This window comes from Nocardia sp. NPDC004415 (assembly GCF_053602435.1).
This window is the reverse complement of the sequence record NZ_JBSGDP010000001.1, coordinates 1-112,332: the sequence shown is the minus strand read 5'-3', so window position 1 is coordinate 112,332 and position 112,332 is coordinate 1. Positions and strand designations below refer to the sequence as shown.

Annotated in this window: 110 protein-coding genes and 3 pseudogenes (1 of these 113 only partly in view); 43 read left to right on the top strand and 70 right to left on the bottom strand. The window is 70.7% G+C overall.

The features are described 5' to 3' along the window. Together ACWEMY_RS00565 and ACWEMY_RS00560 are read right to left on the bottom strand one after the other, a co-directional pair. A protein-coding gene (locus ACWEMY_RS00565; protein WP_452388266.1) for a class I SAM-dependent RNA methyltransferase crosses the window boundary here: on the bottom strand, window positions 1–460 show its 5' end (the start). It extends 902 nt beyond the left edge of the window; 460 of the gene's 1,362 nt are visible here — the first part of the coding sequence; it begins with the start codon at window positions 458–460; its stop codon lies off the left edge, out of view. A gap of 37 nt (window positions 461–497) precedes the next feature. Next, complete coding sequence (locus tag ACWEMY_RS00560) at window positions 498–2,495, bottom strand: APC family permease (protein WP_452388265.1); 1,998 nt, start codon at window positions 2,493–2,495, stop codon at window positions 498–500. A 175-nt stretch (window positions 2,496–2,670) separates the two neighbouring features. Between ACWEMY_RS00560 and ACWEMY_RS00555 the strand changes: the two genes are divergently transcribed. Next, window positions 2,671–3,336 (top strand): potassium channel family protein, encoded by a 666-nt coding sequence (locus ACWEMY_RS00555; RefSeq protein WP_375929008.1) that lies wholly within the window; start codon window positions 2,671–2,673, stop codon window positions 3,334–3,336. Window positions 3,337–3,338: 2 nt separating this feature from the next. Further along, window positions 3,339–4,010: a potassium channel family protein gene (locus ACWEMY_RS00550; protein ID WP_375929009.1), complete on the top strand. Its 672-nt coding sequence runs from the start codon at window positions 3,339–3,341 to the stop codon at window positions 4,008–4,010. Window position 4,011: 1 nt separating this feature from the next. Here ACWEMY_RS00550 and shbA read toward each other — a convergent pair whose 3' ends face one another. The 3 genes from shbA to ACWEMY_RS00535 all read right to left on the bottom strand — a co-directional run bounded on the left by shbA (window position 4,012) and on the right by ACWEMY_RS00535 (window position 5,897). Then, on the bottom strand, window positions 4,012–4,632 hold the full coding sequence (gene shbA, locus ACWEMY_RS00545) for an RNA polymerase sigma factor ShbA (RefSeq protein ID WP_452388264.1): 621 nt from the start codon (window positions 4,630–4,632) through the stop codon (window positions 4,012–4,014). A gap of 122 nt (window positions 4,633–4,754) precedes the next feature. Next, complete coding sequence (locus ACWEMY_RS00540) at window positions 4,755–5,498, bottom strand: DUF3159 domain-containing protein (protein WP_452388263.1); 744 nt, start codon at window positions 5,496–5,498, stop codon at window positions 4,755–4,757. Window positions 5,499–5,501: 3 nt separating this feature from the next. Further along, window positions 5,502–5,897: an OB-fold nucleic acid binding domain-containing protein gene (locus ACWEMY_RS00535; protein WP_375929013.1), complete on the bottom strand. Its 396-nt coding sequence runs from the start codon at window positions 5,895–5,897 to the stop codon at window positions 5,502–5,504. Window positions 5,898–5,971: 74 nt separating this feature from the next. On the opposite strand from ACWEMY_RS00535, the gene ACWEMY_RS00530 reads away from it, so the two are divergent. Further along, entirely contained in the window at window positions 5,972–6,718 is a 747-nt protein-coding gene (locus ACWEMY_RS00530; protein ID WP_452388262.1) for an alpha/beta fold hydrolase, read from the top strand. 114 nt (window positions 6,719–6,832) lie between these two features. On the opposite strand, the gene ACWEMY_RS00525 is transcribed toward ACWEMY_RS00530, so the two are convergent. Both ACWEMY_RS00525 and dut read right to left on the bottom strand, forming a co-directional pair. Beyond that, window positions 6,833–7,744, bottom strand: coding sequence for a DUF3710 domain-containing protein (locus tag ACWEMY_RS00525; RefSeq protein ID WP_452388261.1), 912 nt, complete (start codon window positions 7,742–7,744; stop codon window positions 6,833–6,835). After that, window positions 7,744–8,214 (bottom strand): dUTP diphosphatase, encoded by a 471-nt coding sequence (gene dut, locus ACWEMY_RS00520; RefSeq protein ID WP_452388260.1) that lies wholly within the window; start codon window positions 8,212–8,214, stop codon window positions 7,744–7,746. The genes ACWEMY_RS00525 and dut overlap by 1 nt, the downstream gene beginning before the upstream one ends. 73 nt (window positions 8,215–8,287) lie before the next feature. Here dut and ACWEMY_RS00515 point away from each other — a divergent pair, with 73 nt between their 5' ends. Continuing rightward, on the top strand, window positions 8,288–8,815 hold the full coding sequence (locus ACWEMY_RS00515) for a DUF3093 domain-containing protein (RefSeq protein ID WP_452388259.1): 528 nt from the start codon (window positions 8,288–8,290) through the stop codon (window positions 8,813–8,815). A 14-nt stretch (window positions 8,816–8,829) separates the two neighbouring features. On the opposite strand, the gene ACWEMY_RS00510 is transcribed toward ACWEMY_RS00515, so the two are convergent. Next, window positions 8,830–9,132: a DUF4193 domain-containing protein gene (locus ACWEMY_RS00510; protein ID WP_110035695.1), complete on the bottom strand. Its 303-nt coding sequence runs from the start codon at window positions 9,130–9,132 to the stop codon at window positions 8,830–8,832. Between the two features lie 374 nt (window positions 9,133–9,506). Here ACWEMY_RS00510 and cei point away from each other — a divergent pair, with 374 nt between their 5' ends. Next, entirely contained in the window at window positions 9,507–10,190 is a 684-nt protein-coding gene (gene cei / locus ACWEMY_RS00505; protein ID WP_375929024.1) for an envelope integrity protein Cei, read from the top strand. Between the two features lie 13 nt (window positions 10,191–10,203). On the opposite strand, the gene ACWEMY_RS00500 is transcribed toward cei, so the two are convergent. Then, window positions 10,204–11,100: an inositol monophosphatase family protein gene (locus tag ACWEMY_RS00500; protein WP_452388258.1), complete on the bottom strand. Its 897-nt coding sequence runs from the start codon at window positions 11,098–11,100 to the stop codon at window positions 10,204–10,206. Between the two features lie 97 nt (window positions 11,101–11,197). On the opposite strand from ACWEMY_RS00500, the gene ppgK reads away from it, so the two are divergent. From ppgK to ACWEMY_RS00485, 3 genes are all read left to right on the top strand, one after another. Next, window positions 11,198–11,956, top strand: coding sequence for a polyphosphate--glucose phosphotransferase (ppgK, locus tag ACWEMY_RS00495; protein ID WP_452388257.1), 759 nt, complete (start codon window positions 11,198–11,200; stop codon window positions 11,954–11,956). A 244-nt stretch (window positions 11,957–12,200) separates the two neighbouring features. Next, complete coding sequence (locus ACWEMY_RS00490; RefSeq protein WP_375929030.1) at window positions 12,201–13,574, top strand: RNA polymerase sigma factor; 1,374 nt, start codon at window positions 12,201–12,203, stop codon at window positions 13,572–13,574. A 250-nt stretch (window positions 13,575–13,824) separates the two neighbouring features. Continuing rightward, window positions 13,825–14,814 carry an MHYT domain-containing protein gene (locus ACWEMY_RS00485; protein ID WP_452388256.1) on the top strand — a complete coding sequence of 330 codons (990 nt, stop codon included), beginning with the start codon at window positions 13,825–13,827 and terminating at the stop codon, window positions 14,812–14,814. Here the strand turns inward: ACWEMY_RS00485 and ACWEMY_RS00480 are convergent, their stop codons facing one another. Genes ACWEMY_RS00480 through ACWEMY_RS00470 form a run of 3 tightly spaced genes read right to left on the bottom strand, consistent with a single transcriptional unit; the run spans window position 14,815 to window position 16,890 of the window. Next, complete coding sequence (locus ACWEMY_RS00480; RefSeq protein ID WP_452388255.1) at window positions 14,815–15,993, bottom strand: cation:proton antiporter; 1,179 nt, start codon at window positions 15,991–15,993, stop codon at window positions 14,815–14,817. Between the two features lie 5 nt (window positions 15,994–15,998). Continuing rightward, window positions 15,999–16,481 carry a cation:proton antiporter regulatory subunit gene (locus tag ACWEMY_RS00475; RefSeq protein WP_375929036.1) on the bottom strand — a complete coding sequence of 161 codons (483 nt, stop codon included), beginning with the start codon at window positions 16,479–16,481 and terminating at the stop codon, window positions 15,999–16,001. 37 nt (window positions 16,482–16,518) lie between these two features. Next, on the bottom strand, window positions 16,519–16,890 hold the full coding sequence (locus tag ACWEMY_RS00470; RefSeq protein ID WP_452388254.1) for a DUF952 domain-containing protein: 372 nt from the start codon (window positions 16,888–16,890) through the stop codon (window positions 16,519–16,521). A 404-nt stretch (window positions 16,891–17,294) separates the two neighbouring features. Between ACWEMY_RS00470 and ACWEMY_RS00465 the strand changes: the two genes are divergently transcribed. Then, window positions 17,295–17,489, top strand: coding sequence for a DUF7455 domain-containing protein (locus ACWEMY_RS00465; RefSeq protein WP_029903635.1), 195 nt, complete (start codon window positions 17,295–17,297; stop codon window positions 17,487–17,489). A 235-nt stretch (window positions 17,490–17,724) separates the two neighbouring features. Here the strand turns inward: ACWEMY_RS00465 and ACWEMY_RS00460 are convergent, their stop codons facing one another. Further along, window positions 17,725–18,480, bottom strand: coding sequence for a TetR/AcrR family transcriptional regulator (locus tag ACWEMY_RS00460; protein ID WP_452388253.1), 756 nt, complete (start codon window positions 18,478–18,480; stop codon window positions 17,725–17,727). Between the two features lie 125 nt (window positions 18,481–18,605). Between ACWEMY_RS00460 and ACWEMY_RS00455 the strand changes: the two genes are divergently transcribed. After that, window positions 18,606–20,351, top strand: coding sequence for a DEAD/DEAH box helicase (locus ACWEMY_RS00455; protein ID WP_452388353.1), 1,746 nt, complete (start codon window positions 18,606–18,608; stop codon window positions 20,349–20,351). Beyond that, on the top strand, window positions 20,351–20,899 hold the full coding sequence (locus tag ACWEMY_RS00450) for a hypothetical protein (RefSeq protein ID WP_452388252.1): 549 nt from the start codon (window positions 20,351–20,353) through the stop codon (window positions 20,897–20,899). Before ACWEMY_RS00455 ends, ACWEMY_RS00450 begins: the two co-directional genes overlap by 1 nt. A gap of 57 nt (window positions 20,900–20,956) precedes the next feature. Here the strand turns inward: ACWEMY_RS00450 and ACWEMY_RS00445 are convergent, their stop codons facing one another. Next, window positions 20,957–21,694, bottom strand: coding sequence for an SDR family NAD(P)-dependent oxidoreductase (locus ACWEMY_RS00445; protein ID WP_452388251.1), 738 nt, complete (start codon window positions 21,692–21,694; stop codon window positions 20,957–20,959). 137 nt (window positions 21,695–21,831) lie between these two features. Between ACWEMY_RS00445 and ACWEMY_RS00440 the strand changes: the two genes are divergently transcribed. Then, window positions 21,832–22,449 carry a TetR/AcrR family transcriptional regulator gene (locus tag ACWEMY_RS00440; RefSeq protein ID WP_452388250.1) on the top strand — a complete coding sequence of 206 codons (618 nt, stop codon included), beginning with the start codon at window positions 21,832–21,834 and terminating at the stop codon, window positions 22,447–22,449. Between the two features lie 17 nt (window positions 22,450–22,466). On the opposite strand, the gene ACWEMY_RS00435 is transcribed toward ACWEMY_RS00440, so the two are convergent. Then, entirely contained in the window at window positions 22,467–24,146 is a 1,680-nt protein-coding gene (locus ACWEMY_RS00435; RefSeq protein ID WP_452388352.1) for a DEAD/DEAH box helicase, read from the bottom strand. Between the two features lie 397 nt (window positions 24,147–24,543). On the opposite strand from ACWEMY_RS00435, the gene ACWEMY_RS00430 reads away from it, so the two are divergent. Then, the gene (locus ACWEMY_RS00430) at window positions 24,544–25,524 is read left to right on the top strand and encodes a YihY/virulence factor BrkB family protein (protein ID WP_452388351.1); all 981 of its coding nucleotides are present in this window, start codon (window positions 24,544–24,546) and stop codon (window positions 25,522–25,524) included. Here ACWEMY_RS00430 and ACWEMY_RS00425 read toward each other — a convergent pair. Then, on the bottom strand, window positions 25,494–25,733 hold the full coding sequence (locus ACWEMY_RS00425) for a DUF3039 domain-containing protein (RefSeq protein ID WP_189024012.1): 240 nt from the start codon (window positions 25,731–25,733) through the stop codon (window positions 25,494–25,496). The genes ACWEMY_RS00430 and ACWEMY_RS00425 overlap by 31 nt on opposite strands. Window positions 25,734–25,817: 84 nt before the next feature. Between ACWEMY_RS00425 and ACWEMY_RS00420 the strand changes: the two genes are divergently transcribed. Continuing rightward, window positions 25,818–26,234, top strand: coding sequence for a DUF3099 domain-containing protein (locus ACWEMY_RS00420; protein WP_375929049.1), 417 nt, complete (start codon window positions 25,818–25,820; stop codon window positions 26,232–26,234). Here ACWEMY_RS00420 and ACWEMY_RS00415 read toward each other — a convergent pair. Next, complete coding sequence (locus ACWEMY_RS00415; RefSeq protein WP_452388350.1) at window positions 26,231–27,460, bottom strand: MFS transporter; 1,230 nt, start codon at window positions 27,458–27,460, stop codon at window positions 26,231–26,233. The genes ACWEMY_RS00420 and ACWEMY_RS00415 overlap by 4 nt on opposite strands. Window positions 27,461–27,823: 363 nt before the next feature. Between ACWEMY_RS00415 and ACWEMY_RS00410 the strand changes: the two genes are divergently transcribed. From ACWEMY_RS00410 to ACWEMY_RS00400, 3 genes are all read left to right on the top strand, one after another. After that, entirely contained in the window at window positions 27,824–28,567 is a 744-nt protein-coding gene (locus ACWEMY_RS00410; protein WP_452388249.1) for a VOC family protein, read from the top strand. A gap of 91 nt (window positions 28,568–28,658) precedes the next feature. Beyond that, a complete protein-coding gene (locus ACWEMY_RS00405; protein ID WP_452388248.1) occupies window positions 28,659–30,176 on the top strand; it encodes a DUF7782 domain-containing protein in 1,518 nt (505 codons plus the stop codon). 171 nt (window positions 30,177–30,347) lie between these two features. After that, the gene (locus ACWEMY_RS00400; protein WP_022566390.1) at window positions 30,348–31,316 is read left to right on the top strand and encodes a sigma-70 family RNA polymerase sigma factor; all 969 of its coding nucleotides are present in this window, start codon (window positions 30,348–30,350) and stop codon (window positions 31,314–31,316) included. 115 nt (window positions 31,317–31,431) lie between these two features. Here the strand turns inward: ACWEMY_RS00400 and ACWEMY_RS00395 are convergent, their stop codons facing one another. After that, a complete protein-coding gene (locus tag ACWEMY_RS00395) occupies window positions 31,432–34,188 on the bottom strand; it encodes a bifunctional acetate--CoA ligase family protein/GNAT family N-acetyltransferase (RefSeq protein ID WP_452388247.1) in 2,757 nt (918 codons plus the stop codon). Further along, the gene (locus ACWEMY_RS00390) at window positions 34,181–35,422 is read right to left on the bottom strand and encodes an acetoin utilization protein AcuC (protein ID WP_452388246.1); all 1,242 of its coding nucleotides are present in this window, start codon (window positions 35,420–35,422) and stop codon (window positions 34,181–34,183) included. The genes ACWEMY_RS00395 and ACWEMY_RS00390 overlap by 8 nt, the downstream gene beginning before the upstream one ends. Before the next feature lie 129 nt (window positions 35,423–35,551). Here ACWEMY_RS00390 and ACWEMY_RS00385 point away from each other — a divergent pair, with 129 nt between their 5' ends. Both ACWEMY_RS00385 and galE read left to right on the top strand, forming a co-directional pair. Further along, on the top strand, window positions 35,552–36,238 hold the full coding sequence (locus ACWEMY_RS00385) for a metal-dependent transcriptional regulator (protein WP_375929061.1): 687 nt from the start codon (window positions 35,552–35,554) through the stop codon (window positions 36,236–36,238). Window positions 36,239–36,241: 3 nt separating this feature from the next. Continuing rightward, window positions 36,242–37,222 (top strand): UDP-glucose 4-epimerase GalE, encoded by a 981-nt coding sequence (galE, locus tag ACWEMY_RS00380; RefSeq protein WP_452388245.1) that lies wholly within the window; start codon window positions 36,242–36,244, stop codon window positions 37,220–37,222. A gap of 16 nt (window positions 37,223–37,238) precedes the next feature. Here the strand turns inward: galE and ACWEMY_RS00375 are convergent, their stop codons facing one another. Continuing rightward, window positions 37,239–38,405, bottom strand: a complete 1,167-nt coding sequence (locus ACWEMY_RS00375) for a DUF4192 domain-containing protein (protein ID WP_452388244.1) — start codon at window positions 38,403–38,405, stop codon at window positions 37,239–37,241. Between the two features lie 150 nt (window positions 38,406–38,555). Further along, window positions 38,556–39,278, bottom strand: a complete 723-nt coding sequence (locus ACWEMY_RS00370; protein ID WP_452388243.1) for a sensor domain-containing protein — start codon at window positions 39,276–39,278, stop codon at window positions 38,556–38,558. Window positions 39,279–39,471: 193 nt separating this feature from the next. Here ACWEMY_RS00370 and ACWEMY_RS00365 point away from each other — a divergent pair, with 193 nt between their 5' ends. The 5 genes from ACWEMY_RS00365 (at window position 39,472) to ACWEMY_RS00345 (ending at window position 46,073) form a co-directional block, all read left to right on the top strand. Next, on the top strand, window positions 39,472–40,416 hold the full coding sequence (locus tag ACWEMY_RS00365) for a proteasome assembly chaperone family protein (RefSeq protein WP_336081751.1): 945 nt from the start codon (window positions 39,472–39,474) through the stop codon (window positions 40,414–40,416). Between the two features lie 26 nt (window positions 40,417–40,442). Beyond that, window positions 40,443–42,941 (top strand): DEAD/DEAH box helicase, encoded by a 2,499-nt coding sequence (locus ACWEMY_RS00360; RefSeq protein WP_452388242.1) that lies wholly within the window; start codon window positions 40,443–40,445, stop codon window positions 42,939–42,941. Between the two features lie 104 nt (window positions 42,942–43,045). Then, complete coding sequence (locus tag ACWEMY_RS00355) at window positions 43,046–44,152, top strand: type III PLP-dependent enzyme (RefSeq protein ID WP_375929071.1); 1,107 nt, start codon at window positions 43,046–43,048, stop codon at window positions 44,150–44,152. A gap of 7 nt (window positions 44,153–44,159) precedes the next feature. Next, window positions 44,160–45,362 (top strand): adenosylmethionine decarboxylase, encoded by a 1,203-nt coding sequence (gene speD, locus ACWEMY_RS00350; RefSeq protein WP_452388241.1) that lies wholly within the window; start codon window positions 44,160–44,162, stop codon window positions 45,360–45,362. A 156-nt stretch (window positions 45,363–45,518) separates the two neighbouring features. Further along, the gene (locus ACWEMY_RS00345; protein WP_452388240.1) at window positions 45,519–46,073 is read left to right on the top strand and encodes a hypothetical protein; all 555 of its coding nucleotides are present in this window, start codon (window positions 45,519–45,521) and stop codon (window positions 46,071–46,073) included. A gap of 30 nt (window positions 46,074–46,103) precedes the next feature. Here the strand turns inward: ACWEMY_RS00345 and ACWEMY_RS00340 are convergent, their stop codons facing one another. The 3 genes from ACWEMY_RS00340 to ACWEMY_RS00330 are packed head-to-tail and all read right to left on the bottom strand — an operon-like array spanning window position 46,104 to window position 47,986. Then, on the bottom strand, window positions 46,104–46,706 hold the full coding sequence (locus ACWEMY_RS00340; RefSeq protein WP_452388239.1) for an energy-coupling factor transporter transmembrane component T family protein: 603 nt from the start codon (window positions 46,704–46,706) through the stop codon (window positions 46,104–46,106). Further along, window positions 46,703–47,383, bottom strand: coding sequence for an energy-coupling factor ABC transporter ATP-binding protein (locus tag ACWEMY_RS00335; RefSeq protein WP_452388238.1), 681 nt, complete (start codon window positions 47,381–47,383; stop codon window positions 46,703–46,705). The genes ACWEMY_RS00340 and ACWEMY_RS00335 overlap by 4 nt, the downstream gene beginning before the upstream one ends. A 9-nt stretch (window positions 47,384–47,392) precedes the next feature. After that, window positions 47,393–47,986 (bottom strand): biotin transporter BioY, encoded by a 594-nt coding sequence (locus ACWEMY_RS00330; protein WP_375929081.1) that lies wholly within the window; start codon window positions 47,984–47,986, stop codon window positions 47,393–47,395. Window positions 47,987–48,117: 131 nt separating this feature from the next. On the opposite strand from ACWEMY_RS00330, the gene ACWEMY_RS00325 reads away from it, so the two are divergent. Next, on the top strand, window positions 48,118–49,203 hold the full coding sequence (locus ACWEMY_RS00325) for a helix-turn-helix transcriptional regulator (RefSeq protein WP_375929083.1): 1,086 nt from the start codon (window positions 48,118–48,120) through the stop codon (window positions 49,201–49,203). Window positions 49,204–49,215: 12 nt separating this feature from the next. Here the strand turns inward: ACWEMY_RS00325 and ACWEMY_RS00320 are convergent, their stop codons facing one another. The 3 genes from ACWEMY_RS00320 to ACWEMY_RS00310 form a co-directional block, all read right to left on the bottom strand. Beyond that, window positions 49,216–49,869, bottom strand: a complete 654-nt coding sequence (locus tag ACWEMY_RS00320) for a serine protease (protein WP_452388237.1) — start codon at window positions 49,867–49,869, stop codon at window positions 49,216–49,218. A 67-nt stretch (window positions 49,870–49,936) separates the two neighbouring features. Next, window positions 49,937–50,179 (bottom strand): hypothetical protein, encoded by a 243-nt coding sequence (locus tag ACWEMY_RS00315; RefSeq protein ID WP_278264009.1) that lies wholly within the window; start codon window positions 50,177–50,179, stop codon window positions 49,937–49,939. Window positions 50,180–50,273: 94 nt separating this feature from the next. Further along, complete coding sequence (locus ACWEMY_RS00310) at window positions 50,274–51,182, bottom strand: hydrogen peroxide-inducible genes activator (RefSeq protein ID WP_375929087.1); 909 nt, start codon at window positions 51,180–51,182, stop codon at window positions 50,274–50,276. Window positions 51,183–51,261: 79 nt separating this feature from the next. Here ACWEMY_RS00310 and ACWEMY_RS00305 point away from each other — a divergent pair, with 79 nt between their 5' ends. The 3 genes from ACWEMY_RS00305 (at window position 51,262) to ACWEMY_RS00295 (ending at window position 53,255) form a co-directional block, all read left to right on the top strand. Continuing rightward, window positions 51,262–51,849: a peroxiredoxin gene (locus ACWEMY_RS00305; RefSeq protein ID WP_375929089.1), complete on the top strand. Its 588-nt coding sequence runs from the start codon at window positions 51,262–51,264 to the stop codon at window positions 51,847–51,849. A gap of 44 nt (window positions 51,850–51,893) precedes the next feature. After that, window positions 51,894–52,433, top strand: a complete 540-nt coding sequence (locus ACWEMY_RS00300; RefSeq protein WP_375929090.1) for a carboxymuconolactone decarboxylase family protein — start codon at window positions 51,894–51,896, stop codon at window positions 52,431–52,433. A gap of 120 nt (window positions 52,434–52,553) precedes the next feature. Then, entirely contained in the window at window positions 52,554–53,255 is a 702-nt protein-coding gene (locus ACWEMY_RS00295; RefSeq protein WP_375929091.1) for a PhzF family phenazine biosynthesis protein, read from the top strand. Here the strand turns inward: ACWEMY_RS00295 and ACWEMY_RS00290 are convergent. Then, window positions 53,252–54,319: an RskA family anti-sigma factor gene (locus ACWEMY_RS00290; protein WP_452388236.1), complete on the bottom strand. Its 1,068-nt coding sequence runs from the start codon at window positions 54,317–54,319 to the stop codon at window positions 53,252–53,254. The two genes, ACWEMY_RS00295 and ACWEMY_RS00290, sit on opposite strands and share 4 nt — an antisense overlap. Before the next feature lie 58 nt (window positions 54,320–54,377). After that, the gene (locus ACWEMY_RS00285; protein WP_452388235.1) at window positions 54,378–54,965 is read right to left on the bottom strand and encodes a DUF5134 domain-containing protein; all 588 of its coding nucleotides are present in this window, start codon (window positions 54,963–54,965) and stop codon (window positions 54,378–54,380) included. 119 nt (window positions 54,966–55,084) lie between these two features. Here ACWEMY_RS00285 and ACWEMY_RS00280 point away from each other — a divergent pair, with 119 nt between their 5' ends. Beyond that, entirely contained in the window at window positions 55,085–55,567 is a 483-nt protein-coding gene (locus ACWEMY_RS00280; RefSeq protein WP_452388234.1) for a GNAT family N-acetyltransferase, read from the top strand. Window positions 55,568–55,591: 24 nt separating this feature from the next. Here the strand turns inward: ACWEMY_RS00280 and ACWEMY_RS00275 are convergent, their stop codons facing one another. Continuing rightward, complete coding sequence (locus ACWEMY_RS00275; RefSeq protein ID WP_375929095.1) at window positions 55,592–56,815, bottom strand: aminotransferase family protein; 1,224 nt, start codon at window positions 56,813–56,815, stop codon at window positions 55,592–55,594. Between the two features lie 54 nt (window positions 56,816–56,869). Then, entirely contained in the window at window positions 56,870–57,511 is a 642-nt protein-coding gene (locus tag ACWEMY_RS00270; protein WP_452388233.1) for a Pr6Pr family membrane protein, read from the bottom strand. 169 nt (window positions 57,512–57,680) lie between these two features. Between ACWEMY_RS00270 and hrpA the strand changes: the two genes are divergently transcribed. Further along, window positions 57,681–61,763, top strand: coding sequence for an ATP-dependent RNA helicase HrpA (gene hrpA / locus ACWEMY_RS00265; RefSeq protein ID WP_452388232.1), 4,083 nt, complete (start codon window positions 57,681–57,683; stop codon window positions 61,761–61,763). A 6-nt stretch (window positions 61,764–61,769) separates the two neighbouring features. On the opposite strand, the gene nrdR is transcribed toward hrpA, so the two are convergent. The 3 genes from nrdR to ACWEMY_RS00250 all read right to left on the bottom strand — a co-directional run bounded on the left by nrdR (window position 61,770) and on the right by ACWEMY_RS00250 (window position 64,376). Beyond that, window positions 61,770–62,240 (bottom strand): transcriptional regulator NrdR, encoded by a 471-nt coding sequence (gene nrdR / locus ACWEMY_RS00260; RefSeq protein ID WP_375929098.1) that lies wholly within the window; start codon window positions 62,238–62,240, stop codon window positions 61,770–61,772. Window positions 62,241–62,291: 51 nt separating this feature from the next. Beyond that, window positions 62,292–63,521, bottom strand: coding sequence for a hypothetical protein (locus ACWEMY_RS00255; RefSeq protein ID WP_452388231.1), 1,230 nt, complete (start codon window positions 63,519–63,521; stop codon window positions 62,292–62,294). A gap of 150 nt (window positions 63,522–63,671) precedes the next feature. Continuing rightward, window positions 63,672–64,376: a hypothetical protein gene (locus ACWEMY_RS00250; protein WP_452388230.1), complete on the bottom strand. Its 705-nt coding sequence runs from the start codon at window positions 64,374–64,376 to the stop codon at window positions 63,672–63,674. 230 nt (window positions 64,377–64,606) lie between these two features. On the opposite strand from ACWEMY_RS00250, the gene lexA reads away from it, so the two are divergent. After that, window positions 64,607–65,323, top strand: a complete 717-nt coding sequence (gene lexA, locus ACWEMY_RS00245) for a transcriptional repressor LexA (protein WP_452388229.1) — start codon at window positions 64,607–64,609, stop codon at window positions 65,321–65,323. Here the strand turns inward: lexA and ACWEMY_RS00240 are convergent. The 7 genes from ACWEMY_RS00240 to ACWEMY_RS00210 all read right to left on the bottom strand — a co-directional run bounded on the left by ACWEMY_RS00240 (window position 65,320) and on the right by ACWEMY_RS00210 (window position 72,209). Next, window positions 65,320–66,060, bottom strand: coding sequence for a pirin family protein (locus ACWEMY_RS00240; RefSeq protein WP_452388228.1), 741 nt, complete (start codon window positions 66,058–66,060; stop codon window positions 65,320–65,322). The genes lexA and ACWEMY_RS00240 overlap by 4 nt on opposite strands. Before the next feature lie 96 nt (window positions 66,061–66,156). Continuing rightward, on the bottom strand, window positions 66,157–67,035 hold the full coding sequence (locus ACWEMY_RS00235) for a lysophospholipid acyltransferase family protein (protein ID WP_452388227.1): 879 nt from the start codon (window positions 67,033–67,035) through the stop codon (window positions 66,157–66,159). Between the two features lie 97 nt (window positions 67,036–67,132). Further along, on the bottom strand, window positions 67,133–68,563 hold the full coding sequence (gene hflX, locus ACWEMY_RS00230) for a GTPase HflX (protein ID WP_375935299.1): 1,431 nt from the start codon (window positions 68,561–68,563) through the stop codon (window positions 67,133–67,135). Window positions 68,564–68,723: 160 nt separating this feature from the next. Then, a complete protein-coding gene (dapF, locus tag ACWEMY_RS00225; RefSeq protein ID WP_375935301.1) occupies window positions 68,724–69,614 on the bottom strand; it encodes a diaminopimelate epimerase in 891 nt (296 codons plus the stop codon). Window positions 69,615–69,658: 44 nt separating this feature from the next. Next, window positions 69,659–70,495, bottom strand: coding sequence for a TrmH family RNA methyltransferase (locus ACWEMY_RS00220; protein WP_375929104.1), 837 nt, complete (start codon window positions 70,493–70,495; stop codon window positions 69,659–69,661). Next, window positions 70,492–71,439 carry a tRNA (adenosine(37)-N6)-dimethylallyltransferase MiaA gene (gene miaA / locus ACWEMY_RS00215; protein WP_375929105.1) on the bottom strand — a complete coding sequence of 316 codons (948 nt, stop codon included), beginning with the start codon at window positions 71,437–71,439 and terminating at the stop codon, window positions 70,492–70,494. The genes ACWEMY_RS00220 and miaA overlap by 4 nt, the downstream gene beginning before the upstream one ends. Next, window positions 71,436–72,209, bottom strand: coding sequence for a hypothetical protein (locus ACWEMY_RS00210; protein WP_452388226.1), 774 nt, complete (start codon window positions 72,207–72,209; stop codon window positions 71,436–71,438). The genes miaA and ACWEMY_RS00210 overlap by 4 nt, the downstream gene beginning before the upstream one ends. Before the next feature lie 263 nt (window positions 72,210–72,472). Here ACWEMY_RS00210 and ACWEMY_RS00205 point away from each other — a divergent pair, with 263 nt between their 5' ends. Next, window positions 72,473–73,852: a DUF349 domain-containing protein gene (locus ACWEMY_RS00205; protein ID WP_375929107.1), complete on the top strand. Its 1,380-nt coding sequence runs from the start codon at window positions 72,473–72,475 to the stop codon at window positions 73,850–73,852. Between the two features lie 55 nt (window positions 73,853–73,907). Here the strand turns inward: ACWEMY_RS00205 and ACWEMY_RS00200 are convergent, their stop codons facing one another. Beyond that, a complete protein-coding gene (locus ACWEMY_RS00200) occupies window positions 73,908–74,486 on the bottom strand; it encodes an Rv2732c family membrane protein (protein ID WP_375935304.1) in 579 nt (192 codons plus the stop codon). 125 nt (window positions 74,487–74,611) lie between these two features. Next, window positions 74,612–76,156 (bottom strand): tRNA (N6-isopentenyl adenosine(37)-C2)-methylthiotransferase MiaB, encoded by a 1,545-nt coding sequence (gene miaB, locus ACWEMY_RS00195; protein WP_452388225.1) that lies wholly within the window; start codon window positions 76,154–76,156, stop codon window positions 74,612–74,614. Between the two features lie 223 nt (window positions 76,157–76,379). Between miaB and ACWEMY_RS00190 the strand changes: the two genes are divergently transcribed. The 4 genes from ACWEMY_RS00190 (at window position 76,380) to ACWEMY_RS00175 (ending at window position 79,634) form a co-directional block, all read left to right on the top strand. Further along, the gene (locus tag ACWEMY_RS00190) at window positions 76,380–77,108 is read left to right on the top strand and encodes an amino acid ABC transporter ATP-binding protein (protein WP_375935307.1); all 729 of its coding nucleotides are present in this window, start codon (window positions 76,380–76,382) and stop codon (window positions 77,106–77,108) included. A 37-nt stretch (window positions 77,109–77,145) separates the two neighbouring features. Then, window positions 77,146–77,982, top strand: a complete 837-nt coding sequence (locus tag ACWEMY_RS00185) for a glutamate ABC transporter substrate-binding protein (protein WP_375929109.1) — start codon at window positions 77,146–77,148, stop codon at window positions 77,980–77,982. Window positions 77,983–78,072: 90 nt separating this feature from the next. Beyond that, on the top strand, window positions 78,073–78,744 hold the full coding sequence (locus ACWEMY_RS00180) for an amino acid ABC transporter permease (protein WP_375929110.1): 672 nt from the start codon (window positions 78,073–78,075) through the stop codon (window positions 78,742–78,744). Next, a complete protein-coding gene (locus tag ACWEMY_RS00175) occupies window positions 78,741–79,634 on the top strand; it encodes an amino acid ABC transporter permease (protein ID WP_452388224.1) in 894 nt (297 codons plus the stop codon). The genes ACWEMY_RS00180 and ACWEMY_RS00175 overlap by 4 nt, the downstream gene beginning before the upstream one ends. Window positions 79,635–79,686: 52 nt before the next feature. On the opposite strand, the gene ACWEMY_RS00170 is transcribed toward ACWEMY_RS00175, so the two are convergent. The 10 genes and pseudogenes from ACWEMY_RS00170 to ACWEMY_RS00125 form a co-directional block, all read right to left on the bottom strand. After that, window positions 79,687–81,453: an oleate hydratase gene (locus ACWEMY_RS00170; RefSeq protein ID WP_452388223.1), complete on the bottom strand. Its 1,767-nt coding sequence runs from the start codon at window positions 81,451–81,453 to the stop codon at window positions 79,687–79,689. Between the two features lie 40 nt (window positions 81,454–81,493). Continuing rightward, window positions 81,494–82,351: a 3-hydroxyacyl-CoA dehydrogenase gene (locus ACWEMY_RS00165; RefSeq protein WP_452388222.1), complete on the bottom strand. Its 858-nt coding sequence runs from the start codon at window positions 82,349–82,351 to the stop codon at window positions 81,494–81,496. Between the two features lie 156 nt (window positions 82,352–82,507). Next, complete coding sequence (locus tag ACWEMY_RS00160) at window positions 82,508–83,506, bottom strand: glycine betaine ABC transporter substrate-binding protein (RefSeq protein WP_452388221.1); 999 nt, start codon at window positions 83,504–83,506, stop codon at window positions 82,508–82,510. Further along, entirely contained in the window at window positions 83,503–84,297 is a 795-nt protein-coding gene (locus ACWEMY_RS00155; protein WP_452388220.1) for an ABC transporter permease, read from the bottom strand. The genes ACWEMY_RS00160 and ACWEMY_RS00155 overlap by 4 nt, the downstream gene beginning before the upstream one ends. Then, window positions 84,294–85,454 carry an ABC transporter ATP-binding protein gene (locus ACWEMY_RS00150; RefSeq protein ID WP_452388219.1) on the bottom strand — a complete coding sequence of 387 codons (1,161 nt, stop codon included), beginning with the start codon at window positions 85,452–85,454 and terminating at the stop codon, window positions 84,294–84,296. Before ACWEMY_RS00150 ends, ACWEMY_RS00155 begins: the two co-directional genes overlap by 4 nt. Beyond that, on the bottom strand, window positions 85,447–86,097 hold the full coding sequence (locus ACWEMY_RS00145; RefSeq protein ID WP_375935310.1) for an ABC transporter permease: 651 nt from the start codon (window positions 86,095–86,097) through the stop codon (window positions 85,447–85,449). The genes ACWEMY_RS00150 and ACWEMY_RS00145 overlap by 8 nt, the downstream gene beginning before the upstream one ends. A gap of 224 nt (window positions 86,098–86,321) precedes the next feature. Beyond that, window positions 86,322–86,474: pseudogene (locus tag ACWEMY_RS00140) on the bottom strand (recombination regulator RecX); the annotation flags it as partial. Window positions 86,475–86,636: 162 nt separating this feature from the next. Beyond that, a pseudogene (locus ACWEMY_RS00135) lies at window positions 86,637–87,176 on the bottom strand (regulatory protein RecX); the annotation flags it as partial. Window positions 87,177–87,549: 373 nt separating this feature from the next. Then, entirely contained in the window at window positions 87,550–88,587 is a 1,038-nt protein-coding gene (recA, locus tag ACWEMY_RS00130; RefSeq protein ID WP_019048052.1) for a recombinase RecA, read from the bottom strand. 185 nt (window positions 88,588–88,772) lie between these two features. Continuing rightward, a complete protein-coding gene (locus tag ACWEMY_RS00125; protein ID WP_452388218.1) occupies window positions 88,773–89,237 on the bottom strand; it encodes a nuclear transport factor 2 family protein in 465 nt (154 codons plus the stop codon). A 111-nt stretch (window positions 89,238–89,348) separates the two neighbouring features. Here ACWEMY_RS00125 and ACWEMY_RS00120 point away from each other — a divergent pair, with 111 nt between their 5' ends. Continuing rightward, the gene (locus ACWEMY_RS00120; protein WP_452388217.1) at window positions 89,349–89,894 is read left to right on the top strand and encodes a CGNR zinc finger domain-containing protein; all 546 of its coding nucleotides are present in this window, start codon (window positions 89,349–89,351) and stop codon (window positions 89,892–89,894) included. Here ACWEMY_RS00120 and ACWEMY_RS00115 read toward each other — a convergent pair. The 5 genes from ACWEMY_RS00115 to ACWEMY_RS00095 are packed head-to-tail and all read right to left on the bottom strand — an operon-like array spanning window position 89,867 to window position 93,470. Beyond that, window positions 89,867–91,090: a tetratricopeptide repeat protein gene (locus tag ACWEMY_RS00115; RefSeq protein ID WP_452388216.1), complete on the bottom strand. Its 1,224-nt coding sequence runs from the start codon at window positions 91,088–91,090 to the stop codon at window positions 89,867–89,869. The two genes, ACWEMY_RS00120 and ACWEMY_RS00115, sit on opposite strands and share 28 nt — an antisense overlap. Before the next feature lie 7 nt (window positions 91,091–91,097). Continuing rightward, window positions 91,098–91,289 carry a DUF3046 domain-containing protein gene (locus tag ACWEMY_RS00110; RefSeq protein ID WP_278263979.1) on the bottom strand — a complete coding sequence of 64 codons (192 nt, stop codon included), beginning with the start codon at window positions 91,287–91,289 and terminating at the stop codon, window positions 91,098–91,100. 59 nt (window positions 91,290–91,348) lie between these two features. Further along, window positions 91,349–92,497, bottom strand: coding sequence for a glycosyltransferase (locus ACWEMY_RS00105; protein ID WP_452388215.1), 1,149 nt, complete (start codon window positions 92,495–92,497; stop codon window positions 91,349–91,351). Window positions 92,498–92,551: 54 nt separating this feature from the next. After that, window positions 92,552–93,262, bottom strand: a complete 711-nt coding sequence (locus ACWEMY_RS00100) for a PIG-L deacetylase family protein (protein ID WP_452388214.1) — start codon at window positions 93,260–93,262, stop codon at window positions 92,552–92,554. A gap of 31 nt (window positions 93,263–93,293) precedes the next feature. Continuing rightward, window positions 93,294–93,470, bottom strand: a complete 177-nt coding sequence (locus ACWEMY_RS00095) for a hypothetical protein (RefSeq protein WP_375929122.1) — start codon at window positions 93,468–93,470, stop codon at window positions 93,294–93,296. 209 nt (window positions 93,471–93,679) lie between these two features. Here ACWEMY_RS00095 and ACWEMY_RS00090 point away from each other — a divergent pair, with 209 nt between their 5' ends. Then, entirely contained in the window at window positions 93,680–95,173 is a 1,494-nt protein-coding gene (locus tag ACWEMY_RS00090; RefSeq protein ID WP_452388213.1) for a carboxylesterase/lipase family protein, read from the top strand. Between the two features lie 49 nt (window positions 95,174–95,222). On the opposite strand, the gene pspM is transcribed toward ACWEMY_RS00090, so the two are convergent. Further along, window positions 95,223–96,089, bottom strand: coding sequence for a phage shock envelope stress response protein PspM (pspM, locus tag ACWEMY_RS00085; protein WP_452388212.1), 867 nt, complete (start codon window positions 96,087–96,089; stop codon window positions 95,223–95,225). Between the two features lie 370 nt (window positions 96,090–96,459). On the opposite strand from pspM, the gene ACWEMY_RS00080 reads away from it, so the two are divergent. The 4 genes from ACWEMY_RS00080 (at window position 96,460) to ACWEMY_RS00065 (ending at window position 100,860) form a co-directional block, all read left to right on the top strand. Beyond that, window positions 96,460–98,544 carry an ABC transporter ATP-binding protein gene (locus tag ACWEMY_RS00080; RefSeq protein WP_452388211.1) on the top strand — a complete coding sequence of 695 codons (2,085 nt, stop codon included), beginning with the start codon at window positions 96,460–96,462 and terminating at the stop codon, window positions 98,542–98,544. Further along, window positions 98,541–99,281 carry an energy-coupling factor transporter transmembrane component T family protein gene (locus ACWEMY_RS00075; protein WP_375933936.1) on the top strand — a complete coding sequence of 247 codons (741 nt, stop codon included), beginning with the start codon at window positions 98,541–98,543 and terminating at the stop codon, window positions 99,279–99,281. Before ACWEMY_RS00080 ends, ACWEMY_RS00075 begins: the two co-directional genes overlap by 4 nt. 48 nt (window positions 99,282–99,329) lie before the next feature. Further along, window positions 99,330–100,007, top strand: a complete 678-nt coding sequence (locus ACWEMY_RS00070; RefSeq protein ID WP_452388210.1) for a DUF1345 domain-containing protein — start codon at window positions 99,330–99,332, stop codon at window positions 100,005–100,007. 214 nt (window positions 100,008–100,221) lie between these two features. Further along, a complete protein-coding gene (locus ACWEMY_RS00065) occupies window positions 100,222–100,860 on the top strand; it encodes an ammonium transporter (protein WP_452388209.1) in 639 nt (212 codons plus the stop codon). A 160-nt stretch (window positions 100,861–101,020) separates the two neighbouring features. Here ACWEMY_RS00065 and ACWEMY_RS00060 read toward each other — a convergent pair whose 3' ends face one another. The 5 genes from ACWEMY_RS00060 to ACWEMY_RS00040 form a co-directional block, all read right to left on the bottom strand. Further along, window positions 101,021–101,200: an antitoxin gene (locus ACWEMY_RS00060; RefSeq protein WP_375933927.1), complete on the bottom strand. Its 180-nt coding sequence runs from the start codon at window positions 101,198–101,200 to the stop codon at window positions 101,021–101,023. A gap of 72 nt (window positions 101,201–101,272) precedes the next feature. Continuing rightward, entirely contained in the window at window positions 101,273–103,531 is a 2,259-nt protein-coding gene (locus ACWEMY_RS00055; protein ID WP_452388208.1) for an ATP-dependent DNA ligase, read from the bottom strand. Window positions 103,532–103,579: 48 nt separating this feature from the next. Continuing rightward, window positions 103,580–103,828 carry an antitoxin gene (locus ACWEMY_RS00050; protein ID WP_375933921.1) on the bottom strand — a complete coding sequence of 83 codons (249 nt, stop codon included), beginning with the start codon at window positions 103,826–103,828 and terminating at the stop codon, window positions 103,580–103,582. Between the two features lie 27 nt (window positions 103,829–103,855). Then, window positions 103,856–104,989, bottom strand: coding sequence for an MBL fold metallo-hydrolase (locus ACWEMY_RS00045; protein ID WP_452388207.1), 1,134 nt, complete (start codon window positions 104,987–104,989; stop codon window positions 103,856–103,858). After that, a complete protein-coding gene (locus ACWEMY_RS00040) occupies window positions 104,989–105,717 on the bottom strand; it encodes an enoyl-CoA hydratase (RefSeq protein ID WP_452388206.1) in 729 nt (242 codons plus the stop codon). Before ACWEMY_RS00040 ends, ACWEMY_RS00045 begins: the two co-directional genes overlap by 1 nt. 91 nt (window positions 105,718–105,808) lie before the next feature. On the opposite strand from ACWEMY_RS00040, the gene ACWEMY_RS00035 reads away from it, so the two are divergent. After that, a complete protein-coding gene (locus tag ACWEMY_RS00035; protein ID WP_452388205.1) occupies window positions 105,809–106,927 on the top strand; it encodes an NAD(P)-binding domain-containing protein in 1,119 nt (372 codons plus the stop codon). Here the strand turns inward: ACWEMY_RS00035 and ACWEMY_RS00030 are convergent. From ACWEMY_RS00030 to ACWEMY_RS00005, 6 genes and pseudogenes are all read right to left on the bottom strand, one after another. Further along, entirely contained in the window at window positions 106,908–107,762 is an 855-nt protein-coding gene (locus ACWEMY_RS00030; RefSeq protein ID WP_452388204.1) for an aldo/keto reductase, read from the bottom strand. The two genes, ACWEMY_RS00035 and ACWEMY_RS00030, sit on opposite strands and share 20 nt — an antisense overlap. Window positions 107,763–107,854: 92 nt before the next feature. After that, on the bottom strand, window positions 107,855–109,366 hold the full coding sequence (locus tag ACWEMY_RS00025) for a carboxyl transferase domain-containing protein (protein WP_452388203.1): 1,512 nt from the start codon (window positions 109,364–109,366) through the stop codon (window positions 107,855–107,857). Between the two features lie 118 nt (window positions 109,367–109,484). After that, the gene (locus ACWEMY_RS00020; RefSeq protein ID WP_019044951.1) at window positions 109,485–110,087 is read right to left on the bottom strand and encodes a GTP-binding protein; all 603 of its coding nucleotides are present in this window, start codon (window positions 110,085–110,087) and stop codon (window positions 109,485–109,487) included. After that, window positions 110,068–110,442: a DUF742 domain-containing protein gene (locus ACWEMY_RS00015; protein WP_019044950.1), complete on the bottom strand. Its 375-nt coding sequence runs from the start codon at window positions 110,440–110,442 to the stop codon at window positions 110,068–110,070. The genes ACWEMY_RS00020 and ACWEMY_RS00015 overlap by 20 nt, the downstream gene beginning before the upstream one ends. 7 nt (window positions 110,443–110,449) lie before the next feature. Further along, window positions 110,450–110,863 (bottom strand): roadblock/LC7 domain-containing protein, encoded by a 414-nt coding sequence (locus ACWEMY_RS00010; protein ID WP_011207200.1) that lies wholly within the window; start codon window positions 110,861–110,863, stop codon window positions 110,450–110,452. Next, a pseudogene (locus ACWEMY_RS00005) lies at window positions 110,860–112,332 on the bottom strand (sensor histidine kinase); the annotation flags it as partial. The pseudogene ACWEMY_RS00005 and the gene ACWEMY_RS00010, both read right to left, overlap by 4 nt.

Sequence of the window (112,332 nt, the reverse complement as noted above, 5' to 3'; positions counted from 1 at the left end):
TGCGGTAACGGTGCACGCCGGCGCGGCCCGCGTCGTCGACGACCAGGCGCACCCGGGTGCGCCAGCCGCCGGTCACCGCGGGGTCCGCGCCCGCGATCGGCTCCACGGCGAACTCGGGTTCGATACCGGCCAGCCTGCGCAGTTGCTCGGCCACGACCGCGGTCTTGAGCGCGCGCTGGGCGGCGGGGGTGGCGAAGGAGAAATCGCAGCAGCCCGCGCCGCCGGGGCCCGAGACCGGGCAGGTGGCGGGAACGCGGTCCGGGGACGCCTCGATGATCTCGACGGCGTCGGCGCGGCAGAACGAGCCGCCGCGGTCCTCGGTGACCCGCGCGCGCACCAGCTCGCCGGGCAGGCCGTGGCGCACGAACACCACGCGGCCCTCGTGCCGTCCGACACAGAATCCGCCGTGGCCGGGTGGGCCCAGCCGGATCTCGAATTCCTGTCCGCGCCAGTCACTCACGAGGGGTACCTGCTCACTGTCTCGACCTGCGCGCGGCTCATCCGCGACGACCCGGCTCTTCGAATCCCCGGCGCACCGAACCCGGCGCGTTGCCCTCGGCGGCCTGCTTGGCCCGGGTGGAGGAACTGAGCTGCCAGGGCACGCTCGTCACCATCACACCGGGTTCGAACAGCAGCCTGCCCTTGAGCCGCAGGGCCGACTGGTTGTGCAGCACCTGCTCCCACCAGTGGCCGACCACGTACTCGGGGATGAACACGGTGACCACATCGCGGGGGGCGTCCTTGCGGACCCGTTTGACGTATTCCAGCACCGGCTTGGTGATCTCGCGATACGGCGATTCGATCACCTTCAGCGGCACGTTGATCTCGCTGTTCTCCCACTCGCGCACCAGCCTGCGGGTGTCGGCGTCGTCGACGTTGACCGTGATCGCCTCGAGCGTGTCGGGCCGGGTGGCCCTGGCGTAGGCCAGCGCGCGGCGGGTGGGCAGGTGCAGCTTGGAGACCAGCACGATGGAGTGGGTACGGCTGGGCAGCACGCCGTCCCAGTCGGATTCGTCGAGCTCGCGCGAGACCGAGTCGTAGTGGCGGCGGATCAGTTTCATCACCACGAAGATGGCCACCATGGTCGCGATGGCGATGTAGGCGCCGGCGAAGAACTTGGTGATCAGCACGATCACCAGGACCGCGCCGGTGGCGGTGAGGCCGATGGCGTTGATCACCCGCGAGCGCTTCATCTTCGCGCGCACCGCGGGATCGGTCTCGGTGCGCAGCAGCCGGGTCCAGTGCCGCAGCATGCCGGTCTGGCTCAGCACGAACGAGACGAACACGCCCACGATGTAGAGCTGGATGAGCTTGGTCACCTCGGCGCCGAAGAGCACCACGAACGCGATCGCCGCGCCGGCCAGGAACAGGATGCCGTTGGAGAAGGCCAGCCGGTCGCCGCGGGTGTGCAGCTGCCGGGGCAGGTAGCGGTCCTGGGCCAGGATCGAACCCAGCACCGGGAAACCGTTGAACGCGGTGTTGGCCGCGAGCACCAGGATCAACGCGGTGACGATGGTGATGAAGAAGAACCCGATCGGGAACCCGTGGAACACGGCCTCGGCCAGCTGCGCGATGAGGGTCTTCTGGTGGTAGTCGGCCGGGGCGCCGACCAGGTGCGCGGTGTCGTGGGCGTAGACGATGCCGATCTTCTGGGCCAGGATGATGATGCCCATGAGCAGCACGATCGCGATGGTGCCCAGCATCAGCAGGGTGGTCGCGGCATTGCGCGACTTGGGCTTGCGAAAAGCGGGCACCCCGTTGCTGATGGCCTCCACACCGGTCAGCGCGGCACAGCCGGAGGAGAACGAGCGCGCGATCAGGAAGGCGAAGGCCAGCCCGTAGAGGTGCTCGTTCTCGGCCTCGAGCCCGAAACCGGCGGACACGGCGTGGATGTCGTCGCCGAGGACATAGATCCGGAACAGGCCCCAGCCCAGCATCACGGCCATGCCGATGATGAAGGCGTAGGTGGGAATGGCGAAGGCCTTGCCGGATTCGCGCACGCCGCGCAGGTTGATCGCGGTGAGCACGGCGATGGCGACCACCGCGAACAGCACCTTGTGCGTGGCGACGAACGGGATGGCCGAGCCGATGTTGGAGGCGGCCGAGGAGATCGAGACGGCCACGGTGAGCACGTAGTCGACCAGCAGCGCGCTGCCGACCGTGAGACCCGCGTTGGGGCCCAGGTTCTTCGTCGCGACCTCGTAGTCACCGCCGCCGGACGGATAGGCGTGCACGTTCTGCCGATAGCTGGCGACCACCACGGCCATCACCAGCGCCACCGCCAGACCCACCCACGGCGCGTACACGTAGGCCGAGATGCCCGCCGCCGACAGCACCAGGAAGATCTCCTCCGGCGCGTAGGCCACCGACGACATCGCGTCGGAGGCGAACACCGGAAGAGCGATACGCTTGGGCAACAGCGTGTGGCCGAGCGAATCGCTGCGGAACGGCCTGCCCAGCAGCACACGCTTGGCTGCCGTCGTCAACTTGGACACCGGGGTCAGCATAGAGGAGTTGATCGGTCCCCTCGCGCGCACGCCACCGGGCCGCGACGGCGGCGTGGCGCGGGTTTGCGCCGTGGCGGCGAGGGGAAAATGGGCGAAGGGAGGACCGGCGGGTACGGTCCTTGCCGGACGTGCCACTGCGGTGGCCAAGGAACGAGGGTGCACGGTGTACGTAGTGATCATGGGGTGCGGGCGGGTCGGTTCGTCGCTGGCGCGGGCCCTGGTCCGGGTCGGGCACGACGTGACGGTGATCGATCGCGATCCCAGTGCGTTCCGGCGGCTGGGTGAGGGTTTCCCCGGCCAGGAGGTGATCGGGGTCGGCTTCGACCGGGATGTGCTCACCCGCGCGGGCATCGAACGCGCCGACGCGTTCGCCGCGGTGTCCTCCGGCGACAACTCCAACATCATCTCGGCGCGGGTGGCCCGCGAGATGTTCGGCGTGGAGCGGGTCGTCGCGCGGATCTACGACGCCAAGCGCGCCGAGGTCTACGAGCGCCTGGGCATCCCCACGATCGCGACCGTGCCCTGGACCACCGACCGGTTCCTGCGCACCCTGATCGGCGACAACTCCACCACCACCTGGCGCGAGCCGACCGGCGCGGTGGCCATCACCCAGCTGACCCTGCACGAGGAGTGGTCCGGGCGCACCGTGCGTGACGTCGAACGCGATCTCGGCGTACGGGTGGCGTTCCTGCTGCGCTTCGGGCGGGGCGTGCTGCCCGACTCCAAGACGATCGTGCAGGCCGACGACGTGGTCTATGTCGCGGCCACCTCCGGCAGTGTCGGTGAGATCGTGGCACTGGCCGCCAAGCCCCCCGTGAGCGAGGACTGAACATGAAGGTGGCCATCGCCGGAGCGGGCGCGGTCGGGCGTTCGATCGCCAGGGAACTGTTGCGCGGCGGGCATCGGGTGATGCTGCTGGAACGTCAGCTCGACCACATCGACCCGGCCGCCATCCCCGACGCCATCTGGGTGCACGCCGACGCCTGCGAGCTCGCGCTGCTGGAGAACGCCGGGCTCGAAACCTACGAGGTGGTCATCGCGGCCACCGGCGACGACAAGGCGAATCTGGTGCACAGCCTGCTCGCCAAGACCGAGTTCGGGGTGCGCCGGGTGGTGGCGCGGGTCAACGATCCGCGCAACGAGTGGCTCTTCGACGAGGCGTGGGGTGTCGATGTCGCGGTGTCGACCCCGCGGCTGCTGGCCTCGCTGGTCGAGGAGGCCGTGTCGGTGGGTGATCTGGTGCGGCTGATGACACTGCGCCAGGGCCAGGCCAACCTGGTGGAGATCACCCTGCCCGCCGACACCCAGCTGGCGGGCAAGCCGGTGCGCACCTTGCGCATGCCGCGCGACACCGCGCTGGTGACGATCCTGCGCGGCGGGCGGGTCATCGTGCCCCAGCCCGACGACCCGTTCGAGGGTGAGGACGAGCTGCTGTTCGTCACCTCGGTGGAGGCCGAGGAGGACCTGCGCCTGGCGCTGGCCGGGCACGGCATCCGGCCCTGACTCAGGCGGTCTTCAGCTCCGCGCGCAGCTTGTTGAGCGCGCGGTGCTGCATCACCCGCACCACACCGGGGCTGGTGCCGATGGCCTCGGCGGTCTGCGCGGCGCTCCAGCCGAGCACGATCCGCATGACCAGCACCTCGCGGTGGTTGGGGGCCAGCACCTTCATCAGTTCGTGGGTGGCGGCGCGGCGCTCGAAGGCCATCGCCCACTCCTCCGGACCCGCGGCGCCGCTGGCGGTGTCGGGCAGATCGGCCATCGGATAGGCGACGTGCTTGCCGCGGCGGAACGCGTCGGAGACCTTGTTGGCGGCGATGCCGTAGACGAAGGCCAGGAACGACTTGCCCTGATCGCGGTAGCGCGGGATGGCGGTGACGGTGGCCATCAGCACTTCCTGGGTGACGTCGTCGGCGGTGACGGTGAGATGGCCGGTGGCGCCCATCCGTGCCGAGCAGTAGCGGCGCACCAGCGGGTGGACCAGGCGCACGATCTCGGCGACGGCCTCGCGGTCACCGCGCGCGGCCGCGCCGATGTGGACCTCGAGTTCGGCGGCGACCCGCTTGCTCTCCGACAGCACGGGGGTGGTGCTCTTGGCTGCGCCGGACGGTCGGTGCTCGGAAGCCATCATGGTCGCCGGTCCTCTCACGATCAGTGCGTTGTTGTCCTACGCATTGATCGTGCGCCGGGAGACCGGCCGGAACCAGGCACCCCAGGGTGGGTACTGCCCCACCTCCGGCGGCGATTCGGTTACTTGGGTGTGGGCGCGGAATCGGTTCCGGCGCCGGACTTGTCGACCGGGAGGTGCCCGGCCCGGCGCACCGCCCAGACGGTGACGACCAGCGCCACCGCGGTCAGCGGCCAACCCATCGCGATGCGGGCCACGGCCAGCCAGGTGGTGTGGTCGGTGTCGTAGAGCTGCGACTGCACCAGGTAGCGGGCGCCGAAGACGACCACCCAGACCACGGTGGCCAGGTTGTAGAGCTTGCGCACGCGCGGGTCGTCGCGCCAGGCGCTGCCGTGTCCGTTGAGCGCGCCCCAGATCACCCCGACCAGCGGGCGCCGGATGAGGATCGACAGCGCGAACAGCCCCGCGTAGATCAGGCTGGTGTAGATGCCGAACAGGAAGAAGCCCTTGGCCTCGCCCATCCGGTAGGCGATGAACGCGCAGACACCGACCCCGAGGAACCCGGAGATGGCGGGCTGGACGGGATCGTGGCGCACCAGGCGCCAGATCAGCACGGCCGCCGCGACACCGAGCGCGGCCCAGATGGCGGCGGTGAGCCCGGCGAGGGTGTTCACCGGCACGAAGACCAGGACCGGGAGGGTGGAGTAGATCAGTCCGCTGAAGCCGCCGAGCTGCTCGAGCAGGGTCTGTTCGGCCTGCTCGACCTCGGTGTCGGTGTCCGGGTCGACCGGATCAGCGGTGGCCACGGGCAGCACCACGGTCGATTCGGGGTCCGCGGGCACGCGGTAGTCGTCGCTGGAGGGCATACGTCAGCTGTTCCCGCGCAATTCGTAGTAGGGGTTGAAGATCACTTTGCGGCCGTCGCGGTCGCCCACTCGGCCGCGGACCAGGATGCGCCTGCCCGGTTCGATCCCGGGAATGCGCCTGCGCCCGATCCAGACCAGGGTGATCGCGTCGGTGCCGTCGAAGAACTCGGCCTGCACGGTCGCACCCGCGGCCTTCGGACACGCCTCGACGCTGCGGAGCCTGCCGAGGATGGTGGCTTCCTCGCCGCGACAACAATCCGCGGCGCGCCGGGCACCGGAGGCGTCGGCGGTCTCCGCCAGCTCCTCGGCGTCGAGCTCGCCGATATCGGCGGTGAGACGGCGGCCCAGCCGACGGAAATATCCCGAGTCCGGACCTGATCCCGACCTGGCTGACGACATGACACGCTTCTCCCGCTAGTTGGCCGTACACCGCCACTGTAGATGGGCAAACGGTCGGCCGCTACGCTCGGCCTGTGTTGCGCACCCCACCCCAGGTCACCGTGGTCGCCCTGCCCGGAACCGGCTCCGACGCCGATTTCGCCGCCCGCGCTTTCGGACCGGCCGCAGCCGCGCGCGGATGGGCGTTGCACGCCGTGGAACCGGACCCCCAGGCCGTGATCGCGAGCTACACGGCGGCTTTGGATGCCGCCGCGGCACGCGGTCCCGTCCTGGCCGCGGGGATCTCCCTCGGCGCCGCGGTGGCGCTCGACTGGGCAGCCGAACACCCGGCCGCGGCGGTCGGTGTCATCGCCGGATTACCCGCCTGGACCGGCGCCGAAACCGCCGCCTGCCCCGCCGCGCTCAGCGCCGCGGTTACCGCGGAGCAACTGCGCGCCGACGGCCTCGAGGGTGTGATCGCGCGGATGCGCGCGTCGAGCCCACCCTGGCTGGCCGCCGCCCTCACCCAGTCCTGGCGTGGACAGTGGCCCCACCTCCCCCGGGCCCTCGACGAGGCCGCCGCCTACCGCTGGCCCGAACTCGACCACCTGGCGAGCACGCGCACACCGGTCGCCGTGGTGGGCGCGACCGACGACCCCGTCCACCCCATCGCCATCGCGGAACAGTGGGCAGACACCCTTCCACTGGCCGACCTGGCCAGAGTGACCCTGGACGAACTGGGCGAGAACCCGGCAGTCCTCGGGAACACCGGCTTCGCCGCACTCGAACACCTGACCAGGAACGCCTCTACCGTCCAACAGATTTCGCAAGCACACGGGTAACTCACCGGGTACGCCCAGAACCCACCCCGAGACCACCCGCTGGCCCGCCGGCATACCCCACCCCCTCCCCACGACCGGCAAAAGTCGCGGGGAGGCGGACGAGCCGCGGGGCAGCTAGTTCAGGCCCAGTTGCTGCATCGCCGAACCGTCCGCACCGCGACGCGGCTCGTCCGGGAGCTGCGGCGGCAGCGCCGAGGCGGGCGGTGTCGCAGCCGCGGCGGCCTGGGCGGCCAGGGCCTGCTGCTGGGCCAGCACCTGCTGCTGATGGGCCGCGGCGAGCTGTTCGGCCAGTTCCTGCGGCAGCACCACGGGCAGCGGGTCGCGGACCGGCAGCGGTTCGGTGCCGCGGCGCACGACGGCGTCGGCGAGCACGGCGCGGGCCGCGGTGATCAGCGGGCTGCGATCGTCGACGGCGCCCGAGGGGCCCGCGGCGACCAGGCGGATCATCCAGCGCGGTCCGTCGACACCGATGAAGCGCAGGTCGGCGCCCTCGGTGACGGCCTTGACCTCGCGTCCCCACGGGCCCTTCTCCACCGCGACGCTCGCGCCGTCACCGCGCAGCGATTCGGCCAGGTCCGCGGCCACCGTGCGCCACTGCCCGGCCGACTTCGGCGCGGCATAGGCCGCGACGGTGAGCCTGCCGTGCTCGGTGGCCAGGTGCACCGCCTGGGGCGTGCCGTCGGGACTCATCTCCACCTGGAGCTGGCCGCCCTGGGGCACCGGGATGAGGACCGACCCGAGATCGAGGCGCTGGGCGACGACCTCGTCGGTGACCTCGCTGATGTCGTAGGGGCCTGCCGCGGCGTCGGGCGCGTGATCGAAATTGCCGTAGATGCGCTCGTCGGTCGGGGCGTCGTCGAAGTCCAGGTGCGCGAAGTCGGGGCGCGGGAATTCGTCGGTGTCGTACTCGTCCTCGTCGTAGCCGTCGTCATAGGCGTCGTCGAGGTAGTTCTCGTCGTCGTAGGCCGCGTCGTAGGCGGGCTGCTCCTCGCGCGGAGCGCGCTTCTTCTTCCCGAACAGACCCATTACGCCTCCTCACCGGTCAGGCTCGCGTGCCCGCCGCTGGACCCGTATCCGCCTGCGCCGCGGGCGGTCTCGTCGAGATCGTCGACCTCGGCGAAATCGACCAGCTCGACGCGCTGCACCAGCAGCTGCGCGATGCGGTCCCCGCGGCGCAGCTCGATGGCCGTGCGCGGGTCGTGGTTGATCAGGCACACCTTGATCTCGCCGCGGTAGCCCGCGTCGACGGTGCCCGGGGTGTTGACCACCGACAGGCCGGCCTTGGCGGCGAGGCCCGATCGGGGGTGGATCAGGCCGACCGTGCCGACCGGGAGCGCGATCGCGATCCCGGTGCCGACCAGCACTCGCTCGCCCGGTTCGATGATCACGTCTTCGGTGGTACAGAGATCGACGCCCGCGTCACCCGGATGGGCACGCGTCGGCACGGGGATGCCGGGATCGAGCCGCCGCAGCGGAATCGGTGCAAGTGCGTTCACATCGGTCGAGCCTACGCGTTGCAGCGCCCGACCTTGCGATTAGCGTCCCGGCGCGGTGGCTTACTCTGGACGGGTGCCCGACCAGCCCCACGCAGCGACCACAGACACCGACCGGCCCGCGCCGTCCGCGCAGCGCCCGTCGCCCTATCGGGAGCGGTTGTGGGTGCCGCTGTGGTGGTGGCCGATCGGCTTCGCGATCGCCGGACTGCTGGCCGCCGAGATCCACATGGGCGCCCCGGGCGTGCGTGCCTGGTTGCCGTATGTGCTGCTCGCGCCGGTGCCGGTCTGGATTCTGTTGTGGATGAGCAGGCATCGCCTGGAGGTCACCGTGACGCCGGAGGGCGCCGCGGAGTTGCGCGTCGACCGGGCTCATCTGCCGGTGAGCTTCGTCGCGCGCGCGGCGGCCGTCGCACCGACGGCCAAGAGCGCGGCACTGGGTCGTCAGCTCGACCCCGCCGCCTATGTGCAGCACCGGGCCTGGATCGGTCCGATGGCGCTGCTGGTCCTCGACGACCCGGACGACCCGACGCCGTACTGGTTGGTCAGTACGCGCAGGCCGGACCGGGTTCTGGCCGCGCTCGGACTCCCGAGCGCGGGCTGACCCGTCGTTCTCGTCTAGGCGGCGCAGTCCATGCAGATGAGCTGACCACCCTTTTCGCTGGCCAGTCGGCTGCGATGGTGCACGAGGAAACAGCTGGAGCAGGTGAACTCGTCGGCCTGCTTCGGGATCACCCGAACGCTGAGCACTTCCTCGGACAGGTCCGCGCCGGGAAGCTCGAACGATTCCGCTGTATCGGACTCGTCGATGTCCACGACGGCGGACTGCGCCTCGTTGCGGCGGGCCTTCAGCTCCTCGAGCGAATCCTCCGACACTTCGTCGGATTCGGTGCGCCGCGGTGCGTCATAGTCGGTTGCCATGTCGTCTTCCCCTCAGTCCTTACTCCGTATATCCCGGATCAGTGCGATTGCCGTACCCCGTGAGGGTCCGGCGTTCGTACCGCCCCGCCGGTGGTGCACCTCACACGTACACCGGCCGCCTATCAGCGCCGATCTGCGAGGATCAACTCCGACAGCGTTCGGTTAACGCAGGACATGCCCTTGTTGTTCCCGCGACCGATCACCGTTTCACCGGTGATTATTCGATCTGGGCGGGCAGACAATAGCGGACCTACGGACAAATGTCGCAATCAAAACCCGGCCGAGTCGAAACCGACGACGAATCTTCACCTCGCGGGAAACTCGCCGAGACATCCCGCACTCACGCACCCGCGCCGGACTCGTAGAGTGAGCGCGTGGTTTCACTGATCACCGAAGGCAGCGCGACCGATCGCGACGGCAACCCCTTCCCGCGGCGGCGGCCCGAGCTCTGGCTCGTGCTCGTCCTCGTGCTGGCTCTGCTCAGCTTGTTCGTCTGGATCACGGCGTTTCGCACCCATGACGACAGCAACGAGCCGATGGCCTGCAACGCGCCGAGCACACCGACCGGAACGAGCGCGCCCCAGCCCGCGCCGCTGGGTTCGCGGGTGAGCCCGTCGCGCCTGGACAGCGTCGACCCGGCCGCCCTGTCGGAGTCGAAGGTGCGCGTCTTCAACGCCAACGGCCAGAGCGGACAGGCCGGTCACATCGCCTCGGCTCTGGGCGACCTGGGCTTCGCCGGCGCGCCGGGGACACAGGTCGGTAACGATCCGGTCTACGTCAACGGCGACCTCACCTGCACCGGCCAGATCCGCTTCGGCGTCAACGGCAGGCCCGCCGCGGCCTCGGTGCAGCTGGTGGCCCCGTGCGCCGAGCTGATCGAGGACTCGCGCACCGACGACACCGTGGACCTGGTGCTCGGCGTCGCCTTCGGCGAATCGCTGCGGCCCGGCGCCGACGCCGAAGAGGTGCTGCGCTCGCTGAAGAACCTCGCGCCGGGCTCGAGTTCGTCCTCCATCGATCCCGACCTGCTCGAGGCCGCGCGCACCGTCTCCTGCTGAGGCGGCAGGCGGTTCAGTCCGGCAGCGGGGTGAACGCGCCCGCTCGCTCGAGCACGGTGGTCAGCGCGTCCGCCACCCCCGGCGCGGCCACCACGGTCAGCTCCCCCTCGGCCCCACCGACGGTGACCGCGGGGACCCGCACCACCGCACCGGCCTCGGCCGCGATCAGGGCACCGGCGGCCCAGTCCCAGGCATTGAGGCCGTGCTCGTAGTAGGCGTCGAGCCTGCCCGCGGCGACATGGCACAGATCCATCGCCGCCGCGCCGAGCCTGCGGATGTCACGGATCCGCGGCAGCACCTCGGAGAGCACCCGGGCCTGGCTCGCGCGCCGGGCCCGGCCGTAGGCGAAGCCGGTGCCGACCAGTGCGACGTCGAGGGAGTCCTCGGTGGCACAGGCCAGCGTGGTGACGGTGCCGTCGGCCCGCACCGAGCGCGCGCCGCCGCCGCGCACGGCGCTGTAGGTGGTCGCGGCGGCCACGTCGACGACCGCGCCGGCCACCGGCTCCCCGTCGCGCACCGCGGCCACCGAGACCGCGTAGCCGGGCAGGCCGTAGAGGAAGTTCACGGTGCCGTCGATCGGGTCGACGACCCAGGTGATCGCGCCCGCCGCGGTGGCGCCCACGTCGCCGCCGCCCTCCTCGCCGAGGATCGCGTCGGCGGGCCTGCGTTCGGCGAGCAGGCCGCGGATCAGCTGCTCGGATTCGGTGTCGACGACGGTGACCGGATCGGTCACGTGTCCCTTGGTGGTCACCGCCCCGTCGACCGGGCCGTCCGCGGCGAAGACCTGCGGCCTGCGGGCGCGCACGTGCGCGGCGGCGGCTTCGGCCAGTTCGACGGCCAGCAGCCGCAGCTGCTCGTCGTCGGCGGTGGCGGGAACGGTCGGGGCCGGGGATGCGGTGTAGTCGGGCACGACTCCATCGGATCACATGTCGCGGCGACGGTCGCCGGGAGTGACAACCGCTACTCTTTGTCAGGCACATCGACCGCGTCAGGCAAGGGGTTGCACCATGTCCGCTCGGGGGCACGCATTCGGCATCGATATCGGCGGTAGCGGGGTGAAGGGCGCGGAGGTGGACCTGTCCACCGGCCTGCTCACCCACGACCGCATCAAGATCGCCACGCCACAACCGTCCACACCCGAGGCGGTGGCCGCGGCCGTGGCCGAACTGGTGGCCAAGGCGCAGTGGGACGGCCCGGTCGGGCTGACCATGCCGTGCGTGGTGCTCGACGGCCACGCCAGGACCGCGGCCAACATCGACCAGGGCTGGATCGGCACCGACGCCCGCGCGCTGTTCTCCGCGGCGCTGGGCGGGCGCGCGGTGACGGTGGTCAACGATGCCGACGCGGCCGGGCTCGCCGAGGACCGCTACGGCTCGGCGCGCGATCTGCACGGGCTGACCATCGTGCTCACCTTCGGCACCGGCATCGGCTCGGCGCTGCTCTACAACGGCACCCTGGTGCCCAACTCCGAGCTCGGTCACCTGCTGGTCGGCGCGGCCGAGGCCGAGCATCTGGCCGCCGCCTCGATCAAGGATCGCGAGGAGCTCGACTACCCCGCCTGGGCGCGTCGCGTGAGCACGGTGCTCGGCACCATCGAGGACCTGTTCTGGCCGAAGGTGTTCATCGCCGGCGGCGGCATCAGCCGCGACCACGAGCAGTGGATCCCGTTGCTCACCAACCGAACTCCGGTGATTCCTGCTGTGTTGAAGAACACCGCGGGTATCGTCGGCGCTGCCATGGCCATCGATCAGGGCCTCGCGCCCTGACCCGCCACGACAGGCGGCGCAACGCCTGGGTGGCATCGTGCCGTGAGTACCCTGGTTGGATCGTTACAATGGAACACGTCCGGCGGTGAGCCGGTGAAACCTTCCGGCCGCGGCCGGTCGCGCTCGAGCCGGTGCTTCCGCCGGCCGCACCCGACCGACGCACCGCCGGTGCAACCCGACCGACCGCTCCGCCGGAAAATCACTCTGGCGTGACGCCGCACGAGACCGTCACGAAAGGGCGTACGTGGTAGCCACGAATACCCGTCAGACCGCCGACTCGGCCGACGCCGAGGCCGACGACGCCGCAACCCCGGCCAAGAAGGCTCCGGCCAAGAAGGCCGCCGCCAAGAAGGCTCCGGCGAAGAAGGCCGCTGCCAAGAAGGCTCCGGCGAAGAAGGCTGCCGCCAAGAAGGCTCCGGCGAAGAAAGCCGCCGCCAAGAAGGCGACCTCGGCCGAGGGTGGCGAGGAGCAGCTCGACGACGAGTCGATCGAACTCGACGACCTCGGCGATCTCGAGGTCTCCGAGGACGAGCTCACCGACGGCGACGCGCTGGTCGAGGAGGCCGCCGAGGACACCGCCGAAGCCGAGACCGAGACCGAGGAGCCCTCCGAGAAGGACAAGGCCTCCGGCGATTTCGTCTGGGACGAGGAGGAGTCCGAGGCGCTGCGGCAGGCCCGCAAGGACGCCGAGCTCACCGCCTCGGCCGACTCGGTGCGTGCCTACCTCAAGCAGATCGGCAAGGTCGCGCTGCTCAACGCGGAGGAGGAGGTCGAACTCGCCAAGCGGATCGAGGCGGGCCTGTTCGCCGCGGAGAAGATGCGCGAGTTCGCCGAGGCGGGCGAGAAGCTCTCGGTCACCACGCGCCGCGACTTCAACTGGATCGTGCGCGACGGCAACCGGGCCAAGAACCACCTGCTCGAGGCCAACCTGCGCCTGGTGGTCTCCCTCGCCAAGCGCTACACCGGCCGCGGCATGGCGTTCCTGGACCTGATCCAGGAGGGCAACCTGGGTCTGATCCGCGCGGTCGAGAAGTTCGACTACACCAAGGGTTACAAGTTCTCGACCTACGCGACGTGGTGGATCCGTCAGGCCATCACCCGCGCCATGGCCGACCAGGCCCGCACCATCCGCATCCCGGTGCACATGGTCGAGGTCATCAACAAGCTCGGCCGCATCCAGCGCGAGCTGCTCCAGGACCTGGGCCGCGAGCCCACGCCGGAGGAGCTGGCCAAGGAAATGGACATCACGCCGGAGAAGGTCCTCGAAATCCAGCAGTACGCGCGTGAGCCCATCTCGCTGGACCAGACCATCGGCGACGAGGGCGACAGCCAGCTCGGCGACTTCATCGAGGACTCCGAGGCCGTCGTCGCGGTCGACGCGGTGAGCTTCACCCTGCTGCAGGATCAGCTGCAGTCGGTGCTGGAGACGCTGTCCGAGCGTGAGGCGGGCGTGGTGCGGCTGCGCTTCGGCCTGACCGACGGTCAGCCGCGCACCCTCGACGAGATCGGCCAGGTCTACGGCGTGACGCGTGAGCGCATCCGCCAGATCGAGTCGAAGACGATGAGCAAGCTGCGCCACCCGAGCCGGTCGCAGGTGCTGCGCGACTACCTCGACTGAGTCGTCACTCGCGACGAGGCCCGCGTTCTCCCTCCGGGGAGGACGCGGGCCTCTTTTTATTTCCGGATGGACATTCCGAATGGTCTGTATTATCCAGCCACGCCCGACGGTAATCGTTTCGTGATCAACCCCACAGTGCTGTATTGCGCTGTGAGTGACGCGGATTCACGATCTTCACCGTATCGTCACAGGCGGCTTTTTCGTTCTACTGCTGCCGGTCTGCAGGACCGGCATTGAGGGTTTTCGCGGCGTGCTCGACATCTATCACTTCAGCTACGGCTGGATCACCCCCGTTCTCGCGTACTTCATGTCGGTCACCGGATGCCTGCTCGGGCTGCAGTGCGCCGCGCGCGGCCGCAACGCGACCGAGGGACGCACGGGCTGGCTCATCGGCGCGGCCGTGGCCATCGGCGGAACCGGCATCTGGGTCATGCATTTCATCGCCATGCTGGGCTTCACCATTCGGGGCGCCGACATCCGCTACGACATTCCGCTGACGCTCTTCAGCGCGGTGACCGCGATGGTCGTCGTCGGTATCGGGCTGTTCATGGTCAACAAGCCGCAGCCGACGCTGCGCTCGCTGCTGGGCGGCGGCACGATCGCGGGCCTTGGCGTGGGCACCATGCACTACACCGGCATGTACGCGATGAAATCGACCGCGACGCTGAGTTACGACGCGAGCACCGTGGCACTGTCGATGCTGATCGCGGTCGTCGCCTCGGTGGTGGCGCTGTGGTTCACCTTGCGCGTCAAGGGTTTCCTGGCGACCGTCGGTGCCGCGCTGATCATGGGCGTGGCCGTGTGCGGTATGCACTACACCGGCATGGCCGCGATGCACGCGCACTCCAACCACCATGCCGCCCCGCCCACCGGTGCCGGGGCGATGGATCTGCTCGCGCCGCTGATCGGCGTGAGCAGCATCGTCACCATGCTGGTGCTGATCAGCGTGAGCCTCACCGAGATCGAGAACGAGGAGGCGCTGCCGCGGATGTGGCTGACCTCCCGGCACCAGCCGCGCCCGGCCCGCCGGACCCCCTCGGCACCGCCTGCCGACACGCGGATCACCCCGCCCGCCGCGGCCCGGGCCGCGCAGCCCGCCATGGCCCGGGCTCCACAGCCCACGGCCCCGCGTCCCGCGTCCACCACACCGGTGACACCGGGCGGCGAGCCGATCGAGTACCGCACCGAGGAACTGGTCTACGACGGGGCGGGCGCCTGGCCGCGCCGGGTCGTGGACTGATCACACCGGCGCCGAACCCGCACGGCGACGGGTGAATTCGACCACCGGTTCGACGATCCTGGCGGCGACCGGTCCCAGGATCGCCATCAGCAGCACATAGGCGGAGGCGAGCGCGGCCAGGCGCGCGTCGGCGGTGCCGTAGCCGACCGCCAAGCCGGCGATGACGATGGAGAACTCGCCGCGCGCCACCAGCGCCGCGCCCGCCCTGGCCCGGCCCATCGTGCCGATGCCCTGCCTGCCCGCCGCCCACCAGCCGACGGCCAGCTTGGTGGCCGAGGTGACCACCGCCAGCAGCACCGCCCACCCGAACACCGGTGGGACCGCGCCCGGATCGATGGACAGGCCGAAGGCCACGAAGAACAGCGCGGCGAACAGGTCGCGCAGCGGTTCGAGCACCTTGGTGGCCTCGTGCGCGGTGGACCCCGAGATGGCGATGCCGAGCAGGAACGCCCCGACCGCGGCGGAGACGTTGAGCGCCGAGGCCGCCCCGGCCACCAGCAGCGCCGAGCCGAGCAGTTGCAGCAGGAACACCTCGCGGTCGGCGCTGTCGAGCACCGCCGAGACCACTCGCCCGAACCGCAGCGCCACCACCAGCACCACGGTGATGGTGGCCAGCGCGATCGCCAGCGACACCAGCCCGCTGAGCAGGCTCAGCCCCGCCAGCATCATGGTGAGGACCGGCAGGTAGACCGCCATGGCGAGGTCCTCGAACACCAGGATCGACAGCACCACCGGGGTCTCGCGGTTGCCGAGCCTGCCCAGGTCGTCGAGCACCTTGGCGACGATCCCCGACGACGAGATGTAGGTGACCCCGCCCAGCACCACCGCGCCGACCGCGCCCCAGCCCAGGATCAGCGCCACCGCCGCGCCGGGCAGCGCATTGGCCACCAGGTCCAGCACTCCGGCGGCCCAGGAGCGCCGCAGGCCGGTCATCAGCTCGGGGCCGGTGTACTCCAGCCCGAGCAGCAGCAACAGCAGCACGACGCCGATCTCGGAGGCGAGATGACCGAACTCGGTGGCGGCGTCGAAGTCGATGAACCCACCCTGCCCGAAGGCGAGCCCGCCCAGCAGATACAGCGGGATCGGCGACATCCCGAACCGGCCCGCCACCCGACCGCACACACCCAGCGCACACAGGATCACACCGAGCTCGACCAGAGCCAGTGCCTGCGAGGTCACGGCGGTCAGCCGTGGGTGAGGATCTTCGCGGCCGCGTCCAGGCCGTCCGGCGTCCCGACGACGACGAGCAGATCGCCTTCGGTGAAGGTGAAGTCGGGGCCGGGCGAGGGGTGCAGCTGACCTGCCCGCATCACCGCCACGATCGAGGTCTTGGTGCGGGTGCGCATCCCGGTCTCACCGAGAGTGCGCCCGGCATAGGGTGATTCGTCGTGGACCGCGAGCTGGCGGGTGGTGATGCCGGGCAGGTCGCGATGGTCGTCGTTGAGTTTGGCGACCAGTTGCGGTGCGCCGAGCAGGTTGGCCAGCACCGACGCCTCGTCGGTGGACAGCGGCACCTGGGCGGCGATGGCGTCGGGGTCCTCGGGCTTGGACACGATCAGGTCGATGTCGCCGTCGCGGTGCGCGACGACCCCGACGCGGCGACCCGACCTGACCTCGAAATCCTTGCGCACTCCGATTCCCGGTAGCGCTGTGACGTCGACGTTCACCCCGTCCAGCGTAGTCGCGCCCGCTCCCGGATGTGGCCTACGCCACTGTGCCGCGCCGGGGCGTGCCGAACTCGCCCTCCGGACCGGGGCGGTAGTCCTCGGCCGCGAGCACCGCCGCCAGCGGCAGCGGGCCGTACAGGTGCGGGAACAGCATGGAGTCCGGATCGGTCGGCACTCCCGGCTCCCAGCGCACCGGCGCGGTGAACCTGTCCGGGTCCAGCCACAGCACCATCATGTCGGCGCGCCCGGCGAACAGGCGGTTCGCGGGCAGGTGCACCTGCTGGGGAGTGGACAGGTGGACGAAGCCGCTCTCGGCCAGCGACGGCGGCCTGCGTTCGCCGTCGTTTCGCAGTTGCAACCATTCTTGGGAAGTACACAGGTGAACCAGCGTGTGAGTGTCAGAGGTCACGGGTAATCTCCGGGTAGACAACAGGTTCGGACGAACAAGACGCTGTCACAACACCGGGTTCCACGCTCGTTGTGGCGGTCACGCTCGGTACGTAACGAGCAACACCGCAGCGAGCGACATATCGGTGAGTGACGGTCTCGAGTGGGAGGTGGCGCAACGGCTCCGCAGGTGTTCGGCGAGTGCTCGAAAACCGCGGCCTGATCCTGTTCGCTTTCAGCGAAACCGCAGGTCGTGTTATCGAAAACACAAAGATTCACTTCCGGGAACAAAGCCTGAACCCCGAACGTCTGACAGAGTAGTCGTACCACTGCTGGGAAGTAGCGGATGCGAGCCTCGTGGAGTGACCACGGGGCCCACACCTAGGCGAACGGCCACGAAGCGCCGGGAGCCGGGACGGAGGAGTCATGCCAGGAACCCTGACCAGCACCCCACTGACCGCCGTCGATCGTTGCGATCGTTGCGGGGCGGCTGCCCGAGTGCGTGCCGTTCTTCCCGCGGGTGGCGAGTTGCTCTTCTGCCAGCACCACGCGAATGAACACATGGATCGCTTGCGCGAGCTCGAAGCCGTGATCGACACGGAATCCGCTCCCGCTCTCTGACCACTCCTCGCGTCCGAAACAACAGCATCCGACAACAGAACATCCCGACAGCGGGCGACCCGGACAGGGCGCCCGCTGTCGCCGTATCCGGGGTCGGGCCGACCGACGAACCGGTTCCGCGCACCCGCGGTCGGTGACGCGGCGGCCGATCTGCCAGCGGCGGCCGGTCAGAAGCGGCGGCCGATCTGCCAGCGGCGGCCGGTCAGAAGCGGCGGCCGGTCACAGCGGCGGCCGGTCAGCGGTCGGCAAGGATGCCGTCGACGAGCGTGGCGACCCCGTAGGCGAAGGCGCCGTCCGGGTCGGCGGGTGCCTGGTGGTGCTCGCCTGCCGCCGCGCCGACCCGCCCTGCCAGCGGGAACTCGTCGGCGGGCACGATCCGGGCGAGCAGCGGGCCGTGCACGGCCCACCAGTCCGCGTCGCTGAGGAGCTCGGCCGCACCGGCCGCGGCGACGGCGAGGCGGGCGTTGCCGGTGGCGAAGTCGGTGAGCACCGCGATCGCCCGGTCCATCGCCAGATCGCTCAGTCCGGCGCCGTCGATCGCGCGCAGCTGGTTCTCGTAGCGGCGCATCCGGCCCGGACCGAGCACCTGACGCCACGGCGACACCTCGAGCAGCCACGGGTGGGTGAGCAGTTCGGCGCGCACGCCGGTGGCCACGGCGATCATCCGGTCGCGGATCGGCAGGTCGGCGGGGAGGGGCGCGTCCTCGGCGGCGACCGTGTCCACCATGAGCGCCAGCAGGGCCTCCTTGCTCGGCACATAGGTGTAGATGCTCATCGCCCGCACTCCGAGCTCGGCGGCGACCGCGCGCACGGTGAGTTTGGCGATGCCGTCGCGGTCGGCCAGGGCGATCCCCGCGGCGACCACGGCGTCGACGGTGAGACCGGGCTTGGGCCCCCGGGCGCCGGGCTTGGCGGGCAGGACGTGCCGCCACAGCAGTTCGAGGATCTGGCCGGCCTGCGCGGTGGACTTCTCGGCGCCGTCGATGGGCACGATTTCGCCTTTCTGGCAAGCGGGAACAAACTCGGTACAGTGTACGTTGTTCGATCGTTCCCGCCGCCCGATCAGAGGAGACCGCTCTGCCCGCCACCCAGGCCACCTATCTCCCCGACCGCCACCTGTTCGCCCTGTGGACCTGGACCGGCCACGCCCCCGGCCCGGCACCGACCGGCCTCGGCGACCCCGAGGAGCTGGTCCTGGCCCTGCCCGTCGGCGAGCACGGGGCCATCGAGCCCGTCACGATCCCGACCACCGTCGTCACACCCGGCGAGCTCGCTGTCATGAACGGCACCCTCGCCCCCTCGACCGTGGCCTGGCGTGCACTGCTCGCCCGCGGTGACACCACATCGGTGACGGTCGGCGCACTGCCTCCGGCGGCGCACGCCGTGCCGGACGCGGTGGGTTCAGCGATCGTGTCGGCGGAGCGGGCGTTGCGGGTACTGCGGGAGACCGCCGCGCTGGACGCGGAGCTCGCGCGGGTGCTGGACGCGACATTGCGGCCGTATCAGGTGCGGGGCGTGGGTTGGTTGCGCGAGACGGTCGCCGCGTACGGCGGCGCGGTGCTGGCCGACGAGATGGGTCTCGGCAAGACCGTGCAGACCATCGGGTTCTTGCAGGGACGGGCCGCCGAGGGACCGCAGTTGGTGGTGTGCCCGACCTCGCTGGTGGGCAACTGGGTGCACGAGATCGCGCGATTCGCTCCCGGGCTGAAGGCGCACGCCTGGCGTGGCGGCGAAGTCACGGCCGAGGCGGGCGCGGTGGTGGTCACCGGCTATCCGACGCTGCGTCTGCACGGCGCGCTGCTGCACGAGCGCGAGTGGGCGACAGTGGTTTTCGACGAGGCGCAGGCATTGAAGAATCCGCGCACGCAGGTGGCGAAGGCGGCGCGGGCACTGCCCGCCGCGGCCAGGGTCGCGCTCACCGGCACGCCGGTGGAGAACCATCTCGACGAGCTGTTCGCCCTGCTCAATCTCACCGTGCCGCGACTGTTCGCGCACCGCACCCAGTTCCGGCGCCGATTCGTGCGCCCGATCGAGGAGGGGTCGGCTGCCGCGGCGGCCCGGCTGCGCGATGCGGTCGAGCCGGTGGTGCTGGGGCGCAAGAAGATCCAGGTGGCGGCCACGCTGCCCGCCAAGATCCACACCGATCTGCTCTGTGATCTGTCCGCCGAGCAGGAGCGGGTGTACGACGCGGCGCTGGCCCGGGCCGTGGACGAGGGATTCGGTTCCGGCCTGCAACGCCAAGGGCGGGTGCTCGCGGCGCTCACCGAGCTCAAACAGGTGTGCAACCACCCCGGCCTGGTCTCCGGCGACCTGGCCGAGCTCGCCGGACGCTCCGGGAAACTCGATCTGTGCACCGACATCGTCGCCACCAATCTCGACACCGGCGACCCGACGCTGATCTTCACCCAGTACCGCAAGACCGGTGACCTGCTGGTGCGCCATCTCGCCGAACAGTTCGGGATCACCGCGCCGTTCTTCCACGGCGGACTCGACGCCGACCGGCGCGGGGAGATCGTCACCGAGTTCCAGTCCCCCGGCGGCCCGCCGGTGCTGATCCTGAGCCTGCGCGCGGCGGGCACCGGACTCACCCTCACCCGCGCCGCCGACGTGATCCATTTCGACCGCTGGTGGAATCCGGCCGTGGAGGCCCAGGCCTCCGACCGGGCGCACCGGATCGGGCAGACCCGCACGGTCACGGTGACCACGCTGACCAGCGCCACCACCGTCGAGGAGCACATCGCGGCCATGCACACCCGCAAGTCGGCGCTGACCGATCTCTCCGATGCCGCGGGCATCGCCGAGCTGGCCCGCCTCGACGACGACGCCCTCGTCGACATCCTGCGCCGGAAGCGAGCGAACTGATGCCCGACAACGAATTCGGATACACGGCTTGGGGCCGGGACTGGGTGCGCCTGGCCGAACCGCTGCGCCAGACCCGCCCCGAACCGCTGCTGCCGCGCGCCCGCAGCATCGCCCGAAACCACGGGGTGCGCACCGAGATCGGCGAACGCACGGTGCGCGCGCACCTGCATCGCGGCGGGCAGGCCTCGGTCGCGCATGTCGAGGTGGCACCGCTGGACCGCGCGACGGCCACCGCGATCGCGCGGATCATTCCCGATCCGACGGTGCTCACCGACGAGATGCACCGGGCACTGGTCGACGCGGGCCACTCCCCCGCGCCGACCCTGGTCAGCGTCGACTGCTCGTGCTCGGCGCGGACGGACCGGTGCGTGCACGTGCTCGCGGTGCTGTACACGATCGCCGGGCAGGTGGACGAGAATCCGCGCCTGGCACTGGAACTCCAGGGCTACTTCGACGCGACCGTGAACACCGAGTCCCCCACGACCGAGGCGCGCTGGACCAGCCTGCACACCCTCGACCCCGCGCAGTTCTTCGGCGCCGCCCACTGACGCTCGCCCCAGGCAACGATCATCAGGCACTGCCGTGGTGCGGTGCCTGCGGTCGTCTCACGCGTTGGTGCCGCCGTCGATGGTGAAGAACGCGCCGGTGATCGACCGGCCCGCGGGCCCGGCCAGGAACGCGACGGTCTCGGCGATGTCGTCGGCGGTGCCGAATCGGCCGAGCGCGCTGTGTTCGCGCTGCAGCGGGGCGTGCTCACCGCCCGCGGGGTTCATATCGGTGTCGGTGGAACCGGGCTGCACGAGATTGACCGTGATTCCGCGCGGACCCAGTTCGCGCGCGAGGGCTTTGGTGTAGCCGTTGAGCGCGGACTTGCTGAGGTTGTAGAGCGCGAGCCCGCCGAAGGGCGCGTGCTCGGACAGGTTGGTGCCGATGGAGATGATCCGCCCGCTCGCGCCGAAATGCGGCAGCGCCGCCTGGCCCGCTACGAACGCGGCCCGCGCGTGGATGTTCAGCGCGTTGTCGATCTCGTCGAGGGTGAACTCCTCGTACGGCTTGGCCGGGAAGATGCCCGCGTTGTTCACGAGCACGTCGAGCCCGCCCAGCTCGCGCGCCGTGCGGTCGACGGCGGCGACGACCTGGGCGGCGTCGGCGCTGTCGGCCCGGATCGGCAGCGCCCGGCGCCCCAGCGCCTCGATGTCGGCGGCGACCGACTCCGCGGCCGTGTCGTCGTGCCGATAGGTCAGGGCCACATCGGTGCCCGCGGCGGCCAGCCTGCGGGCGATGGCCGCGCCGATCCCCCGGCTGCCGCCGGTCACCAGGGCCACCGTCTCGGTGCTCGTCATCGGGCTCGCTCCTAATTTTGTGTTGGTCGATACACAAATAGACAAGCGCACGACCGGCACCTCCGTCAAGAGTTTCTTATCGATCGATACAGAATCATGGGCGGGTATATTTGTCGATCGACACAGAAAGGTGCGCCATGGCAGAACGCGGCCGACCGCGCGGCTTCGATCGTGACCTCGCCCTGCGGCGTGCCATGGAGGTGTTCTGGGAACACGGCTACGACGGCGCCTCGATGGCCGACCTCACCGCGGCGATGGGCATCAACTCCCCCAGCCTCTACGCCGCCTTCGGCGACAAACAAGCACTGTTCCGCGCCGCGATCGACCTCTACGGCCGCACCGACGGCAGCCTCACCGACCGCGCCCTGCGCGAGCAATCCACCGCCTACGCCGCGATCGAGGCGATGCTGCGCGACAACATCGTCGCCTACACCGATCCGGAACTGCCGCACGGCTGCATGGTGGTGCTCGCCGGCGCCACCTACACCAGCCGCAACGCGCCGGTCCGCGAGTTCCTCGTCGAGGCCCGCCGCGCGACCGAGGCCGACATCCGCGCCCGCCTGGATCGCGGCGTCACCGAGGGCGATCTGGCACCCGGCACCGACACCGCCGCGCTCGCCACGTTCTACAGCACCGTGCTCTACGGACTGTCGATCCAGGCCAGGGACGGCGTCGGGCACGCCGAACTGAGTGCCGCGGTCGACAGCGCGCTACGGGTGCTGGCCGCGGCGGTACCGCAGGACCTGCGCGCCTGACGGTCGGCGGCGACGAGTCATCGCTTGCGCAGGGCGGCGATGCGCTCGCCGAGTTGATCGGCGGTCGCCAACGCGGTCGGCGGACCACCGCATTCGCGCCGGAGTTCACCGTGGATCACACCGTGCGGCTTGCCGGTGCGGTGATGGTGCATGGCGACCAGGCTGTTGAGCTCACGACGCAGTTCGCCCAGCTTGTCGGAGGTGGCGATCCGCTCGGCGACCGCGGCGGGCCGCGGGGCCGCCGTCTCCTGGGCGCTGCGGTCGGCGAGCTGGCGGGTCTGGCGCTCCCGCAGCAGCGCGCGCATCTGCTCGGCGTCGAGCAGGCCGGGGATACCCAGGTAGTCGGCCTCCTCGTCGCTGCCCGCGATGGTGGCCGTGCCGAAGGACGAACCGTCGTAGATCACCTGGTCGAGCTCGGCGTCGGCGGCCAGCGCGACGAAGGACTTCTCCTCCTCGCCGGGCTCGTCCTTGGTCTTGTTCGCGTCGACGAGCAGTTCGTCGTCGAGGGCGTTCTTCTCGCGGTGCGGCTTGCCGATCACGTGGTCGCGCTGCAGTTCCAGCTGCGCGGCCAGGTCCAGCAGCACCGGCACCGACGGCAGGAACACGCTCGCGGTCTCCCCGGGCCTGCGGGCACGCACGAACCGGCCGATGGCCTGGGCGAAGTACAGCGGGGTCGAGGCGCTGGTGGCGTACACGCCCACGGCCAGGCGCGGCACGTCGACGCCCTCGGACACCATGCGCACCGCCACCATCCAGGGCTGGGTTCCCTTGGCGAACTCGTCGATGCGGCTCGAGGACTGCGGGTCGTCGGAGAGCACCACCGCGGGCCGCTCGCCCGAGATGTGTTCGAGCAGTTCGGCGTAGTCGCGGGCGCGTTCCTGATCGGTGGCGATCACCAGGCCACCCGCGTCGGGGATGCCGGAGGCACGCAGCTGGCGCAGGCGGGTGTCGGCCGCGCGCAGCACCGCCGAGATCCAGTCACCGGCCGGATCTAGGGCGGTGCGCCAGGCGCGGGCGGTCTGTTCGGCGCTGAGCGGCTCACCGAGGCGGGCGGTGTGCTCCTCGCCCGCGCTGTCGCGCCAGTGCGCGTCGCCGGAGTAGGCCAGGAACACCACCGGGCGCACGACGCCGTCGGCCAGGGCGTCGGCGTAGCCGTAGGAGTGGTCGGCGCGCGAGCGCGGGAAACCGGCCTCGTCGGGTTCGTAGGTGACGAACGGGATCTTCGAATCGTCGCTGCGGAACGGGGTTCCGGTCAATGCGAGACGGCGGGTGGCGTCACCGAAGGCCTCTTCGGTGGCCTCACCCCAGGTCTTCGCGTCACCGGCGTGGTGGATCTCGTCGAGGATCACCAGGGTGCGCCGGTTCTCGGTGCGCACCCGGTGCCGGGTGGGATGCGCGGCGACCTGCGCGTAGGTCACCACCACGCCGTGGTAGTCACCGGAGGTGCCACCGGCGGAGTTGGAGAAGCGCGAATCCAGCTGGATGCCCGAGCGGGCGGCCGAGGCGGCCCACTGGTGCTTGAGGTGTTCGGTGGGCGCGACCACGGTGATCTGATCGACCGTGCGATCGGCCAGCAACTCCGCGGCAACGCGCAGCGCGAAGGTGGTCTTGCCTGCGCCCGGCGTAGCGACGGCGAGGAAGTCGCGCGGCTTGGTGGCCAGGTATTTCGTCAGCGCGCGCCGCTGCCAGGCGCGCAGGGAACCTCCCGAGGCACCCCCCGCGGCCGTATCGCCCGGTGTACCCGCTTCTCTCGCCGCAGCGACGCCACCCGACCCAGTCACGCAGACGACCCTAGCCGCCCGAGGCGGCGTGTCGCCAAACCGACGCGGGGTGCGCGACCGGCATCACAAACGACCCCGAGGTCACCGGCCATTTACCTGTTACCCGCCGACACGATGCCCGGGCCGCACCACACGGACCACTGTCGTGCGGGATGCTGGAGACGAGATGAGCAACGACCAGGTCCGCGCGGCCGACGCGCCGCACCCGCCGCAGGCACCCCTGCGCGACGGGTCCGCCGTGCCGCCCACCACCGCGACCGGGGCCACCGGGCAACAGCCCCGCGAACACACCAGGGTGGTGCGGTGGCTGCTCATGGCGTGGCGGCTGGTGGTCCGGGTGGCCCAGAAGTGCTGGGACAATTCGATCTTCGCCAAATCCGCCGCCGCCGCCTTTTGGCAGACGTTGTCGCTGGCACCGCTGCTGCTCGGGCTACTGGGCAGCCTGGGCTATGTGGGCGGGCTGTTCGGGCCGGACACGGTGCAGATCGTCGAGGCCAAGATCATCGCGTTCAGTCGGGAGTTCTTCAGCCCGTCGGTGGTCTCGGACCTGATCGAACCGACCGTCGACGACGTGCTCGGGCGCGGGCGCGGCGCGGTGGTGTCGGTGGGTTTCGTGCTGTCGCTGTGGGCCGGTTCCTCGGCCATGGCGACCTTCGTCGACGCCATCGTGGAGGCCCACGGCCAGCAGGATGCCCGGCATCCGGTCTGGCAGCGGATCTTCGCGCTGCTGCTCTACGTGCAGTTCCTGGTGGCGGCGGTGCTGATCCTGCCGCTGATCGCGCTCGGTCCCACCCGGATCGGGCAAGTGCTGCCGGAGCACTGGCGTGAGCCGGGCCTGCGCCTGATCGACACGTTCTACTACCCGATCGTGGGCATGCTGCTGATCGTCGGCCTGACCACCCTCTACAAGCTGGCGCTGCACAAATCGCTGCCCTGGCACCGGCTCTTCGGCGGCGCGCTGGTGGCGGGGGTGTTCTTCCTCGCGGCCAGTGATCTGCTGCGCAGGTATCTGGCCTGGATCACCGCGACCGGCGTGAGCTACGGGGCGCTGGCCACCCCGATCGCGTTCCTGCTGTTCACCTATTTCCTCGGATTCGCGGTGATCCTTGGCGCGGAGTTCAACGCGGCGGTGCAGGAGTTCTGGCCTGCCCGCGCGACCCGGATCGAACAGGTCAAGGAATGGCTGAGCAAGGTCCGTGGCGACGACGAGCCACCGGCCGACGCCGCCTCGGGGGCGTCGGCCTCACCGGGCGATCGGACCGCTCAGTCGCCGCCCTTGCGCAAGCCGTCGTAGACCTTCTTGCAGTCCGGGCAGACGGGCGAGCCGGGCTTGGGCGAGCGTGTCACCGGGAAGACCTCACCGCACAGGGCGACGACCATCGTGCCCATCACGGCACTCTCGGCGATCCGGTCCTTCTTCACGTAGTGGAAGAACTTGGGGACGTCGTCGCCGGTCGTCTCGTCGGTCGTGGTTTCCGGGCGTACCAGAGTGTCTGTACTCACGCCTTCCATGATGCCGCATCCCCGGCCCGGCCCGCTGACCAGCCGCGTGTGCGCGCCGCGCAGGCGAGTGGAAGACTCGGGGGTATGCAGTCCAACGGCGACACCTCCGGCGCCGGCGAGCCCACCCCGGACCCGGCGGTGACCGAGCCCGCCGCGGCCCGTTCCTCGCGCGGGTACTTCCCCGGCGCCGACGAGCGGCATCCGGTCCTGATCACCGAGGCGGCCCCGTCGCTCGACGAACAGCATCGGGCCCGCGTGCGCCGCTACACCATCATCATGGCGTTCCGGATCCCGTGCCTGGTCCTGGCCGCGATCACCTACAGCATGTTCGAGAATCCGCTGATCTCGATCCTGATCATCGTGGCCTCGGTGCCGCTACCGTGGATCGCGGTGCTCATCGCCAACGACCGGCCCCCGCGCACCAAGAACGAACCGAGCCGCTGGGACGGGCGCAACAATCAGATCGCCCTGGAATCCGGGCACCGCAAGGCGATCGACTAGCGCGCCGGTCTGCGCACCAGGACCGACATCAGCGCCGCGGCACCACACAGCGCACCCGCCAGATACCAGGCCAGGTCGTAGGAACCCTGCAGGTCACGGACCAGACCCGCCCCGGTGGCCGCGATCGCGGCGCCGACCTGGTGGGCGGCGAACACCCAGCCGAAGGCGATCGGGCCGTCGGCGCCGAACAATTCCCGGCACAGCAGCACCGTCGGTGGGACCGTCGCGATCCAGTCCAGGCCGTAGAAGATCACGAACACCCACATGCTGGGCTGGGTGTGCGGGCCCAGCAGCGAGGGCAGGATCAGCAGCGACAGGCCGCGCAGCGAGTAGTAACCCAGCAGCAGGTAGCGCGGGTCGACGCGGTCGGACAGCCAGCCCGAGGCGATGGTGCCCGCGACGTCGAAGATCCCGATCAGGGCCAACAGCCCGGCTGCCGTGGTCGGCGGCATGCCGTGATCGTGGGCGGCGGTGACGAAGTGCGTGCCGACCAGCCCGTTCGTCGAGGCCCCGCACACCGCGAAACCCCCGGCCAGCAGCCAGAAGCCCCGCGTGCGGGCCGCGTCCGCCAGCACCCGCAGGGCCCGGCCCGCTCCACCGGCCACAGACGCCCGCACGCCCACGTCCGAGCCAGCCGGGGCGCCGTAGGCCCGCACCCCGGCGTCGCTGGGATAGTCGCGCACGAACAGCCACACCAGCGGCACCACCGCCAGCGCCACCACGGCCACCAGCACCGAGGGCAGCCGCCAGCCGTGCTCGTGCGCCAGCATCGACACCAGCGGCAGGAACACCAGCTGTCCCGTCGCACCCGCGGCGGTGAGCACGCCGGTGACCAGGCCGCGGCTGCGCACGAACCAGCGCCCGGTGATGGTGGCCACGAACGGCATCGACATCGATCCCACCCCGAGGCCGACCAGCAGCCCCCAGGTCGCGACCAGCTGCCAGGCCTGGGTCATGAACACCGTGAGACCACTGCCCGCCGCGATCAGCACCAGGGCCGCGCACACCACGCGGCGGATGCCGAAGCGGTCCATCAGCGCGGCGGCGAAGGGCGAGATCAGGCCGTAGAGCAGCATGTTCAGCGAGACCGCGGCCGAGATGGTGGCGTGTGACCAGCCGAATTCGGCGTGCAGGGGCTCCATCAGGACGCTGGGCACCGAGCGGAACGCGGCCGCGCCGAGCAGGGCCACGAAGCCGACGCCTGCCACGATCCACGCCGGGTGCAGGCGTGTGGGACTGCGCGTATCCGCCTCGTGCTTGCGCGCTGACGCGCCGGGGGCGACATCGGTATGCCCGGTGCGGTCACCCGGGCCATCGAGGCCGTCGCGTTCGGCCGCCGGGGCCGGGCCGGTGGACTGCGCGGCGGTGGCGTCGTCGAGGGGCGGGCGGAGATCGGTCACCGGATCAGGGTGCCGGATGGCCGGGGTACGAACGAGTGGCCGGGATGACATCTTTCGCCGAAATCCTGCCAACTCGCTCGGTCCGCGGAAAAGCATCGACAGCGCCGCACACACGGCCTACCGTCGGGCAGGGTGACCCGCGAGCGCGCCGGTTCGTGACCGTTCGATCCACACCGCAAGGGAGACAGCATGATTCGCTGGACCTGGGCATTCCTCGACCGTCCCGCAACAGGTTTCGACGAGTGCGTGCGCTTCTGGGCGACGGTCACCGGCTCGACCGTGTCCGAACCCCGCGGCGAGCACGGCGAATTCGTGACCCTGCTCCCCGCCGACGGCCCCGCCTGGCTGAAGATGCAGCGCGTCGGCGACGACGGTGGCATCCACCTGGACCTCGATGTCGACGACATCCCCGCCGCCGTCGACACCGCGACCGCGCTCGGTGCCCGGGTGCTCACCGTCGCCGAGGACTACACCGTGCTGCGGTCCCCCGCCGGGCAGACGTTCTGCTTCACCCCGGCCGACCGCGGCCCGTCCGCGCGCCCGGAGGTCCCGCCGGTGACCGTGTCGACCGCGCCGGACGGCACGGTCACCCGCCTCGACCAGGTGTGCCTCGATCTGTCCCCCGCCGATCTCGCGGCCGACACCGACTTCTGGCACTCGCTCACCGGCTGGACCCACCGACCCGGCCGTCGCGCCGAGTTCTCCCGTCTGCGCGGTCACGACCAGCCGCTGCACCTGCTGTTACAGCGGCTGGACGATCCACGCCCGGCCAGCGCGCACGCCGACCTGGCCTCCTCGAACATCGCCGCCACAGCCGCCTGGCACGAATCACTGGGTGCGACCCGGATCGCCGAGACCCCGCAGTGGATCGTGCTGCGCGACCCCGGCGCCACGCACTACTGCGTCACCGGCCGCGACCCCTACACCGGCTGAACGCGACACGAACCACCTGCGTCGACGCGTCAGGCGCCACCGTCGTGTAGCTGGCGGTTCGGGCCGGGTGCGGTCCTGGCAGAGTAGGCGGGTGCCTACGAACCCCACCACGACCGTTTCCCCGCTCACCGCGCTGTGCCCGGATCTGCGGACCGCGCTGCTGCGGGTCGGCTACGACGCGGACACCCTTGTCGAGGCGCTCGGCGTGGATGTCCACGCGGCGCTGAGCCGCTCGGAGCCGGTGCCGGTGCGCCGGGCCGCGCGGGCGGCGGGCGAGCTGGGCACCCTGATCCGGCTGTTCCTGCTCGGCGACGCCCTGCCCGACCGCGCGGTGGGCGCGGCGCTGGCCCCGGTGCGCGTCGACGCCGCGATCGAGGCCGGGCTGCTGGTGCGCGACGGTGACGAGGTCCGGGCCGCGCTGGATCTGCGGCCGCTCGACACCGGCACGGGCACGCGGTGGATCCTGTCCGACCTCGACGACTCGATGCGCAGGCGGACACTGACCGAGGACCACGTGCTCGGTGTCGGGCACGCCTCGCTGTCGCTGCTGCGGGCCACGCCCACCGCACCGGTCGGCACCGTGCTGGATCTGGGCACCGGCTGCGGTGTGCAGGCCGTGCACGCGGCGGGTTACGCGGGCAAGGTGACTGCCACCGATGTCAACGCGCGGGCGCTGTGGCTGGCCGAGGCCACCGCGGCGCTCAACGAGCTCGACCTCGAACTGCTCGAGGGTTCCTGGTTCGAGCCGGTGGCGGGTCGCCGTTTCGACCGGATCGTGGCCAATCCCCCGTTCGTGGTCGGCCCGGCGCGCATCGAGCACACCTACCGGGACTCGGGTCTGGCGCTCGACGGTGCCAGTGAGCTGGTGATCGGGCAGGCGCCCGCGCTGCTCGCTCCCGGCGGCACCGCGTCCATGCTGGCGGCGTGGGTGCACGTCGAGGGCGAGGACTGGCGTCAGCGGGTCTCGTCGTGGCTGCCCGCGCACGGTGTGGACGCCTGGGTGGTGCAGCGTGACGTGGCCGACCCGGCGCTCTACGTCGGCACCTGGCTGCGCGACGCGGGGCTCGACCCTCGCGATCCGGCCGCCCAGGCACGCGCCGAACAGTGGCTCGACGCCTTCGAGGCCGCCGAGGTGACCGGTGTCGGGTTCGGTTTCGTGTACCTGCGCTCGATCGACGGGCCCACCGAACTGCTCGCCGAGGACCTCACACACGGCTTCGACGACCCGCTGGGTGAGGAGGTGGACGGCTATTTCGCCCGGTCGGCGTGGCTGCGGGCCGTCGCCGACGATCCCGACCTGGCGTGGAACGCCCGGTTCGCGCCGAGCCCGGCCACCGCGCTGGAACGGGTGTATCTGCACGGCACCTCCGGCTGGGATCAGCAGGTCGCGCGCTTGCACCGCGGCGACGGGCCGCGCTGGCAGCACGAGGTCGACGAGTCGACGATCGCGCTGGTCGCGGGAATGCGGCCGGACGGTCTGCCGTTGTCCGAACTGATCGAACTCCTCGCCTTCGCCGACGGCGCCGACGAGGTCACCGCGGAATTCGCCGGCCAGGCGCTCGGTGTGGTCAGCGGTCTGGTGCGTCACGGACTGGTGATTCCGGTGTGAATGGCACGGTGTGCGTGCCCACTGGTTCCCGGTAGCTCCGCTTCTCAGGAACTTCTCAGCCGTCGGGGTAGGAATCCGCAGCTCAGAGCTGTTTACCGCCGACAGGATCGGGAACTTTCCCTATGTCGGTTCCGTTGAACGGAGTGAGACACCACCGACAGGAGGCAAGTCATGACAAGCCCCGCCACTACTCGTGTGCGCCCCAGCGAGTCCGATATCGACGCCCAGAGCCCCGCCGCCGACCTGGTACGCGTGTACCTGAACGGGATCGGCCGCACGGCACTGCTCACGGCGGCCGACGAGGTCGAGCTGGCCAAGCGTATCGAGGCGGGCCTGTATGCCCAGCACCTGCTCGAGACCGGTAAGCGGTTATCGGCGACGCGCAAGCGTGACCTGGCGATTCTGGTCCGCGAGGGGCAGGCAGCCCGCTCGCATCTGCTCGAGGCCAACCTGCGCCTGGTCGTCTCGCTGGCCAAGCGCTACACCGGCCGCGGCATGCCGTTGCTCGACCTGATCCAGGAGGGCAACCTCGGGCTGATCCGCGCCATGGAGAAGTTCGACTACGCCAAGGGCTTCAAGTTCTCCACCTACGCCACCTGGTGGATCCGTCAGGCCATCACCCGCGGCATGGCCGATCAGAGCCGCACCATCCGCCTGCCCGTGCACCTGGTGGAACAGGTGAACAAGCTGGCCAGGATCAAGCGCGAACTGCACCAGCAGCTGGGCCGCGAGGCCACCGACGCCGAACTGGCCAACGAGTCGGGCATCCCGGTGGAGAAGATCGCCGACCTGCTCGACCACAGCCGCGACCCGGTGAGCCTGGACATGCCGGTCGGCAACGACGAGGAAGCCCCGCTGGGCGACTTCATCGAGGACTCCGAGGCCACCTCGGCCGAGAGCGCCGTCATCGCGGGCCTGCTGCATCACGACGTGCGCAGCGTGCTGGCGACCCTGGACGAGCGCGAACAGCAGGTCATCCGCCTGCGCTTCGGCCTCGACGACGGCCAGCCGCGCACCCTCGACCAGATCGGCAAGCTGTTCGGCCTCTCGCGCGAGCGGGTGCGCCAGATCGAGCGCGAAGTCATGTCCAAGCTGCGCAAGGGTGAGCGCGCCGACCGCCTGCGCGCCTACGCCAGCTGATCCCCGACCCGACGGCCCCGCGGGGTCGTCTTCCGAAACGCCGACCGGTGTCCGCGACCCGCCCCCTCCAGGGCCGCGAGCCGGTCGGCGTTGCCGTGCGCGGACCCGCCCTCGCTCAGGCCAGCCGGCGCGGACCGGTGTCGAAGCGGCTGGGCTCGGGGCCGATGCGCGCGCGGGCGTAGATGATCTCCGCCGAGGCGGGCGCCGCCAGCACCGGGTCGCAGGACAGTTCACGCAGCTGCGGCAGGTCGTCGAACAACGCCGAGATGCGTTGCGCGAGTTCGGCCAAGGCGGCCTTGTCGACCGCGGGACCGCCCGCCCCACCCGAGAGCAGCGGCGCCGCACGGGGCGCGTCGATCAGAGCGGAGGCCTCCTCCTCGGTCAGCGGTAGCGCCCGGTAGGCGCGATCCCCCAGCAGGTCGATGATCATGCCCGAGAGCCCGAACTGGATGACCGAACCGAACGAGGGATCGTCGGTGACCCGCAGGACACAACCCACCCCCTTGGTGGCCATCTGCTGCACGTGCAGCAGCGGATCGCCGCAGATCTCGACCAGATCGGTGTAGGCCTGGCGCACCGCCTCCGGACCCCAGAGATCCAGTCGGACACCGAGCAGATCGGGGCGGCGCCGCCACAGCTCACCGGTGGCCTTGGCCGCGACCGGATAACCGAGTTCGGCAGCGGCCGCGACCGCCTCCTCGGCACTGCGCACCGCCCGGAACGCCACCACCTCGATGCCGTAGCAGCGCAGCAACTGGACCGCCTCGTCGTCGGTGAGCCAGCGTCCCCCCGATTCGGCCAGCCAGCCCTCCACCAGTGCGGCCGCCGCCGCGGTGTCGATGCCCGGCGGGCGCCGCACCGGAGACACCGGCCGGTCCCGCCAGCGCGCGTAGCGTTCGACCCGGGCCAGCGCCCTGGCCGCGCGCTCGGGGTCCGGATAGGACGGGATCGAACCACGGGCGGGCGCGGCTCCCGTCGTACGGACGGCGAGCAACCGCGGAATGCCCGATTCGGCGACGAAGGTCGTCAGCATCGGTTTGCCGTGCCCGGGGGCCGACGCCGCGGCCGCGCGCAGGGCGTCGGCGAAACCGCCCATCGGCACCGGGACCGGCGGGGCCACGACGGCGATGACGGCGTCCACGTCCTCGCTGCGCAGGGCCGCCTGCACCGCCTCGCGATAGTCGGCAGGGGTGGCCTCGGGACCCAGATCGACCGGTCCGCCCACCGCGTGCGTGTGACCCGCGTGGGCGTCGCGTTCGGTCGGCCGGGCACCGGGCCCACGGTCCACGCGGGTCGCGGGCCGGTGCACCCGCAGACCTTCGCTGTGCGCGGCGTCGATGGCCAGCCAGTTCAGTGCGGCGCTGTTGCCGATCACCGCCACCCGCGGCCCGCGCGGCAGCGGCTGGGTGGCCAGCAGGGCCGCGCAGTCGAACAGTTCGGAGATGGAGTCGACCTGGATGATCCCGGCCTGGGCGAACAGGTCCCGGACCACTGTGCGGTCCATGTCCGCGCCCGCCGCGAGCCGGCCGCTGCTCACCGCGACGATCGGTTTGCCGCGGGCCACCCGCCGCGCCAGCCGGGAGAACTTGCGCGGGTTTCCGAAGCTCTCCAGGTAGAGCAGGATCACCTCGGTGTCGGCGGCGGTGTCCCAGTACTGCAGCAGGTCGTTGCCCGAGACATCGGCGCGGTTGCCCGCGGAGACGAAGGTCGACAGGCCCAGGTTGCGCGCCGCGGCCTCGCCCAGGATGGCCGCGCCGAGCGGCCCGGACTGGCAGAAGAATCCGATGCGCCCCCGCTCGGGCAGCACCGGGGCGAGCGTGGCGTTGAGCCCGATCGCGGGATCGGTGTTGGCGATCCCCAGCGCGCTGGGCCCGACCACCCGCATCCCGTGCCCGCGCGCGGCGGCCACCAGATCGTGCTCGGCGGCCAGCCCGTCGGCGCCGGTCTCACCGAAACCGGCGGTGAGCACCACCAGCCCCTTGACACCCTTGGCCATGCAGTCGTCGAGCACCGAGCCGATCGCGGCGGGCGGCACCGCGACCACGGCCAGGTCCACCTCGCCCGGGATCTCCCGCACCGTCGCGTAGGCCCGCACCCCGCGCACCGAGCGCCGGTTCGGGTTCACCGGGTAGACCGGCCCGCTGAACCCACCCGCCAGCAGGTTGCCCAGCACAGCGCCGCCGACCCTGGCCGGTTCGGGCGAGGCGCCGATGACCGCGACCGAGCCCGGGGTCAGCAGGTTGCCGACGCTGCGCGCCTCGGAGGCCGCCTCCCGCGAATCCCGTACGGTCCGTAGCGCTTCGGTGGGGTCGATGGCGAATTCCAGGTGCACCTCGGCGCCGTCGCGGCTGCGCTGCAACTGGTAGCCCGCCTCGCGGAAGACGGTGATCATGCCCTCGTTCTCGGCCAGCACCTCGGCCACGAAGGCGACCACCTCGTTCTCGGCCGCGGCGCCGGCGAGATGTTCCAGCAGCACCGAACCGAGCCCGCGGCCCTGATGCTCGTCGGCCACGACGAAGGCCACCTCCGCGGCCCGCGGGCCGGGGCGATCCAGCAGCTCGTAGCGGGCGACGGCGATGATCGCCTCGCCGAGCACCGCCACCAGCCCGACCCGGTCGTGGTAGTCCACGTGGGTGGTGCGGTACATGTCCTTGGGCGAGATCCGCGGGTACGGACCGAAATAGCGCAGATACCGGGTGCGTTCGGACAGGCCGGTGTGGAAGGTGGCCAGCGCCTCGGCGTCGGCGGGCACGATGGGCCGGATCCGCACCACGCCACCGTCGGCGGCGAGCACGTCACCGAACCACTGCGGCGGGGGCGCGGGCGGATTCGCCGGGGTGTCGGGGGTGTCGGGCAGCAGGGGCTCAGTCACGGGGATCCTCCGGGTCCAGGCCGAGCAGACCGAAGCTCGCGCGCCGGGTGGCGGTGATGGCGGTGTCGACCGCGCGCTGGGCCCGGATCTGATCCGCGTCACCGATCTCGGGGGTGCCGCCGGGCCCGTCCCAGCGGCGGTAGGCGGTGTCACCCCCGTCACCCATGGTCGTGGGTGGTTGCACGCGCGGGGCCACCGCGCGCACCTGGTCGATCCAGTCGGTGGGGATCGGGGTCGACGGATCCAGTGGCCGGTCCAGCGCGGCGGCCAGCAGGTGGGTCCAGGCCCGCGGAACCACCCGGACCACCCCGTAGCCGCCCCCGCCGATCGCCAGCCAGCGGCCCTCGGCGTAGCGGTCGGCGAGCTCACGCATGGCCAGGAAGGCCGCGCGCTGGCCGTCGACGGTGAGTTCCAGATCGGCCAGCGGGTCCTCCCGGTGGGTGTCCACCCCGCACTGGCTGACGATGATCTGCGGGCCGAACGCGGCCACCGCACCGGGCACCACCGCGTGGAAACCGCGCAGCCACTGGGCATCCCGGGTGCCGGGCAGCAGCGGCAGATTGATCGCGGTGCCCTCGGCCTCGCCCACACCGGTCTCCTCCGGCCAGCCGGTGTTGGGCCACAACGTCGCCGGATGCTGGTGCAGCGAGATCGTGAGCACCCGGGGATCGCCGTAGAACGCGCGTTGCACGCCGTCGCCGTGGTGGACATCGACATCGAGGTAGGCGATGCGGTCGAAGCCGTGGTCGAGCAGCCACGAGATCGCGATCGCCGCGTCGTTGTAGACGCAGAACCCCGCCGCCGAATCGGGCATGGCGTGGTGCATTCCGCCGCCGATGCTCACCGCGCGCCGGGTCCGGCCCGCCGCGATCTCCGCGGCCGCGGCCAGCGTGCCGCCGACGATCACCGAGGCCGCCTCGTGCATCCGGGGGAAGATCGGGTTGTCGGCGGTGCCCAGTCCGTACCGGGTGTCCTCGGCCGAGGGTGGCCCCGATCCGGCCCGGCGTACCGCGTCGATGTAAGAACTGGTGTGTACCCGCATGAGTTCGGCGCGGGTCGCCGCACCGGGGGTCAGCAGCTCGACACCGTCGAGCAGGCCCAGACTTTCGGCCAGTGACATGGTGAACTGCAGGCGCGCCGGTTTCATCGGATGCTCCGGGCTCCACGTGTAACCGAGGAATCGCTCGGTCCAGACGACGGTGCCCGCGTCGACACGGCGCGGCGATGTGACCATGCCCGCCACGCTAGCCGGAAGCAGCGGACCCCGTGCGGCGTTGACATGCAGTAGAAATAGGGCCGCCGGTCCAGCGGGCGAACAGGTGTTCGCGCGCGGGTAGAATTCCTGCCGACGAAGGGGTAACAGGTGAAGGATCTGGTCGACACCACGGAGATGTATCTCCGTACCATCTACGACCTCGAGGAGGAGGGCGTCGTGCCGCTGCGCGCGCGCATCGCCGAACGACTCGAGCAGAGTGGTCCGACGGTGAGCCAGACAGTCGCGCGGATGGAGCGCGACGGACTGCTGCTCGTCGCGGGCGACCGCCACCTCGAACTGACCGACAAGGGCCGTGCCATGGCCATCGCGGTGATGCGCAAGCACCGGCTCGCCGAGCGGTTGCTCGTCGACATCATCGGCCTGGACTGGGAGAACGTGCACGCCGAGGCGTGTCGCTGGGAGCACGTGATGAGCGAGGAGGTGGAGCGGCGCCTGATCGAGGTGCTCAACCACCCGACCACCTCCCCCTACGGCAACCCCATCCCCGGCCTCGACGAACTGGGTCTCGGTGACGCCCCGGCCGCCGAGGAGACCCTGGTGCGGCTCTCGGACCTGCCCAACGGCTCGCTGCACGCGGTGGTCGTGCGCAGGCTCGCCGAGCACATCCAGACCGATCCCGAGGTGATCGGCAGGCTGCGCGAGGCCGGTGTGGTGCCCGACGCGCGTGTCACCGTGGAGACCAAGCCGGGTGCGGTGCTGATCACGGTGCCGGGACACAGCGGTTTCGAGCTGTCGGAGGAGATGGCGCACGCCGTCCAGGTGAGGCTGGTCTGATCCGTGAAACTCCTGGTCACCGGCGGAGCCGGCTATGTGGGCGGCGTCTGCGCCGCGGTCCTGCTCGAACAGGGCCACGAGGTGGTCGTCGTCGACGATCTGTCGACCGGTAACGCCGCGGGCGTGCCCGCGGGCGCGCGGTTCGTCGAGGGCGACATCGCGGTCGCGGCCCCGGAGCTGCTGCGGGCCGAATCCTTCGACGGTGTCCTGCATTTCGCGGCGCAGTCGCTGGTCGGCGAGTCGGTGGAACAGCCCGCCAAGTACTGGCACGGCAACGTGGTCAAGACGCTGACGCTGCTCGAGGCGATCCGCGAGACCGCTACCCCGCGCCTGGTGTTCTCCTCCACCGCCGCGGTGTACGGCGAGCCGGAGCAGGTGCCGATCACCGAGACCGCGCCCGCCCGCCCGACCAACCCGTACGGCGCGAGCAAACTGGCGATCGACCATGCCATCACCTCCTACGCGGTGGCGCACGGTCTGGCGGCGACGAGCCTGCGCTATTTCAACGTGGCGGGCGCCTACGGCGGACTCGGTGAGAACCGGGTCGTGGAAACACATCTGATCCCCCTGGTGTTGCAGGTGGCCCTCGGGCATCGCAAGGCCATCTCGGTCTACGGCACCGACTGGCCGACGGCCGACGGTACGTGCGTGCGTGACTACATCCACATCCGTGATCTGGCGCAGGCGCATCTGCTGGCGCTGGGTTCCTCGCAGCCGGGCAGCCACCGGATCCTCAACCTGGGTTCGGGCACGGGTTTCTCGGTGCGTGAGGTGATCTCGGCCTGCGAGCGGGTGACCGGTCTGCCGATCGAGGCGATCGACGCCCCGCGCCGCGCTGGCGATCCGGCCGTGCTGATCGCCTCGAGCGAGCGTGCCGTGGCCGAGCTGGGCTGGCGGCCCGAGCACAACGATCTCGACGAGATCGTCACCGACGCCTGGGAATTCCTGCGTTCGCTGGGCGACGCGGCGCACAGCGCCCGCTGATCGCCGCGGCGCGGATTCACGGCTCGACCGGGCCGATGTCGACGCCGAGATCGGCGGCGATCTGGTGACCGCAGTGGGCGAGCTTGCGCAGGCTTTCGGGGCGCAGCCCGCTCTGCAGCGAGGTCTCGAGCAGGACCGCCATCGGATGGGTGGCGTCGGCGTCGACCGCGGCGGCCAGCGCGATGCCGGCGAACGGGCCGTCCCCGCGCAGATAGGCGCTGAAGCCCAGCAGCGCGGCGGCTTCGGCCCGGTCGGCGCCCGGTGTCGCCCGGGCCAGCTGCGCCCACAACTGCTCGGCGGCCTCGGCGTGATCGCCCAGCGCCAACCCGTACATCGCGTCGCGGATCGGCCGGTCGCGCAGCGTGGCGGCCAGCCGTGCCAGTTCCCGCTCGTCGCGGGGCACCCCGGATTCGGTGTCGGCGATCTGCCAGAGCACCCATTCCAGCGCGCGCCGCTGGAAGGCGGGCCCCTGACCGGACCGCTGCGCGGCGGCCAGCCGGTCGCGATAGTGCTGGACCGCGGGGTCGAGCAGTGGCCGCAGCCGCGCGCAGCGCAGCTCGTCGGCCGCGACCAAGGCCGTCAATTCGGTGCGTGAGCGGCGGATCTGCCTGCCGTCGAGCACCTGCGACACCGCGATCATCGAGGCCGCCGGGTCGCCGACACAGCCGTCCGCGCCCGGCTCGAACAGATTGCGGTACCGCTGACCGGCCGCGATGGCGGGCACCGACCAGGCACCGCGCACCGCGATCCCCTCGGCGCCGAGCGCGTCCAGCAGCACCGCGGTCCGCAGCAGCGCCGCCGCCGAGGACGGCGCGCGATCGTCGACGACGATCGCCAGCACCCCCGTCCCCTGTTCCCGGACCACCACCCCACTCACGCAGGCGGTGAACTGCTCGATGTGGCGGGGATCGCCCGCGCCGTCGAGATCGAAGCGGACGACGGCCTCGATCGCCGCCCCACCCACCTGGCCCGGCCCGTGCAGGACGGCGACGACCAGGGAACGTTCGGGAACGAAACCCAGCATGGCGGGGAGCGCGGCGATCAGGTCGCCCGCGTCCGCCACCCGCAGCAGCCTGCGCGGTATCTCACCGGGATAGACGGGGGTCGATTCGGCGCAGGTGAGCGCCCGGGGGAAGGGGCCGGTGCGCAGGGTCCGGCGGGGCGAGTTCGTCGAAGAGGTCATGGCTCCACAGTGCGCCGCGCCTACCACGATCCCGTCTGCGCGACCAGGGCTTTCAGTTGCCCTGTGGACAGCGGTTCGCCTGTGGAACACCGGGTGTACGAGCCCGTGCGGCCGGACGGATCTGTCGGACCGGCGTGGTAGAGGCCCGGCTCACTCGCCGCGCACCGAGCGCACGGTGGTCGCGAACAGCTCGTCCACCGCGGCCGCGTCCGGCGCCGTATCGCCGAATGTCATGGACGTCACCGTGATTCGCACATCACCGAGTTGGCCGACCGAGGTCTGCATGGTCTGGGTCAGCCCGGCGCCGCCCACCTCGGGAACCACGGTGCGGCGCAACGACACCGCGTCGTCGGCACCCTCGGGCACCGTCGCGCCGACTGTCGTGGACACCACCGATTCCGCCCCGGCCCGGCTGACCCGGATCTGCTCGCAGCCGACGAGCCGCGCGCGCAGTTCGCCCAGCGTTTCCGTGGTCCGCGACAGTTCGACCGTCAGCGAGGTCCTGGTGGCGTCGTCGTTGCCGACGGCCACCGCGGCCGGTTCGGCACCGGGTTCGGGTTCGGGCGGGGTGCACGTGGCCGGTCGCACGGTCGCACCGGCGCCCACGCCGTCGAGGTCGCCGACCGCCGCCGCGGCCGCCTGCGGCGGGAGCACGACCGCGGGATAGCGAGCCGGGAACCGGTCCGGGGCGGGCAGCAGATCGGCGAGCGCGCCCTCGACGTGCTGCACGGCGACCGCGCTGCCGGCCACCGGCGTGCCGCTGACGCTCTGACCGCATCCCGCCAGCACCGCGACCGCGCCGACGGCCAGGCCGCCCAGCAGCCCGCGCGCGATCCACAGCGCACGGCCCGGTGTCGTCTCCACCACGTTCACACGTTCCACTGTGCCGCACGGCGTGGATCCGGCCGCGGCCGCCACGCCGGGAATTCGAGGGCGCCGCACGCTGTTGACCCTCGGAGACGAGCCGTCCTCCGGCCGTGTGCAGGGCGAGTGCTCGTATGGGGGACAATGGAGAACGCCTCCCCCGCCGCGAGCGATGGTGGACCGCGCAGGAAGGAGAACCGCGATGGATGACCAGTCGCACATGTACGAGCTGGAGTTCCCGGCACCGCAGCTGTCCTCGGACGACGGTGCGGGCCCGGTACTGGTCCACGGCCTGGAAGGCTTCACCGACGCCGGACACGCCGTCCGCTTGGCGACCACACACCTGCGCGAGAGCCTCGAATCCGAGCTCGTCGCCTCCTTCGACGTCGACGAGCTGCTCGATTACCGCTCGCGCCGTCCGCTGATGACGTTCAAGACCGACCATTTCTCCGATTACGCCGAGCCCGAGCTGAACCTGTGGGCGCTGCGCGATACCGCGGGCACCCCGTTCCTGCTGCTGTCCGGCCTGGAGCCGGATCTGCGCTGGGAGAAGTTCACCACCGCGGTGCGGCTGCTGGCCGAACAGCTCGGTGTGCGGCGCACGATCGGCCTGTCGGCCATCCCGATGGCCATTCCGCACACCCGTCCGCTGGGCGTGACCGCGCACTCCTCGGACCGGTCGCTGATCGGCGAGCATCAGCGCTGGCCCGGCGAGCTGCAGGTGCCGGGCAGCGCCTCCTCGCTGCTGGAGTTCCGGATGGCCCAGCACGGGCACGAATCGGTCGGGTTCTCGGTGCACGTGCCGCACTACCTGGCCCAGACCGACTATCCCGAGGCCGCCCAGACGCTGCTCGAGAACGTCGCCGAGAACGCCGGCCTGGAGCTGCCGCTGGCGGCGCTGGGCGAGGCCGCGGCGCGGGTGCGCGAGCAGGTCGCCGAGCACATCGCCGGCAACGAGGAGGTCGAGACGGTGGTCCACGCGCTGGAACGCCAGTACGACAGCTTCGTGACCGCGCAAGAGGGCCAGTCGAGTTTGCTGGCCGGTGACGGCGAGCTGCCCAGCGGCGACGAACTGGGCGCCGAGTTCGAGCGTTTCCTGGCCGAACAGGGCGGTTACGGCGACACCGCCGCCGACGGCAAGGACTGAGCACCCGACCCACTAGGGTGGTCGGAGTGGATCTGACCGACCTGCTCGACATTCCCGGGACCGACGCCGACGCCCTCTACGAGTCGTTCGCGCTGTGGGCCGACGAGCAGGGCACCACCCTGTATCCGGCGCAGGACGAGGCGCTGATGGAGCTGGCCTCGGGCGCCAATGTCATCCTGGCGACGCCGACCGGGTCGGGCAAATCGCTCGTCGCGGTCGGCGCGCACCTGTTCGCCATGGCCAACGGGCAGCGCAGCTACTACACCGCGCCGATCAAGGCGCTGGTCAGCGAGAAGTTCTTCGCGCTGTGCGAGGTGTTCGGCGCGGAGAACGTCGGCATGGTCACCGGTGACGCCGCGGTCAACGCCGACGCCCCGATCATCTGCGCGACCGCCGAGATCCTGGCCAACCTGGCCCTGCGCGAGGGCGCGGCCGCCGAGGTGGGCCAGGTGGTGATGGACGAATTCCACTTCTACGCCGACCCCGACCGCGGCTGGGCGTGGCAGGTGCCGATCGTCGAGCTGCCACGCGCGCAGTTCCTGCTGATGTCGGCCACGCTGGGCGAGGTCGATTTCTTCGCCACCGACCTGGAGCGCCGGACCGGCCGCAGTACCGCGGTCGTCGCCGGCACCGAGCGCCCGGTCCCGCTGACGTTCTCCTACGTGCGCACCCCCATCACCGAGACCCTCGAAGAGCTGGTCACCACCCATCAGGCGCCGGTGTATGTCGTGCACTTCACCCAGGCGGCCGCCCTCGAGCGCGCCCAGGCGCTGACCAGTGTGAACTTCGCCTCCCGCGCCGAGAAGGACGCGATCGCCGCAGCCATCGGCGAGTTCCGCTTCGCGGCGGGCTTCGGCAAGACGCTCTCGCGCCTGATCCGCCACGGTATCGGCGTGCACCACGCGGGCATGCTGCCCAAGTACCGCAGGCTGGTGGAGAAGCTGGCCCAGGACGGGCTGCTGAAGGTGGTGTGCGGCACCGACACCCTCGGCGTCGGCATCAATGTCCCGATCCGCACCGTGCTGCTGACCGGGCTCACCAAATACGACGGCGTGCGCACCCGCAGGCTCAAGGCCCGCGAGTTCCACCAGATCGCCGGACGCGCCGGGCGCGCCGGGTTCGACACCATGGGCACCGTGGTGGTGCAGGCCCCCGAGCACGAGGTGGAGAACGCGCGCCTGCTCGCCAAGGCGGGCGACGATCCCAAGAAACAGCGAAAAGTCCAGCGCCGCAAGCCACCCGAGGGTTTCGTGTCCTGGAGCGAGGAGACCTTCGACCGGCTGGTCACCGCGCAACCCGAGCCGATGGTCTCGCGGTTCACGGTGACGAACTCGCTGCTGCTCAATGTGATCGCCCGCCCCGGCAACTGCTTCGACGCCATGCGGCACCTGCTCGAGGACAATCACGAGCCGCGCCCCGCCCAGCGCAGGCACATCCTGCGCGCCATCCGGCTCTACCGCGCGCTGCGCGATGCCGGTGTGGTGCAACAGCTCTCCGAACCCGACGCCCAGGGCCGGATGGCCCGGCTCACCGTCGACCTGCAGCGCGACTTCGCACTCGACCAGCCGCTGTCGCCGTTCGCGCTGGCCGCCTTCGAACTGCTCGACCGCGAGAGCCCCACCTACACCCTCGATGTCGTGTCGCTGATCGAGGCGACCCTCGAGGACCCGCGTCAGCTGCTGATGGCCCAGCAGCACAAGGCCCGGGGCGCCGCGGTGGCCGAGATGAAGGCCGACGGCATCGAATACGAGGAGCGCATGGAGCTCCTGGAAGAGGTCACCTGGCCCAAGCCGCTGGCCGAGCTGATCGAGCCCGCCTTCGAGACCTATCGCGCGGGGCACCCGTGGGTCTCGGAGTTCGCGCCGTCGCCGAAGTCGGTGGTGCGCGACATGATCGAGCGCGCGATGACCTTCGCCGAGCTCATCTCGTTCTACGAGCTGGCACGCTCGGAGGGCGTGGTACTGCGCTATCTGGCCGACGCCTACCGCGCGCTGCGGCGCACCGTGCCCGAGGCCGCGCGCACCGACGAACTCGACGACCTCACCGAATGGCTCGGCGAGCTGATCCGCCAGGTCGACTCGAGCCTGCTCGACGAATGGGAACAGCTCACCAACCCGGGCGCGGAGACCGACACCGAGCAGGTCGCCTTCGGCGCCGAGGCGGTGCGCCCGATCTCGGCCAACGAACGCGCCTTCCGGGTGATGGTGCGCAATGCCATGTTCCGCCGGGTGGAACTGGCGTCGCGGCAACGCTGGGACGAACTGGACGAACTCGCCCCCGGCACCGACTGGGCCGAGGACCTGGCGCCCTATTTCGACGAGTACGACACGCTCGGCACCGGTCCGGACGCGCGCGGGCCGCAGCTGTTCCAAGTGGAGAAGCGTCCCGGCTTCTGGCACGTGCGCCAGGTGCTCGACGACCCCGCCGGCGACCACGGCTGGGCGCTGACGGCGATCGTGGATCTCGACGAGTCCGATGCCGCGGGCGAGGTCGTGTTCGACGAGGTCACAGTCTCGGCGGGGTGAGTCATACCGGATCCGCATGGACCCATATGACGAATGTTTGACGGATTCGTTTTTGGGTAGGCGCCGCTGATACTCTCTCCCGGCCGCCGACCGAAAGTTCAACTATGCCCGAATCCCCGTACCTTGTCATCTACCCCGAACGGGTACGTGCCAACTACCGAGCCCTCGACGCCGCACTGGCGGCACCGGGCACCCGGATCAGGTACGCGGTGAAGGCGGCACCGGTCGACGAGCTCCTCACCCTGCTCGCGGACGAGGGCGCGGAGTTCGACGTCGCCAGCCTCGGCGAGATCGACCAGTGCCTGCGCCTGGGCATCGACCCGGCGACGCTGTGCTACGGCAACCCGATCAAGAAGAGCGCCCACATCGCGCGCGCCTTCGCCCTCGGTGTGCGCCGCTACGCCTTCGACACCGAGGACGACCTCACCCGGATCGCCGAGCACGCGCCCGGCTCCGAGGTCGAGTGCCGGTTCCTGTCCTCGGCCCCGCAGTCGCGCACCCCGTTCGGCACCAAGTTCGGCTGCGCGCCCGCCGAGGCGCTGCGCCTGCTGGTGCGCGCCCGCGATCTCGGCCTGGCCGTCGGCGGCCCCTACTTCCATGTCGGCTCCCAGCAGCTCGATCCGGCCGCCTGGCGGATCGGGATCGAGCAGGCCGGGCAGATCGTGAGCGCGCTGGCGGCCAAGGACATCACCGTCCCGGCGGTGAATGTCGGTGGCGGACTGCCGATCTCGTATGCCGACGCGGCGCCGGAGCTGTCCGCGATCACGGCCGCGATGCGCGCGGCCGCCGCGCGGTTCCTGCCCGCCGACACCGCCTTGATCGTCGAACCGGGCCGGGCGCTGGTGGGCGACGCGGGCACGATTCACGCCGAGGTCGTCGGCGTGCGATTCGCGCCGGACGGACGGCGCTGGGTGTATCTCGACATCGGCCGCTACAACGGTATGGCCGAGACGGAGAACGAGTACATCGCCTATCGCTTCGTCACCGATCGCGACGGCGATCCGGTGTCGGAGGCGGTGGTCGCGGGTCCGACCTGCGACGGCGACGATGTACTGTATCAACGCACGAAGGTCCTTCTGCCGACCACGTTGCGAGCCGGTGATCAGATCCAGATCCTCGACACCGGCGCCTATACCGCGAGTTATTCGTCGGTGTCCTTCAATGGTTTTCCGCCCTTGACCGTTCATGTCTCGGGCGCTGAGCGAGAGTGAGTTTGCCATGACGGCGGAATTCACCGGCTGGCACGTGCTGGCCGAGTTCGGTGGTGTCGACACAGACCTGTGTGACGATCTCGAACGACTCGAATCGGCGTTGCGTGAGTCTCTGATCGCGGCGGGCGTCACCATCTGCGATGTCGTTCACAAAAAGTTCGATCCGCAGGGGGTGACCGTCCTCGCCCTGTTGTCGGAGTCCCACGCCTCGATTCACACCTATCCGGAGTCCGGCGACATCTTCGTCGACGTCTTCACCTGCGGCAGCATCGGCGCGGGCGCGACGAAGGCGGTGGAACTCCTGCGAGACAAGTTGTCTCCCAAGGACGTTCGGATGAAGGTCGTCCAGCGCGGCCACGGTGCCGAGAAGATCTACGAACCGGTGGGCGACGGCCTGACCCGGATCTGGGATCTGCACGAGGTGATCGTGGACACGAACACCCCGTTCCAGCACATGGTGATCGCGCGCACCGATCAGGGCATCTCCCTGTTCTCCGACGACGACCGACAGTCCACCGAGTTCTCCCAGCTCACCTACCACGAGGCCATGATGGTCCCGGCGTTCGTGCTGGCCGAGAAGCTGGACCGGGTGCTGATCATCGGTTCCGGCGAGGGTGTGGCCTCGCAGATGTCGGTGGCGGCCGGGGCGAGCCTGGTCGACCACGTCGACATCGACCAGCGCGAGGTCGAGCTGTGCGCGCGGCACCTGCCCTACGGCTACACCCCGCAGGAGCTGGCCGCGGCCGTGGCGGGCGAGGGCCCGGTGCACGTGCACTACGCCGACGGCTGGGACTTCCTGGCCAAGGCGCAGGAGGCGGGCACCCGCTACGACGTGATCGTCATCGACCTGCCCGACGAGCGCGTCGAGGACGCCCAGCACAACCGGCTCTACGAGGCGGAGTTCCTGTCCCGATGTAAGGCGCTGCTGGCTCCCGGCGGTGTGCTGTCGGCCCAGGCCGGGTGCGCGACCATGTGGCGCAACGAGACCCTCGAGCGTTCGTGGGGCCGGTTCCACGAGCAGTTCGCCACCGTGGTGCCCTACGGCAGCGACGAGCACGAGTGGACCTTCCTGTTCGGCCTGAACGAGAAGATCGACGACCCGGTGCGCGGCATGACCGACCGGCTGGCCCTGCTCCCCTACCGCGCCGAGACCATCGACGCGCGGGCACTCGAGCGCGGCGCGATCGAGCCCTACGCCCTGCGCCGCTGAGCGCACGACGACACCGAAGGCGGTGATCCGGACAATCCGGGTCACCGCCTTCGTCGTTGCCGGGACTCGCCCGCCGATCCGTGAATCCGGTGCCGCGGGGCACCGGATGTTGGCACCATGCGAAGTGCACCGCTTCGAGCAGAATCGAGTCGTCCCATGACACCGTTGTCCGCCGCCGGCCTGATGCCGGTGCGCCGCCCCTCCGATCACCGTCCCCGCCTGGACGGGCTGTCCGCGGCGGGCGTCGCGACGTTCCGCGCGCTGTTCGACCGGGCTCCCGCGACCTCGGCCGCCGACTTCGCGCGCCTGGACGGCGATGTGTCGATGCGGTCGTTCCCCGGCGCCGCCGAGCGCGTGCTCGGCCCGCTGATGGCGCGGCCGTCCTATTTCTGGGTGGCGAAATCGCTGCGTCATCTCGATGACGGCACCGCGTTGGGGCACAACGTCTTCCGCGTGCTCGGCGGTGTACGCGCGCTGAATTTCGTGGCGAGGGTGGGTGATTCGGTGATCGACGGCCGGGCGGCGGTGCTGTTCGACTACGACGACCCGCGCGTGGGATCACGCCGACCGGCGCGCCGCATCTACGACGAGCTGCGCGAGATCGAACCGGATCTGTGGCTCGGTCCGAGCTACTTCCTGACCGGGGCCAAGCGGGTGCCGATGGGCTGGTTCGCCCTGGACGCCTCGGTCCCGTTCGACGGTCCGGCCTGAGCACGCGACCGGCGGGCACACACCGCGCCGTCAGTCGTCGTCGACGCCGCGCGCGGCCAGCGCCTCACCCATCGCGTCGGCGGTCCGCAGCGCCCGCACCAGGACCGGGGTGAGCAGGGCGGTCGCCGACCAGCCGACCCCGCGGGCGCGCCGGGCCTCGGCGACCTCGTGCACGATCTGGGCCAGCAGCGGCACACAGCGGATGGCCAGGGCCAGCAGCAGCGCGGTCCGCTCCGGGTCGACCCCGATTCGGCGCAGCGGGCGCAGGGCCCGGATGAGCGCGTCGAGCAGGTCGGTGACCCGGGTCGTCATGGTGACCAGGGCCGCTAGCGCGACCGAGACGAGCAGCACCGCGCACACCACCACGGCGCGGGTGGGTGAGGTGGTGAGCAGCTGGAACACCCCGATGATCACCGTCATCCACAGCACCGGCCGCAACTGGGCCAGCGCCACCCGCCAGGAGATCCGCGCGAGCGCGAACAGAGCGACCACCGCGAGCACGACCGCCGCGACGCCGGGCAGATCGCGCACGAACACCGTCATGGTGACGATCGCCAGGACCAGCCCCAGCAGTTTCACCCCGGCGGGCAGCCGGTGCAGCGGCGAGTCACCGGGCTGGTAGAGCCCGATCATGCGACGAGCAGGCGGTAGGCGTCCACCGCGTCGGCGGGGGTGCCGTCGAAGGCGACCGCGCCGTCGTCGAGCACGATGACCCGATCGAAACCGTCGAGCAGCGCGAGCTGATGGGTCACCACGATCACCTGCTGATCCAGCGAGTTCAGCGCCGCCGACACCCGCCGGGCATTGCGCAGGTCCAGCAGGGTGGTCGGCTCGTCGGCGACGAGCACCTCGGGCTCGCGGATCAGCGCCGAGCCGATGGCCAGCAGCTGCTTCTGACCGCCGGAGAGCAGGTGGGCGGGGTGATCGGCGTGCCCGGCCAGGCCGAAACGGTCGAGCATCCGGGCCACCCGCTCGGCGATCTCGGCCTTGGTCAGGCCGCTGCGCCGCAGCGAGAAGGCCAGGTCCTCGCCGACGGTCGGCATCACGATCTGGGTGTCGGGATCGGTGAAGACGAAACCGACCTTGCGCCGCACCTGGGCGCCCTTGCGCGCGGCGTCGATCCCGTCGACGGTGACCGTGCCCGTCGACGGCGCCAGCAGGCCGTTGAACATCCGGGCCAGCGTCGACTTGCCCGACCCGTTGGCCCCGATCAGGCCGACCCGGCGTTCGGTGATCCGCAGGTCGATTCCGCGCAGCACGGTCCGCTCACCGAAGCGGTGCCCGACCCCGGCGACGACGATCTCGCTCACGCGACCCGCTCAGCCACGGATCAGTCCCGGATAGGCACGGTGCACGCCCTTGGCCACCACGGTGGCGATCACGACCTTGGCCAGGTCGCCGGGCACGAAGGCGAAGTTGGTCGACACCGCCGCCCACACGCCCAGATCGGTGCGGATCAGCAGCCCGATCGTGCCGCACAGGTAGATGATCACGATGCCGCCCAGCGCGTTGACCAGCAGACCGAGCACGAGCGGGTACTTCGGCAGGATCGCGGCGGTGAGCAGGCCGATCACCAGCGTGGCGGGAATCCAGCCGAGCAGGTAGCCGGCGGTCGGCGAGGCCAGCGCGGTCAGGCCCGTGCGGCCACCGGACAGCAGCGGCAGGCCGATCATGGTCAGCGCGATGAACACGAGCACCGCGGCGGTGCCCTTGCGCGCGCCCAGTACCGCGCCGGTGAGGATCACGCCGAGGGTCTGCAGGGTGATGGGCACGCCGCTGAAGCCCACGGTGATCGCGCCGGGCAGGCCGAGGGCGGCGATCAGCCCCGCGAACACCGCGATCTGGGCCAGATCCCTGGCGGCGAATCCGGCCGCTGACTTGGGGGCATTGTCGACTTCGGGCACCGCAGACATCCTTCACAACAGAATTGAACGATGTTCAAAATAGCAGCCCAGCTGCCCGGAGAGGATTTCGCGGTCGGCGAAGATCGACTAGGATTCGGGGGTTGGAGCAACTCGGAGACAGACGCCGAGGAAGGGCCATCATGGCGATTGCGCTACAACGTTTCTCGACATTGATCGCGGCGATCTACACCGCGGGCGACGACCCGGACCGCTGGGAGGCGGTGGTCCACGAGATCACCGACACCTTCGGCGCGGTGCACACCCAGCTCGTCCTCACCGAGCCCGCCACCGGCGAGGTCTCGGTGATCACCGCGGGGACCGGCTACGGCACCACCCAGCTCGGCGCGCTCGCCGGGCGGGTCCACACGCTGCCGATCGGGGCCACCGTCACCGGCGACGACCTGTTCGCGCCCCGGGAGCGCGGCCTGCTCCCGGCCGAACCGCTCAAACCGGCCGGGCTGAGCGACTGTTTCGTCGCCCGGCTCACCGAGGAACTCCCCCCGTCCTGGATCTGCCTGGCCATGCCCGACGCCCGCGCGCTCACCGGCGAATCGGCCGCGCGCACGCTGCTCGGTGTGCTGGTCCCGCACCTGCGCGGGGCGCTGCACACCCACTCACGGCTGGTGGAACTGTCCCGGGACCGCGACTTCGCCCTGGCCACGCTGGAGAAGGCGAAATACGGGATCATGATCGTCACCGCCGACTCGGCGCTGGTCTTCGCCAACGCGATGGCCGAGGAGATCACCCAGCAGGCCGACGGGCTCACCGTCGACACGAGCGGCAGACTGCGCGCGACCGCGGCGGCGGCACCGGCCTCGCTGTGCGAGCTGATCCGCCAGGCGGCCGGACCCGAGCGCAGCAGTGGCAACATCGCCCTGCCGCGCGCCTCCGGCGGCCGACCGCTGATCGTGCGGGTCACCCCGCTCGAGGGGGTGCGCGAGGACGGTCCGTGGCAGCGCGCGGTGCTGCTGCTGGTGGTGGACCCGGAACACGATCCGGAACCGGAGCCGACCGCGCTGCACGATCTGTACGGACTCACCGATGCCGAGACGATGGTCGCGATGGGTGTGCTGCGCGGCGACGGCCTACCGGCGGTCGCCGATCAGCTGTCGGTCTCGCTGTTCACCGCGCGCACCCACCTGCAGCACATCTTCGCCAAGACCAGAACCCACCGGCAGGCCGAGCTGGTCCGGCTCCTGCTGACCAGCGCGATCTCCGCGCAGTAGCAGCCCTCCCCCTCAGATGGGATGGAATCCGACGCCGGGTCCGCCACGGTAGGCCACGTCGTCGAGGATGCGGGTGAAATTGGCGCCGACCTGCGGGCCCAGGCAGGGCACCGCGATGTAGCCGTTGACGATGGCCACCAGTGTCGAACCGACCACGACCGGCCCGCCGGAGTCACCCACGATCACGCAGATCTGGCTCAGCGTCCAGGTCGCGCCGCCGAAGACGTCACCGTAGACCAGGCCGCAGGTCTGCCCGGTGGTCCGGCCCTCCTTGCAGGCGACCGCCGGGAACTCGGCAGGCAGCCCGACCCCGGTGATCGTGGTGGAACCGACGTGGTTCACCGGGTCGACCCGGCCCGCGTCGAAGCTGATCAGGGCGTAGTCCAGCTGGTCGTTGACGAACGACACACTGCCCACGGTGCCGGCTTGCTGGTCCGCCTCGGCCGCGACACCGGCACCGGCCGCCGCGCAGTGCCCGGCGGTGAAACCGACCAGTTGCCCCGCGCCGTCGTAGCCGATGGTGGTGAGTGTGCACACCGAGCCGTCGTCGAAGACGATGCCCGATCCACCGCCGAGTGCTACCGGGGCCTGCGCGTTCGCGGTCCCGAAGCTCGCCCACGCCAGGACGAGCGCGGCGGCGAGGATCCACCATCGCCGCACCGACACAATCGGGGCACTCTCGCACCGGAGTGCGGGAGTGCCTCGGTCATTCCTGGGCTCGATCATGCGCGGGTCAGACCACGCACACCGGGTACAGAATGGGCAGGGTCACGAGAATCGGAACACAGGTCAGCAGTGCACCGGGGATCGTGATGAACGGCGACAGCACGACGGGCTGCACTTCCACGGGCACCGGTGCGACGGGGACGGGGGCAGGGTCCGCCGCGGGTGCTGCACCGGCTACGCCGGCACCGAGAGCGATCAACGGCGCACAAGCAAACACCGCGATGGTGGAGCGAATCTTGTTGTTGATCATTGCCATTCCTTAGAACTGAGGTGGCGGGTTCGTCACCTCATCCAGAACAGCACCGATGAACGGCGGGCGCGTCGTTCGAACAGATGAGATCAGTTCAGAACGGCCGCTTGGACCGGATCACCGCGGCCAGATACTCGTAGTCGTCGGCGCGGGCCGAGGAGGCGCGGAAGGCCAGCCCGATCGTGCGGCCGGGAGCGGGTGCGGCGAACCGGGCGACCTCGAGGGTGCCGCGCGCGGTCTCGGCGGCCACGGCCATCTCGGGAATGAGTGTTACTCCGAGTCCACCTGCGACACACTGCACCACCGTGGTCAGCGAGGCGGCGCGGGTGTCACCGACCGCGCCGGGGTGCACCTCGGCGCTACGGCACAGTTCCAGGGTCTGGTCGCGCAGGCAGTGGCCTTCGTCGAGTAGCAGCAGCGGCATCTCGGCCAGCACCGGGGCGGCCAGGTCGGTGCGCCCGGCCAGTTCGTGCCCGCGCGGGGTCACCAGGACGAACTCCTCGGTGTAGAGCGGGATCTCCACCAGCCCGGGCGCTTCGGTGGGCAGCGCGAGCAGCGCGACGTCGAGCACGCCGGTGCGCAGGCCGTCGAGCAGACGCGCGGTCTGGTCCTCCACCACCTGCGGCACCAGGGTGGGCAGTTTGCGGCGCAGCTCGGGTAACAGCTCCGGCAGCACGTACGGCGCGACCGTCGGGATGATGCCCATCCGTAGCACACCGCCGAGCCCGTCGCCGGCGGCCGAGGCGACGAACCGGTCGGCCGCCTCCAGGGTCGCGCGCGCCTGCGGGAGCAGCCGCATGCCCGCGGCGGTGACCAGCACCCGGCGGGTGCTGCGCTCGATCAGCTGCAGTCCCAGCCCGTTTTCCAGTGATGCCAGGGCCTGCGATAACGTGGGTTGGCTCACAGTCAAACGCGCTGCGGCGGTGCCGAAATGCCGGTATTCGGCGACGGCCACGAACGCACGCAGCTGCGACAGGGTTGGCTGATAAGTCTGATCAGTCACGCCTATCAGTGTACGACAAGCAATCGGCTTTACCTTTTAGTACGCTGGCCCCAACCACACCACGAATGAGGAGATGAGCATGGCTCTGCTGACCATCGGCGACCAGTTCCCGGCATACAACCTCAAGGCCGTCATCGGAGGTGACCTGTCGAAGGTCGACGCGCAGCAGCCCGACGACTACTTCACCCAGATCACCAGCGACGACCACGCGGGCAAGTGGCGCATCGTGTTCTTCTGGCCCAAGGACTTCACCTTCGTGTGCCCCACCGAGATCGCCGCGTTCGGCAAGCTGAACGAGGAGTTCGCCGACCGTGACGCGCAGGTCCTCGGCGCTTCGGTCGACAACGAGTTCGTGCACTTCCAGTGGCGTGCCCAGCACGAGGATCTCAAGACCCTCCCCTTCCCGATCCTGTCCGACCTCAAGCGTGAGCTGGCCACCGCCACCGGTGTGCTCAACGCCGACGGTGTCGCCGACCGCGCGACCTTCATCGTCGACCCGAACAACGAGGTCCAGTTCGTCTCCGTGACCGCGGGTTCGGTCGGCCGCAACGTCGACGAGGTGCTGCGCGTGCTCGACGCCCTGCAGTCCGACGAGCTGTGCGCGTGCAACTGGAAGAAGGGCGATCCGACCATCGACGCGGGCGAACTGCTCTCCGCCAGCGTCTGATCCACCCTTTCCCCACCGATTCACCCCAGAGGAGCCCCACTGTCATGAGCATCGAGAACCTGAAGAACTCCCTTCCCGAGTACGCCAAGGACCTCAAGCTCAACCTGTCCTCGCTCGCGCGCACCACGGTGCTGTCCGAGCAGCAGCTGTGGGGCACCCTGCTGGCCTCGGCCGCCGCCACCCGCTCGGCCACCACGCTGCGCGAGATCGCCGAGGAAGCCGCCGACACGCTGTCGGCGGAGGCTTACGAGGCCGCCCTCGGCGCCGCCTCGATCATGGGCATGAACAACGTGTTCTACCGCGGCAAGGCGTTCCTGGACGGCCGCTACGACGATCTGCGCGCGGGTCTGCGGATGAACATCATCGGCAACCCGGGCGTGGACAAGGCCGATTTCGAGCTGTGGTCGTTCGCGGTGTCCTCGATCAACGGCTGCGCGCACTGCCTCGAGGCGCACGAGAAGACCCTGCGTGAGGCCGGTGTCTCGCGCGAGGTGATCTTCGAGTCGCTGCGCGCGGCGGCCATCGTGGCCGGTGTGGGCCAGGCCGTGGCCTCGACCGAGGCGCTGGCGGGCGCCGCGGTCTGAGCCACCGTGGAACCGGGGCCCATCGGCGCGTATGCGCTGGTGGGCCCCGGTCCTTTCCTCGGGACACGACCGCGTCGTGGTTGGCCGGAGGACCGCGGACGCGCCGGTAGGCTCGCCCGCATGAACGCACATGATGTGCCCGATGCCCCGGACATCCAGGTCGAGGTCGTCCGAGTGTTCACCGATCCCGCCGGTCATCTCGGCAACGCGCTGGGCATCGCCAGGGCCGGCGACGTCGTCGCCCTCGACAAGCAGGAGCTGGCCGCGCGGCTGGGCTACAGCGAGACCACCGTCTACGAGGACCCGGTCGACGGGGTCGCCCTCGTCCGGATCTTCACTCCCACCACGGAATTGCCCTTCGCCGGGCATCCCACCGTCGGCACCGCGTGGTGGCTCGCCGAGCAGGGCCTGGCGGTGCACACCCTGCAGGTACCCGCCGGTCCCGTCGCGGTGACCCGCAACGAAGGCATCACCTGGGTCACCGCCCGCGCCGAGTGGACACCGGAATTCACCTTCCACCAACTGGATTCGCTCGACGAACTGGCCCTGCTGCGTCCCGGCGACATCACCACCGGACAGCACTACTACTGGGTGTGGACCGACGAGCCCCGCGGCGCCATCCGCTCACGAATGTTCGCCCCCGCCATGGGCATCGCCGAGGACGAGGCCACCGGCGCTGCGGCCGTCGCGCTCACCGCGCGGTTGCGGCGCGGGCTGGTGCTCACCCAGGGACTGGGTTCGCAGCTCTACACCGCCTGGGACTCCGACGGCTGGGTCCGGTTGGGCGGGCGGGTCTCCGAAGACCATGTGATGGTGCTCTAGCCACCGGGCGGGTTGCCGAAGCGGCGTAGCCACGGGGGCCGGGCGCTCCAGTGGCCGCGCCGCGGCGTGGGGGCGCCGACGTCGGCGAGGATCTTGGCCTCGAGCTGGCGTGGGGGCGGGCGCTGGTCGTCGTCGGCGAGCCGGGCGAGTACGTCGTGCACCGCCCGGACCCGTTCGGCGAACATCGACAGGCTGTGCGGGGCGGTCGCGGCGAGTTTGTTCTCGATGTGGTGGTGCTCCAGTTCGGCGACGGCGTCGAGGGCGTAGGCGTCGGCCAGTGTCAGCACCGAACCGGGCGGGCACCAGGGCGGCCGGGTTGCGCAGCGCGCCAGCCGCTGTTCGGCCAGCCGCTCGACGCCCTCGGCCAGCAGCCGGGTGACCATCGGTACGCGCAGGCCGAGTTCACGCCCGATCGCGCGATAGGTGCGGCCACCGTAGTAGGCCAGGACGAACACCTCGCAGTGACTGTCGAGCGGGTCGTCGAAACCGAGGCGGGCCGAGACCGCCAGCCACGGCATGTCCTCGCCGTCGTTGCGGTCCAGGCGCAGCCGCTGCACGGCCAGGCGGTGTACCTGGGCCAGCAGCCAGGTCTGTTCGGGACCGAACACGACGGGTTCGGGGCGGGGCGGGGCCAGGTCCGCGCCGGTGTGGTCGGGCAGCTCGTCACCGTCGCGGCCGTAGACGACGCCGCTGCCGAAGGCGAGATCGTAGGTGGGGCGGTCCAGATCATGGGTGTCGGGGCGGGTGGCGACGAAGGCCGAACGGCCCCACGGTGTTCCGAGGTCGGGGACCGGCGGGCCCGCGGGTTCGACAGGCTCGTCGGGTAATTCGTCGTCCTCGGCGGTGATCCACGGCGTCGCGCGCACGCGCCGGAACCCCTCGCGGACAACCTCTTCGGCCAGCCCGCGCCGATGCAGCACGCGCAGGGCCAGCCCGAACGCCGCCGCGCCGGTGGTGCGGTAGAGCTCGCGCACCGCCTCACGATCCTCGGCACCGGACAGGATTTCCGGGGCGGCCGCCGGTACCCCACGCCGCGCCTTTTCGGGACCACGCTGTCCATTCATCGTCGAATTCCTGTCCGCACAACGGCAATTCGCAGCCCGAGCGGTTGTGGATCGGTATTCACCGGCCGATCGCGGCGATCAGCATGAACGCGGTGCCGAAATCCATCACCAGATGCGGCACCAGCGCCGAGGTCAGCCGGTGGCCGCCGGGGGGATGTAGCCAGCGCAGCAGCCGTGGCCGGTGACCGGCGGTGCCGAGCACCAGCAGCGCGTCGAGCACGAACAGCGCGGCCAGCCCGAGTGCGGGCCACAGGGGGGCACCCGCCCCGTGTCCGGCGCCGTGCCCGCTCATCGCGTAGAGCATGGCCGCGGCCGCGACGGTGTGGTAGCCGAGCGCGAACAGGTCCTCGGTGCCGGGCAGCGCGCCGGTGCGCCACCGGAACAGCCGCTCCCCGAACAACATCGCGAAGGTCACCGTCAGCGCGATCAGGATGCCGCGCATGGCGTGCGGATCACTGCCCACCGGGAAGATCAGCATGGTCAGCATCACCAGACACATCAGCAGATGCGCCCCGTCGGCGGCGGCGTCCACCCGCTGACCGGCACGCGGGCGGGTCAACCGCCCGACCACGATCACCCCCGCGACGACGAACGCGGCGACCACCCACCACCGCACCATCCCGCTGTCCTGCACGAATTCGGCCACACCCCACCACCTTCGAGTCGACACCCGCCCCACCATGCTCGCACCGACCGCACGCCCCCACTACCGTTTCCGACCGATCCCCACCTGCGACAACGCCGTCGAACGGGCACCATGAACACATGAGCGACCCCGCCACCACGCACTGGCGCATCACCATCGACGACCTGACCGGCCCCGAGATCACCGACCTGCTGACCCGTCACCGCGCCCAGATGGCGGACAACTCCCCCGCCTGCAGCATGCACGCGCTCGACCTGACCGGCCTGCGCGATCCGGCGGTGACGGTGTGGAGCGCGTGGTCGGGTACGAGCCTGGTCGGCTGCGGCGCGCTGCGCGAACTCGCCGCGGCGCACGGCGAGATCAAGTCCATGCGGACCGCCGCCGGGCACACCGGGCGCGGGGTGGGGGCGGCGATCCTGGCCCATCTCGTCGCGACGGCACGGCAGCGCGGCTACCGGCGCGTGAGTCTGGAGACGGGGTCGAGCGCGTTCTTCGCGCCCGCGCGGCGGCTGTACCGGCGCCACGGGTTCGCCGAGTGCGGGCCGTTCGCGGAGTACGTCCTCGACCCGAACAGCCGGTTCTTCACGCTCGAGCTCGGCTGACCCGTGCCGCCCGGCGGCGTGGGCTCAGCCCAGGGCGCGGGCGAAACCGGCGGCCAGGTCGGCGACCTGGGCGTCGGTCATGACGAACGACGGGGAGATCTGCAGCGCGCCACCGCCGGCGGCGCGACCGGAGATGCCTTCGGCGCGCAGGGCTTTGACGAACCCGGGCGCCTCGGCGGGGTCGGCGAGCTGGACGGCGGCCACCGCGCCGAGACCGCTGCGGACCTCCCGGACACGGGGGTGCTCGGCCAGCGGTGCCAGGGCGGTGTGCAGGGTCTGTTCGAGGCGGGCGGCCTCCTCGATCAGGCCCTCGCGTTCGATGATGGCGAGGTTGGCCAGGGCGGCTGCGGCGGCACCGGCGTGGCCGCCGTAGGTGTAGCCGTGCCGGAACCAGACGCCGCCGCCGAAGAACGGTTCGGCCAGGTGCGGGGCGACGAAGACCGCGCCCATGGGTACGTACCCGGAGGTGAGGCCCTTGGCGGTCGTCATCAGATCGGGTTGCAGATCGAAGCGGGTGGAGGCGAACCAGGAGCCGCCGATGCGGCCGAAGCCGGTGACGACCTCGTCGGCGACGAAGAGGATGTCGTGATCGCGGCAGATCTGGCGGACCTCGGCGAGGTAGCCCCGCGGTGGCAGGTACACCCCGCCCGCGCCGATGATCGGCTCGCAGAAGAACGCGGCGATCTGCTCGGCGCCGATCTCCTCGATCAGGGCCAGCAGCGCCTTGGCGTCGTCCCATTCGACGGTGCGGGTGTCGGCGACCAGGGTGCCGTAGCCCTCCAGGTTGGGTGCCAGGCCGCCGAGCGCGGTGCTCGCGTAGTGCATGCCGTGGTAGGCCAGCCTGCGCCCGACCAGGATCGTCTTGTCGGTGCGGCCCTGCTCGAACCAGTAGCGGCGGGCCAGCTTGGCGGCGGTCTCGATGGAGTCCGAGCCGCCGGAGGTGAAGAAGATCTTGCTGCCGGGCACCGGGGCGATGGTGGCCAGTCTCTCGGCCAGTTCCTGGACCGGCGGCTCGGTGAGGTCACCGAAGTTGGAGTAGTGGGCGATGGTGCGCAACTGCGCGGCGACCGCGTCGGCGATCTCGGCGCGGCCGTGCCCGACGTTGGCGAACCACAGTCCCGCGGTGGCGTCGAGATAGCGGGTGCCCGCGGTGTCGTAGACGTAGGCGCCGTCACCCCGGGCGACGACGAACGCGCCGTCGCGGTCGACGGCACCCATATCGGCGAATCCATGCCAGAGCGCATTCATGACTCCACACTTACCCGAACCCGGGCCGGGGCGCGCGCGGACCCGCGCGGCGTCTCAGTCCGCGGACCGGCGATCACGCCACCGCGCGGGCAGATCCCCCAGCGACGCCATGGCTACCGCGAGTACCGCGAACACCACGGTGAGCACCACCAGCCCGATCACCAGCGAGACGTACCCCTGGCCGCGGGGGTCGATGAACGGGTAGGGATACCAGTCCACGATCGGGCCGCGGATCAGCGTGTAGATGCCGTAGACCAGGGGGAACGCCAGCCACCAGGCGATCAGCTCCGGGTCGGCGCGCAGCCGCCGCGGCATGGCGACCAGCAGCCAGTCCAGCAGCAGCACCAGGGGCAGGACGCGGTGCAGCACGTCGTTGATCCAGCGGTCGTTCAGCATGACGTCGACCTTGGCCAGCAGCACCGCGTAGACGACCATCGTGATCAGCATGTAGAGCGTCACCGCACCACGGAAGATCTGCCAGCGCGGCGCCTGCGGGGCGAGGACGCCACCGACGGCCAGCACCACCACCGCGAGGATGTTCGATTCGATGGTGAAGTAGCTCAGGTAGTTGATCAGCGAGAATGTCGCGGAGTCCATATTCCGCAGAGGGATCCACAACAGCGCCACCAGGCCGAGCACCGCGAACCCGATCCGGTACGCCCTGATCCACCACGCCGTGCCCGCCGCTGCGCTCATACCGGGATCGTCGCACGCGCGTACCGCCGCGACGGCCACCTCGCCCTGCGCGTCGCGGCACACCGACGATCGCGGGCGTGCGCCGTGGTGTGTCGTTGGTCTCGCCGGACCGCCCCGCGGGCGACGGGACGGAAAACCGCTGGCGGCCTTCGCTAGGCTGACAGATGCAATGACCAGGACAGCTAGCACCGGTACCCGCGCGCTGCGCACCCGCTTGGCGGAGGTCTCGCTGCGCGACGAACACCGGCTCCAGCGCAAGCTCGACCGTGCGCGCCCCGACGACCTACCCGCCCTCGAGGCCGAGATCGCCGCCGCCGCGACCCGCGTGGCCAACCGCCGCGCGGCGCTTCCGCCGATCACCTACCCCGAGCAACTGCCGGTCTCCGCGCGCCGCGACGACATCGCCGCCGCCGTCGCCGCGCACCAGGTGGTGATCGTCGCCGGCGAGACGGGCTCGGGCAAGACCACCCAGATCCCGAAGATCTGCCTGGAACTGGGCCGTGGCATCCGCGGCACCATCGGCCACACCCAGCCACGCCGCCTGGCCGCGCGCACCGTCGCCGAGCGCATCGCCGAGGAACTCGGCACCGAGCTGGGCGATGTGGTCGGCTACACGGTCCGCTTCACCGACCAGGCCTCCGACCGCACGCTGGTCAAACTCATGACCGACGGCATCCTGCTCGCCGAGATCCAGCGCGACCGGATGCTGCGCCGCTACGACACGATCATCATCGACGAGGCACACGAGCGCAGCCTCAATATCGACTTCCTGCTCGGCTACCTGAAGCAACTGCTGCCCAAGCGACCCGATCTCAAGGTGATCATCACCTCGGCGACCATCGACCCGGAGCTGTTCGCCCGGCATTTCGCCGATGCCGAGGGAACACCGGCGCCGATCGTCGAGGTGTCGGGCCGGTCCTATCCGGTGGAGCTGCGCTATCGGCCGCTGTCGCTGGAACTGCCCGGGTCCGACGAGGACGACGAGGACACCCGCGTCGTGGACCGCGACCCCACCGACGCCATCGCCGACGCGGTCACCGAACTGTTCGCCGAGGGCGACGGCGATGTGCTGGTGTTCCTGTCCGGCGAACGCGAGATCCGCGACACCGCCGACGCGCTGCGGGACCGGCGGCTGCCGCGCACCGAGGTGGTTCCGCTCTACGCGCGGCTCTCGGCCGCCGAACAGCACAAAGTGTTCACTCCGCACACCGGCCGCCGGGTGGTGCTGGCCACCAATGTCGCCGAGACCTCGCTGACCGTGCCGGGCATCCGCTATGTGGTCGACCCCGGCACCGCCCGCATCTCCCGGTATTCGATGCGCACCAAGGTGCAGCGGCTGCCGATCGAACCGATCTCGCAGGCCTCGGCCCGGCAGCGGTCGGGGCGCTGTGGCCGCGTGGCCGACGGTATCGCCATCCGGCTCTACGCCGAGGACGATTTCGAGTCGCGGCCCGCGTTCACCGAACCGGAGATCCTGCGCACCAATCTGGCCGCGGTCATCCTGCAGATGACGGCGCTGGGTCTGGGCGACATCGAGAGCTTCCCGTTCGTGGAGGCACCGGATCGCCGGGCCATCCGCGACGGCATCGCCCTGCTCGAGGAGCTCGGCGCGCTGGCGCACGGCAGCGCGAAAGCCGTGGACGGCGAAGCGCATTCGGGTGGGCATCTCACGCTCACCCCCATCGGACGCGAGATGGCCCAGCTGCCGGTGGACCCGCGCATGGCCCGGATGCTGGTGGAGGCCCACCGCAACGGCTGCCTGGACGAGGTGCTGGTGATCGTGGCCGCGCTGTCCATCCAGGACGTGCGGGAGCGACCGGTCGAACACCAGCAGGCCGCCGACACCCAGCACGCCCGCTTCACCGTCGACGGCTCGGACTTCCTGACCTACCTGCGCCTGTGGGACTACCTCACCGAGCAGCGCAAGTCGTTGTCGTCCAACCAGTTCCGCCGCATGTGCCGCGACGAGTTCCTGCACTACCTGCGCATCCGCGAATGGCAGGACCTGCACGGCCAGCTGCGCACCATCACCCGCGGACTCGGCTGGAACGAGGCGGGCACCGCGGCCCCCGGGCGCGCACAAGCCGGCGCGAAAGGCCGAGGCGATCGGCGGCGCGGCGGCGATCGGGCTGCGCGTGGCCAGGACACGAAGTCCCCGAAGGCCGGTCAGGTGAGCGAGGACGCCGAAGCGGCGATGCCGTGGCCCGCCGCGCAGATCCATCAGGCGCTGCTGGCGGGCATGCTCTCGCACATCGGTGTCCGCGAGGCCGAGTCGCGGGAATTCCTCGGCGCGCGCAACGCCAAGTTCATGATCTTCCCCGGCTCGTCGCTGGCCAAGAAGCCCCCGCGCTGGGTGATGGCCGCCGAACTCGTGGAGACCTCGCGGCTGTGGGGCCGCATCACCGCCAAGGTGGAACCCGAGTGGGCCGAGCGGCTCGCCGGGGAGCTGGTGAAACGCACCTACTCCGAACCACATTGGTCGTCCAAGCGTGGCGCCGCGCGCGCCTACGAGCGGGCCACACTCTACGGTGTGCCGCTGGTGACCGGCCGTCCCGTCGACTTCGGGCGCATCGACCCCGAACTCTCGCGCGAGCTGTTCCTGCGCCACGCCCTGGTCCAGGGCGAATGGCAGACCCGGCACGGGTTCTTCGCCCGCAACCGCGCGCTGATCGACGACGTGGCCGATCTCGAACACCGCGCCCGCCGCCGCGACATCCTCGTCGACGACGAGGTGCTCTTCGAGTTCTACGACCAGCGCGTGCCCGCCGACATCGTCTCGGTGCGCCACTTCGACAGCTGGTGGCGCAAGGCCGAACGCGAGGACCCCACGCTGCTGGACTTCTCGGCCGAGACCGTCACCAATGCCGGTGCCGCCGCGCTGGACCCGACCGACTTCCCCGACGCCTGGCGGCAGGGCGAACTCAGTTTCCCGCTGACCTACCAGTTCGAACCCGGCCGGGACGACGACGGCGTGACCGTACGCATCCCGGTCGAGCAGCTCGCCCACGTGCGCGCGGTCGGCTTCGACTGGCTGGTACCCGGGCTGCGCGAGGAACTGGCCGCCGCCTTCATCAAGACCCTGCCCAAGACCCTGCGCCGCGCCGTCGTGCCCGCGCCGGACTTCGCCACGGCGGCCCTGCGCGGGCTGACCCCGCGCGCCGAGCCGCTGCGCACCGGGCTGTCCCGGGAGCTGTCGCGGCTGGGTTCGGTGACCATCACCGCCGAGGATCTGTCCCCCACCGCGCTGCCCGATCATCTGCGGATGACCTTCGCCGCGGTCGACCGCGACGGCCGGGTACTCGCCAAGAGCAAGAATCTCGCGCAGCTGAAAACGCGCCTGGCCGAGCAGGTTTCGGCCTCGGTCGCCCGGGCCACCGCGGGAGCCGAGCGCGCGCCCGCCACGGAGTGGACCTCGGAGTCGCTGGGCTCGGTGGCCGAGACGGTGCGCCGCGAGGTGGCCGGGCAGACGGTCACCGGCTATCCGGCCCTGGTGCCCGAAGGCGAGGGCGTCGCGGTGCGCGTGCTGAGCTCGCCCGGCGAACAGGCCGCGGCCATGCGCGCGGGTGTGCGCACACTGCTGCTGGCCGCGATTCCCACCTCGACCCGCGCAGTGACCTCGGGCCTGCCCGCGGCCGACCGGCTGGCGCTGAGCCAGAATCCCGACGGCTCCCTGGACGAGCTCGTGCAGGACTGCCGGGTCGCCGCGGCCGACGAACTCATCGCGAAGGCGGGCGGGCCCGTGCGCAGCCCCGAGCAGTTCGACCAGCTCGTGGCCACCGTGCGGCCGCAGCTGGCCGGGGCCGTCGGCAGCCTGATCAGAACGGTCGCGCCGGTGCTGTCGGCGGCACACCGGGCGCGCGCGGCGCTGGCGGAGACCACCGAGACCGATATCGCCGAGGACGTCCGCCACCAGCTCGACGACCTGCTGTTCCCCGGCTTCGTGGCCGAGTGGGGCCGGGCGCGGTTGCGCGAACTCCCGCGCTATCTGCTCGCGGCGGCCCAGCGCCTGGAATCCCTGCCGGGCTCGGCAGTGCGCGACCGGCAGGGCATGGTCGAGGTGGACCGGATGCTGGCCGCCTACGACAAGCTGGTGCGGAGTCTGCCCGAGAACCGGAAGCACGCGCGCGACGTCACCGAGATCTGGTGGATGATCGAGGAACTGCGGGTGAGCCTGTTCGCACAGAAGCTGGGCACCCCGTATCCGGTGTCGGCCAAGCGGATCGAGAAGGCGATCGGCGCGATCCGGCGCTGAGCGAGGTCAGTCGGCGGATACGGCCGCCGCGGCGCGCGCGGCCCGCATCTCGGTGATCTCCCGCTCGAAATCCGCGGCGCTGGTGAAGGATCGGTACACCGAGGCGAACCGCAGGTAGGCCACCTCGTCGAGATCGCGCAGCGGGCCGAGGATGGCCAGGCCGACCTCGTGGCTGGGGACCTCCGGAGAACCCTTGGCGCGCACCGCGTCCTCGACCTGCTGGGCCAGCAGGTTCAGCGCGTCGTCGTCGACCTCGCGGCCCTGGCAGGCACGCCGGACACCGACGATCACCTTCTCCCGGCTGAACGGCTCGGTGACGCCACTGCGCTTGACCACCGACAGGATCGCGGTCTCGACGGTGGTGAACCGGCGAGCACAGGCCGGGCAGGATCGACGACGGCGGATGGCCGTACCCTCCTCGGCTTCCCGCGAATCGACTACGCGCGAGTCAGGGTGTCGGCAGTACGGGCAATGCATCCGAGGGTTCCTTCGTCGAGGCGCACTCCATGGCACTTGACAGAATACCGCTCAGGGCTGCACGAGCTGCCACTGCGTGGTCAAGTCCGCGATGATCTCCGGTAACCGGGCGATCATCCGGCCCCGATCGAGCTTGACCGTGAACGGCTCGCGATACACCCCGCCGGCGCGGGTCGCGTCGGCGACCAGGTCGAGGTGGCGGGGCACCAGGTCGGCGGTGATGTAGGCCCAGCGATCGGCCCGGTCGGCCCAGTCGAAGGCGGGTAGTGGCATGCGCAGGGCCAGCGTGGTGCCCGGTGCCCCCACCGTGACCGGCGCGTACACCCCCGGCGCCCGGGTGCCGGGTACGGCCGGTTTGCCCGCGATGGTGGTGACGTAGGTGAGCACCCGGCCCAGGCCGTCGCGGCCCGCCGCGGTGGCGTCCCACTGGTCGGCGACGATGTGGTTCTGTTCGCGGTCGGTCATCCGGAGCAGCGCGTCGGTGCGGCCCTCGGTGGTCCCGGCGTCGATTCCGGCCCACGCGGCGCGCATACCGTCGTCGAGCAGGCCCGCGGCGCGCATCTCGTCGATGCCCGCCATGCCCTCGGCGAGGTAGGCCTCGTGCATCGGCACCAGGTCGAGGAAGATGTGCTTCTGCATGATCATCAGCCGGGTCTGGTACCAGGCCAGGTCCGCGGTGGTCAGGCGCGGGCCGCGCTGGGCCAGGCCGGTGATGTCGGCGGGTACCTCGGCGAGCAGTTCGGGTGGGACCGCGCGCAGCACCTCCGCGACGGCCGTGCCCAGCTCGTGGATGCCGGCGACCGAGAGCACCCCGCCGATGTCGCCGACGTCGAAGAAGCCCGACGCGAACGAGCCGCCCGCGATGCCTGCCAGTCCCGCCCAGTAGAAGTCGGGACGCGCGGCGGCGATGCGGAAGTAGTTCACATACACCTGGGTGAAGGTGGCCGTGCCCGCGGCGACACCGCGGTAGGGCGCCCACGCGGCCAGATCGATGCCGGCGTGGTCGGCGGCGACGACGAGCCAGTACTGGTGCAGCAGGGTCGCGTAGCGCTCGGGTGCGATCCCCGCGGCCCTGGCCTCGTCGAGCGCGGCCCGCAGGGGTTCCTGGGACAGTGGCAGGGCTGGATGCAGTCCACCCCCGAATTCACCTTCGGCATTGAGGGCGGGCAGGTCGAGGAAATCGGCGTACGCCGGGCGGGCCTGCGCGGTGGGCGCGAGCAGAGTGCCGAGCAGAAAACCGAGCAACAGGACGATCGAACAGCGGCGCACGGGACCTCGCATCCGATATCGGCCGAGGCGACCGCGCCCCGGTTCGGGATGCCCGTCACGGTAGCAACGTGTTCTAGTTTTGGAACGATTTTCGTCTGGGACAGTACTGGCCGACTCGTGCGGCCGACGGTGGAAAACCTCTACTACGCAGCGCCGTCGCCGCTAGCCCTGCCCCGGGACAAGACCCCTGGACGGCACGTCCACCGGCTGTGTGATCCCCGGGACGGGCGCGTCGAGCCGCTCACCGAAACCGCCCGCGCGCAGGTGCGCCAGGCCGAGGAACGCGACGACGATCAGCGCGGTCGCCAGGGCCGTGACGGCCAGCGCGGCGAACCCGCGCTGCGCGCGCTCCACCCGCTGTAAGGGATGCGTGCCCCGCGCCGGGCGCGCGACCGGTTCCGAACCCCGGCCGTAGAGCGCCAGTTCGCTGCGCGGCCCGCGGTCGACGCGCGGCGCCGTCGCGCGCGTACTCACCCGGCGCGGGTGGCCCACGGGCCCGGGTAACGGCTCCGACCGCGGCACGGTCGCGAAGGCCAGATCCAGCTCGGCATCGGTGAGATCGAAGATCCTGGTGCGCCGTTCGGTGCGCACGAGCTCGCGCGGCGACTCGATCCGCACCGGCGCGGGTGCGGCGGTGCGCACCAGGACCGAACGAGCCTCCCGCACCGGACCGGCTCCACCGGACTCCCGCTCTACGGCGTGCGCGGCCTCCACCACCGGCGGCTCGACACGCTCGGGCCGGGTGCGCGAGGTACCGCGCACGAGTGCGAAAGGTCGTGGCGCGCGGGCGGTCCAGCGACGCCGGAGGACGGGCTCGCGACCCGGAACGGGATCGAAGGAACGCAGGGCGCCGGTCGCTGTGCTCATCGGAAGAACCTCCGGGGTGGTGTGCTCCGCTGCTGAAGAAAACCGCTGGTGAGGCGAGGACGCCTCCGGTTGTTCGAACATGTGTGCGACGAACTGATGTTCGATTTCTACCACGCGGCGGCGCCGATGTCAGCACGAAACGCCCGACATGCTCGAACAGATGTTTGATAGTTCGGCGTGGCCCGACTAGCCTCGGAAGCGCGAATTCGACCAGGGAAAGGGCGGGACAGGTGACCCACACAGACGACACGGGTGACGAAAGCACTACCGGCACCGTCACATCGGGATCCGGCGCGGATCTCACCGTGCGTCAGCGCACGGTCCTCGAGGTCATCCGTACCTCGGTGACCGAACGCGGCTATCCGCCCAGCATCCGCGAGATCGGCGACGCGGTGGGGCTCACCTCCACCTCCTCGGTGGCCCATCAGCTGCGCGCGCTCGAACGCAAGGGCTACCTGCGCCGCGACCCGAACCGGCCGCGCGCGGTGAACGTGCGCGGGCTCGACGAGGCGGTCCGTTCGGTGACCACACTGCCGGCCGAACAGCCCGACGAGGCCGCCGCGAGCCGCCCCACCCCCACCTTCGTCCCGGTGCTCGGCCGGATCGCGGCGGGCGGGCCGATCCTGGCCGAGCAGGCCGTGGAGGAGGTCTTCCCGCTGCCGCGCGAGCTGGTCGGTGACGGATCGCTGTTCCTGCTCAAGGTCGTCGGGCAGTCGATGGTCGACGCGGCCATCTGCGACGGCGACTGGGTGGTGGTGCGTCAGCAGAACGTGGCCGAGGGCGGCGACATCGTCGCGGCGATGATCGACGGCGAAGCCACCGTGAAGACCTTCAAGCGCACCGGCAAGGATGTCTGGCTGATGCCGCACAACCCGCATTTCGAGCCGATCCCCGGCAACGACGCGCAGATCCTCGGCAAGGTCGTCACGGTCATCCGCAAGATCTAGCGCACGCTCGCGTCCATCTCCCAGAGCAGCAGTTCGGCGGCGGTCACGGCGGTCACGCGGTGGCCGCCGGTCGCGGTCAGCCGTACCGCGTCGCCCTGTTCCAGCCGGCCGTGGTCCTCGTAGTCCACGGTGCCGCGTGCGACGAACACGTGTCCGTACGGCGCGTCCGGCACGATGATGGTGTGACCCGGATCGAGCCGGGCGACATGGAAGGTGGCGTGGCGGTTGCCGATGCCGATCGCGGCGTCGGCGCGATGGCGCGGCATGCCGGAGGCCACCGGGACCAGGGTGTTGCGGGCCAGGTCGCCCTCGATGTCGAGTTCCTGGTAGCCGGGTGCGGTGCCCACGGTGTCGGGCGGAATCCACATCTGCACCACGTGCAGGCGTTCGGTCTCCCGGTAGCCCGCGCCGTTGCGCTCGGAGTGGCGGATGCCGGTACCCGCGCTCATCCGCTGTGCCAGCCCGGGATGGATCACCCCGGAGTGCCCGGTCGAATCCTGATGTACCACAGTGCCTTCCAGCACCCAGGTGAGGATCTCGGTGTCGCGGTGCTGGTGGGTGTCGAAGCCCTCGCCGGGGTCGACGGTGTCCTCGTTGTGCACCAGCAGCAGGCCGTGCGCGTAGTCCTCGAGCACGAAATTGCCGGTCGCCGGGAACGACTGTTTCGAGACGAGCCATTCGTTGCGCCAGTGCCACCGGTCCGCGCCCGGGATCACCTGGACCTGCGCTGTCGTCATCGCCGTCACCTCTCACTATCCGGACTCGAGTCCGTATAGCGGGTAACCCCGCGGGCGGCGCGGGCATTCCACGCCGCCGCGCTCAGGCGGTGACCGTCACCAGGGCAGCGCACCCCGCAGGCGGCCGAACAGGCTGCGCCCGCTGTCGCGCTCGCGCTCGGTGAACAGGAACTGCAGCTCCTCTTCCAGGCCCTTGCGCACGACATCGCGCAGGTCGGCGGCCGCGCCGTCGAGATCCTCGGCCTCCAGCCACGGCGTCGGGTCGATCGGGGCGCCCGCGGAGAAGTAGAACCGCTCGGGACGCGGGATCGGGGTCGGACCGATGCCCTTGACCAGCGGCGGGTTCAGCTCGGGATTGATGCCCAGCAGTTCGCAGGTCCAGCGCAGCGGGCGCATCGCCGGATGCTGGCCGTCGAAGACGATGTCGTAGGCGTCGTCGATGCCGATCATGGCCAGCGGCACGATCGGCACACCCGCCTGGATGGCCATCCGCGCGAAACCGGTGCGGCCCTCCCACTTGAGCGCGTACTTCTCGCCCTTGCGCCGGATCGCCTCGCGGCCGCCGCCCGGGAACACCACCACGGCCTCGCCGCGTTCGAGCAACGTCAGGCAATTGGCGCGGGTACCGCGCACCGCGCCGAAGCGGTGCAGGATCTCGCGCACGCCCGGCTGCATCAGCACGTGCTCGGCCAGGCCGCGCACCAGCCGGCCGCGTTCGCGCAGGATCGCGGGCATGAGCAGCGGCGCGTCGATGCCGCCGAGCAGATTGTGGTTGGCCACGATCAGCACCGGTCCCTCGGCGGGGATGTTCTCCAGGCCGAAGAAGCGCGGACTCGTCCAGGCCCGCAGCGGCGCGAAGAACGCCTCGAAGGCCCGGATCTCCCATTCGCTCGGCGCCGGATCCAGCGGCGCCCCGTCGGAGAGGATCGGGCCGCCCTGCTCGGCCCGTCCTGTCCCTTTATCGTCGTTCGACATAACACCCTCCTGCTGTCGATACTCGACCATAGCTTCCGAAAAAGGCCGTGTCGCATCGACATTCGACCGCAAACGGTCGGCTAATCAGCGAAAAAGATCAGCTGAGCACCGGCTCGGCGGGCCCGGAATGGGCGTATTCGGACAGTGCCGCCGCCAAGGCGTGAGGCACCCGGGCACGCACCCGGGTTCCGCCTTCCTCGTGGTCGGAGGAGATGATACGGCCGTCGGCGTGGATGCGGGCGAGCAGGTCGCCGCGGCTGTAGGGCAGCAGGACCGTGATGTCGACATCGAGACCGCCGAGCACCTCGGAAAGTCGTTCGCGCAACTCCTCGATTCCGGCGCCGGTGTGCGCCGAGACGAACGCGGCGTCGGTGAGCATGCCGCGCAGCCGGGTGAGCTCGTTCGGGTCGGCCGCGTCGATCTTGTTCACCACCAGCAGTTCCGGTGGTGCCGCGGTGCCCTGCTCCTTGATCACGTCGGTGATCACCTCGCGCACGGCCTTGATCTGCTCGAGCGGCAGCGGGTCGGACCCGTCCACGACGTGCAGCAGCAGATCGGCGCCGGTGACCTCTTCCAGCGTCGACCGGAAGGCCTCGACCAGCTGGGTCGGCAGGTGGCGCACGAAACCGACGGTGTCGGTGAACACCATCTCGCGACCGTCGTCGAGCGCGGCCCGGCGGGTGGTCGGATCGAGGGTGGCGAACAGCGCGTCCTGCACCAGCAGGCCCGCGCCGGTCAGGGCGTTCATCAGGCTGGACTTGCCCGCGTTGGTGTAGCCGACGATCGCCACCGACGGCACCCCGCTGGCACTGCGGCGCGCGCGCATGGTGTCGCGGGCGGTCTTCATCTCGCGGATCTCGCGGCGCAGCTTGGCCATCCGCTCGCGGATGCGGCGGCGGTCGGTCTCGATCTTGGTCTCACCGGGACCACGCAGACCCACACCGCCGTTGGAACCGGCCCGGCCACCGGCCTGCCGCGACATCGACTCACCCCAGCCGCGCAGGCGGGGCAGCATGTATTCCATCTGGGCGAGCGCGACCTGGGCCTTGCCCTCGCGGGAGGTGGCGTGCTGGGCGAAGATGTCGAGGATCAGCGCGGTGCGGTCGATGACCTTCACCTTGACGACCTTCTCCAGCGCGGTGAGCTGGGCCGGGGTCAGCTCACCGTCGCAGATCACGGTGTCGGCGCCGGTCTCGAGGACCACGGTGCGCAGTTCCTCGGCCTTGCCGGAACCGATGTAGGTGGCCGGGTCGGGCTTGTCGCGGCGCTGGATCAGGCCCTCGAGCACCTCCGAGCCCGCCGTCTCGGCGAGCGCGGCCAGTTCGACCATGCTGGCCTCGGCCTGCGCGGAGCTGCCGGTGGTCCACACGCCGACCAGCACGACACGCTCGAGGCGCAGCTGCCGGTATTCGACCTCGGTGATGTCGGTGAGTTCGGTGGACAGCCCGGACACGCGGCGTAGCGAGGAGCGCTCGTCGAGCTGCATCTCACCGACGGTGGGTTCGGGTGCCCAACCCGGGCGCTGCATCCGCGCCGCGTGGCGGGCCAGCGCGTCGTCGACGTCGCCGCGGTCGGCGGCCACGCCGGGATCGGCCGTACCGGTGGGCTCGGCCGTGGGTTCTGTGGGGGTTTCTGGTTTCGTCATACGTTGTCCATGCTGCCACGTCACGGTGACAGCGCGCATCCGGTTATCCGCGCTCCCGCGCGTCCCACCAGGCGCGCGAGAGCGTGCCGGTGGCCAGCAGCACCGAGGGGCCGCGCAGCCAGGCGTGGCCGTCGGTGATGGTGACGCGGACCTGTCCGCCGGGTACCCGCACGGTGACCTCGCCGGAGCCCGACCCGATCGAGCGGCCCGCCGCGGTGAGCGCGGCGGCGGCCGCGGCGACGGTGCCGGTGCCGCAGGAGCGGGTCTCGCCGACGCCGCGTTCGTAGACGCGCATGTCGACGGCGTCGTCGGGGCCGAGCGCGGTGAGGATCTCGACATTGACCCCGTGCGGGAACAGGTCGGGGTCGAACCCCGGGGGCACGGTGAGGTCGAGCCCGGCCAGCGCCTCGGCGGACAGGGCGGTGTCCACGCAGGCCAGATGTGGATTGCCGACATCGATGCCGATGCCGGTCAGCGGCCGCCCGCTCAGTGTCGCGGTGGACGGGCCCAGCTCGCGGACCTCGCCCATGTCCACGGTGACCTCGCCGTCGACCGGACCGGCCGCGTGCACCACCACCGGCCGCGCGCCCGCCCGGCTGCCCACCACGTACTCGGTGGCGGTCTCCAGGCCGGAGGCGTTGAGGTAGTGCGCGAACACGCGCACCCCGTTGCCGCACATCTCGGCGATCGAGCCGTCGGCATTGCGGTAGTCCATGAACCAGTCGCCGGGGCCCACACCGGCGGGCAGCGCGTCGAGCACGCCCGCCGACACCAGTTCGGCCGCCTTGGCCACCCGCAGCACCCCGTCGGCGCCGAGCCCGCGCTGCCGGTCGCACAGCGCGGCGACGCGCTCGGGGGTCAGGTCGAGGCGGACCTGCGGGTCGGGCAGCACCACGAAGTCGTTCTGGGTGCCGTGGCCCTTGCTGAATTCGATGTCGGACACAGCCGCCATTGTCCCCTGCCGTGCGGGCGGGCCCGCTACCGGGCGAAGGTGCGCCGCTGCCGGGCGATCTCGTAGAGACCGATCGCCCCGGCCGAGGGCGCGCCCAGCGAGCTGGCGGTGCCGCCCATCGGGATGGTGACCAGGTCGTCGCAGGCGTCGGCCCACGCCGCGCTCATCCCGGAGGTCTCGTTGCCCACGACCAGGATGGTGGCCTCGGTGAAGTCGTGGTCGTAGATCGTGCTGGGCGCGCCCTCGTCGGTGCCGACGATGCGGGTGGGGATGCCGCGCGCGATCTGGCGGTCCCGGAATTCGAGGACCTGGGCGGGGCCCGCGGCGCGCAGCACCGGGACGGAGAACAGCGAGCCGGTGGAGGCGCGCACGGCCTGCGGGTCGAACTGGTCGGCGCCGTGGCCGGTGACGATCACCCCGGACGCGCCGAAGGCGTCGGCCGAGCGGATGAGGGTGCCGAGGTTGCCGGGCGAGTTCGGCCGGTCGAAGACCACCACGACCGGCGCGTCCTCCCCCGGCTCGCCCGGCGCGAACTCGGCCGGATCGGGCTGGCGCGACACCGCGACCGCGACGATCTCCGGGATGCTCGCCGCCTTCTCACCCAGTTCGGCCATCAGCTCGGGCACCAGCCCGACCTGCGGGACATCGGCGGTGTCGAGCAGTTCGCGCGCCCAGTTCGACAGATCCGGGGTGCCCAGACGGTAGAGCAGGGTCTCGAGCGGCCAGCCGTTGTCGATGGCCTGGGTGATCGGCCGCACGCCCTGCACGAGGAACCGGCCGTCACGATGACGTTTCGTCCGGTTGTTGAGATAGGCCTGCCACACCTGCACCGAGGCATTGCGGGTACTCACTCGTCGGGTCACTGCGCGGTCCGTCCTGTCGGGTCTGGTTGATCAGCGGTGAGCAGGGCCAGCGCGGTCGCGGCGAGCTCGGGGTCGGCGCCGTCGACCCAGGACACCCGGGGATCGCGACGGAACCACGACCGCTGCCTGCGCACGTACCGGCGGGTGCCGATGAGGGTGCGCTCGCGGGCGTGGGCGAGATCGTATTCGCCGTCGAGATGGGCCAGCACCTGGGCGTAGCCGATCGCGCGGCGGGCGGTCTGGCCCTCGCGCAGGCCCGCGTCGAGCAGTGTGCGGACCTCCTCGACCAGGCCGGTGTCGAACATGAGGGCGGTGCGCGCCTCGATGCGGGCGTCCAGCGCGGCGGTCTCCCGGTCGACGCCGAGGATGCGGGTGTTCCAGCGCGGGGCGCCGATGGTGGGGGCCGAGGCGGCGAACGGCTTGCCGGTCAGCTCGACGACCTCGAGCGCGCGCACCATCCGCCTGCCGTCGGTGGGCAGGATGGTGTCCGCGGCGACCGGGTCGGCCGCGCGCAGCGCCGCGTGCACGGCCGCGACCCCGCCCTCGGCCAGCAGCGCCTCCCAGCGCGCCCGCACCTCGGGATCGGTGGCGGGGAAATCCCACTGGTCCAGCAGGGCCTGCACGTACATCATCGAGCCGCCGACGACGACCGGCACGTGCCCGCGCGCCAGGATGTCGGTGACCACGGCCACCGCGGCGCTCTGGTAGGCCGCCACCGTGGCGGTCTCGGTGACGTCGAGGACGTCGAGGAGGTGGTGCGGGATGCCCCGGCGCTGGTCCGGGGGCAGTTTCGCGGTGCCCACGTCCATGCCGCGGTAGAGCTGCATCGCGTCGATGTTGACGATCTCGCCGCCGAGCCGTTCGGCGAGGTCGAGGGCCAGGTCGGACTTGCCGGTGGCGGTCGGGCCGACGACGGCGAGGGGACGGTCGAACCCGCTGGTCACCGACCGTCACCTTCCTGTCCGCAGGGATGCCACACGCTCACGTCGTAGCCGACGCCGTAGGGAGCGCCCTGGTAGAGGGTACGCACCCGCGGGTCGGCGGGATCACCGGCGAACAGCCCGCCCAGCGCCTGGTAGGCGGCGCGACCGTCGAGCACCAGTTCCACGCACAGCGCGGGGTCGAGCGCGGCCAGCCCGGCGCGCGAACCGGTGCGCAGGGCGGTGTCGAGAGCGGTCTGGACGGGTGCGGCGCGGTCGTCGAGGTAGCCGGGGGCCGCCAGGGTCAGGGTGGCGGCGCCGTCGGCGAGGACCAGCACCGCGTGCGGGGCCGGGTCGGCGTCGAGTTCGGCGCGCAGCGCGGCACCGGCACGCAGGCATTCGGCGGGTGTGGTGTCGGCGGCCAGCAGCCGGGCCTGGATCGAGATCGTGGGCGCGACCTGTTCCCGCAACCATCCGGCGACCAGCACCGGCAGCGGAAGCTGGGCGTCTGCTGGAGCGGGCGGAACCGAGGCGGGGCCCAGCCCGACGACGACATCGGCGCCGAACCCACGGAAGGTGCCGGTGGTCGCCGGACCGAAGTTCCCGTCGCGCTCGCCGACCCCGAGCACGGTCCAGCGCTCGGCCACGGCGGCCAGCGCGGTCGCCGCGTCGAAGGCGGCGGTGCGCAGCGCCACGACCGGGTCGCCGGGATCGGCGCCGGGCGCGGGCGCACGTCCGCACAGTTCGGGCACCAGCATCGGCGGCGACGGGACCAGGGCCGCTATCGAGAACACGCGGTAACCGTAGCCGTACGGCGCGCGGGGCCCCGCACCCGGCGCACGGTGACCCGGTGGTGGACTGCGAGTGTCCGGCGCGGTGATACCGGCCGGGATTGCTAGTGTTTTCTGGTGCGACTACCCACGTCGCCCGGGACGAAATCCCAGGAAATGCGGCATCCGATCCCCCGGATCGATGGTTTCCTCGGCGCGAACCGGGTTCAATGGGATGTGCTAGGGCGTAACCAGGCAGCCGTGACGCGCGGCAGGGACGGAGAGCAATGACCGACAGCAACGGAACCGCGAAGCCCACCCCCGGTCCGGGCCCGCGACCGTCCGGTACCCCCAAGCCCGGTGGACAGTCTCCGCGTCCGCCGAAGCCTCATGCCGTGAAACCGGCGCCGGGCCCCGATCAACCGCACCCGCACCCCGTGGTCGTGCCGACCGTGACCGACCCCAGCAAGTGGGGCCGCGTCGACGAGGACGGCACCGCGTGGGTCAAGACCGCCGACGGTGAACGCGTCATCGGCTCCTGGCAGGCGGGCGACGCCGCCGAGGGGCTCGAGCATTTCGGCCGCCGCTTCGACGATCTGGCCACCGAGGTGGCCCTGCTCGAGGCCCGGCTGGCCGCGGGCGCCGACGCGCGCAAGACCAAGGCCGCCGCGCTCGCCATCGCCGAGACGCTGCCGACCGCCGCCGTCATCGGCGACATCGACGGCCTGGCGACCCGGCTGCAGGCGATCACCGAGCACTCCGAGGAAGCCGCCGCGCACGCCAAGGAGGAGAAGGAGCGCGCCCGGCACGAGCACACCGAGCGCAAGGAAGCCCTCGCCGCCGAGGCCGAGCAGATCGCCGCCGAATCCACCCAGTGGAAGGCCGCGGGCGACCGGCTGCGCGAGATCCTCGACGAGTGGAAGTCCATCCGTGGCGTCGATCGCAAGGTCGACGACGCGCTGTGGAAGCGCTACTCCAAGGCCCGCGAGGCGTTCAACCGCCGCCGCGGCGCGCACTTCGCCGAGCTCGACCGGGAGCGCGCCTCGGCCAAGACGCGCAAGGAAGAGCTGTGCGTGCGCGCCGAGGAGCTGTCGGGTTCCACCGACTGGACCGGCACCGCCGCGGTGTTCCGCGATCTGCTCACCGAGTGGAAGGCCGCGGGCCGCGCACCGCGCGAGGCCGACGAGGCGCTGTGGCGGCGGTTCAAGAGCGCCCAGGACGTGTTCTTCGCCGCCCGCAACGCGGCCGTCTCCGAGCGCGACGCCGAGTTCGAGCACAATGCCACCGCCAAGCAGGAACTGCTGGCCGCCTACGAGCACATCGACCCGGCCACCGGGCTCGAGGCCGCCCGGGCCGCGCTGCGCGAACTGCAGGACAAGTGGGACGCCATCGGCAAGGTCCCGCGCGAGCGGATGCAGGAGCTGGAAGGCAAGCTGCGCACCATCGAGAAGCGGGTGCGCGACGCCGCCGACCAGCAGTGGCGGCGCACCGATCCGGAGGCCGTGGCCAGGGCCGCGCAGTTCCGCGAGCGGGTCGCCCAGTTCGAGGAGCAGGCCGCCAAGGCCACCGCCGCGGGCAAGAAGCGCGACGCGGAGAAGGCGCTCGAGCAGGCCAAGCAGTGGCGCGAGTGGGCCGAAGCGGCCGAAGGCGCCGTCAGCAACCGGTGAGACCACGACGAAGCCCCCGGCCGGAATCGGCCGGGGGCTTCGTCGTCTGCGGGGTCTATTCGCCGTTGAGGCGCTTGCGGTCGCGTTCCTCGGCCTCGCGGGCGGCATTGCGGCGCTGTTCCTCGGCGGCCAGCTGCACCGCGGTGCGGCTCCACACCACACGCACCCAGTGGAAGGTCAGCACCATGATCGCGATGGTGCCCAGGATCAGGCCGATGCCGGGACCCGTGCCCTCGTAGTTGCCCAGGCCGGGGGTCTGCCGGTGCCAGATGGACAGCACGCCGAACACACTGGCCACCGCCGAGCCGGCGACCGCCAGCCAGGCCAGCACCCAGCGGCGGGTGGTCAGCGCCAGCAGTGAGAAGCCGACACCGAACACGATGACCAGCCAGACGAACAGCCGCGAGGGCAGCCCGATGTGCTCGAGCCGGGCGGCGTCGGTGTTGAGCAGCACGTCGAAGCCGCGCGCGGTGCCCGTGTGCGGCAGCACCAGCGAGATCAGCAGCGCGAAGACCGCGCCCGCCACCACCATGGCGCGTGCGCCGGGATCGATCTCCCCGGCGATGCGGCGCTCCACCGCGTCGAGCTCACCGCGAAACTGTTCGAAATCCTGGTCGTCGTCCACCCGGGTCACCGCGTTCTCGCTCCTGTTGTCGGCAGGCTGGTCGTTGCTGGTCTCCACTGTGCCATCACCGGCCGGGTCGCCGTCGGGCGACCCACTACGATCGGTAGTAGGTTCGGTCCCGCCTGCGGGCGCGTTCACGCCGGGCAGCCGGTCGAGCAGCCCTCGGTCACGGGCTCGACCACGGGCGCCCCGATGCGCGGCAGGCCCAGACCCACCCCGATCGGCGCGGTCTTGGGGGTGACGCCCCGCTCGTGCGCGTCGCCCGCGCGGGTCCGCCGGTGCGACTTCACCACGCCGTCGGCGATCAGGTGGTGCGGCGCGGCCGCGGTGATGTCGACGACGACGATGTCGCCGGGACGGATCCCCGACTCGTCACCGGGCCGGAAGTGCACCAGCCTGCCGTCGCGGGCACGCCCACTCATCCGGGCGGTGGCCGCGTTCTTCTTTCCCGCGCCCTCGGCGACCAGCAGCTCCACCTCGGTGCCGATCAGCGCCTGGTTGCCCTCGAGCGAGACCTGCTCCTGCAGGGCGATCAGCCGGTCGTAGCGTTCCTGCACGACCGCCTTGGGCAGCTGGTCGGGCAGGTCGGCGGCCGGGGTGCCGGGCCGCTTGGAGTACTGGAAGGTGTACGCGCTGGTGAAGCGCGCCTTGCGCACCACGTCCAGGGTCTCCTGGAAGTCCTCCTCGGTCTCGCCGGGGAAGCCGACGATGATGTCGGTGGTGATCGAGGCGTGCGGCATGGCGGCGCGCACCTTGTCGATGATGCCGAGGAAACGCTGCTTGCGGTAGGAGCGGCGCATCGCCTTGAGCACGCGGTCGGAGCCGGACTGCAACGGCATGTGCAGCTGCGGGCACACGGTGGGCGTCTGCGCCATGGCCTCGATGACGTCGTCGGTGAATTCGGCCGGATGCGGCGAGGTGAACCGCACCCGCTCCAGGCCCTCGATCTGCCCGGTCGCGCGCAGCAGCTGGGCGAAGGCGCCGCGATCACGCGGCTGCTCCGGGTCGACGAAGTTCACGCCGTAGGAGTTCACGTTCTGGCCCAGCAGCGTCACCTCGAGCACGCCCTGCTCGACCAGCGCCTGCACTTCGGCGAGCACGTCGCCGGGGCGGCGGTCGACCTCCTTGCCGCGCAGCGCGGGCACGATACAGAACGTGCAGGTGTTGTTGCAGCCCACCGAGATCGACACCCAGCCCGCGTAGGCCGACTCGCGCTTGGCGGGCAGGGTGGACGGGAACGCCTCGAGCGACTCGAGGATCTCGACCTGGGCCTGCTCGTTGTGCCGGGCGCGTTCGAGCAGCACCGGCAGCGACCCGATGTTGTGCGTACCGAAGACCACGTCGACCCACGGCGCCTTGCGCACCACGGTCTCGCGGTCCTTCTGCGCCAGGCAGCCGCCGACGGCGATCTGCATGCCCGGGCGGCCCTGCTTGACCGGGGCCAGATGACCCAGCGTGCCGTAGAGCTTGTTGTCGGCGTTCTCGCGCACCGCGCAGGTGTTGAACACCACCAGGTCGGGGGTGTCCTCGGGTGCCGCCTTCACATAGCCCGCGTCCTCGAGCAGGCCGGACAAGCGTTCGGAGTCGTGTACGTTCATCTGGCAGCCGAAGGTGCGGACCTCGTAACTGCGCGCCTGCGGGTGCGCGCGCTGCGTCGCGTCCTGTCCGTTCGAATCCACCCGTCCAGGGTACGGGCAGCACCCGAGGTGGTCTGCGTCGCGGTCGGGAGACGGGCCTGGTCCCGGTAGGTTACCGGCGGGTTGCGGCCCGGCGTGCCGGGACGGCGAGTCGCCGAAAGGCGGGCAAATCTCCGAAGAACGCCTAAGGTTTCTGTCCATGACCGACGACGCCGCACCCGCGACCGGGAACGCCGACGGGCCAGCCACTGCCGCTGCGCCGCCGATGATCTCGATGCGCAACGTGGACAAGCACTTCGGTGACCTCCACGTCCTGCGCGATATCACCCTCGATGTGCCCCGCGGGCAGGTCGTGATCGTCCTCGGCCCCTCGGGCTCGGGGAAATCGACCCTGTGCCGCACCATCAACCGGCTCGAACCGATCGATTCCGGCGACATCGCCGTCGACGGTGTCGCGCTGCCCGCCGAGGGAAAAGCGCTGGCCGCGCTGCGCGCCGAGGTGGGCATGGTGTTCCAGTCGTTCAACCTGTTCGCGCACAAGACGATCCTGGACAACGTCATGCTCGCGCCGATGAAGGTGCGCGGCAAGAAGAAGGACGACGCCCGCAAGCACGCGCTGGCGCTGCTCGAGCGGGTCGGCATCGCCAACCAGGCCGACAAGTACCCCGCCCAGCTCTCCGGTGGTCAGCAGCAGCGCGTGGCCATCGCCCGCTCGCTGGCGATGGACCCCAAGGTGATGCTCTTCGACGAGCCGACCTCCGCGCTGGACCCGGAGATGGTCAACGAGGTGCTCGAGGTGATGGTCTCGCTGGCCAAGGAGGGCATGACCATGCTCGTGGTCACCCACGAGATGGGCTTCGCGCGCCGCGCCGGTGACCGCGTGCTGTTCATGGCCGACGGCGAGATCGTCGAGGACGCCGCGCCCGAAGCGTTCTTCACCAACCCGACCTCGGATCGCGCCAAGGACTTCCTCGGCAAGATTCTCAGCCACTGACGTCGTATCCACACCACAAGAGGGAGAAGGAAACTCGATGAGGATCAATCGTGCGGTGCGCGTCGGCATCGGCGCCGTGGCGGTCGCGCTGGCCGCGACCGTGACCGCGGCCTGCGGCGGTGGTGACGAGAACTCGGCGCTGGACAACGCCAAGGACGGCAAGCTCACCATCGGCATCAAGTTCGACCAGCCGGGCCTGGGCCTGCGCAACACCGACGGCACCTACAGCGGCTTCGACGTCGACGTGGCCACCTACGTCGCGGGCAAGCTGGGTGTGAAGCCGGAGAACATCACCTTCAAGGAGGCCCCGTCGGGCCAGCGCGAGACGCTGATCGAGAACGGCCAGGTCGACTACATCGTCGCCACCTACTCGATCACCGACAAGCGCAAGGAGAAGGTCGACTTCGGCGGCCCCTACTACGTCGCGGGCCAGGACCTGCTGGTGCGCGCCGACAACACCGACATCACCGGCCCCGAGTCGCTCGACGGCAAGAAGGTCTGCTCGGTGAAGGGCTCCACGCCCGCGCAGAACATCAAGGACAAGTACCCGCAGGCGCAGCTGCAGACCTACGACACCTACTCGCTGTGCATCGACGCGCTGCGCAACGGGGCGATGGACGCGGTCACCACCGACAACGTCATCCTCGCCGGTTACGCCGCCCAGGCGCCCGGTGTCTTCAAGCTGGTGAACAAGCCGTTCACCACCGAGAAGTACGGCGTCGGCCTGAAGAAGGGCGACACCGAACTGCGCACCAAGGTCAACGACGCGATCGAGGCGATGATCGCCGACGGTTCGTGGAAGGCTTCGCAGGAGAAGAACTTCGCCGGTACCGGCATCGCGGTGCCCGCGCCGCCGACCATCGATCGTTACTGATCCCCGCGCACCCGGTGCCGTGGTCCGTCCGCGTCACCGGGTGCCGCGGTTCCCTTTGCCCTGTCCCTATCGATCGGAGGACGCGCGTCCGTGTTCGACCTGATCTCGAGGTATCACTCCGAAATCCTCGACGCCTTCTGGGTGACCATCAAGCTGACGTTCTTCTCGGCGATCGGCGCGCTGATCCTCGGGACGATCGTCGCGGGCATGCGGGTCTCGCCCATCCCGGTCGCCCGCTGGGTCGGCGCGACCTATGTGTCGATCTTCCGCAACACCCCCCTGACCCTGATCATCGTGTTCTGCTCGCTCGGCCTGTACAACACGCTGGGCTGGAAGCTGGCCGGTGAGTCCCTGGTGGACAACAACTTCCGCTGGGCCGTGGTCGGCCTGAGCGTCTACACCGCCTCGTTCGTGTGCGAGTCGCTGCGCTCGGGCATCAACACCGTGGCCCTCGGGCAGTCCGAGGCCGGGCGCTCGCTCGGGTTCGGCTTCGCGCAGAACCTGCGGCTGATCGTGCTGCCGCAGGCTTTCCGCGCGGTCATCGCGCCGCTGGGCAGCGTGCTGATCGCGCTGACGAAGAACTCCACCATCGCCTCGGCCATCGGGGTCGGCGAGGCGGCGTTGCTGATGAGCGAGATGAACGAGAACGAGGCCGCGATCCTGGCCATCGGCGCGATCTTCGCGCTCGGGTTCGTGATCCTCACCCTGCCCACCGGCCTGTTCTTCGGCTGGCTGGCCAAGCGATACGAGGTGGCACGATGAGTTCAGGCGCGTCGGTCCTGTTCGACGCACCGGGCCCCCGCGCCCGGCTGCGCCACCACCTCTATTCGCTGCTGGTCGTGATCGCGCTGGTGGCGGCGGGCTGGTGGCTCTTCGACGCCTTCGCCGACAAGGGCCAGTTCACCGCGGAGAAGTGGAAGCCGTTCCTGGAGTCCGGGGTCTGGGAGACCTACCTGCTGCCCGGCCTGCGCGGCACGCTGCTCGCGGCGGCCATCTCGATCGTGGGCGCGCTGTTCTTCGGCATGCTCTTCGGCATCCTGCGTCTGTCGGATCACCGGTGGGTGCGCTGGACCGCGGGCGCGGTCGTCGAGCTGGCCCGCGCCATCCCGGTGCTGATCCTGATGATCTTCCTGTTCGCGCTGTTCGGTGAGTACAAGCTGTTCCGCTCCGACGATCTGGCGCTGGCCGCGGTGGTCATCGCGCTGGTGATCTACAACGCCTCGGTGATCGCCGAGATCGTGCGGGCGGGTATCAAGGCGCTGCCCAAGGGCCAGACCGAGGCCGCGGTGGCGCTGGGCCTGCGCAAGGGCCAGCTGATGCGGCTGGTGCTGCTGCCGCAGGCGGTCACCGCGATGCTGCCCGCGTTGGTCTCGCAGATGGTGGTGGTGCTCAAGGACACCGCGCTGGGCTACCAGATCACCTATGTGGAACTGGTGCGCTCGGGTCAGCAGGTGGGTGCCTCGCAGCAGAACACCATCCCCGCCCTGATGGTGGTGGCGGTGATCATGATCTCGCTGAACCTGGCGCTGACCTTCCTGGCGACCCGGCTGGAGAAGCGGTTGCGCTCGCGCCGCAAGAAGGGCGGGGCCGTCCTCGGGGTCGATTCGATCCTCACCGACGCCGCGCCCGGCGTCGATATCACCAAGAAGTAGCCCCACCCACACCGCGGGCCCGCTCGATCCGAGCGGGCCCGCGGTGCTGTGTTCAGTCCTCGCCGAGCAGTCCGGAATCGCGCAGCAGCGCGCCGATCTCGGTGTCGTCGAGCTTGCCGAGCAGCTTGGTCCGCACGAATTTCGGGCCGGGCAGGGTCATCTCGGCGCCGTCACGCAACCGGCTGGTGGCCGCGAGCAGCGCCCGGATGTCGTAGGTCGAGCCGAACACCTCCGGCACACCGCGTTCGATGCCCAGCAGCTGGTAGGCCGCCTCCATGCCCGTGCGCACCGAGTACTCGGTGGTGAAGATGCAGTCGCGGGTGGTCTCGGCGAACTGCCCGATGAACGCGAAGTTCACCGCGCCGGCGGGCACGACCTGGGGCCGGTCACCGTCCTGGCGCGGCATGAAGAACGCGGTCACGTACGGCATCATCACCGGCACACACGTCGCCGCCCCGGCCGCCAGCTCATCGATCTCGGCCTCGGGTACACCCAGGTGGTAGAGCCATTCCCGGGTGATCTCCTCGCCTGTGCACTCCTGCATCGACTTGTCGACGTAGTCGCCAGGGGTGTCGGCGAACAGCGCGTACACCCACACCACGATCTGGTCGGGCGGCTGCTGCTTGAAGTGCGGCTGCCGGTTCACCGTCCAGCTCATCAGCCACGACGAGTCCTTCACCGTGACGATGCCACCGGTGACGACCTTGCCGCTGAACGGGTCCCGCTTGCAGATCTTGCGGATATAGCGGGGAATTCGCTCGTCGAGCGTGGTGACGGTGGCGGACTCCCATTTCGTCTCCGGAATGTGGTCAGCGAACACGCCCGGATGCCCGAAGGCGGGGTCCTTGGCCGCGATGCGCCGCCACAGATCCCACGCGGGCGCCGGACCCTCGTCGAGCTCGGCGGGGGTGTGCTGATCGCCCTCGTCGGAGTTCTCGGTGAGCGAGCCGATGGTGGTGAACACCAGGTCGTTCTCGGTGAGGTCGACCCCGCCCTGCTGCCCGTCGGCGGTCCAGTGGATGCGGGTGGCCTGCTTGCGCTCGGGCGTGATCGCGAAGTCGATATCGGTGACCTCGGTGTCGAAACGGAAGGTCACGCCCTGATCGAGCAGCCACCGGTACAGCGGCAGCACCAGCGACTCGTACTGGTTGTACTTGGTGAACTTCAGCGCCGAGAAATCCGGCAGCCCACCGATGTGGTGGATGAACCGGTGCAGGTAGAGCTTCATCTCGAGCGCGCTGTGCCATTCCTCGAAGGCGAACATGGTGCGCCAATACAGCCAGAAGTTGCTGGCCAGGAAGTCCGCGCCGAACACCTCGTCGATGCGCTTGTTCGCCATCTCCTCGCGGGTGGCGAGGAAGACCTTCACGATGTCCTTCTGCGCGCGGTCGGTGAGGGTGAACAGGCCGTCGGTGTGCGCGTCCTGGCCGCGGTCGACGGTGGCGCGTTGCAGCGAGAAGTTCGGGTCGTCCTTGTTGAGCCAGTAGAACTCGTCGAGCACGCTGGCGCCGTCGATCTCCATCGAGGGCACCGAGCGGAACAGGTCCCACAGACACTCGAAGTGGTTCTCCATCTCGCGCCCGCCGCGGATGACGAACCCCTTCTTCGGTCTCTTGATGCCGTCAAGGGCGCCGCCGGGCAGCGGCAGCCGTTCCAGCACGGTGATCCTGTCGCCGGGCAGCTGCCCGTCGCGGATCAGGAACGCCGCCCCCGACATCGAGGCCAGGCCCGCCCCGACGAACCAGGCGGTCTTGTCGTCGACGCCCTCGGGCTTGCGGGGGCGGGCGAACGCTTCGTAATTGCCACTGCTGTAGTACATCCCACTCCTTCGTCCGATCCGGACCTCGACGGGTGCGTGCCTAGCTGTAGCGGTAGAAGCCCTCCCCCGAGGCGATGCCGAGCTTGCCCTTGTCGATGTAGTTCTGCTTCAGCCAGTCGGCGAGCTGCTGGGTCTGCTCGTTGCCGCTGTCGTTGAGGATGTTGTACGGCGTGGTCAGCCCGACGATGTCGAGGATCTGGAACGGGCCCATCGGCGCGCCCGTGGCGATCCGCCAGGTCTTGTCCACCGCCTCGGGTTCGGCGTAGCCGCCCGCCGCGAGCGCGATACCGGAGTTGAGGAACGGCACCAGCAGCGAGTTGAGCACGTAGCCTGCCTTCTCCTTGTGCAGTTCGATCGGCACCATCCCGATCTGCTCGGCGAAGGCGACGACGGAGTCGAACACCTCCGGATCGGTCTGCTCGGTGCCCATCACCTCGGCGGTGTTGAACTTCCAGACGCGGTTGGCGAAGTGCAGCGCCAGGAACCGGTCGGGGCGGCCGGTGTAGCCGACCATGTCGCTGGGCAGCAGCGTCGAGGAGTTGGTCGCGAAGACGGTGCGTTCGGGGGCCAGCTCGCCGAGGCGGGTGTACAGGTCGCGCTTGATCGAGAGCACCTCCGGCACGGCCTCGATGATCAGGTCGGCTGCGGCGGCCGCGGCGAGGTCGGTCGTGAGGGTGATGCCCTGCGCGGTCGCGGTGGTCTTGTCCGCGTCGGCGCCCGGCACCTCCTGCTGGTAGGTGCTCGCCAGCACGTCGAACCGTTTCCGGGCGGCGGTGACGGCCGCGTCGTCGATGTCGTAGGCGGTGACGTCGAAGCCGTGGAAGGCGGTCTGGTACGCGATCTGCGATCCCAGTACGCCGGTACCCAGCACGGTCACCTTGCGGAACTCGATGGTCATGGACGCTCCTCCACTCGCTGTGTCGGTTGCGGTGTGTCACCACCGCCCTCCATCATGGCCCGGATCTCCGGGGCTGTGGGGACGACGAGCCCCGCGTATCGGACATCTCGGGCGGGTTGGGGGTAACAGTTCGGCAACCCGGCGCGGGCGCGCAGCTCAGCCTGCGGTGACCAGTCCCTCGGCGACGAGCCAGTCGCGGGCGATGTCCTCGGGTTCGGCGCCGTCGATGTCGACGCGCCGGTTGAGCTCGGTGATCACCTCGTTGGTGAGCCGCGCCGAGATCGGCGCCATGATCTCGACGACCTCGGGATGGGCCTGCGCGAAATCCTGGCGCATGACCAGCGCGGCGTTGTACTTCGGGAAGAAGCCGCGATCGTCGTCGAGCAGCACCAGATCCAGGGCGGGGATGCGGCCGTCGGTGGCGGCCACCGAGCCGAAGCGGCACTGGGCGGCGTCGGCGGTGGCCTGGTAGACCAGGGCGTCCTGGACGATCTGCCTGCGGGCCGCGGCCGGGTCGATGCCGTACGCGGCCGCCAGGCCGGGATAGCCGTCGGGGCGCACATTGAACTCGGTGCCGACGCAGGTGGTGGCCGCGGCCGGGTCGCGGGCGAGCAGGCGCGCGTAGTCCGACAGCGTGCGCACCCCGGTCTCCTCGGCGACCCGCCTGCTGGTGACCAGGGCGTAGGTGTTGTTCATCGGGGCCATGGCGGCCCACACCATGTCGTGTTCGGCCAGGTCGGCGTCGCGGGTGGCCTCGAACTGCTGGACCTCGACCGAGGCGGGGTTCGCCGGGTCGGCCACGATCGGCTTCTCCTTGCCCAGGTAGTTGATCCAGCCGGTGCCGGTGTAGTCGTAGGCGATGTCGATCTGCCCGTGCAGCTGGGCGTCGCGCAGGCTGTTGGAGCCCTGGATGTTGGTGAGATCGCGCACGTTCGCGCCCGCGGCGGTGAGCGCGAATTCGATGAGGTAACCGAGGATATTGGCCTCGGTGAAGTCCTTGGAGCCCACCGTGATCGCGACACCGTCGAGGGCGGGCACCGGCTCGATACTGCCCGGCCCGACCGGCAGCGGCACCGAACTGCCCGATTGCAGCCCGCAGCTCGCCAGCAGCAGCAGGCCGAGCGCCGCCGCGAGCGCGCGCAGTGATCGGTTCACCGCAACCCCCTCGGTCCCAGATACTGTTCGGCCAGCGCGCCGAGCCAGTCCACCAGCAGCGCGAGCGCCACGGCCAGCACCGCGCCCAGCGTCAGGGTGACCGTGTCGCGCAGTTTGTAGCCGGTGTCGATGAGGATGCCCAGCCCGCCCGCGCTCACCATGAACGACAACGTCGCCGTACCGACCGCCAGCACCAGCGCGGTGCGCAGACCGGCCAGGATGTAGGGCACGGCCAGCGGGAACTCGATGCGGCGCAACACCTGCGCGCCCGACATGCCCTGCCCGCGGCCCGCGTCGATCAGGGCCGGGTCGACCTGCTGGTAGCCCAGGATGGTGTTGCGCAGCACCGGTAGCACCGAGCAGAACGCGATGGGCGCCACGCCCACCCAGAATCCGGTGGTCCGGGTGACCAGGTAGCACAGCACGATCAACCCGATGGCGGGCGCGGAGGCGCCGATATTGGCGATGCCGACGAAGATCGGCGCGAGCCCACGGAACCGTTTGCGCGAGAGCAGCGTTCCCAGCGGCACTGCCACGGCCACCACGATGAGCACCACCGCCGCCGTGATCAGCACGTGCTGCCAGGTGACCTCGGCGATGTTGCGCACACTGATGCTGGCCTGCTGGGTGACGGTGAGATCGCGCCGGAACGCCCACACCAGCACCCCGACGGTGAGTATCAGCACCAGCACCGGCTGGACCAGCAGGCGCAGCAGCTCGGCCCGTCGCTGCGCCGCGGGGGCGGCGGCGGGCGGGGCATCGGTGATCGCGCGCGGTGCCGCCGCCGTCATGCCGGTGCCGTTTCGGTCGGCGCCAGGTGCGCGATCAGGGTGTCGACGGTGACGATGCCCGCGTAGGCGCCCGCGGTGTCGAGGACGACCGCGGAGGCCGTGCGGTCGGTGAGCAGCACCGCGAGCGCGTCCTGGAGGGTGGCGTCGGCGGGCAGGGTGACGCCGATCGGGGTGCCGAGGCCGGTGAGCGAATCCGCGTGGGCGAGTTCGCCTGCCGTGACCCTGCGGGTGGGCCGGTGCCGGTCGTCGAGGAGGACGGCCCAGGGACGGTCGGCCGCGCCGAGGGCCGTGGCCAGCTCGGCGGGAGTGGTGCCGGTGGCAGCGGTGACGCCGCGGTCGAGGTCGAGATCGCCGAGCACGGCCAGGCCGAGGCGGTCGATGGCCGGGGTCGCGCCGACGAAACCGGCGACGGTGTCGTCGGCGGGGGCGGCCAGGATCGCGGCGGGGGTGTCGTACTGCAGGATGCGCGAGCGGTCACCGAGCACCGCGATCCGGTCGCCCAGTTTCACGGCTTCGCCGAAATCGTGGGTGACGAAGACGATGGTCTTGCCGAGTTCACCCTGCAGGCGCAGCAGTTCGTCCTGGAGCAGGGCGCGGGTGATCGGGTCGACGGCGCCGAAGGGTTCGTCCATCAGCAGCACCGGCGGGTCGGCGGCCAGGGCCCTGGCGACGCCGACGCGCTGCTGCTGGCCGCCGGAGAGCTGGCGGGGATAGCGATCGCGGTAGGTGCCGGGATCGAGGCCGACCAGGCTGAGCATCTCGTCGGTGCGGGCTGCCGTGCGCTTGCGGTCCCAGCCGAGCAGGCCGGGCACGGTGGCGATGTTCCTGGCGACGGTGAGATGCGGGAACAGCCCCGCCTGCTGGATGGAATAGCCGATACCGCGACGCAATTCGTCGGCGTCGATGGTGGCGGCGTCGCGGCCGCCGATGGTGACGGTGCCCGAACTGGGTTCGATCAGCCGGTTGATCATCCGCATGGTGGTGGTCTTGCCGCAGCCCGAGGGGCCGACCAGCACCACGATCTGCCCGGCCGGAATCGTCATGCTGACTTCGTCGACCGCGGGCGCGGCCTGGTCGGGATAGCGTTTGGTGACCCGGTCGAGCACGATCTCGACGCCGGAGACCGCGTCCCCGGTGCGGGTGTCGGTGTCAGTCACGAATTCCCCTCGATATGGTGAGCCGTCCGAGCAGGACCAGGACGCCGTCGAGCGCCAGCGCGAGCACGACGACGAGGACGGTGCCGGTGAGCGCCTGCGGCACGGCGTTGGGGCTGCCGAGACGGCCGAGCCCCGAGATGATCAGATTGCCCAGTCCCGGGCCCTTCGCGTAGGCGGCCAAAGCCAGGATGCCCATGATCATCTGGGTGCTGACCCGTATCCCGGTGAGGATCGACGGCCACGCCAGCGGCAGCTCGATCGTGGTCAGCAGCCGCAACCGGCCCATCCCGACCCCGCGGGCGGCGTCGAGCACCGCCGGATCCACGCTCGACAGGCCGAGCACGGTATTGCGCAGGATCGGCAGCAGCGCGTACAGCACCAGCGCCACGATGGTCGGCCCGACACCGAGCCCGAGGAACGGGATGAGCAGTCCGAGCAGCGCGAACGAGGGCACGGTGAGAATCGCGCCCGCCGTGGCGGTCGCGGCCGCCGACCCGAACGGGCTCCGGTACACCAGGATTCCGAGCAGCACCGCGATCAGGGTCGCGACCACCAGGGACTGCACCACCGCCGACACGTGCAGATAGGAGTCGAGCAGCAACTGTTCCCGCCGGCTCACCACGAACGACCACAACGCGTCCAGAGTCCACCTCCCCGTCGCTCGACGGCCACACCGGGCCCTGCTCCCCCGAATGCCCACCCGCACCCCGGGTGAAACACTCCGTCCCCACACCTCACCGACGCCCAGCGCTCCGAAAATGCCTGCGCTGAGCCATGTTTCATCGGCGACGAATCATCCTACGCCGCACCGTCCCTCGGCGCGGCAGTTCGCACACACCCGGTCGACCGGCCCTGCTTACCGAGTAGTCACCGATCGGCCTCGGCCAGTTCGGCTTTCACCACCGAGAAGGCGACCGACGGGCTGTAGCCGCGGCGGGCCAGCATGTCGACCAGGCGGCGGGTGGCTTTGGCGCGGTCGAGGTCGGCGGGTAGGGAACGGATCTTGCGGCGCACCAGTTCCGCGGCGTCCTGTTCGTCACCGGGGACCGGTCTGCGTGGAGATCGGCGGGGCGGTTCGACCTCGTCGTCGGCGGAGTCTTTCGCGCGCCCGAGCCGGGCGGGTACCTGCTCGCCGGTGGCGTCGGGCCCGCGATGTCGTGCGGGTGGCGCGTGTTCGAAGCCCGCGTCGGCGAGTTCGGCCGTGACGACGGCGAAGGCGGTGGACTGGTCGTAGCCGCGGCGGGCGAGCATGCCGACGAGTCGGCGGGTCGCCTTGTCGCGATCCAGATCCCGGGAGAGCGTGGCGAGTTTGCGCCGGACCAGGTCGGTGGCGCGAGCGCGTTCGGCCTCGTCGGTGACGGCGGCGAGCGCGTTCTCGGCGGCGCCGGGTGCGACACCCTTGTCCCTGAGTTCGCGCTGCAACGCCTTCTTGCCCCGGCCGGAGTAGGTGTGCCGTTCGTGCACCCACTGTTCGGCGAAGGCGGTGTCGTCGATGAGGCCCACCTCGGCGAGGCGGTCGAGCGCGGCGGCGGTCACCTCGAGCCGGAAACCCTTCTCGCCGAGCCGCTTCTCCAATTCGGCGCGGCTGCGGGCCCGCACGGCCAACAGGTTCAAACAGGCGTCTTTGGCCTGGTCCACGGTGGCGCCGGGCCGGTCGCCCGGGGCGAGCCGGCGTGTGCCGGCCCGCCTGTCGGGCTCTCCCGGCTCGGATCCGGCCGCCACCGGATCCGCCTGCCGTCCGTCGTCACCACCGACGACGGTCGGCAGGGAGTCTGCTCCCCCGCTCCCCCACTCTTCATGATCGACACCGGTCCGCGCAGCGGAATACCGTGATTGGTGACGATCGGCGAATCCGGTCGGGTGCGCGCGCTGCGGATCGCCCGCACCCGGCCGAATTCTCCTCGCACCCGGATCGGCTCGTGCGGCACGAGCCGATCGGGCGAGTTCGGTGGCGCCGTCCCCGGATTCGCCCGCCCGCGTCAGGGACTCCGGCTCGACCTCGATACCGAGGCGGGCCAGCTGCCTGCGCATGTCCTCGACCGGATCGGCCGAGTCGCGGCGGGCACGGCGACCGGGGTGCGGCGCGCTCACGCGATCAGAAGTCGGCGGGGGCGTCGGCCTCGGCGGTCAGGTCGGCGCCGATGCCCAGCTTCTCCTTGATCTTCTTCTCGATCTCGTCGCGCACGTCGGTGTTCTCCAGCAGGAACTTGCGGGCGTTCTCCTTGCCCTGGCCCAGCTGGTCGCCCTCGTAGGTGTACCAGGAGCCGGACTTGCGGATGAAGCCGTGCTCGACACCCATGTCGATGAGCGAGCCCTCCTTGGAGATGCCCTGGCCGTAGAGGATGTCGAACTCGGCCTGCTTGAACGGCGGGCTCACCTTGTTCTTGACGACCTTCACGCGGGTGCGGTTGCCCACCGCGTCGCTGCCGTCCTTGAGGGTCTCGATGCGGCGCACGTCCAGGCGGACCGAGGCGTAGAACTTCAGCGCCTTACCACCGGTGGTGGTCTCCGGCGAGCCGAACATCACGCCGATCTTCTCGCGCAGCTGGTTGATGAAGATGGCGGTGGTGCCCGAGCTGTTGAGCGCACCGGTCATCTTGCGCAGCGCCTGGCTCATGAGGCGGGCCTGCAGGCCGACGTGGCTGTCTCCCATCTCGCCCTCGATCTCGGCGCGCGGCACCAGGGCGGCGACGGAGTCGATGACGATGATGTCGATGGCGCCGGAGCGCACCAGCATGTCGGCGATCTCGAGCGCCTGCTCACCGGTGTCGGGCTGGGAGACCAGCAGCGCGTCGGTGTCGACGCCGAGCTTGCGGGCGTAGTCGGGATCGAGCGCGTGCTCGGCGTCGATGAACGCGGCCACGCCACCCGCGGCCTGGGCGTTGGCCACCGCGTGCAGGGCGACGGTGGTCTTACCCGAGGATTCCGGGCCGTAGATCTCGACGACGCGACCGCGCGGCAACCCGCCGATGCCGAGGGCGACGTCGAGGGCGATGGAGCCGGTCGGGATGACGGAGATGGGCTGGCGGGCCTCCTCGCCCAGCCGCATGACGGCGCCCTTGCCGAAGCTCTTCTCGACCTGCGCGAGTGCCAGTTCCAGCGCTTTGTCGCGATCGTAAGCCTGCGGTGCCATGGTGTGATCCCCTTCTCGAGGTGAGTGTCTCTCTGGTTGGCGCCCACAGTAGAGGCCGGCACCGACAAGTTCTGGCGCCCAGATTAGTCGAACACCCATTCGAGTCAAGCGACGCGCCCGGCAACACGCGGACCTGCCCTCGCCACCAGCGATCCCGCAGCGAAACCGGGCGTCATCACCGCGGGTCAGCGCTGCGGCAACACCGTCTCGTCCCCCTCGGCGCGGGGCCCGAGGATCCGGCGCTCGGACTCCGCGATGGGCACGTCGTCGATACTGGCCTCCCGGCGCGCCATCCGCCCGTCCGCCGCGAACTCCCACTGTTCGTTGCCGTAGCTGCGCCACCACTGCCCCGTCGCGTCGTGCCACTCGTACTGGAAGCGCACGGCGATGCGGTTGTCGTGGAAGGCCCACAGGTCCTTGCGCAGGGCGTAGCCGTTCTCGGTGGCCCATTTGCGGGTGAGGAACTCCACGATCGCGGCGTGGCCGGTGAAGAACTCGTCGCGATTGCGCCACACCGAGTCCTCGGTGTAGGCCGCGGCGACGCGCTCGGGATCGCGGGTGTTCCAGGCCGCCTCGGCGGCGCGCACCTTGGCACGGGCGGTGTCGAGGTCGAAGGGAGGCAGGGGTGGTCGCACGCCGGCGCCTTTCATGTAACCATTCATATTTGGTTGAACGGTTAGACCGTAGAACGACGGCGCTGCCATCGTCAACCCTTCGAAGACATCCAGCCGGTCAGGAGAGCGCAGTTGATAGCCTCGGGCATGCGTGATCCCCGTCCGCACTCCGGCGAACCACCTGCCCTGGACCTGCTCAACACCCGATGGCAGGGCACGGAACCCGGTGATCTGCTGACCGATCTCGACGGGTTGCGCACCTGGCTGACGCTGCTGGACCTGGCCGACCGCGTCCCCGCCGACCCGCGGACCCTCGCCGCGCTGCGCGCCACCCGCTCCGCCCTGCACGACGCCGTCACGCGCGCCGAGTACGCCCCGCTCAACCGGGTCCTGGCCCACGGGCGGGTCCGGCGGGAACTGACCGAGGCGGGCCCCCGCGAGATCCCGGAGGTGGACGACCCGGCGTGGTTGCCCGGGTGGCTCGCCGCCGACGATCTGCTGCGACTGCTCACCGCGGCACCCCAGCGGATCCGCCAGTGCGCGCACCCCGACTGCGTGCTGTTCTTCTACGACACGTCCAAGAACGGCACCCGCCGCTGGCACTCCATGGCGACCTGCGGCAATCGCGCCAAGGCCGCCCGGCACTACGCCAAGGAGCGGCCCGTTCAGAACAGTTCGTCGAGCAGCCGGTAGTAGTCGAGCTTGCCGCGGTCCGGATCGGGCAGGCCGTAGGCGGTGAAGAAGGCGGTGACCGCTTCGGGACCGAAGTCGCCGGACAGGTCGCGGTCGGCCAGGGCCAGGTCGCGGTAGCGGTCGGCGCGGCCCAGGGCGCCGGCATCGAGCAGCAGGCCACCGGCGAGGACGTTGCCGGGAGTGAAGTCGCCGTGCGTGACGACCAGGTCCTCCTCGGCCGGTCGCTGCGCGCGCAGCCGGTCGAGGACCTCGGCGGGGGTGAGGCCGCGGTGGTCGTCGTCGAAATCGGTGGGGTCGACGAAGCCCTCGACGACCGCGCGGTGCGCCTGGGCGAGGGTCACGTCGAGTTCGCCCGCGAAGGGGCAGCGCGCGACCGGCAGCGCGTGCAGCGCGCGCAGCACGGTCCCCATCAGCGTGCCGACCTCGTGCGCTTCCGTGGCTCGGGCGAGCGACTCCGCGCCCGCGTCGGCCAGGACCAGCACGTCCTCGGCGAAGGCCGACACCTCCGGGACCGCGATCCCGTTGTCGCGCAACCAGATCAGCCGCTCGTACTCGGCCACCGCGCGCGGGCCCCGCTTGATCCAGTACCCGCCCGCGCGCAGCAGATTACCGCCGCGGCCCTCGTGCTCGCCGGACCAGGCCGGGAGCGGGCCGAGCAGTTCGGCGACGGCCGGAGGCAGCGGCAGCGCCAGTTCCGCGAGGTGGTCCAGGGCGGCCCTGGTGGATTCGATGAGTTCGGAATCACCCTCGGCCACCCGCCGCCTCATCGCCTCGTTGAGCAGCTGCGCGGCCTCTCGCGGACGATGCTGTTCGGCGAGCGACTTGCCCAGGTGGTGGGCGGCGAAGGAGACCAGGTCGGGGTCGTCCAGGGCCCGGCTGAGCTCGAGAGCCCGCCGGTAGAGGACCTCGGCGCGGGCGGGTTCGCCCTGGTAGCGGTAGACATCGGCGAGATTGATCCAGACGGTGATCCGCCGCTGCTCGGTGTCGGCCAGCTCGAGGGCCTGGTCGAGCCGGTCGAGGGCCTGGTCGTAGCGGCCCAGCAGCATCAGGGCGATGCCCAGCCTGCGCAGGCCCGCGAAGTCGTGCGGGTCGGCGACCGCGACGCGGGCCGCCAGCACCTCGGGGTCTGCCGGGATCATCCGCAACCGCTCGTCGAACCGGTACGGGCGGGACGGGTTCTGCGCGGTCAGGGCCATGGCCGGATCACCAGCGCGACCGGGGGACGTCGAATTCGGCGCACAGCGCCCGCCACACGTCCCGCGGATCGGTGCCCGCCTCGATCGCGGCCGCGCCGGTTCTGCCGAACGTCGGGATGACGTGGTCGGCGAGCAGGGCGTCGGCGCGCGCCGTGCCGAACTGCGTGTGCATCAGTTCCTGGAATTCGGTCAACCGCACGCTGCCCAAGATACTCGCGCTCGGTGACCGCCGTCAGCGCCGCCGCGTCGCGCGGGCCCTCACCCGGCGGCCCGGTGACAGATCTCGACCGGGTCCTCGACCTCCGTCGCGCTCTCGGCGGCCCGACGCGCCGCGGCGGTGAAGGCCGGGTCGTCGAGCACCTGCCGGACCGCGGTGCCGACGGCCTCGGGCGTCAGCGGGCGCACCAGCAGCGAACTGCCCTGGCGGACCGCGCGATTGGCGAGTTCCCACTGGTCACCCCCACCGGGCACGGTGACCACCGGCACCCCCGCCGCCAGCGACTTGGCGAGCAGCCCGTGGCCGCCGCCACCGACGACCACCGCGGCGTGGGTGAGCAGTTCGTCCTGACGGCCAAGGCCCGCGGTCGCCCAGGCGGGCAGGTCGGCGGGCGGGGTGTCCAGGGTCGAGATCGCCACCCGCACATCGAGTCCGGCCAGGCCGTCGAGGACGGTCTCGGCCATCGCGGCCACGCCGGTGTGCGCGGTGGAGGGCGCCACCATCACCAGCGGGGCCTGTCCCGGCGGCAGCGGGAGCACGGCCTCGGTCGGCTCCCACAGCAGCGGGCCGATGACATGGGTGTCGGCGGGCCAGTCCGGCCGGTCCACCTCCAGGGCGGGCAGGGTGGCGACCAGCCGGGCGGTGGGGCCCGGCTCCTCGGCGGGCAGACCGATGCTCTCCCTGGCCGCCCCGCGCTGCCGGTGCCCGGTGCGCACGGCACGCGCGGTCATCGTGCGCAGGACGCCGTCGCGCATCCGGCCGCGCACGCCCTCTCCCGGCGCCAATCCGCTGCCGATCGGCGGCAGGGCCTTGGAAGGCAGGTACAGCGGGTGCGGGGACAGTTCCACCCAGGGCAGCCGCAGCCGTTCGGCGGCCATCCCACCGCCGGCGGTGAGCACGTCGGAGACGATGAGGTCGGGCAGCATCGCGCCCAGCTCGGGCAGGTTCTCGGTCGCGATGTGGGCGGCGCGTTCGTGGATGCGCGCGCCCGCGTCGGCGTCGTCGTCGACCGCGCGCGGCGCCAGGCCCTTGAGCCTGCGCACACCGATACCCGCCGCGCGGGCGGGCTCGAGCCAGCGCGGTCCGGTGAACAGCACCGGCTCGTCGCCTGCCGCCAGCAATCGCAGACACAACGCGATCGCGGGAAACGCATGCCCCGGATCGGGCCCGGCCACCACGGCAATTCGCATGCGCCACAGCCTGCCACACACGATCTGGGCAGGCCGCCGAGGTGGTGGCCGGGTTCAGCCCGCGAAGGTGAACAGTTCGAAGCCGACCGCGTGCTCGGCGGGGAAACCGTCCCTGGGGCCGGTGGCCCGGTCGACGATGGCGCGCACCTGTTCCTCGACCGGCACCGGGCTGAGCACCTGCAGGTAGCGGCGGTGCGCCGACAACGAGGCGCGCGCCTGCTCCAGGAAGGCGCCGACATCGACCGCGTGCGTCGCCACCGGGCCCATCACCGCGGCCCAGCGCGCCGACCACGGCTCGAGCTCGGCCAGCTCGGGGAAGATCCATTCGTTGCCCGCGTCGGAGATGGCGTCCATGGCCGAGCGGCCGACGGCGCGGTGATCGGCGCTGTTGACGAAACCCGGTGCCCAGGTGTCGCCGAAGTTGAACAGCACCACCATCTCCGGGCGATGCCTGCGCAGCGCGGCGGCCAGATCGCGGCGCAGGGCCAGGCCCTCCTCGATGCGGCCGTCGGGATGGTCGAGGAATTCGACGGTGTGCACGCCGACCTCGCGGGCGCCGGCGATCTCCTCGATCTCGCGCAGCGGGCCCGCCCGGTCGGGCGGCATGCCCGCGATCCCGGCCTCCCCCCGGGTGACCAGCAGGTAGCGGATGTCCTTGCCCTGCCGGGTCCAGCGGGCGACGGCGGCGGCCGCGCCGTATTCGATGTCGTCGGGGTGCGCGACGATCACCAGGCCGCGCTGCCAGTCCTCGGGTAGCTGCTCCACCTCGCCCATGCTAGGCGCAGGCCCCGACCGATCACTGCTTGCTGAGCGGGCTCTGCTCGTTGGCGCCCGTCACCGCCTTGTACAGCAGGTAGACGCCGGTACCGATCGCGGCGATCACCAGGATCGGCAGCAGAGCCTTGATCAGCGCGCCGACGATCCAGATCGCGATCACCGCGACCACGACGATGCCGATGACTTTCCAGACCATGATGGGACTCCTTGCCGGTTCCGCGACCGCCGTCCGGCGATCCGTGACTTCGATGCTTCCATTCCTGTGCCGATAAATCACCAGGTCAGCGCCGATATCCGGGTGGAGATCAGGGTTCACCCCGAGACCGGGGGAACCGGACCGGCCAAAGCGGGCACCCGGGCCGGGGCCTGCGTCCATAATCGGGGCTCACGCGCTAGGAGGAGTCCATGGAACCCATCGTCACAGTCGCCGGTGGTGCCATCCGCGGCCGCACCGAACACGGCGTCACCCGGTTTCTCGGGGTGCCGTACGCGGCGGCGCCGGTGGGACCGCGGCGGTTCCGGCTGCCCGAGCCCGCGCCCGCCTGGGAGGGGGTTCGCGAGGCGACCGAGATGGGTGCCACCTGCGCGCAGTCGCCGTATCCGGCGCCGATCCACGCACTGCTCGGCAGCGACGGCATCCCCGGTGAGGAGTACCTGAACGCCAACGTGTGGACGCCGGACCCGGCGGCGCGCGGGCTGCCGGTCATGGTGTGGATCCACGGCGGGGCGTTCGTGCGCGGGTCCAACGCGCGCGCCATCTACGACGGCACCGCGTTCGCGCGCGACGGCGTGGTGCTGGTGTCGATCAACTACCGGCTCGGGGTGTCCGGGTTCGCCGTGCTCGACGGCGCGCCACCCAATCGCGGTCTGCACGATCAGCTCTGCGCGCTGCGGTGGGTGCGCGACAACATCGCCGCGTTCGGTGGCGATCCGGACAATGTGACGATCTTCGGTGAGTCCGCGGGTGGGATGAGCGTGGCCGCGCTGATCGCGGCGCCGCAGTCGGCGGGGCTGTTCCGCCGCGCGATCGTGCAGAGCGCCAACGGGGCGGTCGCGGCCGATCCCGAGGACGCGCGCCGGGTGTCGGCCGCGCTGGCCGAGGAGCTCGGAATCGCGCCGACCGCCGCCGATTTCGGCGCGCTCGGCCCGGACGAGCTGCGCACCGCCCAGAACGCGGTGGCGCTGGCGGTGATGATGGACCCCGATCCGCAGCGCTGGGGCAGCACCGTGATCGAGCAGGGTCTGGGCATCATGAGCCTGTTCCCGGTGCGCGACGACGACATCGTGCCCGGCCCCGCCACCGAGGTGCTGGCCGCGCATCCCGAGCGCGCGGTGCCGCTGATCACCGGCACCACCGCCGACGAGTTCCGGTTCTTCACCGTGCCGACCGGCCTGGCCGCCGGGATCACCACCGACACCCTGCCGTTCGTGCTCACCCGATACGGCATCGATCCCGGGGTGGCCGAGGCGTATTCGGCCCAGCGGCCCGACGCGTCCCCGCCGGAGATCTTCAACGCGATCCTCACCGACTGGTGTTTCCGCTCGGGCACCCTGGACTTCGCCGACGCCAATGCCGCGGGCGCGCCGACCCACGTGTACGAATTCGCCTGGCCCACCGGGATCTCCGGGCTCGGTGCCTGTCACGTGCTGGAGATCCCGTTCGTCTTCGACGCCCTGTCCGCCGCGCACACCCTCACCGGCCCGAATCCGCCGCAGGACCTGGCCACCGAGATCCACAGCGCCTGGGTCCGTTTCGCCACCGACGGCACGGTCGGCTGGCCCGCCTACACTCCCGAAGCCACCCATGTCCGGCTCTTCGACTCCCCCGGGTCCTCCACCGTCACCGACCTGCGCGCCGGCGAACTCGCCGCCCTCCGCCAGGCCATCCCTCGCCCCTGAACAGCAGCACGGACCGGTCCCCGCGCGGGGACCGGTCCGTGTGACAGGACTAGCGGGAGGATTCCCGGTGAATGGTGGCGGGACCGCGGTCGGCCATCTCGGTGAGGGCCTGGGCCCAGCCGTCGAGGCGGTCGGCGGCTTCGCGCAGGTCGGCGACGATGCCGTTGAACTGGTAGGCGACGACGGTGTCCTCGGGGACGGCGAGGATGCGGGCCGCGGCGGCGACGAGCTGTTCGTATTCCACGACGCCGGTCGACAGCCGGGTGACCACGTCGGCGACGGTGGTTTTCAGGGCCGCGACGGTCTCCGGATTGGCGCGCCCGACGGTATCGGCGGCCTGTTCCATGGCGACCACGTCGGCGGCGAGCGCGTGCAGGGCGGCGGCGCCGGAGCCGGCCGTGTCGAGCAGGTCGCGCAGTTCGTCCGCGGGGAGGCGGCGGGTGCGGCCGATCTGGGACCGGAGCCCGTGCAGGGCCCGTTCGGCCCGCAGGAGCCGCTGGATGGGCGCACGCGCGGCCGAGCGGACGCCCGGTGACTTGCGTGCCACGAAGGCCGCCTGCGGCAGCGGCTTGTCTCGCAACTGCAGGTAGCGCCGGGCGCTGAGGGCGGTCCCGGTGACGAACGCGACCGCGCCGCCCCCGATCACCACCACCGCCCAGGCGGGTGCCGACACCACGGCCAGCCCCACCGCCCCGACCGTGGTGATCCCCGACGCGGTCCCGAGCTGGAAACTGCGCCTGCGCGCACGCCGCCTGCGCCGCAACTCCCGCTCCCGCGGATCGGCCCAGCGCCGCACGGCGACGAGCGCCTGCTCACCGACCCCGCGCAGGGTGGCGGGCACACCACCGGCCGCCGTGTGCGCGACGTCCGCCGGCTCGACGATCTCGGCGCGCTGACGCCGCGTCTTCCCGCTCATCTCCCGTTCCTTCCGCCCTGTCGAACACCAGGACCACCCGGCTACCCGAGAACCCTACGACCACCCTCCGACAACAACCCAGATCGCGAGGCCGACAGCCGGACCGCCGAACGGCCCGTCACCCTAGACACCGCCCGAGTCGGTCACCGACCACACCGCACCCACCAAACCCGCCCTGACCGCACTCCCAGCCCCGCACCCGCGACCCCGAGGAGCGGCGGCCACGAAGTGGCCGGTCGCGGCCGGGTCGCCGGTCAGGCGCCGTTGCGTACGCGACGAAGGAGCAAGCAACGGTGCCTGACCGGCGGCCCTCCAGGGGCCGCGACCTCGAGCGCGCCAGCGCTCCAACAAACACTGGCAGACTGGACGCGTGACAGACACGCCCGCGGCTTCGCTTCGCGGACCCCTACGCCCGATCGAGCTGGCCACCGCGGCGGTCATGGCCGGTCTCACCGTCGGCCTGATCACCGTCGGTTCGCTGGTTCCGATGGCCGCCGCACTCCAGCTGGTCGCGGCGGTCCCGCTGGGGTTGCTGGCCCACCGCTACCGGCTGCGTGCCCTGGTCACCGCCACCATCGCGGCCACCCTGGTCACCTTCGTGGCCGCGGGGATCATGCCCGCGCTGGGTGTGCTCGGCGCGGCCACGCTGGCGGGCATCATCGGCACCGTGAAGCGCCGGGGTGGCGGGTTGGCGACTGTGCTGATGTGGTCGGTGGTGGCGGGCGCGGGCTGGTCGCTGTTCACCGTGGGCACGCTGCTGCTGTTCAGCCGCACCAGGCAGCTGTTCTTCGACGCCATCCGCAACACCGCCCAGGGCATCCAGAATCTGGCGGCCCGGCAGTCCCAGCTCGAACCGCTGGGCCGGATGGCCGCCGAGGCCACCGACGCGGTGCTGCGCTGGTGGTGGCTCTACATCGGCGCCTCGGTGGCACTCGGCGTGGTCACCAGCGCGGTGATCTCCTGGTTCGTGCTCGGCTCGGTGCTCGACCGGCTGGCCTGGCTGCCCGGCAGCGACCGCCTCGACGCCCCCGCCGACGACCGGCCGGTGGCGCCGCTGCCGGTGAGCCTGCACGATGTCGGTTATCGCTACGAGGGGGCGAGCACCGACGCGCTGGCCGGGATCGAGCTGACCATCGGGCCCGCCGAGTTCGTCGCCGTCGTGGGGCACAACGGGTCGGGCAAGTCGACGCTCACCCGCGTGCTGGCAGGGCGCCCACCGACCACCGGCACCGTGCGGCGCCCCGGCTCGGCCGGGCTGGGCGAACTCGGCGGCACCGCGCTGGTGCTGCAACGCCCGGAGAGCCAGACCCTGGGTGTCTCGGTGGCCGACGACGTGGTGTGGGGCCTGTCGGCCGAGCTGGCGGGCGAGGTGGACGTGGACGGCCTGCTCACCGAGGTCGGCCTGGCCGGGATGGGCGCGCGCGAGACCGCCACGCTCTCGGGCGGCCAGCAGCAACGTCTCGCGGTGGCCGCCGCGCTGGCCCGCCGCCCCGCGCTGCTCATCGCCGACGAGGCGACCTCCATGATCGACCCCGACGGCCGCCGCGACCTGGTCGCCCTGCTGGCCGAACTGCCCCGTCGCCACGGCACCGCCGTCGTGCTGGTGACCCATCACGAAGCCGACGCGAGCGCCGCCGACCGGGTGATCCACCTGGCGAACGGCCGCATGGTCGAGCACCTGGCGAGCTGGCCGCAACCGGCCCGCGACCAGCGCCGACGCCCCATGGGCGCGCCGATCCTGGAACTGTCCGGCGTGCGCCACACCTACAACCGCGGCACGCCGTGGGAGGCGCCTGCCCTGCACGGTGTCGACCTGACGGTGCGCCAAGGCGAGGCACTGCTGATCGTCGGCGGCAACGGTTCGGGCAAGTCGACGCTGGCCTGGATCATGGCCGGTCTGGTCGCCCCGAGCGAGGGCCGCTGCACGCTGCGCGGCGCCCCGGTGGACAAGAAGATCGGCGATATCGCGCTGGCCTTCCAGCACTCCCGGCTGCAATTGCAGAAGCAGACCGTGGGCGCCGAGATCGCCGACTGGGGTGGCCGGGCGACCGGCTCCGGCGCGGTCGGGCAGGCACTGGACGCGGTCGGTCTCGATCGCAGGCTGGCCGCGCGCTCGATCGAGGAACTCAGCGGCGGGCAGGCCAAACGGGTGGTGCTGGCCGCGATGGTGGCCAGCCGTCCGCAGGTGGTGGTGCTCGACGAACCGCTGGCGGGCCTGGACCCGCAGGGTCGCGCCGAGATCGTGGAACTGCTCGCGCGGCTGCGGGATTCGGGGCTGACGCTGATCGTCATCTCGCACGACGTGGCCGATATGGCCGCGGTGTGCGACCGCACGGTGCACCTGGACTCGGGGGTGATCGCCGAGACCGCACGTCAGCCGGTCACCGCCGCGGCGGGCCGCGAACCGGTCTGGCGCCTGGACAATCCGCCACACAACGAACCAGGGATCCGATGAGCACCGTTCTGCTGCGCGAGGTTCCGGTCGACAGTGTCGTGCACCGGCTCTGGGCCGGGACCAAGATGATCGCCGCGTTCCTGATCAGTCTGCTGCTGATGTTCCTGCCGATGTGGCCGGTGCTCGGCCTGATCATCGCGTTCCTGGTGGTGATCTGGGTGGCCGCGCGCCTGCCGATCCGCACGCTGCCGCGGCTGCCGTGGTGGTTCTGGGGGCTGGTCGCCCTCGGCGCGCTGATCAACGCCCCGATCGGCACCAAGGCGCTGCTCGGCTACGCGCAGGTGTTCGTCTTCGGCATGGTGCTGGTGGCCGCGTCGTTCCTCATCGCCTACACCACGCCGATGGGTGAGGTGGCGCCCGCGCTGGCGAAACTCGGTGCGCCCCTGCGCAAGCTGGGCCTGCCGGTCGACGAGTGGGCGGTGGTCGTCGCGCTGACCCTGCGCGGTCTGCCGCTGCTGCTCGACGAGATCCGGGTGCTGCGCGCGGCCCGCAAGCTGCGCCCCAAGGACAACCTGATCCATCGCGCCGCCGACCAGAACCCGCTCATCGACATCCTCACCGCCTGCATGGCGGTGGCCTCGCGGCGGGCGGGCGAACTCGGCGAGGCCATCACCGCCCGCGGCGGCACCGGCATGCTCACCGCGCACCCGAGCAGGCCCGGGCGCAACGACGCCATCGCGCTGGTGATCGTCGTCGCGGTGTGCGCGGGCGGGGTGGTGCTCGGCGCCGCGCTCTGACGCCCGGCCTCCCGCCCGCCGCCCGCGCACCGGGCGATACTGACTCGCGTGACCGACAGCGAGCAGGCGGTACCTCCCTGGCAGCGGCCCACCGAGGGCGAATCCCGGCTCGCCGCGACGGCCGCGATCCTGGGGATCGTGGTGGTGCAGGTGCTGCTGCCCAACGAGTTCCTGCCCTCGCCCCCGTGGGTGCTGCCGGTGCTGGAACTGGGTGTGCTGCTGATCCTGCTGGTCGCCAATCCGAGCCGGATGGACCGGGAGGAACGCTGGATCCGCTTGCTGAGCCTGGTGCTGGCCGGGCTGATCAGCTTCGCCACCGCGCTGTCGGCGCTGCGCCTGCTGCACGCCATCGTCACCGGCCAGGTCGGCCAGGAACCGGCCGAGCTGCTCGGCAGCGGCGCACTGATCTGGGCGACGAATGTGATCGCCTTCTCGCTGTGGTACTGGGAGTTCGATCGGGGCGGTCCGGCGGCGCGAGCCAACGGCCGGCAACCCGTTCCGGACTTCCTGTTCCCGCAGATGCAGGACCCCGGCGTCGCCGACCGCGACTGGCGGCCGGAATACCTGGACTACCTGTACCTTTCCTTCACCAACGCCGCCTCGTTCGCGCCCGCGGACGTGTTGCCGCTCTCGCGCTGGTGCAAGGCGGTCATGCTGGCGCAAGCGATGATTTCGCTGGTCATCGGCGCGTTGGTGATCGCACGGGCGGTCAACATCCTGCATTGATCTCATAGCAATTAACTATGAGAAATTTCAGGTTTAAAATCGGATTCCACTCTTCGGCAACCCGATAGCGGGCTATGGTTCAACCGACAATTCGAGCTGGACCGCTACACGCGCCGTCACTCGGTTCTCCGGGGGAGCCACGACCGCGGCGCTTTCGTTTGGGCACGTCAAATCGTTTGGCACGTCACCTGATGAACCAGATGGGAACGTACACATGATCATCCGTAAGATCGCCGCGGTCGCCATCCCAGCGCTCGCGGCAGCACTCGTCGGCTCCGGAATCTCGCACGCCGACCCGGTCACCCCCAATGTCGACTACCGCACCGAACTGGTCGGCAACAAGGTGGTCACCACCCTGACCAACGGGACCTTCGAGCTCACCGGCAATGGGGTCGAGATCCGCGACCAGGCCGGGGCCACCGTGGTCGCCCTGCCGCTGTCGGTGCGTGACGGCAGTCTCGAGTACCCGCTGCCGCACGCGGTGAGTCAGAACCAGACGGTCCTGGAGATCACCGCCGTGAAGGACGTGGCGCTGGCCAAGCCGAATCTCACGCCGGTCGCCTCGCCCGCGGAAAACTATGCGGCACAGGCGAACTTCGCCTCGACCTTCGGTCTGGCCACCGCCGTCGGCAGCTTCGTCGGCATGGCCATCGGCGCGGTGATCGGCCTGGTCGTCGGTGCCGCGGCCGGTGGCGTCGGCGCGATTCCCGGCTTCATCACCGGGGCCAGCATCGGCGGCATCATCGGCAGCCTGGTCGTCGGTGGTCCCACCCTGATCGTGGCGGGCCTGGACCTGATCAACACCCTGGCCGCTCCGCCCGGCACCACCCAGTGGGCTCAGCAGACCAACTAGCCCGCAGCACAGCGACTTCCGCGCCGAGCCGGGCACAATCCGCCGGCCCGGCGCGGAAGTAGCTCGCGGAAACAATCGTGCCGAGGCCCGGAATCGACTCCGGGCAAACTCCCGGCACGCTGATCCGGCGGACCGGTGGCGGCCGGTCCGCCGGGCCGGATCAGTGCTGTTCGCGCAGCGCCTTCTTGGCCGCTTCCTGGGCCGAATCGACCTGGCCCGCGAACTTCCCGCCGGTCTTGGCGTCGACCACATCACCGGCCTTGTCGATGACGCCCTCGACCTTGTCGGCGTTCTTGGCCGCCAGATCCATCGCCTTGCCCGCCAGGTTCTTGAAATCCACCGTGCACTCCTCGTGTGTCCAACCGGTTCAACGCGATCACCCTAGCAACACCACAGCTTTCGTGGACAGGGCTCAGCGCCGCGAACCCGTCACACCGTCCCACACCGGATGCCACAGCCTGCCGGTGTCGGTCCACGCCTGGAACCGGACGGTGCCGGTGAGTTCGGGGTCGACCCACTGCGCGTCGCGACGCTCGTCGGCGGTCAGCTCGTTGACGAACGGTGACGTCGCGCGCGCGAGCCGCGCCAGTTCGGTGGCGATGCGGTTCGCCTGCTCGTCACCGAAGCCGGTGCCCACCCGGCCGATGTAGACCAGCCCGTTCTCGTGCGGAATCCCCAGCAGCAGCGACTTGAACCGGCGCTTCTCGCTGCGCCGCCACCCGCCGACGACCACCTCCCTGGTGCGCCAGTTGCGCTCCTTGAGCCAGGTCTGGGCCCGCTTGCCCGGCTGATACACCGAGTCGCGCCGCTTGGCGACCACGCCCTCCTGCCCCTGGTCGCGACTGTCGGCCATCGCCTCCGCGCCCGAACCGTCCAGCAGCATGGACACATTCATCGACGGTGCCAGCCTGCCCAGCGCCTCGAGCACGGTCCGGCGATCGGTGTACTTCTTGCGCAGCAGGGAGGTGCCGTCCAGGTGCAGCACATCGAACGCGACGAAGATCGCACGCGCCGAATCCGCTTGCAGCGCCGAGATATCCGAGAGCCCGGCCTCGTCCAGCACCACCGCCTCCCCGTCGAGCACCACCCGGTGCCCGGCCAGTTCCTGACCGAGGGCGGCCATGCGCGGATAGCGCGCGGTGACGGTGTTGCCCGCCCGGCTGCGCACGGTGACGGTACCGTCCTCGATCTCGACGATCACCCGGAAGCCGTCCCACTTGGTCTCGAAGGCCCAGTCGCGCGCCGACAACCCGGTCACCTCACCCGCCGTCGCGAGCATGGGTGAGAGCCCACGCGGCAGCGTGCCGGAACCGTTGTGCGACACCGGTTCCCGACGGGTCTGGTCACGCATGTAGTGCATGAGCCACTGGTCACCCTTGGTCTGGATGAAGGCGTAGCGGCCGTGCAGGCGCTCACCGTCGAACTCGACGATCACCTCGTCCTCGCGCCACTTCTCGGTGAGGTAGGTGCCCGAATCCCAGATGGTCATCTCCCCCGCGCCGTACTCGCCCTTGGGAATGGTGCCGTGGAAATCCAGGTACTCCATCGGGTGGTCCTCGGTGCGCACGGCCAGGCGGTTGTGTTTCGGCTCGGTCGGCGGACCCTTGGGGACGGCCCAGGAGGCGAGCACGCCTTCGTGTTCGAGGCGCACGTCCCAGTGCAGGCGGCGGGCGTGGTGTTCCTGCACGACGTAGCGATTGCCGGGGCCGGACGCGGGTACGGCGGCGGGGACGGGTTCGGGGGTGCGTTCCGGATCGCGCATGCTGCGGTACTTGGTGAGCGCGTCGGCCAGGGGCGGGTCGAGGGCGGCGAGCAGGTCGCCGTCGGCCTGCCAGCGGGCCAGCACCTCGTCGAAACGCAACTGGCGCAGGGCATCCGCGTCCTCGATCTCGGCCCAGGTGCGCGGGGCGGCGGCGTGCGGCTGGGCGCGGCCGCGCAGCGAATAGGGGGCGATGGTGGTCTTGGCGGCGTTGTTCTGGCTCCAGTCGAGGAAGACCTTGCCGGTGCGGGCCGCCTTGGCCATGGTCGCCGTCACCAGATCCGGGTGCAGCTGTTGGAGATTGGTGGCCACCTGCTTGGCCACGGTCGACGCGCCCGACGAACTCATGACGCGATCCAGCGGCACGTAGAGATGAATTCCCTTGCTACCACTGGTCACCGGGAACGCCCGCAGACCGATCCCGGCCACCATGTCACGCACGGCCAGCGCCACCCGCGCGCACTCGGCGAGCCCGGCGTCCGGGCCGGGGTCGAGATCGAACACGATCCTGGTGGCGGGCCCGCGCCGCTCGCCGTCGAAACGCCATTGCGGCACATGGACTTCCAGTGCGGCCTGCTGGCCCAGCCAGGCCAATCCCGCCTCGGAGTCGATCACCGGATACACCACCCGGCGGCTGGAATGCTCCATGGCGACGCGCCGGATCCAGGCGGGCGCGTGCTCGGGCAGGTTCTTCTCGAAGAAGTCGGCGTGGTCCACGCCGTTGGGCCACCGCTTGCGGGTGACCGGGCGCCCCACCAGGTGGGGCAGCATCGCCGGGGCGATCGCCGAATAGTAGGCGATCACCTCACCTTTGGTCGTTCCGGTCGCCGGGTACAGCACTTTGTCGAGGTTGCTGAGCTCGACCTCGATACCCGGTTCACCCGGCGCGCCCCGGAACTCCCGGCGGACCATCGACGCGGTTCGGCGGCGGGGACCGATGCCCGGCCCCCGCGAGCCGAATCAGGCCTTCGGCCCCGGATCGGTCGGTGCGGGACCGCCGGTGGCGGGCCCGGCGCCCGGCTGCTGCGGCGGAACGACCTTCTTGGCCGCGTCCTTGCCCTTTTCGATCTTGTCGCTGTACTTGCCGCCGGTCTTCTCATCGATGAACGAGCCGGCCTTGTCGACCGCGTCGTTGATCTTGTCGGCGTTCTGGGCGGCCGCGTCCTTGCCCTTACCGAGCAGGCCCTTCAAGGTATCCACGAGACTCATCTGCCGAAATTCCTTTCGCGAGGAGGTTCACTCCACATCTTCCCACCACGAAACCCGCGGTGGGAGGTCATTCGGAACCACCCGCTGGCCCGGCTTGGGTACGACCGTGGCCGTTCCGGCCGCGTCGGCGGCCTCGACCAGCCGCCGCACGGGTTCGGCCCAGCGGTGGAAGGCCAGGTTGAAGGTGGCCCAGTGGATCGGGACCAGCAGCCCGTGGCCCGGGTCGCCCAGGCACAGGTCGGCGTGCGCGCGCACCGCCTCCTCGGGATTCATGTGCACATCGGTCCAGCGCTCGTCGTAGGCGCCGATGGGCAGCAGCGTCAGATCGAACGGGCCGAGCACCGCGCCCGCCTGCGCGAACGCCTTGGTGTAGCCGGTGTCGCCGCCGAAATACACCCGCTTGGTGGGCCCGGCCAGCGCCCAGGACGCCCACAGCGTGGTGTTGCGGACCAGGCCGCGACCGGAGAAATGCCTGGCCTCGGCACAGGTGACGGTGAGTCCGCGATCGTCCTTGCCGTGGCCCAGCGAGACCGAACCACCCCAGTCCAGCTCGATGATCCGGTATTCGGGCACACCCCACTGCCGCAGGTGGGCGCCGATGCCGGTGGGCACGACGAAGGGCGCGAGCTGACCCCGGACCAGCTCGTCGACGGTGGCCTTGTCGAGATGGTCGTAGTGATCGTGGGAGATGATCACCGCGTCGACCTTCGGCAGCGTGGCCAGCGCGCCGGGCACCGGATGCAGGCGGGCCGGGCCGATCAGCGGCGAGGGCGAGACCCGCTCGCTCCACACCGGGTCGGCCAGCACGCGGTAGCCGTCGAGCTCGATCAGGGCGCTGGCGTGCCCGTACCAGGTGACCGCCAGCTCGGCGGCCTGTTCCGGGACGGCGGGGGTGACCAGCGGCACCGGCTTGCCCGGCCTGCCGACCCGGCCCTTGGTGAGTCCGGACCACAGCAGCGAGGGCGCGGCACCGGCCGCGAGCATGCTGCTGGGCTCGGTGTTGTGGAAACGGCCGTCCCGATAGGACGACTTACCCAGGGCGGTCGGCTCGATGGCCGACGGCCCGGCGCCGAGCGCGGTGGGCAGACCCCACACCGCGCGCGCCACCCAGGCGAGCCCGAGCGAGCTCGCCACCGACCCCGCGACGCGCGCGAGGCTCATCACCGGCCCACGAATTTCGCGGGACGCTTCTCCTGCCGAGCCAATCGACCCTCCTTCGCGTCGTCACTGGTCCAGGCGGCTTCCAGCGCGGCCTGCTGGATCGCGCTGGCCGGTGCCCTGGTGCCGTCGTCGTTGAGCATGAGCTTCATCGCCCGCAGCGACAGCGGGGCCAGCGCGGCGATGGACTTGGCCCAGTCCTTGGCATCGGCCAGGGTGCCCAGCTTGTTGGCGAAGCCGTACGCGTAGGCGTCGGCGGCCGAGACCGATTCGGCGCCGAGCAGGATGGTGCGGGCCGGGCCGCCGCCGATCAGTGAGACCAGCCTGCTCACCGTCCACCGGTCCACCGAGATGCCCAGCTTGGCCGCGGGGACCGCGATGTAGGCGTCGGGCTCGATCACCCGCAGGTCCGAGGCCAGCGCCAGCTGCACGCCCGCGCCGAGCGCGCCGCCGTTGATCGCCGAGATCACCGGCACCGGAAGCGATTCGATGGTGTGCAGCATGTCGAGCAGGCCGCCCAGGAACGATTCGGAGTACACCCCGGTCAGGTCGGCACCGGCGCTGAAGATGGGGCCGCGGCCGGTCAGCACGATGACGCGGGCGCCCTGGTCGACGGCGTCGAGCATCGCGGCGCGCAGCTGGCCGACCAGGTCCTCGTTGAGCGCGTTGCGACGCTGTTCGCGCTGCAATTCGATAGTGATCACGTCACCGTCGCGGGTCACGCCGAGCATGGATCCTCCCCTGAAGGAACGGGTTCACTGAATGTCTTCACTTTGCCACAGGCCGTGGTCGACGCCCCGTAAGGCGATAGCATCGGCGGCTGTGGCGACCGACTTCGACATCCTGGTGATCGGCGCGGGCCAGGCCGGGCTGTCGGCCGGTTATCACCTGCGCAGGCTGGGACTGGTGCCCGAACGCGATTTCCTGATCGTCGACCACGCACCCGGTCCCGGCGGCGCCTGGCAGTTCCGCTGGCCCTCGCTCACGCTCACCACGGTGAACCGCGTGCACGACCTGCCGGGAATGTCCTTCGCCGAGACCCTGCCCGCCGGCTCGGCGTCCGCGCCCGCCGCGACCGCGGTGCCGCACTACTACGAACTCTACGAAAAGCGCTTCGACCTGCGGGTTCGTCGCCAGGTCACGGTGTCGGTGGTCTGTGACCGGACCGCCGACGGCCACAGCTGCGCGGGCCGCGGCGAGGTGTTGCAGGTGGAGACCGAGGGCGCGGGAACGCTGCGGGTGCGCGGGCTGGTCAACGGCACCGGCACCTGGGAGCACCCGTTCATCCCGGTGTATCCGGGCGCGGGCGGCTTCGCCGGACGTCAGCTGCACACCCGCGACTACCGCACCCCCGACGAGTTCGCGGGCAAGCACGTGGTGGTGGTCGGCGGTGGGATCTCGGCGGTGCAGCTGCTCGACGAGATCTCCCAGGTGACTTCCACCACGTGGGTCACCAGGACCGAGCCGCGCTGGCGCGAGACGCCCTTCGTGGAACAGGACGGCCGCGACGCGGTGGCGATCGTGGAGGACCGGGTGCGACGCGGGCTGCCGCCGGGCTCGGTGGTCTCGGTGACCGGCCTGCCCCTGGACGACCGGCTGCGCGCCGCGCGCGAGCGTGGCGCGCTGGACCGGCTGCCGATGTTCGAGCGGATCGAGCCCGACGGGGTGCGCTGGGCCGACGGACGGTTCCAGCACGCCGACGTCATCCTGTGGGCCACCGGCTTCCGCAGCGCCCTGGACCATCTCGCGCCGCTGCGGCTGCGCGGGCCCGGCGGCGGGATCACCATGACCGGGCGGCTGGCCACCCAGGTCGCGGTCGACCCGCGCGTCCACCTGATCGGCTACGGGCCCTCGGCCAGCACGATCGGCGCCAACCGGGCCGGACGCGCGGCGGCCGTGGAACTGACGCGCTACCTGGGAATCACTCCAGACCGGCGCTGAAGGTGCCGGGATCGGGGCCCACACGGGTGCCCTTGTCGAGGCGGTTGATCGCCTCCATCGCCTCGGCGCCGAGTTCGAAGGTGAACACGTCGAAGTTCTCCGCGATCCGCGAGGGCGTCACCGACTTGGGGATGACGATATTGCCCAGCTGCAGATGCCAGCGGATGATCACCTGCGCGGGCGTGCGGTCGAGTTCCTCGGCGATGCTCGCGATGGTGGGGTTGTCCAGCAGCGTGCCCTGCCCGAGCGGGCTCCACGCCTCGGTGGCGATGGCGTGGTTGGCGCCGTACTGGCGCAGGTCGCGCTGGGACAGGGTGGGGTGCAGTTCGATCTGGTTGACCGCCGGGGTCTCCCCCGTGTCGGCGATCAGGGTCTCCAGGTCGATCACCCGGAAGTTCGAGACACCGATCGAGCCGACGCGTCCCTGCGACTTCAGCGCCTGGAACGCGCGGAAGGTGTCGACGTAGCGGCCCGCCGAGGGCACCGGCCAGTGGATGAGATACAGGTCTAGATAGTCCAGACCCAGACGTTTCATGCTGGCATCGAAGGCGCGCAGCGTGGAGTCGTAGCCCTGATCGGCGTTCCACAGCTTGGTGGTCAGGTAGATCTCGTCGCGCGGGATGCCCGACTCACGGATGGCGCGGCCTACGCCTTCCTCGTTTCCGTAGACCGCGGCCGTGTCGATACTGCGGTAGCCGACCTTCAACGCCTCGGCCACCACTCCGGTGACGTCCTCCGCGGGCACCTGGAACACGCCGAACCCCAGTTGCGGGATCACGTTCCCGTCGTTGAGCACGATGGTGGGAACGAGGCTGCTTGCGCTACGGAAGGTCACCCTTCCGACCGTAGAAGTGCTTCGCCGTACCGTCAACGACGCCGACCTGCGTGTTTCCCCGAGTCGCGGTGGGGTGCGAACCGGGGCGTGGGTCAGTAGACCACCCCGGTGAGCCCGATCCGGCGGTAGCGGACCCGCCGCGAGGCACGCAACTCGACGGGCGCGACGGTGCGCAGGGCGGCGAGTTCCTCGGTGACGGCCAGCACCACGCGCCGGGCGAAGGCGACGGGTTCGGCTGCGGCATCGGGATATTCGCCGACGATGCGGTCGACGACACCGTCGCGATGCAGGTCGATCGCGCGAATGCCCTGGGCGTCGGCCAGTTCCGGCGCGTGCGCGGTATCGCGGAAGACGATCGCGCTCGCGCCCTCGGGCGGCAGCGGCGCGAGCCAGCCGTGCGTGGCGGCCAGGACGCGGTCGGCGGGCAGCAGCGCGAGCGCGCCACCGCCGGTGCCCTGGCCCAGCAGGATCGAGACCGTCGGGGTGTCGAGGGTGACGAGATCGGCCAGACAGCGGGCGATTTCGGGGGCGAGCCCGCGTTCCTCCGCCTCTTTCGACAGCGCCGCGCCGACGGTGTCGATCACCAGCACCAGCGGGAGTCGCAGTTCCTGGGCCAGCGCCATCGCGCGGCGCGCTTCGCGTAAAGCGGCCGGGCCCATGGTGTGTTCGCCGCGCTGGCCGGATCGGTCGTGACCGAAGACGACACAGGGCTGTCCACCGAAGCGGGCCAGAGCCAGCACGACGGTGCGATCGGATTCGCCCTGGCCGGTGCCGCTGAGCGGAACACGGTGTGTCACATGGCGTAACAGGTCACGGATGCCCGGACGCCCGGGCCGCCGGGTGCTCAGTACCGAATCCCAGGCGCTGGCAGTGGTATTCGCCGCCGTCACCGGACTCAGCACGGGCGCAGCCCATCCCGGCTCCGCCGACACCGGCATCACCGCACCGCTGGCCACGCTCAAGGCGCGGTGGGCGATGCGGCGGAACACCTCCACCGGGACGACGCCGTCGATCACGCCATTGCGGTAGAGGTTCTCGGCGGTCTGCACGCCGGGCGGGAAGGGCTTGCCGTAGAGCGCCTCGTAGACGCGCGGACCGAGGAAGCCGATGAGCGCGCCGGGTGCGGCGAAGGTGATGTGCCCCAACGATCCCCAGGAGGCGAACACGCCGCCCATGGTCGGATCACGCAGGTAGACGAGATAGGGATATCCGGCGGCCTTGTGCACGGTGACCGCGCCCGCGATCTTCACCATCTGCACGAAAGCGACGGTGCCCTCCTGCATCCGGGTGCCACCGGAGGTCGGCGAGGCGATCAGCGGCAGACCCAGTTCGGTCGCGCGCTCCACCGCGGACACGATCCGTTCCGCCGCGGCGACACCGATCGAACCAGCCAGGAACGCGAACTCGCACGCGATCACCGCCACCCGGCGCCCACGCAACAGGCCCTCGCCGGTGAGCACCGACTCGTCGGTGCCCGCGCGCACGGTGGCCTCCACCAGTTCCTGGCGGTAGCGCGGGGTGATCGGGGGCTCGACCGGGGGCTGATCCCAGCTCACGAAGGTCCCGGAATCGAGCAGCTGACCGAGCAGCTCATTCGCCGACATACGCACGAACAGAGCCTAGCGGGACCGGTCGGCGACGCGGATCACCGCGGCGCGACCCGGCCCGGAGCCGGACCAGGAGTGGGGGCTGCGGCCTTCATCGCGGCAGCCCCGCTTCCGGTCAGTAGCCCTGCATGACCTTGCGCAGGGCGTACTCGGTGAGCGAGACCAGGGCCTGCTTGGCGGGCTCCCGGCGACGGGCGTCGATCGACATGATCGGCACGTCGGCGGGAACAGCCAGCGCCTGGCGGATGTCCTCGAGCGGGTACTTCGGGGCGTCGTCGAACTCGTTGAGCGCCACCAGGAACGGCAGGCCGCGCGCCTCGAAGTAGTCGACGGCGGCGAAGCTGTCTTCCAGCCTGCGGGTGTCGACCAGCACCACGGCGCCGATGGCACCGCGGATCAGGTCGTCCCACATGAACCAGAACCGGTACTGGCCCGGGGTACCGAACAGGTACAGCACCAGGTCGTCGGCGAGGCTGATACGGCCGAAGTCCATCGCCACCGTGGTGGTCGACTTCATCGGAATCCCGGTCAGGTTGTCGATTCCGGTACTGGCGTTGGTGACCAGCGCCTCGGTGCGCAGCGGAACGATCTCCGACACCGCACCGACCAACGTGGTCTTACCGACACCGAAGCCACCGGCGACAACGATCTTCGCCGAAGTCGGCTTGCTCGTGCGGGTGTCGACCTGCGCCGTCGAATCAAATACGCCGGAGTCCACTGAGAACCCTTTCGATCAGCTCGCGACGTTCATCGTCGCTGGAATCGTCTTTCAAAGTCGCCGAGACTCGCACGTGACCGGCCTCGATGAGGTCGGCGACGAGAACCCGCGCTACACCGATCGGTATACCCAATTGGGCAGCTATCTCGGCAACGGACGGCGATTGCCTGCACAACTCCACGATGGACGTTTCGAGGTTGTTCAGTTCGAACTGCCGCTCCATGGCGACCGGATGCGATGCGACGAGTGCCTCCAGCGCCAACTCGACCGCCGGCCTGGTGCGGCCGGCAGTCAAGGAGTACGGGCGAACGAGGCTGGGCTCGGCGCTCCCCATGCGGTGATCGTCTATGTCCATCCCACCATCAGGAACCCATCGTGACACGTGGCGTGGCCTGGACGGTCTGGCCCACACGCTCGACCAACAAAGCCATTTCGTAGCCGACCTGACCGATGTCACACGAGGTGTTGGTCAGGACCGCGAGGTAGGAGCCGTCGCCCACTGCCATCAGCAGCAGGTAACCGTGCTCCATCTCGACGACGGACTGCAGTACAGTACCGCCTTCGAACAGATTCGACACGCCGACGGACAGACTCGCCAGGCCGGCGGTCACCGCGGAGAGCTGTTCCGCGCGGTCCACCGGGAGCTGGGCGCTCGCGGCCATCAGCAGGCCGTCAGCCGAGACCAGGACGGCATGGGCTACGCCAGGAACCTCGTTGGCGAAGTTCGAAACCAGCCAATCCAGCTGACGGTTCGTACCACCTAGATCGGGGTTCATCGGTCTCCTTTATCTCCGGTTAGGTTCATTGCCTTCATTGCGCGGCCATCCCGGACGCCCTGCTGGTGACGACTCAAGCTGGACCTGATCGTTTCGGGATCACGTTGCGGAGTGCTGTCGGCCTTGCCGGTGACACCACCGGGCACGAGCCTGCCGCCCGGATTGCGCTGAGGCAAGCCCGCGGCGGTACGAACCTCGGGTTTGGCCTCGCTGGCCCGGCGGGCAGCCTGCCAGCCGTCGTCACCGGGTGATTCGAAGGCGGCGGCCGCTTGGGACCGGTCGGAATTCTCGTCCGTGAGCCAGGCCGACATCATCTCCGCGAAGATCGGCGTTCCGCCCATGACGGAATCACCTTCCGGTGCCGGCTGCAACCTGGTCTGGAAGAACGACGCAGCCTTGGCCGGATTCGACCGGAAACTGTGCCGACCCGGATCGCGCCCTGCCGACGCAGCGCTCTCCGGCTCCGCAGGTTCCCGATCCCGTTGCGGCAGAGCCACTCCGGGCCCGGCGTTCGCCTGCGGTACCACAGTAGCGCCGGGGGCGCGCTGCGGCAGCCCATTCGGGCCACCCGGACGCGGCGGGGCCGAGTCGGCGGCAGGCGGCTGTCCGGCCGCGGGCGCCCGCTGCGGCAGACCCGAGGCCGGGTCACGCTGCGGCAGACCGGTCACCGGATCGCGCTGCGGGAGACCACCGGTCTGCTCACGCTGCGGCAGGCCACCGGACGGATCGCGTTGCGGGAGTCCACCGGTCTGGTCGCGCTGCGGCAGACCACCCGACGGGTCACGCTGTGGGAGTCCACCGGTCTGCTCACGCTGGGGCAGACCACCGGACGGGTCACGCTGCGGGAGGCCGCCGGTCTGGTCGCGGTGCGGCAGGCGCGGGGTCGGCTCACGCTGCGGGAGGCCGTTGGCCGGGCCGCGTTGGGGCAGGCCGGTCGACGGGTCACGCTGGATCGGGGCCGAATCCCGCTGCGGCCCACCGGCACCGCGCTGCGGGAGCCCGGTCGACGGGTCACGCTGCACCGACGACGGATCACGCTGCGGCAGACCCGTGGCGGGGTCACGCTGCGGCAGACCACCGGTCTGCTCACGCTGCGGCAGACCACCCGACGGGTCACGCTGCGGGAGACCGCCCGTCTGCTCACGCTGGGGCAAGCCGCCGGAGGGGTCACGCTGCGGGAGACCACCGGTCTGCTCACGCTGAGGCAGGCGGTTGGCCTGGTCGCCGCGCTGCGGCAGACCGGCCGACGGGTCGCGCGTCGGCGCGCCGTTGGCGCCCGGCGAACGCTGCGGCAGCCCACCCGGGGTCTGCTGCGGCTTGGCGGGTTCACGCGGCGGCAGGCCACCGGCGGGCGACGCCGACTCGCGCGACGGCGCACCATTGGCACCCGGCTGCCGCACGGGTAGGCCACCCGAGGACTGCGGCGCACCGGCGGGCTTGGCCTCGCCCGGCTGACCGGGCGCGGCGGG

What these genes read in the sequence shown, in the direction of transcription:
- ACWEMY_RS00550 (WP_375929009.1), top strand. Translation starts at nt 3,339, where the DNA reads ATGAAGGTGGCCATCGCCGGAGCGGGCGCGGTCGGGCGTTCGATCGCC.
- shbA (WP_452388264.1), bottom strand. Translation starts at nt 4,632, where the DNA reads ATGGCTTCCGAGCACCGACCGTCCGGCGCAGCCAAGAGCACCACCCCC.
- ACWEMY_RS00540 (WP_452388263.1), bottom strand. Translation starts at nt 5,498, where the DNA reads ATGCCCTCCAGCGACGACTACCGCGTGCCCGCGGACCCCGAATCGACC.
- ACWEMY_RS00535 (WP_375929013.1), bottom strand. Translation starts at nt 5,897, where the DNA reads ATGTCGTCAGCCAGGTCGGGATCAGGTCCGGACTCGGGATATTTCCGT.
- ACWEMY_RS00525 (WP_452388261.1), bottom strand. Translation starts at nt 7,744, where the DNA reads ATGGGTCTGTTCGGGAAGAAGAAGCGCGCTCCGCGCGAGGAGCAGCCC.
- ACWEMY_RS00510 (WP_110035695.1), bottom strand. Translation starts at nt 9,132, where the DNA reads ATGGCAACCGACTATGACGCACCGCGGCGCACCGAATCCGACGAAGTG.
- ppgK (WP_452388257.1), top strand. Translation starts at nt 11,198, where the DNA reads ATGTCCGCTCGGGGGCACGCATTCGGCATCGATATCGGCGGTAGCGGG.
- ACWEMY_RS00465 (WP_029903635.1), top strand. Translation starts at nt 17,295, where the DNA reads ATGCCAGGAACCCTGACCAGCACCCCACTGACCGCCGTCGATCGTTGC.
- ACWEMY_RS00450 (WP_452388252.1), top strand. Translation starts at nt 20,351, where the DNA reads ATGCCCGACAACGAATTCGGATACACGGCTTGGGGCCGGGACTGGGTG.
- ACWEMY_RS00445 (WP_452388251.1), bottom strand. Translation starts at nt 21,694, where the DNA reads ATGACGAGCACCGAGACGGTGGCCCTGGTGACCGGCGGCAGCCGGGGG.
- ACWEMY_RS00440 (WP_452388250.1), top strand. Translation starts at nt 21,832, where the DNA reads ATGGCAGAACGCGGCCGACCGCGCGGCTTCGATCGTGACCTCGCCCTG.
- ACWEMY_RS00430 (WP_452388351.1), top strand. Translation starts at nt 24,544, where the DNA reads ATGGCGTGGCGGCTGGTGGTCCGGGTGGCCCAGAAGTGCTGGGACAAT.
- ACWEMY_RS00420 (WP_375929049.1), top strand. Translation starts at nt 25,818, where the DNA reads ATGCAGTCCAACGGCGACACCTCCGGCGCCGGCGAGCCCACCCCGGAC.
- ACWEMY_RS00410 (WP_452388249.1), top strand. Translation starts at nt 27,824, where the DNA reads ATGATTCGCTGGACCTGGGCATTCCTCGACCGTCCCGCAACAGGTTTC.
- ACWEMY_RS00400 (WP_022566390.1), top strand. Translation starts at nt 30,348, where the DNA reads ATGACAAGCCCCGCCACTACTCGTGTGCGCCCCAGCGAGTCCGATATC.
- ACWEMY_RS00390 (WP_452388246.1), bottom strand. Translation starts at nt 35,422, where the DNA reads ATGGTCACATCGCCGCGCCGTGTCGACGCGGGCACCGTCGTCTGGACC.
- ACWEMY_RS00375 (WP_452388244.1), bottom strand. Translation starts at nt 38,405, where the DNA reads ATGACCTCTTCGACGAACTCGCCCCGCCGGACCCTGCGCACCGGCCCC.
- ACWEMY_RS00365 (WP_336081751.1), top strand. Translation starts at nt 39,472, where the DNA reads ATGGATGACCAGTCGCACATGTACGAGCTGGAGTTCCCGGCACCGCAG.
- ACWEMY_RS00355 (WP_375929071.1), top strand. Translation starts at nt 43,046, where the DNA reads ATGCCCGAATCCCCGTACCTTGTCATCTACCCCGAACGGGTACGTGCC.
- speD (WP_452388241.1), top strand. Translation starts at nt 44,160, where the DNA reads ATGACGGCGGAATTCACCGGCTGGCACGTGCTGGCCGAGTTCGGTGGT.
- ACWEMY_RS00345 (WP_452388240.1), top strand. Translation starts at nt 45,519, where the DNA reads ATGACACCGTTGTCCGCCGCCGGCCTGATGCCGGTGCGCCGCCCCTCC.
- ACWEMY_RS00340 (WP_452388239.1), bottom strand. Translation starts at nt 46,706, where the DNA reads ATGATCGGGCTCTACCAGCCCGGTGACTCGCCGCTGCACCGGCTGCCC.
- ACWEMY_RS00330 (WP_375929081.1), bottom strand. Translation starts at nt 47,986, where the DNA reads ATGTCTGCGGTGCCCGAAGTCGACAATGCCCCCAAGTCAGCGGCCGGA.
- ACWEMY_RS00325 (WP_375929083.1), top strand. Translation starts at nt 48,118, where the DNA reads ATGGCGATTGCGCTACAACGTTTCTCGACATTGATCGCGGCGATCTAC.
- ACWEMY_RS00315 (WP_278264009.1), bottom strand. Translation starts at nt 50,179, where the DNA reads ATGATCAACAACAAGATTCGCTCCACCATCGCGGTGTTTGCTTGTGCG.
- ACWEMY_RS00305 (WP_375929089.1), top strand. Translation starts at nt 51,262, where the DNA reads ATGGCTCTGCTGACCATCGGCGACCAGTTCCCGGCATACAACCTCAAG.
- ACWEMY_RS00300 (WP_375929090.1), top strand. Translation starts at nt 51,894, where the DNA reads ATGAGCATCGAGAACCTGAAGAACTCCCTTCCCGAGTACGCCAAGGAC.
- ACWEMY_RS00295 (WP_375929091.1), top strand. Translation starts at nt 52,554, where the DNA reads ATGAACGCACATGATGTGCCCGATGCCCCGGACATCCAGGTCGAGGTC.
- ACWEMY_RS00290 (WP_452388236.1), bottom strand. Translation starts at nt 54,319, where the DNA reads ATGAATGGACAGCGTGGTCCCGAAAAGGCGCGGCGTGGGGTACCGGCG.
- ACWEMY_RS00280 (WP_452388234.1), top strand. Translation starts at nt 55,085, where the DNA reads ATGAGCGACCCCGCCACCACGCACTGGCGCATCACCATCGACGACCTG.
- ACWEMY_RS00275 (WP_375929095.1), bottom strand. Translation starts at nt 56,815, where the DNA reads ATGAATGCGCTCTGGCATGGATTCGCCGATATGGGTGCCGTCGACCGC.
- ACWEMY_RS00270 (WP_452388233.1), bottom strand. Translation starts at nt 57,511, where the DNA reads ATGAGCGCAGCGGCGGGCACGGCGTGGTGGATCAGGGCGTACCGGATC.
- hrpA (WP_452388232.1), top strand. Translation starts at nt 57,681, where the DNA reads ATGACCAGGACAGCTAGCACCGGTACCCGCGCGCTGCGCACCCGCTTG.
- nrdR (WP_375929098.1), bottom strand. Translation starts at nt 62,240, where the DNA reads ATGCATTGCCCGTACTGCCGACACCCTGACTCGCGCGTAGTCGATTCG.
- ACWEMY_RS00255 (WP_452388231.1), bottom strand. Translation starts at nt 63,521, where the DNA reads ATGCGAGGTCCCGTGCGCCGCTGTTCGATCGTCCTGTTGCTCGGTTTT.
- ACWEMY_RS00250 (WP_452388230.1), bottom strand. Translation starts at nt 64,376, where the DNA reads ATGAGCACAGCGACCGGCGCCCTGCGTTCCTTCGATCCCGTTCCGGGT.
- ACWEMY_RS00240 (WP_452388228.1), bottom strand. Translation starts at nt 66,060, where the DNA reads ATGACGACAGCGCAGGTCCAGGTGATCCCGGGCGCGGACCGGTGGCAC.
- ACWEMY_RS00235 (WP_452388227.1), bottom strand. Translation starts at nt 67,035, where the DNA reads ATGTCGAACGACGATAAAGGGACAGGACGGGCCGAGCAGGGCGGCCCG.
- hflX (WP_375935299.1), bottom strand. Translation starts at nt 68,563, where the DNA reads ATGCAGCGCCCGGGTTGGGCACCCGAACCCACCGTCGGTGAGATGCAG.
- ACWEMY_RS00205 (WP_375929107.1), top strand. Translation starts at nt 72,473, where the DNA reads ATGACCGACAGCAACGGAACCGCGAAGCCCACCCCCGGTCCGGGCCCG.
- ACWEMY_RS00190 (WP_375935307.1), top strand. Translation starts at nt 76,380, where the DNA reads ATGATCTCGATGCGCAACGTGGACAAGCACTTCGGTGACCTCCACGTC.
- ACWEMY_RS00185 (WP_375929109.1), top strand. Translation starts at nt 77,146, where the DNA reads ATGAGGATCAATCGTGCGGTGCGCGTCGGCATCGGCGCCGTGGCGGTC.
- ACWEMY_RS00175 (WP_452388224.1), top strand. Translation starts at nt 78,741, where the DNA reads ATGAGTTCAGGCGCGTCGGTCCTGTTCGACGCACCGGGCCCCCGCGCC.
- ACWEMY_RS00170 (WP_452388223.1), bottom strand. Translation starts at nt 81,453, where the DNA reads ATGTACTACAGCAGTGGCAATTACGAAGCGTTCGCCCGCCCCCGCAAG.
- ACWEMY_RS00165 (WP_452388222.1), bottom strand. Translation starts at nt 82,351, where the DNA reads ATGACCATCGAGTTCCGCAAGGTGACCGTGCTGGGTACCGGCGTACTG.
- ACWEMY_RS00155 (WP_452388220.1), bottom strand. Translation starts at nt 84,297, where the DNA reads ATGACGGCGGCGGCACCGCGCGCGATCACCGATGCCCCGCCCGCCGCC.
- recA (WP_019048052.1), bottom strand. Translation starts at nt 88,587, where the DNA reads ATGGCACCGCAGGCTTACGATCGCGACAAAGCGCTGGAACTGGCACTC.
- ACWEMY_RS00125 (WP_452388218.1), bottom strand. Translation starts at nt 89,237, where the DNA reads ATGAAAGGCGCCGGCGTGCGACCACCCCTGCCTCCCTTCGACCTCGAC.
- ACWEMY_RS00120 (WP_452388217.1), top strand. Translation starts at nt 89,349, where the DNA reads ATGCGTGATCCCCGTCCGCACTCCGGCGAACCACCTGCCCTGGACCTG.
- ACWEMY_RS00115 (WP_452388216.1), bottom strand. Translation starts at nt 91,090, where the DNA reads ATGGCCCTGACCGCGCAGAACCCGTCCCGCCCGTACCGGTTCGACGAG.
- ACWEMY_RS00105 (WP_452388215.1), bottom strand. Translation starts at nt 92,497, where the DNA reads ATGCGAATTGCCGTGGTGGCCGGGCCCGATCCGGGGCATGCGTTTCCC.
- ACWEMY_RS00095 (WP_375929122.1), bottom strand. Translation starts at nt 93,470, where the DNA reads ATGGTCTGGAAAGTCATCGGCATCGTCGTGGTCGCGGTGATCGCGATC.
- ACWEMY_RS00090 (WP_452388213.1), top strand. Translation starts at nt 93,680, where the DNA reads ATGGAACCCATCGTCACAGTCGCCGGTGGTGCCATCCGCGGCCGCACC.
- pspM (WP_452388212.1), bottom strand. Translation starts at nt 96,089, where the DNA reads ATGAGCGGGAAGACGCGGCGTCAGCGCGCCGAGATCGTCGAGCCGGCG.
- ACWEMY_RS00075 (WP_375933936.1), top strand. Translation starts at nt 98,541, where the DNA reads ATGAGCACCGTTCTGCTGCGCGAGGTTCCGGTCGACAGTGTCGTGCAC.
- ACWEMY_RS00065 (WP_452388209.1), top strand. Translation starts at nt 100,222, where the DNA reads ATGATCATCCGTAAGATCGCCGCGGTCGCCATCCCAGCGCTCGCGGCA.
- ACWEMY_RS00055 (WP_452388208.1), bottom strand. Translation starts at nt 103,531, where the DNA reads ATGGTCCGCCGGGAGTTCCGGGGCGCGCCGGGTGAACCGGGTATCGAG.
- ACWEMY_RS00050 (WP_375933921.1), bottom strand. Translation starts at nt 103,828, where the DNA reads ATGAGTCTCGTGGATACCTTGAAGGGCCTGCTCGGTAAGGGCAAGGAC.
- ACWEMY_RS00045 (WP_452388207.1), bottom strand. Translation starts at nt 104,989, where the DNA reads ATGAGCCTCGCGCGCGTCGCGGGGTCGGTGGCGAGCTCGCTCGGGCTC.
- ACWEMY_RS00040 (WP_452388206.1), bottom strand. Translation starts at nt 105,717, where the DNA reads ATGCTCGGCGTGACCCGCGACGGTGACGTGATCACTATCGAATTGCAG.
- ACWEMY_RS00025 (WP_452388203.1), bottom strand. Translation starts at nt 109,366, where the DNA reads ATGTCGGCGAATGAGCTGCTCGGTCAGCTGCTCGATTCCGGGACCTTC.
- ACWEMY_RS00015 (WP_019044950.1), bottom strand. Translation starts at nt 110,442, where the DNA reads ATGGACATAGACGATCACCGCATGGGGAGCGCCGAGCCCAGCCTCGTT.
- ACWEMY_RS00010 (WP_011207200.1), bottom strand. Translation starts at nt 110,863, where the DNA reads ATGAACCCCGATCTAGGTGGTACGAACCGTCAGCTGGATTGGCTGGTT.